Annotated in this window: 100 protein-coding genes and 4 tRNA genes (1 of these 104 running past the window's edge); 78 read left to right on the top strand and 26 right to left on the bottom strand. The window is 59.7% G+C overall.

Annotated features, from left to right (window positions below; all coding sequences use genetic code 11):
• Window positions 1–378: 378 nt before the first annotated feature.
• Window positions 379–454, bottom strand: a tRNA-Lys gene (locus JAO82_RS08580).
• A gap of 435 nt (window positions 455–889) precedes the next feature.
• Between JAO82_RS08580 and JAO82_RS08575 the strand changes: the two genes are divergently transcribed.
• The 7 genes from JAO82_RS08575 to JAO82_RS08545 all read left to right on the top strand — a co-directional run bounded on the left by JAO82_RS08575 (window position 890) and on the right by JAO82_RS08545 (window position 9,473).
• Window positions 890–1,813: a ring-cleaving dioxygenase gene (locus JAO82_RS08575; protein ID WP_198685944.1), complete on the top strand. Its 924-nt coding sequence runs from the start codon at window positions 890–892 to the stop codon at window positions 1,811–1,813.
• 197 nt (window positions 1,814–2,010) lie between these two features.
• A complete protein-coding gene (locus JAO82_RS08570) occupies window positions 2,011–2,685 on the top strand; it encodes an SDR family oxidoreductase (RefSeq protein ID WP_198685943.1) in 675 nt (224 codons plus the stop codon).
• Window positions 2,686–3,006: 321 nt separating this feature from the next.
• Complete coding sequence (locus tag JAO82_RS08565) at window positions 3,007–3,213, top strand: hypothetical protein (RefSeq protein ID WP_198685942.1); 207 nt, start codon at window positions 3,007–3,009, stop codon at window positions 3,211–3,213.
• 232 nt (window positions 3,214–3,445) lie between these two features.
• On the top strand, window positions 3,446–4,123 hold the full coding sequence (locus JAO82_RS08560) for an SOS response-associated peptidase (RefSeq protein WP_198685941.1): 678 nt from the start codon (window positions 3,446–3,448) through the stop codon (window positions 4,121–4,123).
• On the top strand, window positions 4,113–4,700 hold the full coding sequence (locus tag JAO82_RS08555; protein ID WP_198685940.1) for an ImuA family protein: 588 nt from the start codon (window positions 4,113–4,115) through the stop codon (window positions 4,698–4,700). The genes JAO82_RS08560 and JAO82_RS08555 overlap by 11 nt, the downstream gene beginning before the upstream one ends.
• Window positions 4,627–6,126 carry a Y-family DNA polymerase gene (locus JAO82_RS08550; RefSeq protein ID WP_198685939.1) on the top strand — a complete coding sequence of 500 codons (1,500 nt, stop codon included), beginning with the start codon at window positions 4,627–4,629 and terminating at the stop codon, window positions 6,124–6,126. Before JAO82_RS08555 ends, JAO82_RS08550 begins: the two co-directional genes overlap by 74 nt.
• Window positions 6,123–9,473 carry an error-prone DNA polymerase gene (locus JAO82_RS08545; RefSeq protein WP_198685938.1) on the top strand — a complete coding sequence of 1,117 codons (3,351 nt, stop codon included), beginning with the start codon at window positions 6,123–6,125 and terminating at the stop codon, window positions 9,471–9,473. Before JAO82_RS08550 ends, JAO82_RS08545 begins: the two co-directional genes overlap by 4 nt.
• 308 nt (window positions 9,474–9,781) lie before the next feature.
• Here the strand turns inward: JAO82_RS08545 and JAO82_RS08540 are convergent, their stop codons facing one another.
• Complete coding sequence (locus JAO82_RS08540; RefSeq protein ID WP_198685937.1) at window positions 9,782–10,126, bottom strand: hypothetical protein; 345 nt, start codon at window positions 10,124–10,126, stop codon at window positions 9,782–9,784.
• Window positions 10,127–10,653: 527 nt separating this feature from the next.
• Here JAO82_RS08540 and JAO82_RS08535 point away from each other — a divergent pair.
• Window positions 10,654–10,851, top strand: coding sequence for a hypothetical protein (locus tag JAO82_RS08535; RefSeq protein ID WP_198685936.1), 198 nt, complete (start codon window positions 10,654–10,656; stop codon window positions 10,849–10,851).
• A 250-nt stretch (window positions 10,852–11,101) separates the two neighbouring features.
• Here the strand turns inward: JAO82_RS08535 and JAO82_RS08530 are convergent, their stop codons facing one another.
• Together JAO82_RS08530 and JAO82_RS08525 are read right to left on the bottom strand one after the other, a co-directional pair.
• Window positions 11,102–11,734, bottom strand: coding sequence for a DUF998 domain-containing protein (locus JAO82_RS08530; protein WP_198685935.1), 633 nt, complete (start codon window positions 11,732–11,734; stop codon window positions 11,102–11,104).
• 522 nt (window positions 11,735–12,256) lie between these two features.
• Window positions 12,257–12,332 (bottom strand) — tRNA-Thr (locus JAO82_RS08525).
• Between the two features lie 133 nt (window positions 12,333–12,465).
• Between JAO82_RS08525 and modA the strand changes: the two genes are divergently transcribed.
• The 7 genes from modA (at window position 12,466) to JAO82_RS08490 (ending at window position 17,577) form a co-directional block, all read left to right on the top strand.
• Entirely contained in the window at window positions 12,466–13,254 is a 789-nt protein-coding gene (modA, locus tag JAO82_RS08520; protein WP_198685934.1) for a molybdate ABC transporter substrate-binding protein, read from the top strand.
• Between the two features lie 9 nt (window positions 13,255–13,263).
• A complete protein-coding gene (modB, locus tag JAO82_RS08515; protein ID WP_198685933.1) occupies window positions 13,264–13,956 on the top strand; it encodes a molybdate ABC transporter permease subunit in 693 nt (230 codons plus the stop codon).
• Window positions 13,953–15,065, top strand: coding sequence for a molybdenum ABC transporter ATP-binding protein (modC, locus tag JAO82_RS08510; RefSeq protein ID WP_198685932.1), 1,113 nt, complete (start codon window positions 13,953–13,955; stop codon window positions 15,063–15,065). The genes modB and modC overlap by 4 nt, the downstream gene beginning before the upstream one ends.
• 315 nt (window positions 15,066–15,380) lie before the next feature.
• Window positions 15,381–15,668: a (2Fe-2S)-binding protein gene (locus JAO82_RS08505; RefSeq protein WP_332872508.1), complete on the top strand. Its 288-nt coding sequence runs from the start codon at window positions 15,381–15,383 to the stop codon at window positions 15,666–15,668.
• Window positions 15,665–16,150 (top strand): bacterioferritin, encoded by a 486-nt coding sequence (bfr, locus tag JAO82_RS08500; protein ID WP_198685931.1) that lies wholly within the window; start codon window positions 15,665–15,667, stop codon window positions 16,148–16,150. Before JAO82_RS08505 ends, bfr begins: the two co-directional genes overlap by 4 nt.
• 86 nt (window positions 16,151–16,236) lie before the next feature.
• Window positions 16,237–16,983: a MauE/DoxX family redox-associated membrane protein gene (locus tag JAO82_RS08495; protein ID WP_232897301.1), complete on the top strand. Its 747-nt coding sequence runs from the start codon at window positions 16,237–16,239 to the stop codon at window positions 16,981–16,983.
• Between the two features lie 102 nt (window positions 16,984–17,085).
• Complete coding sequence (locus JAO82_RS08490; protein WP_198685930.1) at window positions 17,086–17,577, top strand: lytic transglycosylase domain-containing protein; 492 nt, start codon at window positions 17,086–17,088, stop codon at window positions 17,575–17,577.
• A 60-nt stretch (window positions 17,578–17,637) separates the two neighbouring features.
• Here JAO82_RS08490 and JAO82_RS08485 read toward each other — a convergent pair whose 3' ends face one another.
• The 3 genes from JAO82_RS08485 to JAO82_RS08475 all read right to left on the bottom strand — a co-directional run bounded on the left by JAO82_RS08485 (window position 17,638) and on the right by JAO82_RS08475 (window position 21,610).
• The gene (locus JAO82_RS08485; RefSeq protein WP_198685929.1) at window positions 17,638–18,321 is read right to left on the bottom strand and encodes an adenylate kinase; all 684 of its coding nucleotides are present in this window, start codon (window positions 18,319–18,321) and stop codon (window positions 17,638–17,640) included.
• A gap of 589 nt (window positions 18,322–18,910) precedes the next feature.
• A complete protein-coding gene (gene tig / locus JAO82_RS08480) occupies window positions 18,911–20,248 on the bottom strand; it encodes a trigger factor (protein ID WP_198685928.1) in 1,338 nt (445 codons plus the stop codon).
• A 399-nt stretch (window positions 20,249–20,647) separates the two neighbouring features.
• Window positions 20,648–21,610 (bottom strand): zinc ABC transporter substrate-binding protein, encoded by a 963-nt coding sequence (locus JAO82_RS08475; protein WP_198685927.1) that lies wholly within the window; start codon window positions 21,608–21,610, stop codon window positions 20,648–20,650.
• A gap of 87 nt (window positions 21,611–21,697) precedes the next feature.
• On the opposite strand from JAO82_RS08475, the gene JAO82_RS08470 reads away from it, so the two are divergent.
• The 4 genes from JAO82_RS08470 to JAO82_RS08455 all read left to right on the top strand — a co-directional run bounded on the left by JAO82_RS08470 (window position 21,698) and on the right by JAO82_RS08455 (window position 24,289).
• The gene (locus tag JAO82_RS08470; protein WP_198685968.1) at window positions 21,698–22,180 is read left to right on the top strand and encodes a transcriptional repressor; all 483 of its coding nucleotides are present in this window, start codon (window positions 21,698–21,700) and stop codon (window positions 22,178–22,180) included.
• Window positions 22,177–22,917, top strand: a complete 741-nt coding sequence (locus JAO82_RS08465; RefSeq protein ID WP_198685926.1) for an ATP-binding cassette domain-containing protein — start codon at window positions 22,177–22,179, stop codon at window positions 22,915–22,917. The genes JAO82_RS08470 and JAO82_RS08465 overlap by 4 nt, the downstream gene beginning before the upstream one ends.
• Window positions 22,914–23,714, top strand: coding sequence for an iron chelate uptake ABC transporter family permease subunit (locus JAO82_RS08460; protein ID WP_198685925.1), 801 nt, complete (start codon window positions 22,914–22,916; stop codon window positions 23,712–23,714). The genes JAO82_RS08465 and JAO82_RS08460 overlap by 4 nt, the downstream gene beginning before the upstream one ends.
• Window positions 23,715–24,049: 335 nt before the next feature.
• A complete protein-coding gene (locus JAO82_RS08455; protein WP_198685924.1) occupies window positions 24,050–24,289 on the top strand; it encodes an EF-hand domain-containing protein in 240 nt (79 codons plus the stop codon).
• A gap of 99 nt (window positions 24,290–24,388) precedes the next feature.
• Here JAO82_RS08455 and JAO82_RS08450 read toward each other — a convergent pair whose 3' ends face one another.
• A complete protein-coding gene (locus JAO82_RS08450) occupies window positions 24,389–25,939 on the bottom strand; it encodes a trimethylamine methyltransferase family protein (protein ID WP_198685923.1) in 1,551 nt (516 codons plus the stop codon).
• A 358-nt stretch (window positions 25,940–26,297) separates the two neighbouring features.
• Here JAO82_RS08450 and JAO82_RS08445 point away from each other — a divergent pair, with 358 nt between their 5' ends.
• The 4 genes from JAO82_RS08445 to JAO82_RS08430 all read left to right on the top strand — a co-directional run bounded on the left by JAO82_RS08445 (window position 26,298) and on the right by JAO82_RS08430 (window position 30,954).
• Window positions 26,298–26,819 carry an outer membrane protein gene (locus tag JAO82_RS08445; protein WP_198685922.1) on the top strand — a complete coding sequence of 174 codons (522 nt, stop codon included), beginning with the start codon at window positions 26,298–26,300 and terminating at the stop codon, window positions 26,817–26,819.
• Window positions 26,820–27,004: 185 nt separating this feature from the next.
• Complete coding sequence (gene cysS / locus JAO82_RS08440) at window positions 27,005–28,480, top strand: cysteine--tRNA ligase (protein WP_198685921.1); 1,476 nt, start codon at window positions 27,005–27,007, stop codon at window positions 28,478–28,480.
• A gap of 73 nt (window positions 28,481–28,553) precedes the next feature.
• The gene (cimA, locus tag JAO82_RS08435; RefSeq protein WP_198685920.1) at window positions 28,554–30,188 is read left to right on the top strand and encodes a citramalate synthase; all 1,635 of its coding nucleotides are present in this window, start codon (window positions 28,554–28,556) and stop codon (window positions 30,186–30,188) included.
• Complete coding sequence (locus JAO82_RS08430) at window positions 30,178–30,954, top strand: phytoene/squalene synthase family protein (protein WP_198685919.1); 777 nt, start codon at window positions 30,178–30,180, stop codon at window positions 30,952–30,954. Before cimA ends, JAO82_RS08430 begins: the two co-directional genes overlap by 11 nt.
• A gap of 75 nt (window positions 30,955–31,029) precedes the next feature.
• Here JAO82_RS08430 and JAO82_RS08425 read toward each other — a convergent pair whose 3' ends face one another.
• Window positions 31,030–32,256, bottom strand: a complete 1,227-nt coding sequence (locus JAO82_RS08425; protein ID WP_198685918.1) for an MFS transporter — start codon at window positions 32,254–32,256, stop codon at window positions 31,030–31,032.
• A gap of 104 nt (window positions 32,257–32,360) precedes the next feature.
• Between JAO82_RS08425 and JAO82_RS08420 the strand changes: the two genes are divergently transcribed.
• On the top strand, window positions 32,361–32,993 hold the full coding sequence (locus JAO82_RS08420) for a DNA-3-methyladenine glycosylase family protein (RefSeq protein ID WP_198685967.1): 633 nt from the start codon (window positions 32,361–32,363) through the stop codon (window positions 32,991–32,993).
• The gene (locus JAO82_RS08415; protein WP_198685917.1) at window positions 32,990–33,655 is read left to right on the top strand and encodes an alpha/beta hydrolase; all 666 of its coding nucleotides are present in this window, start codon (window positions 32,990–32,992) and stop codon (window positions 33,653–33,655) included. Before JAO82_RS08420 ends, JAO82_RS08415 begins: the two co-directional genes overlap by 4 nt.
• A gap of 7 nt (window positions 33,656–33,662) precedes the next feature.
• Here the strand turns inward: JAO82_RS08415 and JAO82_RS08410 are convergent, their stop codons facing one another.
• Window positions 33,663–34,088, bottom strand: a complete 426-nt coding sequence (locus JAO82_RS08410) for a VOC family protein (protein ID WP_198685916.1) — start codon at window positions 34,086–34,088, stop codon at window positions 33,663–33,665.
• Between the two features lie 187 nt (window positions 34,089–34,275).
• Here JAO82_RS08410 and htpX point away from each other — a divergent pair, with 187 nt between their 5' ends.
• Entirely contained in the window at window positions 34,276–35,199 is a 924-nt protein-coding gene (gene htpX, locus JAO82_RS08405; RefSeq protein ID WP_198685915.1) for a zinc metalloprotease HtpX, read from the top strand.
• Window positions 35,200–35,215: 16 nt separating this feature from the next.
• Here the strand turns inward: htpX and JAO82_RS08400 are convergent, their stop codons facing one another.
• Both JAO82_RS08400 and JAO82_RS08395 read right to left on the bottom strand, forming a co-directional pair.
• Window positions 35,216–36,196: a PAS domain S-box protein gene (locus JAO82_RS08400; protein ID WP_198685914.1), complete on the bottom strand. Its 981-nt coding sequence runs from the start codon at window positions 36,194–36,196 to the stop codon at window positions 35,216–35,218.
• A gap of 229 nt (window positions 36,197–36,425) precedes the next feature.
• Window positions 36,426–37,379 carry a radical SAM protein gene (locus tag JAO82_RS08395; RefSeq protein ID WP_198685913.1) on the bottom strand — a complete coding sequence of 318 codons (954 nt, stop codon included), beginning with the start codon at window positions 37,377–37,379 and terminating at the stop codon, window positions 36,426–36,428.
• 185 nt (window positions 37,380–37,564) lie between these two features.
• Here JAO82_RS08395 and zwf point away from each other — a divergent pair, with 185 nt between their 5' ends.
• The 4 genes from zwf to JAO82_RS08375 all read left to right on the top strand — a co-directional run bounded on the left by zwf (window position 37,565) and on the right by JAO82_RS08375 (window position 43,129).
• On the top strand, window positions 37,565–39,031 hold the full coding sequence (gene zwf / locus JAO82_RS08390; protein ID WP_198685966.1) for a glucose-6-phosphate dehydrogenase: 1,467 nt from the start codon (window positions 37,565–37,567) through the stop codon (window positions 39,029–39,031).
• The gene (pgl, locus tag JAO82_RS08385; RefSeq protein WP_198685912.1) at window positions 39,028–39,699 is read left to right on the top strand and encodes a 6-phosphogluconolactonase; all 672 of its coding nucleotides are present in this window, start codon (window positions 39,028–39,030) and stop codon (window positions 39,697–39,699) included. Before zwf ends, pgl begins: the two co-directional genes overlap by 4 nt.
• A 2-nt stretch (window positions 39,700–39,701) precedes the next feature.
• Window positions 39,702–41,318, top strand: a complete 1,617-nt coding sequence (gene pgi / locus JAO82_RS08380) for a glucose-6-phosphate isomerase (protein ID WP_198685965.1) — start codon at window positions 39,702–39,704, stop codon at window positions 41,316–41,318.
• A 194-nt stretch (window positions 41,319–41,512) separates the two neighbouring features.
• Entirely contained in the window at window positions 41,513–43,129 is a 1,617-nt protein-coding gene (locus JAO82_RS08375) for a long-chain fatty acid--CoA ligase (protein ID WP_198685964.1), read from the top strand.
• Window positions 43,130–43,508: 379 nt separating this feature from the next.
• Here JAO82_RS08375 and JAO82_RS08370 read toward each other — a convergent pair.
• Both JAO82_RS08370 and JAO82_RS08365 read right to left on the bottom strand, forming a co-directional pair.
• Window positions 43,509–43,583: transfer RNA gene (locus JAO82_RS08370), tRNA-Gly, on the bottom strand.
• A gap of 122 nt (window positions 43,584–43,705) precedes the next feature.
• Window positions 43,706–47,152, bottom strand: coding sequence for a pyruvate carboxylase (locus JAO82_RS08365; RefSeq protein WP_198685911.1), 3,447 nt, complete (start codon window positions 47,150–47,152; stop codon window positions 43,706–43,708).
• A 263-nt stretch (window positions 47,153–47,415) separates the two neighbouring features.
• Here JAO82_RS08365 and JAO82_RS08360 point away from each other — a divergent pair, with 263 nt between their 5' ends.
• The gene (locus tag JAO82_RS08360) at window positions 47,416–49,839 is read left to right on the top strand and encodes an ATP-dependent helicase (RefSeq protein ID WP_198685910.1); all 2,424 of its coding nucleotides are present in this window, start codon (window positions 47,416–47,418) and stop codon (window positions 49,837–49,839) included.
• A gap of 436 nt (window positions 49,840–50,275) precedes the next feature.
• Here the strand turns inward: JAO82_RS08360 and JAO82_RS14280 are convergent, their stop codons facing one another.
• On the bottom strand, window positions 50,276–50,617 hold the full coding sequence (locus JAO82_RS14280; RefSeq protein ID WP_232897299.1) for a DUF1127 domain-containing protein: 342 nt from the start codon (window positions 50,615–50,617) through the stop codon (window positions 50,276–50,278).
• A gap of 178 nt (window positions 50,618–50,795) precedes the next feature.
• On the opposite strand from JAO82_RS14280, the gene JAO82_RS14275 reads away from it, so the two are divergent.
• The 9 genes from JAO82_RS14275 to murD all read left to right on the top strand — a co-directional run bounded on the left by JAO82_RS14275 (window position 50,796) and on the right by murD (window position 60,750).
• The gene (locus JAO82_RS14275) at window positions 50,796–50,924 is read left to right on the top strand and encodes an iron-sulfur cluster assembly protein (protein ID WP_232897298.1); all 129 of its coding nucleotides are present in this window, start codon (window positions 50,796–50,798) and stop codon (window positions 50,922–50,924) included.
• 692 nt (window positions 50,925–51,616) lie between these two features.
• Window positions 51,617–52,120: a division/cell wall cluster transcriptional repressor MraZ gene (gene mraZ / locus JAO82_RS08350; RefSeq protein ID WP_198685909.1), complete on the top strand. Its 504-nt coding sequence runs from the start codon at window positions 51,617–51,619 to the stop codon at window positions 52,118–52,120.
• Between the two features lie 4 nt (window positions 52,121–52,124).
• Window positions 52,125–53,111 carry a 16S rRNA (cytosine(1402)-N(4))-methyltransferase RsmH gene (gene rsmH / locus JAO82_RS08345; protein WP_198685908.1) on the top strand — a complete coding sequence of 329 codons (987 nt, stop codon included), beginning with the start codon at window positions 52,125–52,127 and terminating at the stop codon, window positions 53,109–53,111.
• A complete protein-coding gene (ftsL, locus tag JAO82_RS08340; RefSeq protein ID WP_198685907.1) occupies window positions 53,108–53,461 on the top strand; it encodes a cell division protein FtsL in 354 nt (117 codons plus the stop codon). The genes rsmH and ftsL overlap by 4 nt, the downstream gene beginning before the upstream one ends.
• Window positions 53,458–55,242 (top strand): peptidoglycan D,D-transpeptidase FtsI family protein, encoded by a 1,785-nt coding sequence (locus tag JAO82_RS08335; RefSeq protein ID WP_198685906.1) that lies wholly within the window; start codon window positions 53,458–53,460, stop codon window positions 55,240–55,242. The genes ftsL and JAO82_RS08335 overlap by 4 nt, the downstream gene beginning before the upstream one ends.
• 28 nt (window positions 55,243–55,270) lie before the next feature.
• Window positions 55,271–56,752: a UDP-N-acetylmuramoyl-L-alanyl-D-glutamate--2,6-diaminopimelate ligase gene (locus tag JAO82_RS08330; protein WP_198685905.1), complete on the top strand. Its 1,482-nt coding sequence runs from the start codon at window positions 55,271–55,273 to the stop codon at window positions 56,750–56,752.
• Window positions 56,749–58,173 (top strand): UDP-N-acetylmuramoyl-tripeptide--D-alanyl-D-alanine ligase, encoded by a 1,425-nt coding sequence (locus JAO82_RS08325; RefSeq protein ID WP_198685904.1) that lies wholly within the window; start codon window positions 56,749–56,751, stop codon window positions 58,171–58,173. Before JAO82_RS08330 ends, JAO82_RS08325 begins: the two co-directional genes overlap by 4 nt.
• Window positions 58,174–58,184: 11 nt before the next feature.
• Window positions 58,185–59,267: a phospho-N-acetylmuramoyl-pentapeptide-transferase gene (gene mraY, locus JAO82_RS08320; protein ID WP_198685903.1), complete on the top strand. Its 1,083-nt coding sequence runs from the start codon at window positions 58,185–58,187 to the stop codon at window positions 59,265–59,267.
• A gap of 88 nt (window positions 59,268–59,355) precedes the next feature.
• Entirely contained in the window at window positions 59,356–60,750 is a 1,395-nt protein-coding gene (gene murD / locus JAO82_RS08315) for a UDP-N-acetylmuramoyl-L-alanine--D-glutamate ligase (RefSeq protein ID WP_198685902.1), read from the top strand.
• A 9-nt stretch (window positions 60,751–60,759) separates the two neighbouring features.
• Here the strand turns inward: murD and JAO82_RS08310 are convergent, their stop codons facing one another.
• Window positions 60,760–61,944 (bottom strand): BaiN/RdsA family NAD(P)/FAD-dependent oxidoreductase, encoded by a 1,185-nt coding sequence (locus JAO82_RS08310; protein WP_198685901.1) that lies wholly within the window; start codon window positions 61,942–61,944, stop codon window positions 60,760–60,762.
• A gap of 128 nt (window positions 61,945–62,072) precedes the next feature.
• Between JAO82_RS08310 and ftsW the strand changes: the two genes are divergently transcribed.
• From ftsW to JAO82_RS08205, 21 genes are all read left to right on the top strand, one after another.
• A complete protein-coding gene (ftsW, locus tag JAO82_RS08305; protein ID WP_198685900.1) occupies window positions 62,073–63,239 on the top strand; it encodes a putative lipid II flippase FtsW in 1,167 nt (388 codons plus the stop codon).
• Window positions 63,236–64,336 (top strand): UDP-N-acetylglucosamine--N-acetylmuramyl-(pentapeptide) pyrophosphoryl-undecaprenol N-acetylglucosamine transferase, encoded by a 1,101-nt coding sequence (locus JAO82_RS08300; protein WP_198685899.1) that lies wholly within the window; start codon window positions 63,236–63,238, stop codon window positions 64,334–64,336. Before ftsW ends, JAO82_RS08300 begins: the two co-directional genes overlap by 4 nt.
• 17 nt (window positions 64,337–64,353) lie before the next feature.
• A complete protein-coding gene (gene murC, locus JAO82_RS08295; RefSeq protein ID WP_198685962.1) occupies window positions 64,354–65,760 on the top strand; it encodes a UDP-N-acetylmuramate--L-alanine ligase in 1,407 nt (468 codons plus the stop codon).
• A gap of 34 nt (window positions 65,761–65,794) precedes the next feature.
• On the top strand, window positions 65,795–66,088 hold the full coding sequence (locus JAO82_RS08290) for a DUF2484 family protein (RefSeq protein ID WP_198685898.1): 294 nt from the start codon (window positions 65,795–65,797) through the stop codon (window positions 66,086–66,088).
• A gap of 97 nt (window positions 66,089–66,185) precedes the next feature.
• Window positions 66,186–67,127 carry a UDP-N-acetylmuramate dehydrogenase gene (gene murB / locus JAO82_RS08285; RefSeq protein WP_198685897.1) on the top strand — a complete coding sequence of 314 codons (942 nt, stop codon included), beginning with the start codon at window positions 66,186–66,188 and terminating at the stop codon, window positions 67,125–67,127.
• Between the two features lie 147 nt (window positions 67,128–67,274).
• Window positions 67,275–68,153: a D-alanine--D-alanine ligase gene (locus JAO82_RS08280; RefSeq protein WP_232897297.1), complete on the top strand. Its 879-nt coding sequence runs from the start codon at window positions 67,275–67,277 to the stop codon at window positions 68,151–68,153.
• Window positions 68,141–69,007, top strand: coding sequence for a cell division protein FtsQ/DivIB (locus JAO82_RS08275; protein WP_198685895.1), 867 nt, complete (start codon window positions 68,141–68,143; stop codon window positions 69,005–69,007). The genes JAO82_RS08280 and JAO82_RS08275 overlap by 13 nt, the downstream gene beginning before the upstream one ends.
• A gap of 18 nt (window positions 69,008–69,025) precedes the next feature.
• Window positions 69,026–70,360, top strand: a complete 1,335-nt coding sequence (ftsA, locus tag JAO82_RS08270) for a cell division protein FtsA (protein WP_198685894.1) — start codon at window positions 69,026–69,028, stop codon at window positions 70,358–70,360.
• Window positions 70,361–70,721: 361 nt separating this feature from the next.
• Window positions 70,722–72,398 carry a cell division protein FtsZ gene (ftsZ, locus tag JAO82_RS08265; protein ID WP_198685893.1) on the top strand — a complete coding sequence of 559 codons (1,677 nt, stop codon included), beginning with the start codon at window positions 70,722–70,724 and terminating at the stop codon, window positions 72,396–72,398.
• Window positions 72,399–72,609: 211 nt separating this feature from the next.
• On the top strand, window positions 72,610–73,530 hold the full coding sequence (lpxC, locus tag JAO82_RS08260) for a UDP-3-O-acyl-N-acetylglucosamine deacetylase (RefSeq protein WP_198685892.1): 921 nt from the start codon (window positions 72,610–72,612) through the stop codon (window positions 73,528–73,530).
• Window positions 73,531–73,669: 139 nt separating this feature from the next.
• Window positions 73,670–74,521: an outer membrane protein assembly factor BamD gene (locus tag JAO82_RS08255; RefSeq protein WP_198685891.1), complete on the top strand. Its 852-nt coding sequence runs from the start codon at window positions 73,670–73,672 to the stop codon at window positions 74,519–74,521.
• Between the two features lie 39 nt (window positions 74,522–74,560).
• Complete coding sequence (recN, locus tag JAO82_RS08250; protein ID WP_198685890.1) at window positions 74,561–76,222, top strand: DNA repair protein RecN; 1,662 nt, start codon at window positions 74,561–74,563, stop codon at window positions 76,220–76,222.
• Window positions 76,223–76,366: 144 nt separating this feature from the next.
• Window positions 76,367–78,055: a chloride channel protein gene (locus JAO82_RS08245; RefSeq protein WP_198685889.1), complete on the top strand. Its 1,689-nt coding sequence runs from the start codon at window positions 76,367–76,369 to the stop codon at window positions 78,053–78,055.
• Window positions 78,056–78,206: 151 nt separating this feature from the next.
• Window positions 78,207–78,632, top strand: a complete 426-nt coding sequence (locus JAO82_RS08240; RefSeq protein ID WP_198685888.1) for a hypothetical protein — start codon at window positions 78,207–78,209, stop codon at window positions 78,630–78,632.
• Window positions 78,633–78,842: 210 nt separating this feature from the next.
• Window positions 78,843–80,273, top strand: a complete 1,431-nt coding sequence (locus JAO82_RS08235) for a Glu/Leu/Phe/Val family dehydrogenase (RefSeq protein WP_198685887.1) — start codon at window positions 78,843–78,845, stop codon at window positions 80,271–80,273.
• Between the two features lie 101 nt (window positions 80,274–80,374).
• Window positions 80,375–80,671, top strand: a complete 297-nt coding sequence (locus tag JAO82_RS08230) for a hypothetical protein (RefSeq protein ID WP_232897295.1) — start codon at window positions 80,375–80,377, stop codon at window positions 80,669–80,671.
• Window positions 80,672–80,785: 114 nt separating this feature from the next.
• Entirely contained in the window at window positions 80,786–82,726 is a 1,941-nt protein-coding gene (gene dnaG / locus JAO82_RS08225; protein WP_198685886.1) for a DNA primase, read from the top strand.
• Window positions 82,727–82,839: 113 nt separating this feature from the next.
• On the top strand, window positions 82,840–84,834 hold the full coding sequence (gene rpoD, locus JAO82_RS08220) for an RNA polymerase sigma factor RpoD (protein WP_198685885.1): 1,995 nt from the start codon (window positions 82,840–82,842) through the stop codon (window positions 84,832–84,834).
• Window positions 84,835–85,000: 166 nt separating this feature from the next.
• Window positions 85,001–85,411 carry a hypothetical protein gene (locus JAO82_RS08215; RefSeq protein WP_198685884.1) on the top strand — a complete coding sequence of 137 codons (411 nt, stop codon included), beginning with the start codon at window positions 85,001–85,003 and terminating at the stop codon, window positions 85,409–85,411.
• Window positions 85,412–85,415: 4 nt separating this feature from the next.
• Complete coding sequence (locus JAO82_RS08210) at window positions 85,416–85,835, top strand: hypothetical protein (protein WP_198685883.1); 420 nt, start codon at window positions 85,416–85,418, stop codon at window positions 85,833–85,835.
• A gap of 6 nt (window positions 85,836–85,841) precedes the next feature.
• Window positions 85,842–86,261, top strand: coding sequence for a secondary thiamine-phosphate synthase enzyme YjbQ (locus tag JAO82_RS08205; RefSeq protein WP_198685882.1), 420 nt, complete (start codon window positions 85,842–85,844; stop codon window positions 86,259–86,261).
• An 11-nt stretch (window positions 86,262–86,272) separates the two neighbouring features.
• Here the strand turns inward: JAO82_RS08205 and JAO82_RS08200 are convergent, their stop codons facing one another.
• Window positions 86,273–86,476, bottom strand: coding sequence for a dodecin family protein (locus tag JAO82_RS08200; RefSeq protein WP_198685881.1), 204 nt, complete (start codon window positions 86,474–86,476; stop codon window positions 86,273–86,275).
• A 201-nt stretch (window positions 86,477–86,677) separates the two neighbouring features.
• Between JAO82_RS08200 and nrdR the strand changes: the two genes are divergently transcribed.
• Both nrdR and ribD read left to right on the top strand, forming a co-directional pair.
• Window positions 86,678–87,145, top strand: coding sequence for a transcriptional regulator NrdR (gene nrdR / locus JAO82_RS08195; protein WP_198685880.1), 468 nt, complete (start codon window positions 86,678–86,680; stop codon window positions 87,143–87,145).
• Window positions 87,146–87,165: 20 nt separating this feature from the next.
• Window positions 87,166–88,242, top strand: coding sequence for a bifunctional diaminohydroxyphosphoribosylaminopyrimidine deaminase/5-amino-6-(5-phosphoribosylamino)uracil reductase RibD (gene ribD, locus JAO82_RS08190; protein WP_198685960.1), 1,077 nt, complete (start codon window positions 87,166–87,168; stop codon window positions 88,240–88,242).
• Here ribD and JAO82_RS08185 read toward each other — a convergent pair.
• The 3 genes from JAO82_RS08185 to JAO82_RS08175 all read right to left on the bottom strand — a co-directional run bounded on the left by JAO82_RS08185 (window position 88,239) and on the right by JAO82_RS08175 (window position 92,796).
• Entirely contained in the window at window positions 88,239–90,200 is a 1,962-nt protein-coding gene (locus tag JAO82_RS08185; protein ID WP_232897294.1) for a capsular polysaccharide biosynthesis protein, read from the bottom strand. The two genes, ribD and JAO82_RS08185, sit on opposite strands and share 4 nt — an antisense overlap.
• Window positions 90,201–90,250: 50 nt before the next feature.
• Entirely contained in the window at window positions 90,251–91,240 is a 990-nt protein-coding gene (locus JAO82_RS08180) for a polysaccharide biosynthesis/export family protein (RefSeq protein ID WP_332872507.1), read from the bottom strand.
• A 236-nt stretch (window positions 91,241–91,476) separates the two neighbouring features.
• Window positions 91,477–92,796, bottom strand: coding sequence for a capsule biosynthesis protein (locus JAO82_RS08175; protein ID WP_198685877.1), 1,320 nt, complete (start codon window positions 92,794–92,796; stop codon window positions 91,477–91,479).
• 153 nt (window positions 92,797–92,949) lie between these two features.
• Here JAO82_RS08175 and JAO82_RS08170 point away from each other — a divergent pair, with 153 nt between their 5' ends.
• The 6 genes from JAO82_RS08170 (at window position 92,950) to JAO82_RS08145 (ending at window position 97,076) form a co-directional block, all read left to right on the top strand.
• Entirely contained in the window at window positions 92,950–93,546 is a 597-nt protein-coding gene (locus JAO82_RS08170; RefSeq protein ID WP_198685876.1) for a riboflavin synthase, read from the top strand.
• 138 nt (window positions 93,547–93,684) lie between these two features.
• Entirely contained in the window at window positions 93,685–94,806 is a 1,122-nt protein-coding gene (gene ribB / locus JAO82_RS08165) for a 3,4-dihydroxy-2-butanone-4-phosphate synthase (protein WP_198685875.1), read from the top strand.
• Window positions 94,807–94,809: 3 nt separating this feature from the next.
• Window positions 94,810–95,361, top strand: coding sequence for a 6,7-dimethyl-8-ribityllumazine synthase (locus tag JAO82_RS08160; RefSeq protein ID WP_198685874.1), 552 nt, complete (start codon window positions 94,810–94,812; stop codon window positions 95,359–95,361).
• Window positions 95,358–95,840, top strand: a complete 483-nt coding sequence (gene nusB / locus JAO82_RS08155) for a transcription antitermination factor NusB (RefSeq protein ID WP_198685873.1) — start codon at window positions 95,358–95,360, stop codon at window positions 95,838–95,840. The genes JAO82_RS08160 and nusB overlap by 4 nt, the downstream gene beginning before the upstream one ends.
• A 109-nt stretch (window positions 95,841–95,949) precedes the next feature.
• Complete coding sequence (locus JAO82_RS08150) at window positions 95,950–96,270, top strand: hypothetical protein (protein ID WP_198685872.1); 321 nt, start codon at window positions 95,950–95,952, stop codon at window positions 96,268–96,270.
• 353 nt (window positions 96,271–96,623) lie between these two features.
• Window positions 96,624–97,076, top strand: coding sequence for an MmcB family DNA repair protein (locus tag JAO82_RS08145; RefSeq protein WP_198685959.1), 453 nt, complete (start codon window positions 96,624–96,626; stop codon window positions 97,074–97,076).
• On the opposite strand, the gene JAO82_RS08140 is transcribed toward JAO82_RS08145, so the two are convergent.
• Window positions 97,066–97,254, bottom strand: coding sequence for a DUF6324 family protein (locus JAO82_RS08140; RefSeq protein ID WP_198685871.1), 189 nt, complete (start codon window positions 97,252–97,254; stop codon window positions 97,066–97,068). The genes JAO82_RS08145 and JAO82_RS08140 overlap by 11 nt on opposite strands.
• Before the next feature lie 122 nt (window positions 97,255–97,376).
• On the opposite strand from JAO82_RS08140, the gene JAO82_RS08135 reads away from it, so the two are divergent.
• Window positions 97,377–97,453: transfer RNA gene (locus tag JAO82_RS08135), tRNA-His, on the top strand.
• A gap of 28 nt (window positions 97,454–97,481) precedes the next feature.
• Here JAO82_RS08135 and JAO82_RS08130 read toward each other — a convergent pair.
• Window positions 97,482–97,784: a DUF6476 family protein gene (locus tag JAO82_RS08130; protein ID WP_198685870.1), complete on the bottom strand. Its 303-nt coding sequence runs from the start codon at window positions 97,782–97,784 to the stop codon at window positions 97,482–97,484.
• Here JAO82_RS08130 and JAO82_RS08125 point away from each other — a divergent pair.
• The 3 genes from JAO82_RS08125 (at window position 97,783) to JAO82_RS08115 (ending at window position 100,240) form a co-directional block, all read left to right on the top strand.
• Window positions 97,783–98,826, top strand: a complete 1,044-nt coding sequence (locus JAO82_RS08125) for an RluA family pseudouridine synthase (protein WP_198685869.1) — start codon at window positions 97,783–97,785, stop codon at window positions 98,824–98,826. The genes JAO82_RS08130 and JAO82_RS08125 overlap by 2 nt on opposite strands.
• A 136-nt stretch (window positions 98,827–98,962) precedes the next feature.
• Window positions 98,963–99,859 (top strand): RNA polymerase sigma factor RpoH, encoded by an 897-nt coding sequence (gene rpoH / locus JAO82_RS08120; protein WP_198685868.1) that lies wholly within the window; start codon window positions 98,963–98,965, stop codon window positions 99,857–99,859.
• Window positions 99,860–99,973: 114 nt separating this feature from the next.
• Window positions 99,974–100,240, top strand: coding sequence for a DksA/TraR family C4-type zinc finger protein (locus JAO82_RS08115; protein WP_198685867.1), 267 nt, complete (start codon window positions 99,974–99,976; stop codon window positions 100,238–100,240).
• Window positions 100,241–100,328: 88 nt separating this feature from the next.
• On the opposite strand, the gene JAO82_RS08110 is transcribed toward JAO82_RS08115, so the two are convergent.
• The 4 genes from JAO82_RS08110 to JAO82_RS08095 all read right to left on the bottom strand — a co-directional run bounded on the left by JAO82_RS08110 (window position 100,329) and on the right by JAO82_RS08095 (window position 103,777).
• Entirely contained in the window at window positions 100,329–100,571 is a 243-nt protein-coding gene (locus JAO82_RS08110; RefSeq protein WP_198685866.1) for a hypothetical protein, read from the bottom strand.
• Window positions 100,572–100,578: 7 nt separating this feature from the next.
• Window positions 100,579–102,399, bottom strand: coding sequence for a M3 family oligoendopeptidase (locus tag JAO82_RS08105; protein ID WP_198685865.1), 1,821 nt, complete (start codon window positions 102,397–102,399; stop codon window positions 100,579–100,581).
• Between the two features lie 119 nt (window positions 102,400–102,518).
• A complete protein-coding gene (locus tag JAO82_RS08100) occupies window positions 102,519–103,454 on the bottom strand; it encodes an alpha/beta fold hydrolase (RefSeq protein WP_232897293.1) in 936 nt (311 codons plus the stop codon).
• 32 nt (window positions 103,455–103,486) lie between these two features.
• The gene (locus JAO82_RS08095) at window positions 103,487–103,777 is read right to left on the bottom strand and encodes an SCP2 sterol-binding domain-containing protein (protein ID WP_198685863.1); all 291 of its coding nucleotides are present in this window, start codon (window positions 103,775–103,777) and stop codon (window positions 103,487–103,489) included.
• 89 nt (window positions 103,778–103,866) lie between these two features.
• Between JAO82_RS08095 and JAO82_RS08090 the strand changes: the two genes are divergently transcribed.
• The 5 genes from JAO82_RS08090 to JAO82_RS08070 all read left to right on the top strand — a co-directional run.
• A complete protein-coding gene (locus JAO82_RS08090) occupies window positions 103,867–104,448 on the top strand; it encodes a tetratricopeptide repeat protein (RefSeq protein WP_198685862.1) in 582 nt (193 codons plus the stop codon).
• A 54-nt stretch (window positions 104,449–104,502) separates the two neighbouring features.
• A complete protein-coding gene (locus JAO82_RS08085; RefSeq protein ID WP_198685958.1) occupies window positions 104,503–107,370 on the top strand; it encodes a helicase-related protein in 2,868 nt (955 codons plus the stop codon).
• Between the two features lies 1 nt (window position 107,371).
• Window positions 107,372–107,749 (top strand): RNA-binding S4 domain-containing protein, encoded by a 378-nt coding sequence (locus JAO82_RS08080; RefSeq protein ID WP_332872506.1) that lies wholly within the window; start codon window positions 107,372–107,374, stop codon window positions 107,747–107,749.
• Between the two features lie 160 nt (window positions 107,750–107,909).
• Window positions 107,910–108,248, top strand: a complete 339-nt coding sequence (gene fdxA, locus JAO82_RS08075) for a ferredoxin FdxA (protein WP_198685861.1) — start codon at window positions 107,910–107,912, stop codon at window positions 108,246–108,248.
• Between the two features lie 265 nt (window positions 108,249–108,513).
• Window positions 108,514–108,798 carry the 5' portion of a CarD family transcriptional regulator gene (locus JAO82_RS08070; protein WP_198685860.1) on the top strand. 225 nt of this gene lie beyond the right edge of the window, so the window shows 285 of its 510 coding nt (coding positions 1–285); the start codon lies at window positions 108,514–108,516; the stop codon falls past the right edge of the window.

The following is a 108,798-nucleotide window of genomic DNA, read 5'->3' as shown; positions in this document are numbered from 1 at the left end:
CAAGGGGCTGCTGAACACCACTCCGCCCGTGCCGGAAGCAGAGGCCCTGAACCAGCGGGTCTGGAACCCCTTGCCCTATCACCGCTATCGCGGTGGGGACGACTGAATGTCTTGATCCGGCTTGCGGCGTTCGTGCCACCGCTATCAGCCCGCCAAATGAATTGTTGAGTTTGGCGGGCGTCGCGAAGGCTTCAGCAGGGAATCGACGGTGCCTAAACACCGCCATGATACGCCGCCCCTAAGAGCATCACCGACTTTCGCGTGATTCTCCGGAAACGATTTCCGCGACACAGCCCCGCTGCGGTTCCCCGGTGGTTCCCAACAGAAAAAACCCGCTCATTTGGCGGGGTTATTTTCGGTCTAAGTCATTGGTTTGAGTGGTGAGCCGTGCTGGGATCGAACCAGCGACCTACTGATTAAAAGTCAGTTGCTCTACCAACTGAGCTAACGGCCCACTCATTGTTTAGAAGCAGTTTCCTGCGTCTATGACGCTCTCTAGGACAGTTTGCTGGAGGGGATCAACTGCATAATGTCGATATTTTGGACGAAATTCAATTTTTCTGTCCGTGGTCGGGGCTTGCATTCCTGAAATGATGCGATGGGTGCGACTTGCCACCGGTTTTATCCTTCCAGCGTCGATCAAAGGCGGGCCCAACTTGCGGAAGATCAGTGATGCCAACCAGATGCATCGACGGGCAGGTCAGCAAGATTCGGCCGTGCATGTGACAGGAGCAAAGAGCACTGACCTATGCTCCTATCCTGTCCAGAAAAGCAGGCGCACCGCACTTTCTCTTAGACACTCGCGAGCTACATAAGGCCCCAATCGTTGAGCGCAACATTCGTTTCGGCCTTGTTCGCGCCGGTGCGGAGTTTCACAGGAGTAAGCACTATGTCTCAATCCACAGTCATCCCTGGCCTGCACCACGTCACTGCGATTTCCGGCCCGCCGCAAGGCAATCTCGACTTTTGGGTTGGCATGCTGGGGCAACGGCTGGTCAAACGCACGGTGAACTTTGACGCTCCGGACACCTATCATCTTTATTACGGTGACGCCGATGCGGCACCGGGCTCGATCATGACGTTCTTTCCCTTCGTTGATGCCGGTCCCGGCCGCGCCGGCGCGGGCATGGCGTCGGCGGTCGCTTATGCCGTGGCTGACCTCGACCAGCGGATGGCGGACCTTGCTGAAGCCGCCGTGGGCTTTGACGGCCCGTTCGAGCGTTTTGGCGAACGTGCCATTGCCCTCAAAGACCCGGATGGCCTTCGGGTTGAACTGATCGAAGGCGGTGTACGGGACGGAGGCTTTCATTCGGTGACGCTCTGGCTTGACCAAGTGGACGCCACCGCCAAGGTGCTGGAGGCGATGGGCTATGAGCGCGAGGCTGACGAGACCACAGCCACCGGCGGCACGGGCGGCAGCGAGATGCGCCTGCGCTATCGTTCGACCGAACCCGAGCGCGGCTCGGCCGTGGATCTGATGACCTCGGATGCGCGCTCAAACGCGCGGCCCGGTGCGGGCACCATTCACCACGTCGCCTTCCGCGCACGCAATGCCGAGGAGCAGCGGGAATGGCGCGAGCGTCTTTGCGCAATCGGCATGCAGGTGACCCCGGTGATTGACCGGCAGTATTTTGATGCGATCTATTTCCGCACTCCGGGTGGCGTGCTGTTTGAGATTGCCACCGATCCACCGGGTTTTACCGTGGATGAAGACCCGGAACATCTGGGTGAAGCGTTGAAACTGCCGGCACAATACGAGGCACAGCGCGACCGCATCGAACAGATCCTGCCCGAGATCCGGATGCCGGCATGAGCAGTGCGCCTGGGTTAAAGACGCGTGGCACCCCGCCCGATGCCTTTGAAAATCGGATCGATGTCTCCGCATCTCATAGCGCAAGGTAATAACGTCAAGAATGTTGTCGGCTTCCAAGATACGTGTGTAGGGCCGCTATGGCCTGTCGTCTCTATCACTCTATCTGTTGGTGCGAACCAAGACCGGAAGGAGCAGACATGGCAGATAAAACACTATTCATCACAGGTGCATCATCAGGGATTGGTGCTGCGACCGCACGTATGGCCGTCGCACAAGGATGGAAAGTCGGCCTGTTCGCACGCTCCGCGGACAAGCTGGATGCGCTGGTCGAAGGACTGGGCGATAAGGCTTTGGCCCTTCCCGGTGACGCCACCCAGTTGGCAGAGCAGCAGGAGGCTGTCGATAAACTTGCTGCGCATTTTGGCGATGTGACTGCGGCCTTCGCCAATGCTGGTCGCGGAGCGTCTGCCGCCGGAACGCTGCAAGGCGAGCCAGATGACTGGCAATCACTGGTGAACCTGAACGTGATGGGGGTCCTCTGGACAGCCAAGGTGGTTGCCCCCTACTTCCAGAAAAATCAGGGACATTTGATTCTCACCGGATCAGCCGCAGGGCGCATGCATATCAAGGGGTCGGTCTATTCGGCTACCAAGTGGTTCGTGCATGGCTATGCCGGCAACCTTGCCGACGAGTTCCGGGAATGGGGTGCGCGTGTGACGGTGATTGCGCCGGGAATGGTGGACACACCCTTTTTTGACGCCGCCAAGCCGGAAAAGCTGAAGTCTGAAGATATCGCAAGCTCTGTTTTGTTCGCGCTGGAGGCCGCGCCCCGCGCTAGCATTCGCGAAGTCTTTATCATGCCGATGAACTAACCAACCTTCCGCTGTGACACGGGCGAAGTTGAAATGCGCATCGATGCGCGGCGCCCTGTTGCGCTACGGTCGAATATGGCTGCGCGGGGTCAAATAGGCAGGCAAAACCTGCAAGGGCAGAAAGCTTTACAAGCCCATGAATTTTCTAAGGTATTGCTTTAAAGCAACGGTCCAGAATCGCTGGCTTTGTCGAAGTGGAAGCTGCGCAATTTTCTCATGGCAGCTATGCGCTTTGAGGTCTTCTAAAGCGCGAGAGAATGATCCATCTCGCGAGTGCAGCACAGAGCTGCATGTACGTAAATCCAAGACTGGAATATCACCATGGCCGACCTCGTTTTCAGCAGCGCCAACAACTCCCCGCAGCCTTCCCTCTTTCAACGTCTTGTATCATGGTTCGCCGACCGTGCGATGCACCGCCAGGCGGATATCGTTCTCAGCCACACATCGGACAGATGCCTGTACGATATGGGAATGAGCCGTCAGTATCTGCATCGTTTCGCCAGTGGTGAGGAAGACGCCAAGGCCTGAATTGATCATAGAGACCGCCCGTGCGGTCTGCTGCGCAACGCACTCTGATTATTAAATCCGCCACCGGCCTATGTCATCATAGGCCGGTGGTTTGTTTTTAAAGACACCCTCCTAGGTTGAGCCAATCAACCTTGGCCACGACGCGGGGCAGTGCCCTCGAGCCTTTTCAGCGGCGCTATGTTCTGTCATTGTTCTCACTCGAAAGCTTACCCCGAATCCAGTGAGTCCAGCAATGTGCAACCTCTATTCGCAGACCAAAAGTCAGGACGCGATGCGCCATGTCTTCGACGGCATGCTTGAAGATGGCGAGAAGCTCGTCGATGAAACAGGCAATCTTCCGGCGATGACCGGGATCTGGCCGGATTACTCGGCGCCGATCATTCGGGGTGACGCGGGTAAGTGGCGGCTGACAATGGCGCGCTGGGGGATGCCGACGCCGGCAAAGTTTCTCGAAGGCAAGCGCACCGATAAAGGCGTCACCAACATCCGCAACGTGGCCTCGCCGCACTGGCGGCGCTGGCTCGGAGTGGAACATCGCTGCCTTGTCCCGTTCACCAGCTTTTCCGAGCTTGATCAGCGACGGGGGGCGCCGCGCAACTCGCCGGTCTGGTTCGCTCTGGGCCAAGATCGCCCGCTTGTTTTCTTTGCCGGGTTGCGCACGGAGTGGACCTCGGTGCGCAAGCTGAAGGAGGGCGAGGTAACGGCGGAGCTGTTCGGCTTTCTGACCTGCCCGCCGAATGCCGAGGTAGCTCCGGTCCACCCCAAGGCCATGCCGGTGATTCTGACCAAGCCGCAGGAATGGCGGACCTGGTTGACCGCTCCGACCAGCGAGGCGCTGAAGCTGCAGCGTCCTTTGTCGGACGGAATGTTGCAGATCGTGGCAGAGGGGGTGCGTGAGGATGGTGCCTGAACCTGTGCCGATGAAGCTACTTGCGCTGGCTGGTGCCCGGGTTCATGAGGCCGAAGGGTCTGGGCGGCGTAGCTTCGCACTGCTGCAGGCGGCCCGACATGATGGCCCCCTGATTTGGGCGCTGCCCGCTCATGCCCCGCATCTGCCCATGTTGCGCGGTCTGCCAGAGGGCGTTGGCCAGCGACTGCATGTCATTCGGCCAAGCAGCGAACTTGATCTTCTGTGGGCGGTTGAGGAATGTCTGCGCTCTCCCGGTGTGGGGCTGGTGATTGCCGAGCCGGAAAAGCCACTCTCGCTCATCGCCGGGCGACGGCTGCAACTCGCCGCAGAAGCAGGTCGGACCACCGGGCTGATGCTGATCCGCGAAGGGCAGGGCAGCAACGCGGCCGAGACGCGCTGGCATTGCGCGCCGCTGCCTGGTGCGGATCTGGACTCGACTCCGCATCACTGGTCCCTTAAAAAGAACAAAAAGGGAACAGAGGGCGATTGGATTGTAAATTGGAATGGCGAGACGGCTGCTGTCCATCTGGTTTCCGCGGCTGGCGAGCGAGACAGCGTTGCGGAGACGTCCCGTTGAGGGACCGTTCGCCCTGGTCCACCGATCAGGGAATGTCGATCATGTCTGTTGTCTGAACCGTGCGGCCGAAACACAGGGCCTGCAGCGCGGCATGGCGCTGGCCGATGCACGCGCGATCTGCCCCGGGCTTATCACCCGGCCGGCCGATCTGGTGCGGGAAGCGGCGGCGCTGGCAGGTTTGCGGCGGTGGGCCGGGCGTTATTCGCCGATGGTGGCGCGTGACGGCGCGGACGGACTGATTGCCGATATCACCGGCGTGCCGCATCTTTTCGGCGGCGAGGCGGAGTTGCGCGCCGATCTGCACGCACGGTTGGCGCGCGCCGGGCTGACGGCGGAAAGCGCCATTGCCGAAACCCGCAGCGCGGCCTGCGCCCTGGCCCGTCACGGTGGCGGTATCCTGCCCGAGGGCGGACTGGCTGAAGGCATTGCTTCGTTGCCCGTTGGTGCCTTGCGTATCGACCGGAAGGTCGCCGAGGGGCTTTTTCGTATGGGGCTGAAGCGCGTTGCCGATCTGATTGCCTTGCCGCGGGGGCCCCTTGCACGACGGTTCGGCAGCGATCTCGTTTTGCGGCTCGATCAGGCGCTTGGGACTCAGCCTGAACCGGTCTCGCCGGAAGCGGATTTGCCGTATTTCGGGGTGCGGATGACCCTGCCTGAGCCCATCGGTCTCACTGCCGATGTGATGGCTGGGCTTGACCGTCTTCTCGGACGTCTGTGCGCGGCATTAGCACGCCATCAGCGCGGTGCGCGGCGTCTGCGTCTTGAACTGCAGCGCGTGGACCGGGAAACCGCGCAGATCGAGATCGGTCTGGCGCGCCCGATGCGCGACCCGGATCGTATTTCTGCGCTTTTTGCCAAAGGAGTCGGAGAGGTCGAGGCCGGATTTGGCATTGAGATGATGCGCCTGGTGGCTCATGTGACCGAAGACCTGCCGCCAGAGCAGATCGGCGAAAATGTCGTCCCTTGCGAGACCGATGCGCTGGCGGATCTATTTTCCACGCTTGGCAACCGGCTTGGTTTTGACCGGGTGCTGCGATTGTTGCCGGCTCAGAGCAACATCCCCGAGCGCAGCTTCTTATTGGCCCCGGCGGCCTATAGCGTGGCCGAGACGCCGCCGCTGCACCAGGGGCCGGCGCGGCCGATAATGATTTTCTCGCCCGAACCCGTCAGGGCGCGGGGTGGTGGCAGGCCCGGCGATCCACCTTCGGCATTCCGCTGGCGAAACATGTCCTTCACCACCCTGCGCGCCACCGGGCCGGAACGGATCGCGCCGGAATGGTGGTTTGACGATCCCGCTTGGCGCACGGGCCTGCGCGATTACTGGCGGGTGGAGACGCGCGAGGGGCTGCGCCTGTGGCTGTTTCACACACCGCAGGCTGCCGCATGGTCGGCGCAGCACTGGTTTGCCCAAGGAGAGTTTCCATGACCGGCTATGCCGAACTTTGCGTCACCAGCAATTTCACCTTCCTGACCGGCGCCTCGCATCCCGAAGAACTGGTCACCCGCGCCGCCGAACTGGGCCTTGCCGCCATCGCTATCACCGACCGCAATTCGGTGGCGGGCGTGGTGCGGGCGTTTTCGGCCCTGAAAGAACTGGAGCGGCTGCGCGAGGAAAAACAGCACGCAAGCGGCGCGGCTCAGGAGGCGCCGAGCATTCGGTCGCGTCAGGTCACCGATCATTCCAGCCGGCAAACGATGCGCCTGCGGGAAGACGGCCCGCTGATTCCCGCCGGCAGACCCTTGCCCAAGCTGATCGCGGGCGCACGGATCGTATTGACCGACAGCGCGGTTGACTGGTTGGCCTTGCCCACCGATGTCCCCGCTTGGTCGCGACTGACCCGGTTGCTTTCGCTTGGCAAGCGTCGTGCATCGAAGGGCGAGTGCCATCTGACACGCGCCGACCTTTTTGACTGGGGCCGGGGTATGGTGTTGATCGCGCTTCCGCCGGATCCTTTTGCAACACCGCGCCCGGCAGATATTTCACGCGATCTCCGCCAGATGTTGCGGGCTTTTCCCGGCCAGAGTTTCCTTGGAGCGGCGCCGGTCTATGATGGGCGCGATCCGTTGCGGCTGGATCGGTTCGCGCAGATGGCTCAGGCTAGCGGGCTGCCCATGGTGGCGGTGGGCGAGGTGATGATGCACCGCGCCGCCCGCCGCCCGCTGGCCGATGTGCTGACCTGTCTGCGGATCGGCTGCACAATCGACAATATCGGGGAGCACCGGCTGACCAATGGCGAGCGTCGGCTGAAAGCGCCGGGCGACATGGCGCGCATGTTCTATCGCCACCCCGCAGCGCTCCGGCGCACATTGGAGATTGCCGATCGCTGCGCGTTTCGGTTGGACGATCTGCGTTATCATTATCCGGATGAGGCGCGCGACGGCGAGCCCGCGCAGGCCCGGCTCGAACGGCTGGCGCGCGCGGGGGTGCAGTGGCGTTATCCCGAAGGACCGCCAACCCAGATCGTCGCCCGGGTCGACAAGGAACTGAAACTTATCGGCGAGATGGGCTATGCACCCTATTTCCTGACGGTGCATGATATTGTGGCTTTTGCCCGTTCAAGAGGCATCCTTTGCCAAGGCCGCGGTTCGGCGGCGAATTCGGTGGTGTGTTACCTGCTTGGGGTGACCGAAGTGCCCCCCGAAAGCATCACGCTGATCTTCGAGCGCTTCATCAGCAAGGAACGCGGCGAGCCGCCCGATATCGATGTCGATTTCGAGCACGAGCGCCGCGAAGAGGTGATCCAGTGGATTTATGAGCGCTATGGCCGCGAGCGCGCCGGGTTGACCGCAACGGTGATTCATTTCCGCTCGCGCGCGGCGATCCGCGAGGTGGGCAAGGTGATGGGACTGTCTCAGGACGTGATCGCCCGGCTCTCCGGCCAGATCTGGGGCTGGTCCGTCACTGCGCCTTCGGAGGACCGCATGCGTGATGCCGGCATCGATCCAGCCGAAGGTCGCATCGCGCTGGCCACAAGGTTGATCAGCGAGATTATCGGCTTTCCTCGGCATCTGAGCCAGCATGTGGGCGGGTTCGTGATCACCCATGGCCGACTGGACGAACTTTGTCCGATCGAGAATGCGGCGATGGAAAACCGCACCATCATCGAATGGGACAAGGACGATATCGACGCGCTCGGGCTTTTGAAGGTTGATATTCTGGCGCTTGGCATGCTGACCTGTATCCGCAAGGCGTTCGAACTTTTGGCGGATCATCGCAGGCAGCACCTGACACTGGCCAATATTCCGCCAGAGAATCCGGCTGTCTATGACATGCTCTGCCGCGCCGACGCCATCGGCGTCTTTCAGGTCGAAAGCCGCGCCCAGCTCAATTTTTTGCCGCGCATGCAACCGCGCAGATTTTACGATCTGGTCTGCGAGGTGGCCATCGTGCGCCCCGGCCCGATCCAGGGCGGCATGGTGCATCCCTTCATCAACCGCCGTCAAGGAAAGGAGAAAGTCGAAGATCTCGGCCCGGCGATGATGGAGGTGTTGGGCCGCACCTATGGTGTGCCATTGTTTCAGGAACAGGCCATGCAGATCGCCGTGATTGCTGCAGGGTTTTCCGCCGCCGAGGCCGACCGGTTGCGTCGATCGCTCGCGACCTTCAAGCGCATGGGGACCATCGGTGCCTTCCGCGAACGTTTCGTCTCGGGCATGCTCGCACGCGGTTATGAGGCCGACTTTGCCGAACGCTGCTTCGCCCAGATCGAGGGGTTTGGTTCCTACGGTTTTCCCGAAAGCCACGCGGCCAGCTTCGCGCGGCTGGTCTATGTTTCGGCCTGGCTGAAATGCCATCACCCGGCGATCTTTACCTGCGCCCTGCTGAACAGTCAGCCGATGGGGTTCTACGCGCCCGCGCAGCTGGTGCGCGACGCGCGCGAGCACGGTGTCGAGATTCGCCCTGTCTCGGTCAACCACTCGCTCTGGGACTGCACGTTGGAGCCGCGCCCGGATGGCGCGCTGGCGCTGCGGCTTGGGTTTCGTCAGATCAAGGGGATGCGCGAAGAAGATGCCACATGGATCGCCGCCGCGCGCGGCAACGGATATCCCGATGTGGAAAGCCTGTGGCGTCGGGCCGGGGTTCCTCCCACGGCGCTGGAGCGGCTGGCCGAGGGCGATGCTTTCGCGCAGATCGGTCTCAACCGCCGCGCCGCCCTTTGGGCCGCACGTGCGCTTCAGGGGCCAAAGCCCCTGCCGCTTTTTGGTGCTGACGGGGAAGGGGAGGCCGAGCCCGAGGTCACATTACCCGACATGACGCTCGGCCAGGAGGTCATTGAGGATTACCTATCCTTGCGGTTATCCTTGCGGGCCCATCCGATGGAGCTGCTGCGGCCCCGCCTACCGGAAAGTCTGCCGCATGCCCAACTGGCGCAGGCCACCGGGCGGATCACCGTGACCGGTCTCGTCATCACGCGGCAGCGCCCCGGCACCGCCTCAGGGGTCATATTCTTGACCTTGGAAGACGAGACCAGCGTCGCCAATGTGGTGATCTGGACCAAGGTCTATGAGACATTCCGCAAGGCGGTAATCGCCGGCCGTCTGCTGCGCGTGACGGGTCGGGTTCAGCGCGAGGGGCAAGTGGTCCACCTGATTGCCGAACAGGTCGAAGATATTTCGCCGTTGCTTTCGACCCTTGGTCAGGGTGTGCCGATCGCGACGAATGACGGTCGCGCCGACGAGACCCGACGCCCGCCCGGAGGCAGTATTCGTTCCACCGCGCGCCATCCCCGCGATCAGGCGAAGACACTCTTTGCGAGTCGGGATTTCCACTGATTGGCAAAACGGCTCTGGGCGGCGATTGGCCGGCGGAGGCTAGACCTGTATTTCTCAAGCGGCCTGATCGCCCGCTTTCAACGAGAATTGTACAACGCATTCGCGTTTACGATGAACTATCGAGCGACAGCTATGAGGGCACTCGCGGCAACCGTCATCTACTGGCTATGAACCTCAATGAGTCCAGACTTTCAGCGTCCTCAGCGCTCCTTTTGGTTTTCATGTTTGAGCAGGACGCCATGCGCCGCAAATGCGTCCCGCCCGTAAACCACCCTACCGACCTTTAGCCGGCAGCACTGAAATAATTTCTATTCCTTCACTTCTTCAACACTTCCAGGGCCATGGTAAAGATATGCCTTTCCTGGCTCGACTAGGAATTGATGTTCTGTATTGTCACCCGGGTGCACTTTAAAGCTTACACCAGATGCCGCGACAGCGCCCACCTTGCCCGGGGCAACAAGCGTATGCATCGCTGAAATCCAATACAGGTTGTCGGCGTAGTTATATACATAGAAGTTTACCGGCTTGTCGGTGTGGTTAAAAACCAACGCTTTATTGACCTTTAACTGTTGGGCAATGTCCCCAATGCCTTTCGTTACTTGGTCAACGAATTTATTCGCATCACCAGATACATTGCTTAAGTCAATAGACATCTCGCTCTCCCCAGTTGATAATTCCTAAGTGGTTAAAGTGCACGCCTTACCAAGCCAATCCTCTTATCGGTAAGGGTGCTTGTTTATGTATCATATATTTATGCGCAAATCTCTAATCATAAATATAGTAAATTTTTGCTGCGTTTACGGATTCCTGTCGTAGCGTTATTTTTAATTATTCACCCTTTGGTTACAGCTGGTTGTGGTGTTTTGTTGAGATCGTTTAATGAGCTTTTGTTTATTGTTTTGATTTAACCTACTAGCCGAAAAGGTGTAGAGTTAAGTCCTAAATGATCAATTCTCTACCCGAAAGATTTAAGACTGAATGCTGAAGTGATTTTCTGTATGAAAGTGGCCAGTCTTGGGGAATCAGTAGGGTTAAGTTAAAGAAACACGACGCGCTGTAATATGTGGATTAATTTAACCGTAGGGAGGGTCCCGAGATTGGGTTTTCGTGATTCTGCTGTGTTGAGCAATAAGCCTTTGAAAGTTTCGCTTGTGATGCGGTCACAACAAGGAGATTGAAAATGCCAAAGATAACCAAAGCTATGTTGCGAGGAAAGACGAGGGAGCAGATCCAGACTATGGTCGTCAACCGTTTTGATGCCGGCAAGCTGACGCAGAAGGAGTTCAACAAAGCAAGCAAGAGTCTCGAAAGACTCAACGCGGGAAAGGTTTTGACAGACGAGCAAATGATCAGAGAGCTTGCAAATATATTTGGTTAGAGCTCCAGTCATTGATAATTGAATTTACTTCCGGGGATGGGCACCTGTGAGACTGCCGGATCTGTGGTGGGGGGGCTATTTGAGTGGAAGCCCACGATAGAGGCAGTCAAAGGGCAGGTGCCCGCTTGCGTGTCTTTATCGTAGCCCTGGCATGGTTCAGCCGCATTTGATGCCAGTCGAGTCATAGTGAGTGATATGTTATGTGCGGGCCAATGCTGCTGTCTGCGGGGGGCTCGAAGGCCGCAGCAGGTTACAGACTTTTTGCGCAATGGATGAAAAGGCGTGCCATCGTGATCGTTATGCAGAAGGCGATCAGTCCGAGATAGCGCTCGTAGACCCCATCCACACTATCAGGCAAGAAAAAGAAAATAGGCGCGGAAAACGCCCAGAGAACTGACAGTCCAATCAATGTCTGCCGATAGGCCGCGCTGATGCGATTGGCACCTTGCGACATAGCCCATGGCAGAACAGCAAATAAAAAACCCAGCGCATAGACAAGATAAACGTGGATGACCACGCCGTCGCTATCATTATCACCATATTCATTGCGTGCACCCACCAAAAATACGAGCAATCCCAGCACGGCAAAGCCGATAACGCCGATACCCCAGCGCCATCCCTCTAGATAGACATGCGCGGCCAGCAAGGCGATCGAAACGAGAGAGGCTGAAAATGAATAGATGCCTATATCTACAATGAATTCATATTTGCCGGCCCCCAGATCGCTGATAGTATCTGCGATCCAGTCATGGTGGGGAACGAGAAAATCGGCAATCAGAACCGATATTCCCAACAAAACGCAGCCTAAGATGGCATACCAGCCAAGCACATAGATAAGTACAGAGCTCACAGATCTGCCCTGCACGCCAGATTCATCTCTCATTACTCAATTCCCTCTGTCGAACACGGCGAAAGTGAGCGGCCTCAGTCAATTGGGCTGCCACCCGACCACAGCCGGATTCAAGGGACGGTGTCGAGCAGGGGGGTGCTGCGAAGCCGACAGTTGTATGCGGTGCCATGCCCTGAGAAATCTTGACCGCACAACGATACCACTAGAGTGCGCGCTGACCTATCTCAAACCTGCATCGTCTCGTCCGGCGACCATTTCCCCGAAGTGGTATCGTTTAAGGCTTCCGGCAATGTATCCGGTTCAAGACTAGATGCTTTAACGTGTCGTGAGGTCGCGCAGCGTTAACTGACTTGCCGTTCTCCTTGACCGATATTCTGAAAATCTCGCCGGCAACTGAACCGGCGATCACAATACCCGCGATTCGCGCGGCTGCGCATCTCGGCTATTATTGTCCCCGGAGCCAAGGTCTGAAGTCGCGGTATCTGTGCAGCCCCGATGCTGCTGATGCATCGCTTCAGCTAAATATAGCCATCTCGCTGTCTAGGTTATTGGTGATGGTGCCCCCACACGGACTCGAACCGCGGACCTACTGATTACAAATCAGTTGCTCTACCAGCTGAGCTATAGGGGCAATACGGGCCGTTTAGCATTCAATATATAGCTACACAAGCCGGAAAAACACCGACGGGTGATAGAGCTTGCATACAAGACGACGGGTCGGATACTGCAACAATGCGATATAGTCAGGTGCGGAGCCTTACGAGATGCTTATTGCTTACTTTAGCGGCGTTTTTAGACGCTTGGCCGTCGTCTCGGTCCTTGCGACCGCGCTTGTGCTGCCCGCTGTCGCATGGGCGGATCAGGTTACCGTTTTCGCGGCGGCTAGCATGAAAAATGCCATGCAAACGGTGTCGGACAGGTTCAACGAGGCGACGGGCCATGATCTCGCAGTGTCGCTGGCGGGGTCGTCTGCACTGGCGCGCCAGATACAGCAGGGGGCGCCAGCCGATCTGTTCATCTCGGCCAATCCCGGCTGGATGGATGCGCTGGAAAAAGAAGGGTTGATCGTGCCGGAAACGCGCGTTGACCTGTTGGGCAATGTCATCGTGCTGATTGCCCATGGCGAGGCCGACAAAGTCGATATTGGCCCGGAATTGGATCTGCCGGGGATGCTGGGCGAAAACCATCTGGCCATGGCGATGGTCGATGCCGTGCCCGCCGGCATCTATGGCAAGGCCGCGCTGAAAAGCTTGGGCTTGTGGGATGCGGTCGCGCCCAAGGTTGCTCAGGCCGATAATGTGCGCGCGGCGCTGGCATTGGTGGCAACCGGTGAGGCACCGCTGGGCATCGTTTATGCCACGGACGCTGCCGCCACTGACAAGATCAGCGTGATCGGCACGTTCCCGGCCGATAGCCATCCACCAATTGTTTATCCGGCCGCCGCGGTGACCGGACGTGACAATCCTGCGGTGAGCGAATTCCTTGCGTTTTTGCGTACTCTGGCTGCGCGCAATGCGTTTGAGGCTCAGGGCTTCATTGTCATGGCCGATTGATCCTGACTGATGGAGTGGCTCGGGCCGGAAGAATGGCAAGCGGTGGCATTGTCGTTGCGGGTGTCGTTTTGGGCAACTCTGGCCGGGCTGCCGCTGGGTGTTTTCGTGGCCTATGCGCTGGCGCGCTGGTCGTTTCCGGGAAAGCAGATCCTGAATGGCATTGTGCACCTGCCCCTGATCCTGCCGCCGGTGGTGACCGGTTATCTTCTATTGCTGACCTTCGGAACCCGCGGGCCGGTGGGCAGCCTGTTGCAGGAAATCGGCATCGTTTTCGCCTTTCGCTGGACCGGTGCGGCGCTGGCGGCGGGTGTGATGTCATTTCCGCTGATGGTGCGCGCCATCCGCCTTTCGATCGAGGCTGTCGACCCCAAACTGGAACAGGCGGCGGCGACGCTGGGAGCCTCGAGAATGTGGGTGTTCGTCAGCATCACCTTGCCGCTGATCCTGCCGGGTATCATCGCGGGTGCAATTCTGGCCTTTGCCAAGGCGATGGGCGAATTCGGCGCAACGATCACATTCGTTTCCAACATTCCCGGTGAAACTCAAACCTTGCCCACGGCAATCTATGCCTTTCTCCAAGTGCCGGGAGGAGAGGGGTCGGCCATGCGGTTGGTCCTAGTGTCGGTGGTGGTTGCGATGAGCGCGCTGTTCCTTTCGGAAATTCTGGCGCGGCGCATTGCCCGGCGGGTGGCTGGCATATGACGTTGTCGGTTTCCTTGACGCATCGGCTGGGGCAGTTCGATCTTGATGTGTCGTTCGAAGCACCGGCGGGGCTGACGGTTTTATTTGGGCAGTCAGGATCTGGTAAAACCACGGTTATCAACGCGGTGGCCGGGCTTCTTAAAGCGCAGGCGGGGCGGATAGCACTGGATGATTGGGTGCTGGAAGACAGTGCGCAACGGCTCTGGTTGCCGCCGCATCGGCGCAAGCTGGGCTATATCTTTCAGGAATCGCGATTGTTCCCACACTTCACGGTTCGCCAGAACCTGCGCTATGCAAGCTGGTTTGCGCGTCGTGACGGGCCGGGCGAAAGCCTATCGCGTGTGGTTGAAATGCTGGGGATCGGTCACCTGCTGGACCGCCGCCCTGCGCTTTTGTCGGGGGGCGAAAAGCAGCGCGTGGCGATCGGTCGCGCCTTGTTGGCAGCGCCGCGTCTGATTCTGGCCGATGAGCCGCTGGCGGCCCTTGATGAGGCGCGCAAGGCTGAGATCATGCCCTATTTCGAGCGGCTGCGCGACGAAGTGGCGGTGCCGATTCTCTATGTTAGCCACTCCCCCGCTGAGGTCGTGCGGCTGGCCACGACGGTTGTCGCGCTGCAAAATGGCAGGGTGGCGCGAGTGGGGTCGCCCGCCGAGGTGTTCGGCGACCCGACCATTGCTCCGGCGGGGGTGCGAGGTATCGGTGCGGTGCTCGAGGCACGGGTGGTCGCGCGCCACGCCGACGGGCTAAGTGAACTGGCGGCGGGCGCGGCGCGGCTGTTTCTGGCGGGTGTCGATCTCGCGCCTGGAAAGCCATTGCGCGTTCGGATTGCGGCGCATGATGTCATGCTGTCTCTGCAGCGTCCTGAAGGCGTGTCGGCCTTGAATATCCTGTCAGGCCACGTCGAAGCGGTGCGTCTGGGTGACGGGCCAGCGGCAATCATCTCTGTGCAGACATCTGCCGGGCGGTTATTGTCCCACGTTACGCAGCGTTCAGTCGCGGCACTGGGGCTAAAGCCGGGCGTCGCCTGTCATGCGATTATCAAGACCCTTGCCATTGCCTCCCGGGGTGGCAACGGCACTGCGACGACGCAGTTTCAGGCGATGACTTAAAGCACAGGCATAGAACAGCAGCGATACTCGGAAAGCACGATCTCTTTCGTGTCATGTGAATGATCGCAGTTTTTTGTCCAACACCTATCCCGAGTGATTAAATCGGGTTTGACATAGTCGACTGATTTCGTCAGGTTGCAAGGCAGAGCCAGCCACCAAGCAAAGACAGCTAGCGTCCAACCACGTCAAGAGGAACCCAGATGCCTGACCCTGTTCGATTGTCACTGTCACGTCAGTTGATTTTGAGCAAATGACTATGACAGCGCGCATATCGTATCTGGCCCGTAGCGGCGCTGCCACGGGTCAATTGCGCCAATGGCAGCCGGTCAAAATGACGGCGATGTTGCAGAGCTGTCCATGATTGTCTGTCACTGCAACGCAATCACCGATCACGAAATCCGCTCAGCCGTGGACTGGATGCGCGCGGCGAACCCCGACACCATCGTCACGCCCGGCAAGGTTTATCGCGCTTTAGGAAAGCAAGCTGAATGTGGTGGCTGTATGTCGGTATTCCTTGACACAATGCGATCCTGTGACACCTTAAAAGTTCCTGTGCAATTGCGCGGCCTGTGTCGCGCCAGCAAAGAAGGAGCCGGATCATGAAGGGCGATGCCAAGGTCATAGATTATCTCAACAAGGCGCTGCGCAGCGAATTGACAGCGGTCAGCCAGTACTGGTTGCACTACCGTCTGCAAGAAGATTGGGGCTTTGGCCGGATCGCCAGCAAATCGCGCGCCGAAAGCATCGAAGAGATGCACCACGCCGATAAGCTGATCGAGCGGATCATCTTTCTCGAAGGCCACCCGAATCTGCAAAAGCTGGATGCGCTGCGTATCGGTGAAAACCTCAAGGAAACGCTGGATGCCGATCTAGCGGCCGAACATGACGCCCGCACGCTTTATATCGAGGCGCGCGATTACTGCGAAAAAGTGGGCGACTATGTCAGCAAGAACCTGTTCGAGGAACTGATCTCTGACGAAGAGGGCCATATAGATTATCTGGAAACCCAGATCGACCTTTATGACACTCTCGGGGCGCAAAGCTATGGTCTGTTGCAGGCCAAATCGGCGGAAGAGGCCGACTAGTTCGGCAAAAACCACTCGCGACGCGCTAAAATACCGGGAACCTTCTAGCAGGGGAGGGCTGTTCTCTCTAAAACGGAGGACAGCATATGGCAGAAAAAATAGCCAAGCTTTACCGCATGGTGATGCCGGATCATCTGTGCCCGTTCGGCCTGAAATCAAAAGACCTGCTGAGGCGGCACGGCTATAGTGTCGAGGACCACCCCTTGACCACCCGCGAGGAAACCGATGCTTTCATGGAGCAGGAAGGCGTCGAAACCACGCCGCAGACCTATATCAATGGAGAGCGCATCGGCGGCTATGAAGAATTACGCGAATGGTTCAGCAAGGCGGTCACGAAAAAGGGCGAAACCAGCTATCAGCCAGTGATCACGATATTCGCGGTGTCGTTCCTGATGGCGCTGGCCGTGGCTTGGGCGGCGCTGGGCACGGTGCTGGCAGTGCGAACCATCGAGTGGTTTATCGCCATTGCCATGACATTGCTGGCGGTCCAGAAATTGCAGGATGTCGAGAGCTTTTCGACGATGTTTCTGAATTACGACCTGCTGGCCCAGCGCTGGGTGCGTTACGGTTATCTCTATCCCTTTGGCGAGGCGCTGGCCGGCGTCCTGATGATTGCCGGGGCGCTGATCTGGATCGCTGCCCCGGTGGCGCTGTTTATCGGCACGATCGGCGCCGTCAGTGTGTTCAAAGCGGTCTATATCGACAAGCGCGAGTTGAAATGCGCCTGCGTGGGTGGCAATAGCAATGTGCCTCTGGGGTTCGTATCGCTGACCGAGAACCTGATGATGATGGTGATGGCGCTATGGATGGGAGGGCGCGCGCTGCTGGGTTGAGGCACGGCATCGGCAGACCGTTGCCCAAATATCTGGCTAGGGTTGTCAGCCAAAGGCAAATAGTTAGGCTGCGCGCAGGTCAACAACTGAATTGCCGAACTCATGTCGCACCCCTCTCGCCGCCGATTTCTTGCCTTCATGGCTGCGCCCATTCTTTTGTCGGCCTGTGCTGCCGAAGGTAGCCGCCGCGAGCGTCGACCGCCGCGTCCGGCAGAACCGCCGCTTTATCCGAATGAAACGCCTGAATTGCGCCGCCTCATCAACAAATACGCCGACCTTTACGAATTACCGCGTCCCCTGCTGCACCGTCTCGCGATTCGCGAAAGCACGCACCGGCCTTGGGCGCGCAACGGGCCGTATTACGGGTTGCTCCAAATTCTTCCTGCGACTGCCCGCTCTATGGGGTTCAGAGGTAAGCCCAAGGATTTGTTCGATCCAGAGATCAACCTGAAATATGCTGGCCGCTATCTGCGCGGGGCGTGGCTTTTGGCTGATGGCAGCCATGACGCCGCCATCAAGTGGTATGCGCGCGGTTATTATTACGAGGCCAAGCGGCGCGGCATGTTGGTGGAAACCGGACTGCGTAAAGGCTGAAACGGTGCGCAACATACCGTAAGATACCGCGCGCAAGGTCTTCTTCGGCTCTGGACGTGTCTACTTCATCGCCCCGCGTACGATCTCGCTCATTTCGTCGGCGACCTTGTCGATATCCTGCATCGAATCCACACGATGCAATACCCCGAGAGCATCGTAATACGCGATCAACGGTGCGGTCTGCTCGTGATAGGCGGCCAGACGGCTGGCAACGGTTTCAGCATTGTCGTCTGAGCGTCTCGTCATCTCGGTCCCGCCACATTTGTCGCAGACACCCGGCGTTATCGGCTGTTTGAAGTCGTCGTGATAGCCTTCGCCACAATTCGCACAGGTGAACCGGCCCGCGACACGCTGCACCATGGCGGTATCCTCAACCTCGAGGCTGATCGCCGCGTCGACTGATTGCCCGTTTTCTGCCAACATTTCACCCAGGGCATCGGCTTGCACCGTGGTGCGCGGAAAACCATCCAGTATGACGCCGCGGGCGCATTCCTCGTGCCCAACGCGGTCGCGAAGGATGGCGATGACGATATCATCGCTGACCAATTGCCCGGCTTCCATCACCGTCTTGGCCTGTTTTCCGGCTTCGGTGCCCTCGGCCACGGCTTCGCGCAGCAGATCGCCGGTGCTAAGCTGCACCAGCCCGAATTGCTGTTCCAGCTTGCGTGCCTGCGTGCCTTTGCCGGCACCCGGAGGCCCCAATAGGATCAGAACGGTGGGATTGGTCATGGCTTCGGCTTCCATTGGGGTCATCCTTTGCGTGCAGTCGGCGAACAAGTCGTCCAAGATAGGCAAGCCTGTCAAGGTCGAGACGCCATTCAGATCATTGCAGTTGAGTGTTGTCGTTCTGCGCAAGCGGTGGCGCATCGTTTTGTCCACGAGTGTCTTTCGTCGGACCGGCGTCTGTCGGTGTCACCCCTGCGCCAAGACCGCACTGCGATCACATGGGCATAGGTTAGGGTATCGCTGAATAGCGGACATGTCTTGCCTTCGGTTTGAGTGGCCATTGTCATACGAATTCCCTACTTTCGCGCAGTATTGTTCAGTGAGCATCGGACGTGCAAGAGGTGGGCGACAAAAAATCGACGGATAACCACCAGAACCGCAAGGACTTTGCGGCACATTCGTTAGCCTGCCGAAGTGCTGGGGAAACAACGAGTGCTGAGGCAGTGCAAGACACCGGCAACTTATGCCGGCAAAATCAAATACAGCTCGGGTGGCCGAGCGCAATGATTGATCAGACGCGTATCATGGCCATATTGCGAAAGACAGACAGCAAAAGGGCCACCGCAACGGGTGGCCCTTTGTTCGCATCGTCATGTGAGCAGATGGCTTAGACGTCTTTTTCGTCCATCTCTTCCAGTTTTTTCTGCAGATCGTCTTTGGAGATCTCCGTCTCGCTGACATCGGCCAGCTCAAAGACATAAGTCACAACCTTGTCTTCAAAAATCGGCGCGCGCAGTTGCTGCTGCATCTGCTGGTTTTTCTGGATGAACTCAAAGAACTCGCGCTCCTGACCTGGATATTGACGCGCCTGGTTCATTACTGCTTGCGTCATCTCGGAGTCGGACACTTCGATTTCGGCTTTTTGGCCCAGTTCGGCCAGCAACAAGCCCAGACGCACGCGGCGCTCGGCAAGTTTCTTATGCTCGTCGGTTGTCTCGATCTCGGGGTGATCGTGGCCCTGCACGTCGGGGTTTTCTTCGTGCCACAGCTGGTGAGCGATCTGGCCCGCCTCGGTCTCGACCAGGCTGGGGGGCAGTTCGAAAGACACTTTTTCGTCCAGCGCATCCAGCAGTGCCCGTTTCATCAGGGCGCGGGAGGCATCAGCATACTCTTCCTGAAGGCGCTCGCTGATCTGGGTGCGCAACGTGGCTAAGTCTTCAGCTCCGAATTTCTTGGCCAGATCATCGTTGATTGTGGCTGTGACGGGGCGGCGCACTTCTTTGATAGAGCAAGAGAAAACCGCCTCTTTGCCGGCCAGATGTTCAGCCTGGTATTCATCAGGGAAATTGACGGTTACGTCTTTTTCCTCGGTGGCTTTCACGCCGACGAGCTGCTCTTCGAAACCCGGAATAAACGAGCCGGATCCCAGCACCAGCGGGAAGTCTTCGGCGGAGCCACCTTCGAACGCCTCACCATCGACCTTGCCGACGAAATCCATCACCACCTGATCGCCGTCTACGGCTGCGTCACCTTCGTCGCGCGGTTCGAAGTCCTGGGCGTTCTCGGCCAGGTTTTCCAAAGCTTCGTCAACCGACGCCTCATCAACCTTGACCACCGGCTTTTCCAGTTGGATTGACGCCAAGTCGACCTCGGGGATCTCTGGCAGCGCCTCATAGGAAAGTTCGACCTGAACGTCGTCGCCCTCTTTCCAGTCGTCGTTGGTCATTTTGACGTCGGGCTGCATTGCGGGGCGGTCGCCGCTTTCCTCGAAGTGCTTGTTCATCGCACCGTCCACGGCCTCTTGCATGGCCTCGCCAATCAGGCGCTGACCGAACTGCTTTTTCAGTAGGGCCAATGGCACCTTGCCCTTGCGAAAGCCCTTCATTTCGACCTCGGGCTGGGCTTCGACCAGTTTTTCCTGGACTTTATTCTCAAGTTCGGTGGCGGTAACGGTAATCGCGTAGCCGCGTTTAAGACCGTCGTTCAGAGTCTCGGTGACCTGCATGATGCTTTTCCCAATGGCTATGCGCGCGCCAAAGGGGCGCGGCACGGATTACGCTAAAATCGAGGGCCTTCTATTGGCGTGCAGAGCCCAACGCAAGGGCCAATCCGGGCCACCGATCAAGCAAAGGGCATTGATTTGCAGCTATGGTACGGCAGATTCCGGCATTAGGCGAGAGAACTCCCGCGCGCTAAGTTGTGCGAGGCGACCCGAGCGAGGGCAGTTCTTGATGGTCATGTGTCGCCAGGATGCTGGAATGTGGCGTTCTGGCCCGTGGTGTGGCGAATTTTGACGGGACCGGTCTAGATAGCGGTCAGCGGTGATATGCAGCTGACCGCTTTTTCTGTGAAGTTCACCGGGCTGAATGGGTCTCGCGCAGGAAGCGGAGACCCAAGGGCCAGATCAATCTGTCCGGCAGGATTGCAGGGCTTGTGCCATATCGCGCAGAAGCTGCGAATAAAGCGTTGCGCCAGGCTGCAGTGTCGCCCCCAGGGGATCGATCACCGCAACCTGCAGGTCACGTTGACCCCGGATGGTGTCAATCATGGCCGGGTTGAACTGGGGTTCTGTAAACAGGCAGGTAACGCCCATTTCCGTTATCCGGTCACGCAAGGCAGCAAGATGTGCCGGGCCGGGATCTTTGGCATCGCTCATGGAAATCGCCCCCGTAGTCGTCACGCCAAACCGGGATTCGAAATATTGATACGCGTCGTGAAAAACCACGAAACGCAGATCGTGCAACGGTGCCAAAGCGTTGGAAACCTCTTCGATCAGCGCGTTTAATTCGGCCTTGGACTTGGCCGCGTTCGCGGCGTAAGTGGTGGCGTTATCGGGATCGAGCGCTGACAGTTCGGCGGCAATAGTGTCCAGCCAGACAATGGCGTTTTTCGGGTCCAGCCAGCCGTGTGGATCATAGGCGTGATCGTGGTCGTGATCGTGTTCATCATGTTCGTGACCATGGTCGTCGTGGTCGCTGTGGTCATCGTGGTCGTCGTGGGTGTGGGGGTCGAAGTTGTCACCGGTACGCTGTTCCAAGACGATGGTGCCTTCGACCTGCATCAGCTCCACCTGTTGCGCACTGCCTGACAGCGTGGCCAGCGAGTCAATCAGCCAAGGGGTCAATTCGTCGCTGGTTCGGAATACGATATCGGCTTTTTCCAGTGCCTGCGCCTGTGACGGGCGCAGCGCATAGCCGTGCGGTGAGGCGCCAGGGTCGATGATCAGCGTCGGCGTGCTGACACCGTCCATGACCTGTGCCACCAGCGAGTGCACCGGCGAGATGTCCGTCGCAACCATGGGCGACTTGGCCCATGCAGCCGGAGAAAACGCGATGGTCGCCAGAGCGGCAGCAAAGCGGATTTTCATGTGGGGTCTCCATATGTTATAACATATCGCCTTGCCTTAGGCGTAATGCTATTACATATCAACCGTAAATCTGTAGATGAGGATGCCATGGATATCGTCGGGTTTGAGAAGCACGATCACACCAGTTGTATCGACGCCCTGATCGCTTGGGCCGAAACCGTGTGCCGCGAAAACAACCTGCAATTCACGCCCGGTCGTCGGCGGGTTCTTGAAATCCTGGCTGAAGAGCACAAGGCGATGGGCGCCTATGACATTCTGGAACGGCTAGCGCAAGAGGGGCGCGGGTCGCAGCCGCCGGTGGCCTATCGCGCGCTGGATTTTCTTGTACGCCACGGGTTCGCGCACAAGATTGAGCATCTCAATGCCTATATCGCCTGCGCCCATCCCCGTGACTGCCATATGCCTGCTTTCCTGATCTGCCGTGCCTGCGATACGGTGGCCGAGACCATCTGGACACCCCGGCGCGGCGGGTTCGCCCAGACGGCCCGCAGCACTGGGTTCAATATCGAGCACACAGTGGTCGAGGCAACGGGTCTCTGCCCGCAATGCGATGTCGAGCACCGCGCATGAGCTTGCTAGATATCAAGGGTCTGGCGGTCCGTCTGGGCGCAAATACAGTCTTGCACGATATCGATTTGAACATCGGGCGCGGCGAGATTGTTACCATCGTCGGCCCTAACGGCTCGGGCAAATCGACGCTACTGCGTGCGATCATTGGTGCGATCAATCCCAGCGCTGGGCAGGTGCGCCGCAAGCCGGACCTGCGGATTGGCTATGTGCCACAACAGCTGCATATCGACCCCACATTGCCGCTCACCGTGCGCCGGTTTCTGGGGTTGCCACGCCGCGTCAGTGCGGCCACGGCGCTGGCGGCACTGGAGCAGGCCGGCGTCGCCCCCTTGGCCGACCGCCCGATGAGCGGGCTCTCGGGCGGGCAGTTTCAGCGTGTCTTGCTGGCGCGAGCGCTTCTAGAACAGCCTGAACTGCTGATTCTTGATGAAGCGACACAGGGTTTGGATCAACCCGGATCGGCCGCATTCTATCGCCGGATCGAAAATGTGCGTGCTCGCCTTGGTTGCGCCGTGCTGATGGTCAGCCATGATCTGCACGTCGTTATGAGCGCCAGCGACCGGGTCATCTGTCTGAACGGCCATATCTGTTGCGAGGGGGCGCCTAAGCACGTCGCCTCGGCCCCGGAATATCGCGCGTTATTTGGGGCTGGAACGCAGGGCGCGCTGGCCCTTTATCGCCATCACCATTCTCATGACCACGATCACGATCACGATACACCCGAGGCTGCTATATGAATTTTCTCGACGATTTCATCATCCGCGCGGCGCTGGCCGGGTTGGGGGTGGCGGTGGCTGCGGCTCCTTTGGGGTGTTTCGTGGTGTGGCGGCGCATGGCCTATTTCGGTGAGGCCACGGCACATGCCGCGATTCTGGGCGTTGCCCTGTCGCTGGCCCTGTCCCTACCGGTGTTCGCCGGAGTTTTGACGGTTGCGTTGCTGATGGCGTTGACGGTTTCGACATTGTCGGGGCGGGGCTATGCGATGGATACGCTGCTGGGTGTGATGGCCCACGCCTCGCTTGCGGCGGGGCTCGTGGCAGTGTCATTCCTTACGGGCGTGCGCGTCGATCTGATGGCCTATCTGTTTGGCGATATCCTTGCGGTGTCGCGCGGCGATCTGGCGGTGATCTGGGGGGGCGCTGGCATTGTCACGACACTTGTCGTCTGGCGCTGGTCGGCGTTGTTGACGGCAACATTGAACACGGATCTGGCCTATGCCAGCGGAATTGACCCACGACGTGAACAACTGATTCTGACGCTGGCGCTGGCGGTGGTGGTGGCGGTTGCGATCAAGGTGGTCGGTGCGCTGTTAATCGCGGCCATGCTGATCATTCCGGCCGCTGCCGCGCGCTCATTTTCGCGTACACCTGAAGCAATGGCACTGGTGGCTGCCGGCATCGGGGCGGTATCGGCGCTTGGGGGGTTGGCGGCGTCGTGGCACTTTGACACGCCAACGGGGCCGACCATCGTTTGCGTTTCGGCCTTGTTGTTCGCTGGTTCCGCGATGGGCGCGCCGCTGCGCCGGTCGGGCTGATTACGCGTTTCGACAGGTCAGCTATCCGGTGTTGCGGCCTTGACCTGCTAAACCGTGGTCAGCCTCAATCTCGTTTCGAGACATAGGCGCGTCACGCTTCCGGGGTCGCTAGCAAAAAATATCCGCTGAGGGTTTGAAAAGACGGGGCTTTTCCGCCTATCGCGATGAAGCCGGTTTTTTCGGCGGTAGGCTGCGCAGGCAGCTGGCGAAAATCGGCAATGTTTGGCTGTTAGCAGTGTCATTCAGAAGTTTGTGGGACCTAAGCGGTCATTTTGGAGTCTTACAGGGTGAGGGCGGGTCTACGCCTTCCTGAAACCAAAAAATGGAGTATCACAATGAAAACGATCCTGATGAGCGCAGTCGCAGCAGTTGTTCTGACCGCCCCCGCATGGGCACAGGCCGATCTAGATGCCAACGGTGACGGAATGGTGACGCTGGATGAAGTGCAAGCAGTCAATGCAGACATCACCGCCGAGGGTTTTTCCGCGATGGACACGGATGCCGATGGCGTGCTGAGCCCCGAAGAGGTGAGCGCAGCACAAGACGCGGGCCAGTTGCCCGCGGCGACTGAATAAAGATTTGCAGTTGCTCCGGGCCAACGCCGCGCCGTGCCCCGGACGGCAGCAAGATGCTCGGCCTCTCGTGAGGCCGGGCGTCGTCGTCCCCAAAAGTCGTTAGCGGGGCAGGTGAATCTGGAACGCCTGCCGGATCGCTGCGTCGGTGTCGGTATCGAATCGTGCCGCTGAAGGCTTGGCCAGAATGGCCTCCTTGCGGGCAATGGCATTGGCGATCAGGTCGGGTTTGCCACGCTCATTCCATTCTTTCGGTGACAGCCTGTCGGCCAAAGCAGGATAGACGTAATCGGTCTGCATCCGGTTCAGTGTTTGATCCGACCCAAGGTAATGGCCGGGCCCGCCAAGACAGGTCGCACGGATGGTTTCCAGCGATACGGCATCTTCGTCGACTTCAATCCCGCGCACGCAGCGCAGCGCCTGCCCGATCAGGTCGTCGCCCAAGATTAGCGATTCGAGACAGAATCCCAATAGCGACGCATGCATTCCCGCCGCTTCGTAAACCATGTTCAGTCCAGACAGCCCGGCCATGACATTGGAACACATCTGCTCCCATCCGGCCTGCATGTCAGGCAGCTTGGCGTCCGCGATCCCTGCCGCCGCGCCGCCGGGCAGGCCGTAAAAAGCGTGCATCTGCGCGCAACCCGCCGTCAGCAGTGCCTGCTCACCCGACCCGCCCGACATGGCACCGGTGCGCAGGTCAGAAACGAACGGCCAGGTGCCGAAAATCGCCGGATGACCGGGTTTGACTGCATTGACATAGACCAGCCCGGCCAGACATTCGGCGATCGCCTGAACGATTGCTCCGGCGATTGGGGCGGGCGCGGTCGCACCCGCCTGTCCAGCGCTCAGCAGCAGGATCGGCATACCGCCCTCTATACAGCGCTCCATCACCTGACAGCTTTCGGTGGCAAATTTCATCGGCGGCACAACGAAACAGTTGGTATTGCTGACAAAAGGACGCTCGCGCCATTTATCCTCGCCGCCTGCAATCAGGTGCAGCATCCGGAACGCATCCGGCACGAAGGCCGGTTCAGTGAACGACGTGCCGACATGTTTGGTCGTGCCCGCGCAACAGGCATATATGGTGTTCAGATCCATCTCGCGATTGTCGGGAATATCCCGTGCAACCATGGGCCGTTGCAGGAAGTGGATATTATCCAGAACGTCGGTGATCCGCGCGGCGTCGTGTAGATCCTGCACCGTGCATTCGCGATAATCGCGTCTCAGAACATCGACCAGATGGACCGCGGCACCGGCAGTGCCGAAATGCACCCGATTGCCGGACAGGGTCATGTCGTGACGAGGATCGCGCCCGAACAGGGTGATTTCGCGGTTGGCACTTGCCAAGGTGTCCTCGATCAGCGCCGGGGGAAAGCGAAGCCGCCCATCATCGCCCAATATCGCCCCGGCACCGGTCAAATGTGCAATGCCGCTTTCGGGGGCATCGGCCAGCCCGATCTGTTCCAGCGCATCCAGCGCAGCGGTGTGGATGCGCTCCATGCCGGCTTGGGTCAGTGCTTGGTATTGGCCGCCTTGGAGGCCAGGGCGCACCGGGCGCAAATGGGCAGCGAGCGGTGCAGCACGGGCGGCGCGCCGCGCGGCACGTCCGCCGCTACGACCTGAAGAGGCAGGGGGGGCTTGAGTTGTCATGATATCTGGTCCGTCAGGAGTGAGAGAAGGTTAACGGCGGATCAGAGCGCCACTGGTGCCCCCCTCGGTGCGCGGCCGCGTTCAGCTCCGATTGTGCGACAAATCAGGGCAATCTTGGACAATTCACCTTGCATCGCGACCTCCCCCGTTATGCCCACTCTGGCCTGTGCCACTGCTGGTTCTGTTCTATTTGCGACATAATCGTTTGTTTGCGCCATATTGCCCGGCTTTGGCGCCGAACGCCGCCGAAACCGTGCCCTGTTGGGCCAAGCCGCTTGAATCGCGCACCCGTGCGGCGCATATTGCGCGGCAAGAGGGCTGCATCTGCAAACAGGCCCCGATATTAAGGAGAGCAGTAATGAAAAAACTTATCGTGGCGGCGGCCAGCGCCGGGATGATTGCGTCAACGATTGCGCTCCCCGCCACTGCGCAGGATGGGAGCGGCCTGTATTTCGGGCTAGGCCTTGGCTGGACCGACGTCGATGGTCCGGGCGGCGACAACGGCGCGACTTATGGCGCGCACATTGGTTACGATCTCGATTTTGGCCAGTTCGTGGTCGGGGGCGAACTGGAATATGAGCGCACGGATATCGGGCTTCTGGGTAGCGCGGGCGACATAGACAATATCGGCCGCGTCAAGGTGAAGGGCGGTTACGACTTTGGGCCGTTCATGGGCTATGCGGTTCTGGGTCGTGCGCGGATGAAAACATCCTTCGGCAACGATAACGGCAATATCTATGGTTTGGGCATGTCTTATGCCGTGAACGATCGGGTGTCGCTGGGCGGCGAGTTGCTGCGCCATGATTTCAACAATTTCGCAGGTACCACGACGGATTACGATGCGGATAGCCTCACCTTCCGCGCGTCGTTCCGGTTCTGACAGTATTACGCGCCCTTTTCCCGCCACGGCGGGGGGAGGGTAGGCTTGCAGTGCGCGCCGGACACGGACTTGCGCGCACAGGTATCTGATTGCCTGCGATACATTCGACCGACCGGTTTCTGTCGTTTCCATCTATGTGACAAATTGCTAAGCCAGCGCAGACATCGGGCCGCGAGGATTTTGCCATGACGGATATCACTCTTTATAATACAGCCACACGTCGGAAAGAGCCGTTCTCCCCGATCGACCCTGAAAACGTGCGCATGTATGTTTGCGGTCCCACCGTCTATGATCGCGCGCATCTGGGCAATGCGCGCCCGGTGGTGGTTTTTGACGTGCTGTATCGCCTGCTGCGCCACGTCTTTGGGTCCGATCAGGTGAAATATGTCCGCAATTTCACCGATGTCGACGACAAGATCAACGCCCGGGCGGCTGAAAGCGGGCGCGAGATTGGTGAGATCACCGCCGAAACGACACAGTGGTTTCTCGACGATATGGCGGCACTGGGCGCTTTGGAGCCCGATGCGATGCCGCGGGCCACGCAGCATATTCCGCAGATGGTGGCAATGATCGAAGATCTGGTCGCGCGCGGGCACGCCTATGCGGCCGAGGGGCATGTTCTGTTCGCAGTCGAAAGCTATGCAGAATATGGCGAGCTTTCGGGCCGCACGGTCGAGGATATGATCGCCGGCGCGCGGGTCGAGGTCGCACCCTATAAGCGCAATCCGATGGATTTCGTGTTGTGGAAGCCCTCCTCCCCGGATTTGCCCGGCTGGGACAGCCCTTGGGGTCGCGGACGGCCCGGTTGGCACATCGAGTGTTCGGCCATGAGCCACGAATTGCTGGGCCCGAGTTTTGACATCCACGGCGGCGGTAACGACCTGATGTTCCCGCACCACGAGAACGAAATTGCCCAAAGCCGCTGCGCTCATCCCGAGGGCAATTTCGCGCGCTATTGGATGCACAACGAAATGCTGCAGGTCGATGGTAAGAAAATGTCCAAGTCTTTGGGCAACTTCTTTACCGTGCGTGACGTGCTTGAAGGCACTGCGCCACAGTTGAGCAGACCAATGACCGGAGATGAAATTCGAATGTCGTTCCTGTTGTCGCATTATCGTAATCTGATGGATCTGAGCGCCAAGCGCCGCCAAGAGGCAGCAGTCGCGGTGGCTGACTTTGCCCGGATTCTTGGTCGCGATGGCGTTGAGACACTGAATGAGCTGGAGTTTGGCGAGCCCCTTCCGGCTGTAGTGAACTTCCTTGCAGATGATTTGGATAGCGTGTCGGCAATCAATGCAGTTCGCGAGGCCGGTGCGAACTTGCCGCGTGACCGGACGCAGAAACAAGACCGTATCCGTGCACTGTATTCGAGCCAGGTGTTGCTGGGGTTCGATCTCAAGAAATCAAACACTGCAATCGATGTTGCGTATAATGCAGATAAAACCGCGAAAGCAGTTCGAAGCGCCATAAGTGAAGTCCTTGATCTGCCCGAGCTATTATCGCGCTTAGAGGAGGCGCGTGCCAAGAAAGATTACGCGCAGGCGGACAGATTGCGCGATGGGCTTGTGAATGCGGGAGTTGAGGTGAACATCACAAAAGAGGGCGTTGAAGCTGTGCGCTTGCCTCACTTTGACCCAGCCAAACTGGATGCGCTGCAATGAGACTTGTTTTGCCCACTTCGCCACAGCATGAGGGCAGCGACCGACTCAGGCTGGGTGGTGAGGTGCGTGGGTCATGACACGCGAACGCCTCTTTCTCTACGACACAACCTTGCGCGATGGGCAGCAGACCCAAGGGGTGCAGTTCTCGACTGCCGAGAAACAGCGCATTACGCAGGCGCTGGACAAACTGGGCGTTGATTACATCGAAGGCGGCTGGCCCGGAGCCAATCCCACCGACAGCGCATTTTTCGAAGCCCCGCCGCACACCCGCGCCACGCTGACCGCCTTTGGCATGACCAAACGGGCCGGGCGCTCGGCCGAGAATGACGACGTGCTGGCGGCGGTGCTGAATGCGGGAACGGCCTCGGTCTGTCTGGTGGGCAAGGCCCATGATTATCAGGTCGAAACTGCGCTGGGCATCACGCTGGACGAAAACCTCGAGAATATCCGCGCCTCGATCGCCTATCTGGTCGCGCAGAAGCGCGAAGCGCTGCTTGATGCCGAGCATTTCTTTGACGGCTATGCAGCCAATCCCGAATACGCGCTGGCCTGCTGCCGCGCGGCGCTGGAGGCCGGAGCGCGCTGGATCGTGCTATGCGACACCAATGGAGGCGCTTTGCCCACCGATGTGAGGCGCGTGGTGAGCGAGGTGATCGCAGCGGGAATTCCCGGCGACCGGTTGGGCATTCATACGCATAACGATACTGAAAACGCAGTGGCGAACACGCTGGCCGCCGTGGATGCGGGCGCACGCCAGATTCAGGGCACGCTGAACGGACTGGGCGAGCGCTGCGGCAATGCCAACCTGACCTCGCTGATCCCGACGTTGTTGCTGAAACAGCCCTATGCCAGCCGTTATGACATCGGCGTGAGCCGCGACGCACTGGCCGGGCTGACGCAGATCAGCCGGATGCTGGATGATATCCTGAACCGCGTGCCGATGCGGCAGGCAGCCTATGTCGGGGCCAGCGCTTTTGCGCACAAGGCCGGGCTGCACGCCAGCGCGATTCTGAAGGATCCGGCGACCTATGAACATGTCGCGCCGGAAACCGTGGGCAATTCGCGCATTGTCCCGATGTCCAATCAGGCTGGCCAAAGCAACCTGCGCCGCCGCCTTACCGAGGCGGGGCTTGAAGTTGCACCGGACGACCCGGCGCTGGGTGAAATTCTGGACCAGGTCAAGGCGCGTGAGGATGAAGGCTATAGCTATGATACCGCGCAGGCCAGTTTTGAACTGCTGGCGCGCGCGGCGCTGAGGCGCTTGCCGATGTTCTTCGAGGTCGAGCGCTACAAGGTTACGGTCGAGCGGCGCAAGAATGAATATGACCGTATGGTGTCGCTGTCCGAGGCGGTCGTGGTGGTCAGGGTCGATGGTGAAAAGCGTCTGTCGGTGAGTGAATCCATGGATGAAAGCGGCAGCGACCGAGGGCCGGTGAACGCGCTAGCCAGGGCCTTGGTGAAAGACCTGGGACAATATTCCGATCTGATCGCCGACATGCGGCTGGTCGATTTCAAGGTGCGCATCACGCAAGGCGGCACCGAGGCGGTCACCCGCGTGACCATCGACAGCGAAGACAGCAAGGGGCGCCATTGGTCCACCGTGGGGGTCAGCGCAAATATCATCGACGCGAGTTTCGAGGCACTGCTGGACGCAATTCGCTGGAAATTGGTGCACGATACAGGGCCGGCGCATGCGGATGCAGTTTGACGAGGATCTGACCGCCTGCGCGGCATTGGTCGAACGCTCCGATCCCGACCGCTTCCGCGCCACCATGGCCGCACCACCACCAGCGCGTAGGGTGCTGTTTCCGCTCTATGCGCTGAACGTTGAGGTATCCCGCGCGCCCTGGGTCACACAGGAGCCGATGATCGCCGAGATGCGCCTGCAATGGTGGCGCGAGGCGCTGGAACAGATCGCCAAAGGTGAAACCCCCCGCCGGCATGAGGTGATCACGCCTTTGGCGCGGGTGTTGTCGCCGGAGCTGGGCGCACGGCTGGATGCCATGGTGGCGGCGCGACGTTGGGATATCTATACCGATCCGTTCGAGGATGAGGCGCATTTCGACCGCTATATCGACGAGACCTCGGGGACATTGATTTGGGCAGCTGCACGTAGTCTGGGCGAGGCTGAGGAAGCAGTGGTGCGCGATTTTGCCTATGGCGTCGGGGTGGCCAATTGGTTGCGCGCGATCCCGGACCTCGAAGCGCGAGGCCGGGTACCGCTTCTTGATGGGCGGGCCGAAGCGGTGGCTGCGCTGGCGGATCGGGCACTGGTGCGGCTGAAGCGGGCGCGGGCAATGCGGCGGGCGGTGTCACCAGAGGCGGCACCGGCCATGTTAACGGGGTGGCAGGCCGCTTCGATTTTGCGCGAGGCGCGGCGCATGCCCTCCCGTGTCGGGGCGGGCGTGCTCGGCACCAGCGAGGCCCGCGCGCGGCTGGCGTTGATCGCGCGCGCGGCAACCGGACGCTGGTAGGCAATCGAATGCGCAACGCGCCTTTGGCGCGTGCCTCCGGCGGGGATATTTCAGGCAAGAAGAAAAATGTAGGGCTCAGGCTTCTTCTTCTGCGCTGCGGGGCTGGAACATCAGCCAGATCAACGCGCCCCCGGCCAGCACCAGCGCCGGTGCCATGGCGAGGTTCACCGCCGTCCAGCCTTCGACCGGCGAGCCGCCCGAGCAGTTCATCAACCCGCCCGAGGCCAGTGAGGCGACCGTCACACCGCCGAAGACGATCAGATCATTCAGCCCCTGCATGCGGCCGCGTTCATGCGGTTCGTGGGCTCCGGCGAGCATGGTGGTGGCACCGATGAAGCCGAAGTTCCAGCCCACCCCCAGCAGGATCAGCGCGATGAAGAAATTCTCCAATGCGACGCCGTTCAGGGCAACGGCCCCAGCGCCGGCAAGGATCACCAGACCGGCGGCCATCACCCGCTCGACCCCGAAGCGGTTGATCAGATGGCCAGTGAAGAAAGACGGCACATACATCGCCAACACATGCGCCGATACCACATCCGCCGCATTGCCCGCGCCAAAGCCGCAACCCACCACCGCCAGCGGGGTCGAGGTCATCACCAGATTCATCAGGCTGTAGGACACGGTGGCGCAAATCACGGCAACGGCAATACGCGGGGTGGTCAGAAGCTGCCAGCGGGAACGGCCGCGGGGCGCGTCTTCGCTGGGGATCGGCGGTTTGGGGATGCGCAGGAACAAAAACAGTGCTGCACCGATCACGTTCAGCGCGATCACCGCCAGATAGCTGCCGAGAAACGGGATGACGAAGGCATCGCTGGTTGCCTTGACCAGTTGCGGGCCGATCACCGCCGCCAGCAGGCCGCCGGCCATGACGTAAGAGATCGCCTTGGCGCGATATGCGTCAGAGGCGGTATCGGCGGCGGCAAAACGGTAGAAGCCTTGCGCGCTCATGTAGATGCCGGTGAGGAAGCTGCCGATAAGGAAGATCGGGAACGATCCGAGATAGAGGCCATATGCGCCGATAATGCCGCCAAGCGTGCCCCCGGCGGCCCCGACGAAAAATCCGACCCGCCGCCCGAAGCGCTGCATGATAGCGGCATTTGGCGTGGCGGATAGCATCGAGCCCAACACGATCAGCGAAATCGGCAATGTCGCGAGGCATGCATTGGACGCGAGCGACTGCCCCGCCAGCCCACCGATGGTGAAGATCATCGGCATCTGTGCGCCCAACACCGCCTGCGCCGCAACCAAGACCCATACGTTGCGCCGGGCCCGTCCGTCATCAATATCGATCGCCTGTGTCATGCGGTTGGAGTAGCCTCGAAACCGGAGCGACACAAGCCGGTTGCATCGCGCTGGCGGGCACGCAAAGCTAGGTGCATGAAGACAGTGCTGCTATGGACCGCGCGATGAATGCGGGCCGCATCATCCACACCGCTGATTGTGTCGCTGAGGGAGCCGCGTATCTGGCGGCACGCGAGCCTCGATTTGCAGCAGCGTTGGCGCGCATTGGCCCGTTGCCGTTGCGCCGCCGCCCGGAGGGGTTTGCGCAATTGCTGAACGCCATCGTCGGCCAGCAACTCAGCGTCGCTGCTGCCGGTGCGATCTGGAGCCGAATGCGTGTTGCCGGCCTGACCGGTCCGCGCAAGATCATCTGGGCCAGTGACGATGATCTGCGCGACGTGGGGCTCAGCCGCCAAAAAATTCGCTATGCCCGGGCATTGGCAGAGGCGCGGATCGATTATGACGCTCTGCGCGCGGCACCGACGGAGGATGTGGTTGCAACTTTGACCCAAGTGCCGGGCATCGGCGTCTGGACCGCCGAGATCTATGCCATGTTCAGCCTTGGCCATGCGGATGTCTTGGCGTCTGGCGATCTGGCCTTGCAGGAATCGGCGCGCCAGTTGTTCGATCTGCCCGCGCGTCCTACAGAGCGCGCCCTGCGAGAAATGGCCACCGACTGGGCACCGTGGCGAGCGGTTGCGGCGCGGTTGCTCTGGGCCTATTACCGGGAGGTCAAGGACAGGGAAGGGATCAGATGACACGGGTTTTGAATGCCGAGCGCAAAGAGCCGCTTTCGGGGGAAACGCGCTCGATCGTGGTGTTTCTGCATGGGTACGGTGCCAATGGTGCCGATCTGCTAGGACTGGCCGATCCTCTGGGCGAGCATTTGCCCGATACGCTGTTCGTGGCCCCCGATGCGCCCGAATCCTGCGCCGGCGCGCCGTTCGGATACCAGTGGTTCCCGATCCCGTGGATCGACGGTTCGTCGGAGGAAGAATCGATGCGCGGGATGCAGGCGGCGGTCAACGATCTGAATGCTTTTCTTGACGCGCTGATGGTGGACGAAGACGTGCTGCCCGAGCAGGTCGTGCTGTTTGGTTTTTCACAGGGGACCATGATGGCGCTGCATGTGGCCCCGCGGCGCGAGGATGAGGTGGCCGGCATTCTTGCGTTTTCGGGGCGTTTGCTGGCACCGGAATTGCTGACAGACGAGGTTGTGGGTCGCCCGCCGGTGTTGCTGGTCCATGGTGACGCGGATGATGTGGTGCCGCCGCAATCCATGTCACAGGCCGCCGAAGCCTTGCAGCAGGCGGGCTGGAAAGACGTCTATGCCCATGTGATGAAAGGCACCGGCCACGGGATCGCGCCGGATGGTTTGAGCGTGGCGCTGGCCTTCATGCGCGACAAACTGGGGCTGTGAGCGCAGTTCAGCCCCAGAGCCAGCCTTCGGCGAATTCTACTGAATTGCCTGCCGGATCGCGCACATAGAGCGAATGCGCGCCATTCGGCCAATCAAATTCTGCATCCACTGCGATGCCGGCCTCGGTCAAGCGCGCGCGCATGGCGGCGATTTCGTCCCGCGCCAAGGTGAAACAGACATGGCCCGGCCCGCGCGCACCATGGGGCGGTACCGGCAGACGCGGATTCTGCGTTGGCTGTTCGGTGGCATCGGGGTTGAACACCAGCAGGACCGAGGAGCCGACGCGGAAGAAGATGTGGCGTCCCTCAACCGTCAGAAACGGCTCGAGCCCGATCAGACCGCCATAGAAGTCGCGCGCTGCCTTCAGATCGTCAACATAGATCGCGGATTCGAGGATGGCTTTTGGAGCCGCCGCTTTCGGCAAAGTACTCATAGGCAGAGCCTAGCAGGTCGGAGCCAGGCTGTCAGCCCGACTGTGGACGTCGCGCCGGGCGCCGGACATGGCGTGTTGCAACCGGCTTTCCTGACGCGTGGTTGCGGGCTATGCGTTCACGCTTGCACAGGTCGGAACCCACCCCATATCACCTTTGGTATCTCGATATGAACTTTGGAAGATCAAGATGGGCTATGTAAAGACCGCGATTCTGATGGCAGCCATGACCGCACTTTTCATGGGCGTCGGATACTTGATCGGCGGGTCAGGTGGTGCGGTGCTTGCGCTTATTGTCGCGGCGGCAATGAATGCCTTTACCTGGTGGAACTCGGACCGCATGGTCCTGCGGATGCACAACGCCCAGCCGGTAGCACCCGGCGATCAGATGGGTCTTCATGCTTTGACTGCAGAGCTTGCGCGAAACGCGAACCTGCCGATACCCAAGGTTTACCTGATCGACACGCCACAGCCCAATGCGTTTGCCACCGGTCGCAATCCTGCCAATGCGGCGGTGGCGGTGACCACGGGCCTGTTGCGCAGCCTTTCGCGTGAGGAACTGGCCGGAGTGATTGCCCACGAACTGGCGCATATCCGCAACCACGACACGGCGATTATGACCGTCACTGCAACCTTCGCCGGGGCGATTTCGATGCTGGCCAATTTTGCGCTCTTCTTTGGCGGTTCCCGGGAACGGCTCGGATTGGTCGGCACCCTGCTGATGATGTTTCTGGCACCGATGGCGGCGGCGCTGGTGCAGATGGCGATCAGCCGGACGCGGGAATATGCCGCCGATAAGGCGGGTGCCGAGATCTGCGGTCAACCGCTATGGTTGGCTTCGGCATTGGAAAAGATTGCCATGGGGGCAGCCCGGATCGACAATCACGCGGCCGAGCGCAATCCGGCGACGGCGCATATGTTCATCATCAACCCGCTGCACGCCCATAAACATGACAATCTCTTCGCGACCCATCCTGCCACCGAAAACCGTGTGGCGGCGCTGCGCGCGATGGCGGCGCAGGGCGGAGCAACTTCAAGCGCTGACATCCGGCCCCCAGCGTCCAGCCGCGCCTCTTCTGCTCGGAACGGCCGGCAAACTGGCCCCTGGGGCTGAACCCATTGTCGCTGGACTATCTGGCTTCGAGCGTCGCGAGATCAAGATCGATCCTTGCCCGCAATCCGGACGGCCTGAACTGTCGGGTGATGGTGCCACCGAGAGAAGTTTTCACCACGCCATCACACATTTTTGTCCCAAAGCCGGCTTTGTTCACCGTCTCCGATTGAATGCCGCAATGTTCCTGCCAGTCGATGAAAAATCTGTCGCCTTGCCGATATGCCTTGATCTCGACGCCACCGTCGCCATGACAAAGGGCCCCATATTTCGTCGCATTGGTGCAAAGTTCATAGAGGACGAGCGCCATCGGTGTGAGTGCGTCCGAAGCGATGCGCAGGTCTTCGATATTGAGCTCATGGAGCCGATCGCCGGCGAATGGACCAACGACCGATGCGATGAGTTCATGCAGTGACGTGTTTCCTGCGGCTTCTCCCTTCGGGTCGATGACCGCCAACCTGTGCGCAACGGAGAGCGCCATCAGTCGTTCCCGCATCAAGCTCGCGAGTTCGCCCGCTGTCTCTACTTGCCGGGCGCTGACAGTGATGAGGCTCCCGGCGACCGCGAAGCAATTGCCGACCCGGTGGCGCATTTCGGCGAGAAGCAGATTCTGCCGCTCGGCCGCCTCTTTTTGCAAGGAGATATCCCGCGCAATTTTCGAGGCGCCGATCACCTCGCCCGAGGCGGATTGAACTGGCGAAATCGTCAATGAGATCGGCACAAGGGCACCGTCCTTGCGTTTCCTGACCGTTTCAAAATGGTCAATACGCTCACCACGGTGAAGGCGGTTGATAATATCTACTTCCTCGTCTTGTCGATCTTCGGGAATAAGCATCATAATAGATTGCCCGATGGCTTCTTCCGCAGAGTAGCCAAACAGGCGCTCCGCCCCTTTATTCCAGGTCTGAATAATGCTGTGTAGGTTTTTGGTGATGATCGCGTCATCGGAACTCTCAACGATCGCGGCGAAGTACTCGTTAAGATTCTCCGATGCGTCCATCTATGGTATCCTCTTGTGACCCCGTAGTCGGGCTATCCCAACCGTCTCACCTCAAGAACACCAAGCGAAGTCAGAACTTCCACCCCAGCAAGTGTTTCTTATGGCGTCTCCGCCCTGCAAATATTAGTCGAATTTCCTTATTGTCGCAACGGCAGCGTTGTTGAATGGGCTAATATTGACAGGCGCTTGCAGGAAACTGCCATCCGCACCAAAAGCATTACGGGCCGCGTCATCCGCTGCAACTGGCACCACCAAGAACGCAGAAGCGGGCGCAATGCGGGTGGTTGAGATACACGTCGCCTTCGGCTTCGGCCAGAGTTTCGCCAAGTTCAAATTCCGGCGAATAGGGAAGCAATGTGCAAGCCAGTACTGTCGGGCGTTTGGCCCCTTTGCGCTTGACCACCATACGTGCGCTGGCGCACATCACCGATGAGGGCGCAACATTTAGAATATCCCAGCAGGACGTCGTGATTTCGGGCACCTTAACGGTTTCGTCCATTTCCGGAAACAGCACCATCTGCGCGGGGTCATGGGCATCGATATTGAAACCGTGCGCTGCGAAAAACCTAGCATAACCTGCACGGCTCTCGGCCTCACTGTCTTGCCATATGGTGCGCCCGGCGACGGTCATGGTAATGTTATTATCGCGCAGCCATGCCATGCCCTCAAGCGTACGCGCGTGACTGCCCTTGCCGCGGATCGAATCGTGCAACTCGGCCCGGTAGTGATCAAGCGAAATCCGCAGGCATAGGGCGCTGCCATGCTTGCGCTGCAAAGCCGCCAACCCTGAGCGCATGCCATCGCGCATCATCGGACGCATCGCGTTGGTGAGGATCAAAACGCGATACCCGCGTTCAAGCGCGGCACCGGCCATATCGATGATCTGTGGATTCATGAACGGCTCGCCGCCCGTGAAGCCGATCTCGCGGACCGGCCAGCCACGTTGCTGGATTTGGTCAAGATAGTCGATGATCTCGGCGGCGGTGAGATAGGCCAGCGCGTCATTGGTCGGGCTGGAGGCAATATAACAATTCACGCATTCGATGTTGCATAAGGTGCCTGTATTGAACCACAGCGTCTGCGGATCGCGTAATGCAACCGAAGCACGCGGTTGCCCGTCGGCGGTGATGTAACGGTTTTCGAATTTACCGACATGGGCCGTTTCCTGAGATTGGACTTTCATGGCGCGATCCAGTTGTTGGTAGTTCGAATGGACTATCCTATGTTGGCGGTCGGGAGAAAAGTCGCATGCCTGCGGCTGACATAGTTGTGAATGATGGCGTTGTGAATGATGGCAAAACCGGCAAAATGGAAGTTTGTTCTTTTGGGCAGGGTATCGTGACAGCAGATAGCGAAACGGCCACACGCATGACGTCGCGAGTCATCCCGGTTGATCCATTTGATCTGGTGATCTTCGGGGCCACAGGCGATCTGGCGCAGCGCAAGATTTTGCCCGCGCTTTTTCGTCGGTTTTGCGCTGGCCAATTCTGCAAAGCTTCGCGGATCATCGGAGCGGCGCGCACTATGCACGACCGGGATACCTACCGCGCGATGGTGGCCTCAGCGATTCGAGAGCACGCGCCCCATCGCGGCTGTGAGGATGGCACGCTTGAGCAGTTTCTCGACACTCTGGATTATGTCCAGCTGGAGGCAACCGGCGAGACCGGATGGAAAGCACTGGCCGAGCACCTGACGCCCGGACGAGTCCGTGCGTTCTATTTTTCGGTCGGACCCGGCCTTTTCGGTGAACTGGCACAGCGGCTGCATGATTATGGACTGACCACGCAAGAGACCCGCATTGTCGTGGAAAAACCCTTTGGTCGCGATCTGCACAGCGCACAGGAACTGAACGCGATGCTGGCGTCGCATTTCCGAGAGAGCCAGATTTACCGTATCGACCATTATTTAGGCAAAGAAACCGTGCAGAACCTGATGGTGGTGCGTTTTGCCAACATGCTGTTTGAACCGCTCTGGAACAGTCAATATGTCGATCACATCCAGATCACCGTGGCCGAAAGCGCCGGTATCGCCGGCAGGGCCGAATATTACGACCGCGCCGGCGCGATGCGCGATATGGTCCAGAACCATCTGATGCAGCTTTTGTGCCTGACCGCGATGGAGCCGCCGGCGCGATTTGAACCCGATGCATTGCGAGATGAAAAACTGAAGGTGATCCGCGCGCTTGATCCAGTTCTGCCGCATCATATCGTACGCGGGCAGTTTCAGGCGGTCGCGGGGCAGGAAGCGGCGCACCCGTCTTATCGCGATGAGGCGGGCAATCCGCGTTCGACAACTGAAAGTTATATCGCGCTACGCGTTCATATCAGCAATTGGCGCTGGGCTGGGACGCCGTTTTATCTGCGTACGGGCAAGCGGCTGGTGGCGCGCTCTTCGGTGATCAGTGTGATGTTCAAGGACGCGCCCCATTCCATCTTCGGGCAAGAATGCGGGCGCCATGCCAATGTTTTGACGATCCGGCTGCAACCCAATGAGGGGATCACGTTCCAAGTGACGATCAAAGAGCCGGGGCCGGGCGGGATGCGATTGATTGATGTGCCGCTGGACATGACATTTGCCGAGGCGCTTGGCCCCGAAGGCGAAGATCCGCCCGATGCCTATGAGCGATTGATTATGGACGTGATCCGCGGCAACCAGACTCTGTTCATGCGCGGTGATGAGGTCGAAGCGGCCTGGGCTTGGACCGATCCGATCATTGCCGACTGGGAGCAGCGCGGCGAAGTGCCCAAGCCTTATGAAAGCGGTAGCCCGGGTCCGGGCGATGCCGAGCTTTTGATGAAACGCGACCAACGCTATTGGAGGGGAATCAAGCCATGAACCTGATCGAATATCCCGATCGCGATATGCTGGCGATCAATCTGGCGAATTTGCTGGCCGGTGAGTTGAAAGCGACATTGCTGAGCCACGACACCGCCAGCATTGCGGTTCCGGGGGGCACCACGCCGGGGCCGATATTTGATGCGCTATGTGCGGCCCCGCTGGAGTGGGACAAGGTGATGGTGCTGCCAACCGATGAACGGTGGGTAACACCTGACGATCCGCGTTCGAACGCAAGGTTGATTCGCGAACACCTGCTGGTGGGGCGCGCGGCTGAGGCGAAGTTTCTGTCATTGCACGGCACGGGCGCGCATCCCGAGGACGATCTTGATGCAATTGCGGCACAGATCGAACCGGCGCTGCCGCTGTCAGTTCTGCTGCTCGGCATGGGCGAGGACTGTCACGTTGCGTCGCTGTTTCCCGGCACGCCGGGGCTGGCGGCGGCGTTGGCAGACGATGCACCCGCTTTGGCTGCGATGGCCCCGGCGGGGCAGCCCGAGGCGCGCATCACTCTGACCGCGCCGGTGCTGGATGGCGCACTCAAGAAACATCTGGTGATACTGGGATGGGAAAAGCGCGACGCTCTTGAGCGTGCCCAGTCGCTGTCCCCCGAGGAGGCGCCGGTCCAGGCGGTTCTTTCGGAAATGAATGTGCATTGGGCGGTGTAGCGTTGAATAGCAAATGGGACGATCTGCGCGCATTACATGCGGCAACTGCGCAGCGCCGCATCACCGATCTGTTTGACGAGGATCGGGAGCGGGCGACTGATTTCAGCGCCGTGTTCGAGGATATGCGCCTTGACTACTCGAAGACCAATATTGACCAGACAACCCGTGCCGCGCTGATCGCGCTATGTGACCAATCTGATCTGGCGGGCCGACGCGAGGCGATGTTCAGGGGGGCACCAGTCAATGAAACCGAAGGGCGCCCGGCCCTGCATACCGCGCTGCGTAACATCGATGGCGGGCCGGTCTTGGTCGATGGGGCTGATGTCATGCCCAAGGTGCTCGACACGCTGGGTCGCATGCGCCGTTTTAGCGATGCCGTGCGCAGCGGCGTGTTGTCAGGGCCTGGCGGGGAGTTTCGCGATATCGTCAATATCGGGATCGGTGGTTCGGATCTGGGGCCGCGTATGGCGGTACGCGCGCTCAGCCCTTATCATGACGGGCCGCGCTGTCATTTCGTCTCGAATGTGGATGGGGCCGACATCGCTGATACCCTGCGAGATCTGGATCCGCGCCGCACATTGTTCATTGTCTCGTCGAAATCCTTTACCACCATCGAGACCATGACCAATGCGCGCACCGCGCTAGCTTGGACCGAGCAGGGAGGCGGCGATGTCGCCCGCCAATTCGCCGCCGTGTCCACCGCCCCGGAGCGTACCGCCGCCTTTGGTATTGAGCCTGAGCACGTATTCGGGTTCGCCAACTGGGTTGGCGGGCGCTATTCGGTCTGGGGGCCGGTCGGGCTGAGCGTCATGCTCGCCATCGGGCCGGATGCGTTTGCGGCATTTCTGCGCGGTGGGCAGGCAATGGACCGGCATTTCCGCGCGGCGCCCTGGGCGCAGAACCTGCCGGCGCTTCTGGCGCTGGTTGGTCTGTGGCACCACCAAATCTGCGGCCATGGTACGCGTGCAGTACTCCCCTATGATCAGCGACTCGGACGTCTGCCCGCCTATCTTCAGCAGTTGGAAATGGAAAGTAACGGCAAGTCGGTGACGATGGGGGGACGGCCACTGACCCTGGCTTCTGGCCCAGTGGTCTGGGGCGAATCGGGGACCAATGGTCAACACGCCTTTTATCAGTTGATCCATCAGGGAACCGCGGTGGTGCCATGCGAGTTTCTGCTCGCCGCGCAAGGGCATGATGTGGCTTTGGCACATCATCACCATCTGTTGGTGGCAAACTGCCTGGCACAATCCGCGGCACTGATGCGGGGGCGGTCACTTGACGAAGCACGCGCATTATTGCGGGAGACAGGGCTGACGGGTGACGATCTTGAGCGTCAGGCCCGCCACCGCGTGTTTCCCGGGAATCGGCCATCGGTTACGGTGGCCTATCCACAACTGACACCATTTGTTCTGGGGCAGATCATCGCGCTGTACGAACATCGTGTGTTTGTTGAGGGTGTGATTCTGGGTATCAACTCGTTCGATCAATGGGGGGTGGAGCTGGGCAAGAGATTGGCAAAGGCTTTGCAGCCGGTGATCGAGGGTAGGGAAGACCCCGCCACAGCTGACGGATCTACAGCGGCACTTGTACAGTTCGTGCATCGTCATGGCGGGTGACCCTCGGCATCGGTAATTTCTTGCAGCCGACGATTGTCACAGAAATAAAATAACGTCAGTCTACCCAATAGGTGAACACTACATCGGCGCTGTGCAGCCGCGAGCAATCTGGCGACCGGAGCAGTTTTGCAACCTCGCGTGGTCGCCTTGACCTGCCGTCAGCGGATGCCAAGCACCCGAACAAGGAGCCCGCCATGCTGGGTCGGATGATGAACAAACCATTGCTGATCTCGTCACTGGTCCAGCACGCCGCGATCTATCATCATGACACCGATATCGTGTCGGTCGAAACCACGGGTGACGTTGCGCACACGACATGGGCGCAAGTGTCCGAGAATGCTCGCCAATTGGGGGCGGCACTGATGAGGCTGGGGTTGGATCCGCAGGACCGCTGCGCCACCATCGCCTGGAACAATCGCCGCCATCTGGAAATCTATTTCGGGGTCTCGGGGGCTGGGTTCGTTTGCCACACCATCAACCCGCGGTTGTTCCCCGACCAGCTCGTCTATATCATCAACCACGCCGATGATAAGGTTCTATTTATCGACGCGACCTTCCTGCCGATCATTATAAAGTTAAGCGAGCATCTGCCCCGGCTGGATCATGTAATCTTGATGGGTCCGCGCGACGAAGAGGCCGCGAGCCAGTTTCCGGGCCTGAAATTCTACGACGAGTTTTTGGAAACCGGCGAAACCGGCTTTGAGTGGCCGCAATTCGATGAAAACACTGCTTCCAGCCTGTGTTACACTTCGGGCACCACAGGCAACCCAAAGGGTGTGCTGTATTCGCATCGTTCGACGGTGCTGCATTCGTTCAGCGCGATCAGCGCGGATTCGTTGGCGCTGAGCGCACGCGACGTGGTGATGCCGGTGGTGCCGATGTTCCACGTCAATGCGTGGGGTGTGCCCTATGCGGCTGCGATGGCGGGCAGCAGTATGGTGTTGCCAGGACCGGATCTGAGCGGCGCGGCGTTGGTAGACCTAATAGACGATCACGGGGTGACAATTGCACTGGGGGTGCCCACGATTTGGCTGGGATTGTTGGCCCATGCGGAAAAGTCCGGCAGTCGGCTGACGACCTTGGAGCGCACGGTTGTGGGCGGCTCGGCCTGCCCGCCATCGGTGATTACCCAGTTCCGCGAGGAGTTCGGGGTCGATACCATCCACGCCTGGGGCATGACCGAAACCAGCCCGCTGGGCTCGACCAATCACCCGCTGGCCAAATATGGCGATCTGCCGCTCGGGGAACAGCACCGCCTGCGCGAAAGTCAGGGACGACCGCCCTATGGGGTCGAACTCAAGATAGTGGACGAGCATGGCTATGATCAGCCCCATGACGGTAAGGCGGTGGGCAATTTGTTGGCGCGGGGCCTCTGGGTGATGGACAGCTATTTCCGCGCCGATGATGATGCGCTGCAGGATGGCTGGTTCAACACGGGTGATGTCGCCACGCTGAACGAAGACGGGTACATGACGGTCAAAGACCGCGCCAAGGATATCATCAAATCCGGTGGGGAATGGATCAGTTCGGTAATGCTGGAAAACATCGCGATCGGTCATCCAGGCTTGTCCGATGCGGCAGTGGTCGGCGTCAATCATGACAGATGGGACGAACGCCCAATCCTCATCGCGATTGTCGCCGAGGGGGCCGCGCCGACACCTGAAGAGTTGCTGACTTTCTTCGATGGCAAAATCGCTGCATGGCAGGTGCCCGACAAAGTGGTATTCCGTGATGAACTGCCGCGCACCGCCACCGGCAAGGTGCTGAAACGCCAGTTGCGCGAAGAATATGCCGACATCTTGAAAGATTGATTCCCCAGCGTGAAACCTGCGCCGCCAGATTATCGGCGGGAAGGCAGTGCATTACCCTCGCGAACCTTTCGTTGCTGTTTTTGTCACCTGATAGCGTGTTGGGTTGACTTGGTTTCAGTTGTCCACGCGGTGACGTGAGGCAGCGTTTGCGCAGCAAATGCATTCGAGGTGCCGGGTGAATGCAATTCAAGGCAATATGCACTTGTGCCAAGGTCGTCGAATCGGACCGAGTCCTGAGGCGGCAAGCCCGTATCGAATCGCAGAGGTGACCAGAATCGTCGGTGCGACTGACAAACACAATCGCGTCGCATCAATCATATGATACAAATGAAAAGGACCGCCGAAGCGGTCCCGTATCATACCGCTTTGGCGGTTAATTTGGAGCGGGCGATGAGATTCGAACTCACGACCCTTACCTTGGCAAGGTAATGCTCTACCCCTGAGCTACGCCCGCTTCCTTGGGTGAGTTGTGAGATACAAACAACTGCCGTGGGCTGCAAGTGGAAAATTACGATATTCGTGAAACTTATGTTTTTCCTAGGCAAATCCGGCGCGGCGGGCCGCGCCGGAGCGATTTCACTCGGTCTCGAACTCGATCAGCAGGTCCTTGGCGTCGATCTGGCTACCGGGGCTGACATGGACTTGCTTCACGGTTCCCGCCCGTTCGGCATGGATGGCGGTTTCCATCTTCATCGCCTCGATTGTCAGCAACAATTGGCCATGGTTGACCTTCTGGCCCGCTGCCACTGCCACGGTCGCGACCGCACCGGGCATCGGGGCACCGACATGGGCGGAGTTGTCCGGCTCGGCCTTGGGGTGGGCTTTGGCCGTTGCTTTGACCAGCCGGTCGGCAACGCGAATCACGCGGGGCTGGCCGTTCAGTTCGAAAAACACCCGGACCTCGCCGTTATCGTCGGTTTCCCCGACGGTCTGCATCCGGATTTCTAGGGTCTTGCCGGGGTCGATCTCGGCCGAGATTTCTTCGCCCGGTTCCATGCCGTAAAAGAACGTGCGGGTGGGCAAGGTCCGCACCGGCCCGTATTGACGGTGAAGCCCCATGTAATCCAGGAACATCTTGGGATACATTAAGTACCCGTTCAGATCCTCGTCATCGACAGTCTTCCCTTCGAGTTCGGCCTCGACCTCGGCACGGGCTGCTTCCAGATCAACCGGTTCGAGATGCTTTCCGGGCCGTTCCGTATCGGGCTGTTGGTCATTGAGCACTTTCTTCACGATGGCAGAGGGGAACCCGCCGGGTGGCTGACCGAGATTGCCGCGCAACATGTTGATCACCGAATCGGGGAAGGAGACCTCGACACCCGGATCCTCGACCTGTGCGCGGGTCAGGCCTTGGCTGACCATCATCAGAGCCATATCGCCGACCACCTTGGAGCTTGGGGTGACTTTGATGATATCGCCGAACATCTGGTTCACATCGGCGTAAGTACGCGCGATCTCGGGCCAACGATCCTCAAGGCCAAGACTGCGCGCTTGCGCCTTGAGGTTGGTGAATTGCCCGCCCGGCATCTCATGCAAGTAAACCTCTGAAGAGGGAGCCTGAAGGCCGGTTTCGAACGCCGAGTACTGAGCGCGCACAGTCTCCCAATAGTCTGAGATTTCGCGAATCGCGGTGATATCCAAGCCAGTTGAGCGATCCGTATGGCGCAGCGCTTCGACGACCGAGCCGATGGTGGGCTGGCTGGTATTGCCCGACAGCGCATCCATTGCGCAATCGACCGCATCCACCCCCGCCTCGGCAGCGGCCAGAATCGTGGCAACGCCAACGCCGGCGCTGTCATGGGTGTGCAAATGGATCGGCAGACCGATCTCTTCCTTCAATGCGCGGATCAGAACGCGTGCACCACCCGGTTTCAGCACTCCGGACATGTCCTTGAGGCCTAGGATATGCGCCCCGGCGTCACGCAATTGCTTGGCGGTTTCGACATAATATTTCAGGTCGTATTTTGCCCGGTCCGGATCAAGGACATCACCGGTATAGCAGATCGACCCTTCGCAGATCTTGTTCTGCTCAAGCACCGCATCCATCGACACGCGCATGTTCTCGACCCAGTTCAGGCTGTCGAAAACGCGGAACAGGTCAACCCCGCTGGTGGCGGCTTGACGGACGAATTCCTGCACCACATTGTCGGGATAGTTGGTGTAGCCCACGCCGTTTGATCCGCGCAGCAACATCTGCGTCAACATGTTGGGCATCGCCTGGCGCAGATCGCGCAGGCGCTGCCAGGGGCATTCTTGCAGGAAGCGATAGGCAACATCGAAGGTGGCACCACCCCAGCACTCGACGGAGAACAGCCCCGGTAGATTCGCCGCATAGGCCGGAGCCACGCGGATCATGTCGATGCTGCGCATCCGTGTCGCCAGCAGCGATTGGTGGGCGTCGCGCATGGTGGTGTCGGTGATCAGCACCTGCTGTTGCGCCGCCATCCAGTCGGCCACGGCTTGCGGCCCCTCTTGCTCCAGCAGGTTGCGGGTGCCCATCATCGGGTCGCCGCGCAGGGCAGGCGGGCGCGGGTCCTTGAGATCCGCCGGCGGACGCGGGCGGTTCTTGGTCTCGGGATGGCCGTTCACGGTGATGTCGGCGATATAGGACAGAACCTTGGTGCCCCGGTCGCGCCGCTTGGAAAACTGGAACAGTTCGGGCGTCTCGTCGATGAACTTGGTGGTATATTCGTTGCTTAGGAACGTCGGATGTTTCAGCAAGTTTTCGACAAAGGCGATATTGGTCGAGACGCCGCGAATCCGGAACTCGCGCAGGGCGCGATCCATCCTTGCAATCGCCATTTCCGGCGTCGGCGCCCTCGCGGTGATCTTGGTCAGCAGCGAATCATAATAGCGCGTGATCACACCGCCCGCATAGGCAGTGCCGCCATCCAAACGGATCCCCATGCCGGTGGCGCTGCGATAGGCGGTGATGCGGCCGTAATCGGGGATAAAGTTGTTCTGCGGATCTTCGGTGGTGATTCGTGTCTGCAATGCGTGGCCGGTGAGGGTGATATCCTCTTGCGCGGCCTTGCCGGTGGCCTCGGCCAGTGATTTGCCTTCTGCGATCAGGATCTGCGCGCGCACGATATCGATGCCGGTCACCTCTTCGGTGACGGTATGTTCGACCTGCACACGTGGGTTCACTTCGATAAAATGGAACGTGCCGGTGTCCATATCCATCAGGAATTCGACCGTTCCAGCGCATTCATAGCCGACATGGGCGCAGATCTTGCGGCCCAGCTCGCAGATCTCGGCGCGCTGCGCTTCCGACAAATAGGGCGCAGGGGCGCGCTCGACGACCTTTTGGTTGCGCCGCTGCACCGAGCAGTCGCGCTCGTAGAGGTGATAGATATTGCCTTGCCGGTCCCCAAGGATCTGCACCTCGACATGGCGCGCACGGGTGATCATCTTTTCCAGATAACCCTCGCCATTGCCAAAGGCGGCTTCGGCCTCGCGCCGGCCCTCGCGGATCTTTTCCTCCAGTTCGGATTCGTCCTGGATTGGGCGCATGCCGCGCCCACCGCCGCCCCAGGACGCCTTGAGCATCAACGGATAGCCGATTTCGGCGGCTTCGGCGCGGATCGCCGCCATGTCATCGCCCAAGACCTCGGTCGCGGGAATGACCGGCACACCGGCCTCGATTGCCACGCGCCGCGCGCTGGCCTTGTCGCCAAGCGCGCGCATGGTGTCGGCCTTGGGCCCGATAAAGGTGATGCCGTTCTGTGCACAGGCATCGACGAAATCGGGGTTTTCCGACAGGAGGCCATAGCCGGGATGGATTGCATCGGCGCCGCTGGCCTTGGCCACGCGGATGATTTCGGGGATCGACAGATAAGCCGCGACCGGCCCCATCCCTTCACCGATGCGATAGGCCTCATCCGCCTTGAAACGGTGCAGGCCTAACTTGTCCTCTTCGGCATAGACAGCCACGGTGCGCTTGCCCATTTCGTTAGCAGCACGCATGACGCGAATGGCTATCTCGCCACGGTTAGCGATCAAGATCTTGGTAAAATCAGACATGAGACCTCCTTGGGTTTGGGCAGGTTCTAAGCTGTTTAAGCGATTGGGTAAATCATCTGCCGCTTTGCAGCGTTGTTTTTGCCACAATCTTGGGTCCAAAATAGTCTTTTTCGCCTTCGGCGAGGATATTTTAGGCAAGAAGAATGCACAGAGGCCGCAGGCGGTGGGCAGTCGGTGCATTGCGTCAATCTGCGTGTGCAGGGCGCGGAACATAGCTCGAACATATCTTTAACTTCGCGCCTCTGCAGGTTAGGTTGGGTTGCATGAGCAGTTTCGATGATCCACCCGCACAAGCCATCCCGCTTTCGATGCGTGCCATGGCCGCCCGCCCGCAACCCTATCTGGATGGGCTGAACGCGGCGCAGCGCGCTGCGGTGGAAACGCTGGACGGACCGGTTTTGATGCTGGCGGGGGCGGGCACCGGAAAGACCCGAGCCTTGACGGCCCGAATCGCACATTTACAGCACACGGGCCGAGCCCGCCCGAACGAGATTTTGTCGGTGACCTTTACCAACAAGGCCGCGCGCGAGATGAAAGACCGCGTGGCCCAGATGCTGGGCCGCAGCGCCGAGGGCATGCCGTGGCTGGGGACGTTCCACGCGATCTGCGTCAAGCTGCTGCGCCGACATGCCGAACTGGTCGGGCTGAAATCGAACTTCACGATTCTCGACACCGATGATCAGCTGCGCCTGCTGAAACAATTGGTGCAGGCGGCGGGGATTGACGACAAGCGCTGGCCGGCGCGGCATCTGGCGGGGGTCATCGACAGTTGGAAAAACCGCGCCTTGACCCCCGGCAGGGTGCCAGCTGCCGATGCGGGTGCCTATAATGACAAGGGCGTCGCGCTTTACACCCAGTATCAGACTCGATTGCGAGAGTTGAACGCGGTGGATTTCGGCGATCTGCTACTGCACGTGGTCACGATCTTCCAGACTCACGAAGACGTGCTGGCGCAATATCAGCGCTGGTTTCGCTATATTCTGGTGGACGAGTATCAGGATACCAACGTCGCCCAATATTTGTGGCTGCGCCTGCTTGCGGGCGGACACAAGAATATCTGCTGTGTTGGTGACGATGATCAGTCGATCTATGGCTGGCGCGGGGCCGAAGTGGGCAATATCTTGCGCTTTGAAAAGGATTTTCCTGGCGCGCATGTGGTGCGGCTCGAGCAGAATTATCGCAGCACGCCGCATATTCTGGCTGCGGCCAGTGCCGTTATCGCCGGGAACGAGGGGCGTTTGGGCAAGACGCTTTGGACTGACGCCACAGAGGGCGAGAAGCTCCGCCTGATCGGCCATTGGGACGGCGAGGAGGAGGCGCGCTGGATCGGTGAGGAAATCGAATCGATGCAGCGTGGCACGCGCGGGATGCGCGGATTTGATCTTGATGAAATATCTATCCTGGTGCGGGCGAGCCATCAGATGCGCGCATTCGAGGATCGGTTTCTGACCATTGGTCTGCCTTATCGTGTGATTGGCGGCCCGCGTTTTTATGAGCGGTTGGAGATTCGCGATGCGATGGCCTATTTCCGCATCATCACCAGCCCCGAAGACGATCTGGCCTTCGAGCGAATCGTTAACACTCCCCGGCGTGGGCTGGGCGACAAGGCGCAGCAGACCATCCAGACCACTGCCCGCGCCAATGGCGTTCCACTGCTCGAAGGCGCGCGCATTGCAATTGAGGAAGGGCACATCAAGGGCAGGGGCGGCGGAGCGCTGCGCCAATTGATTGGCGATATCGCGCGCTGGCGCAAGATGGCACTCGACGCGATGCAATATGCGCCGCTGGGCGACGATGATGTGATCGACGAAGAATCGGCGGTGCCCCGCACGGATGCGGAGCATTCTACAGTGAATCATCTGGAGCTGGCCCAGATAATCTTGGACGAATCCGGCTATACCGCGATGTGGCAGAACGATAAGTCGCCCGATGCGCCGGGTCGGCTGGAGAATCTCAAGGAATTGGTCAAGGCGCTGGAGGGGTTCGAGAACCTGCAGGGCTTCCTGGAACATGTCAGTTTGGTCATGGATAACGATCAGGGTAATGCCGAGCAGCAGGTCAGTATCATGACCCTGCACGCCGCCAAGGGGCTGGAGTTCCCCGCCGTGTTCCTGCCGGGATGGGAAGACGGCCTGTTTCCAAGTCAACGCACCATGGATGAAAGCGGTGACAGTGGGTTGGAGGAGGAGCGCCGTCTTGCCTATGTTGGCATCACCCGCGCCGAAGCGCTCTGCACCATATCCTTCGCGGCCAACCGGCGCATCTTCGGCCAGTGGCAATCGGCGCTACCGTCACGATTCATTGACGAGTTGCCCGAGGGCCATGTCGATGTTCTGACGCCGCCGGGGCTTTATGGTGGCGGCTATGGAGCAGCGGCACCGGTACCCGAATCGGACTTGGCTGATCGCGCCGCGCAAGCGGATGGGTATAATTCACCGGGCTGGCGACGGCTGCAGGCGCGCAGCCAACAGCGCGGGCTGTCGCAGCCCAGCCAAGGCCGCAATACGGTGATCGATATGAAAGCCGAATCCAGCTTTACCATTGGCCAGCGGGTGTTCCACCAGAAGTTTGGCTACGGGGCCGTGACCGTGATCGAGGGCGATAAGCTGGAGATCGCGTTTGAAAAAGCTGGACCTAAAAAGGTCGTGGCACGTTTTGTGTGCTCCAGCGACGACATTCCGTTCTGATCGACGACAGGCAGTGCCTGCGGTAAGGGCCGCTGCAATCTCAGATAGCCGTTTTAGGGGCGCCTGAAAACGCGAAAACGGCGACGCCAGGGAGGAGGAGAGGCGCCGCCGTTCTCTGTCACATCCGTGCGCTGGGAGGGAGGAGGTGCGCCACGGATGTATCCGAACCCGGTTTATCAACCGGTATTTTTTGGCGGCGACATCCGGGAGGAGGTTGGATGTCGCCGCTATCGACCGGACCCGCTAGGGAGGAGGGGCAGGCCGGTCTTTGGTAACATTCTGGCGAGGGAAGGGAGGGAACCCGCACCCGAATGTATTTTGTTCCGGTTTGAGCCGGTATTTAGGGTGGCGGCACCCGGGAGGGGGTGGGTGCCACCACCGAATCGACACGCCGGGGAGGAGGAGAGGCGCGCCGAATTCGTTGTTTCTTCAGTTTTTATCGGTGATCTTGATACACAGCTTGATGCGCGGCCCATTTGAGCGAAGAGCGTTCCAGACCGAGATCGCGGAGCACGCGGTCGTTCAGTACCGACAACTCATTGACGGTTTGCTGAAAGCGGCGATAATCCACGAAACGTCGCTGCAGCGACTGGAAAGCTCCTAGTACGCGACCGATCACTCCTCCACGCGTTGTGTCGGAAAAGGCTGCGTCACTCATCTTGTTACCCCCGGCATCTTCGGCTGCGGCATCAGTGCCGCCGTCTGTTGCTGACAACATAGATAGATGCCGCAGTTGCACAATGGACACGAAGGCAATCCCGCTATGCGAAAAGCGCATGGGTGGGCCCGCGTTCTCTTGAGGTGGGGAAAGATGGAAATACCATTGAGCCTGCCCCCGGATGCGCCATGGTGCTGCGGTGAGGGGGAAAGGCTAACAGCGGGCGCGACGCGGGATGAGATCGCGCAGACCTTGTCAGTATTGGAGGTGCCGGGGCGGTACGCTAATCAATCGAAGCATGATCCGCGCGCTGACGGTGGATGGCGATACCCTGCCCTTCGCCATCGAGCCGCCTAGTCCGGCACACCCCTCGCAACCGGCAATGGGCCGATGGCGGACGCTTTTGCCGCAATTGCGCAATACCTGATCACCGCCGGTCTGGCCTGAGCACGTGGAAACCCGCAGAGAGAAAGCTCCGACCGTGCGGCTCAGGCGATTCGTCCCTGCCGATTTAGCCTCATGGGAAACCGTGGGAGAGGCGTCAAATTTTGCCAGATCACCGGGAATCAAGGCTTAGTTATCTATTTCTGTCACGATCTAGCCTGAGGTCACGGGGGCACGAACGCAGAACATGTGTCATTCGCGGCACGTAAAGCGAAATTTTTGGGAATTCAGGGGATTTTTTCTCCGAGGGACAATTTGACTACATCTAGTGTTGCGCTGAAGCTGTTCCGCGAGATGGGGTCTTTGTACTGTGGCAAATCTGTCAATATCTAGCGTATCTGCGATGATGGGAACAACATCCGGTATCTATGCCCCACAAATAATAGTTGCGACCCATGAATTCCCGTGGCATTCCTTAGTCATCGGATGAGGACAGCAGCAGGGGCACCAAACGACCCCGAACCAACAATAAAGCAGGTTTCATACAGGCTCACGTTTTCATCAGACCAGAAGATCCGGCGCGCAAGCGAGCAGACATCCCCCCAGGTGGCGCGCGCAGTCGGACACCCCGCAAAGCGGGACGAGGGCGGCGGGTTGATCAGTGGCAGCAGATCAGCCCGCCGTTTCCGCATTTAAGGGCAGGAAACGCGGGGACAAGGGAAGGGGACAGAGAGCTTGGGTCGCAGGTTCAGAGGCGAAAGCCAGCACAAGGTCGACGGTAAGGGCAGGGTGTCAATCCCGGCCTCGTTTCGGCGTGTGCTGGAAGCTTCGGACCCGAATTGGACTGCGGGCCTGAACCCGGAACTGGTCATCGTCTATGGCGATCATCGCCGCAATTATCTTGAATGCTACACCATCGAGGCTATTGAAGAGGTCGATGCCAAGATTGACCGCATGCCGCGCGGTTCGATGGAGCGTAAGATGTTGCAACGAATGTTTCACGGCCAGTCATTTCCCACCAATGTCGATGAGACTGGCCGTTTGGTCTTGCCCGTAAAGCTGCGCAAGAAGATCGGACTGGAAGGTGAGGCGTTTTTTATCGCTGCCGGTGACACGTTCCAGATCTGGAAACCCGAAACCTACGAAACCGAAGAGCTAGCCCGGACCGAGGCCTGGCTGGAAGAGCTTCCCGATGACTTTGATCCGCTGGAATTTCTCGACCGGGCACCCGAGGAGTAACAGCATGGCCGCTGCTGCCCCAACCAATCCGCACGTTCCCGTCCTGTTGCGCCCGCTGCTCGCTGCAGTGGCGCCGGTTTCCGGCGAGTGGCTTGATGGCACATTCGGTGCCGGGGGCTATGCGCGCGGGCTGCTTGAGGCCGGGGCGGCGCGCGTAATTGCGGTGGATCGTGATCCTCTGGCATTCGAAATGGCGCAGGATTGGGTCGGGCAATACGGTGACCGACTGGTGCTGCAGCAGGGCGTGTTCTCGAAGATGGACGAATACGCCAGCAATCTGGACGGTGTCGTACTGGATCTGGGTGTGTCTTCGATGCAGTTGGATCAGGCCGACCGCGGGTTTTCCTTCCTGCGCGACGGGCCACTCGACATGCGCATGTCGCAAGAAGGACCAAGCGCCGCCGATCTGGTGAACACTGCAAGCGCTGAAGATCTGGCCAACATCCTGTTCCACTATGGTGAAGAGCGCGCCAGCCGTCGCATCGCCCGCGCGATCGTGCGCGCGCGCGACGAGTCTCCTATCGAAACCACATTGCAATTGGCCGGTCTCATCGAATCCTGCTTGCCGCGCAGCAAGCCGGGGCAGTCGCATCCGGCCACGCGCAGCTTTCAGGCACTGCGCATTGCCGTAAATGGTGAATATAACGAGCTTTTTCATGGCCTTATGGCTGCCGAGGGCGCGTTAAAGCCCGGTGGCAAGCTGGCGGTTGTTACATTTCACTCGATCGAGGATCGGATGGTAAAGCGTTTTTTGACGGCGCGCTCCGGTCAGGGCGGGCGCGGGAGCCGCCATGCGCCCCAGCCCGAGCAAGAGGCTCCGCAATTCACCCTGCCAACGAAAAAAGCCATCGGTCCAGACGATGAGGAACTGGCGGAAAACCCGCGCGCTCGCTCAGCGCGTTTGCGGGTTGCGGTGCGTACCGATGCGCCCGCCGGGGCAATTGCGGCTCGTGATATCGCGATGCCGCAGGTCGGGGGCAGTAAGCGATGAGGGCGGCGTTTTATGTGCTGACCGCGTTGGCGGTGTTCGCGCTGGCCTTCTGGGCCTATCGCGAGAATTACGCCACCCAACAGGCGCTGCGTGAAACGCGCACCCTGCAACGCCAGATCGGTGCGGCGCAGGTCCGCATGAGCGTGCTGCGTGCCGAATGGGCCTATCTGAACCGACCAAACCGCCTCATGGAGTTGGCCGAGATCAATTTTGACAGGCTGGGCCTTTTGCCGCTGGCTCCTGAGCAGTTCGGCCGCGTGGACGAGGTCAGCTATCCGCCCGACCCGCCCTTGCCGGATGTTGCGTCAATCGATGTTTTTAGCATGCCAGATCACGAGAGCGATCCATGATCCGCACTCCGCTGCGTCCCTTGGCGCGTATCATTTCGGCCCGCGATAAGGGTGAAAACCCCAAAGCGATCGAGCGCGAGAATATCCGGCGCCGGCATAAAAACATGCAGGACCGCGCCCGCGCCCGCGCCGAGGGGCGCTTGCTGGTGCTGGGCGTTTTCTTTTTCGCGGCCTTCGTAACGGTTGGGGCGCGGATGGGCATGCTGGCGACTTCTGAGCCGTCCGAGCCTGCAGTCAGCTTTGTGGATACCGCCATCGCCATGCAGCGCGCCGATATCGTGGACCGGCAAGGCCGGATTCTCGCTACCAATTTTGAAACCCATTCCCTGTACGCGCAGCCCCCCCAGATGATCGACCCGATCGCCGCTGCCGAAGGGTTGGTTGAAATCTTTCCAGATCTCGACAAAGGGCGCTTGATCAGGGATTTTACCGGCAAGCGTAAATTCCTCTGGATCAAGAGGAAGATCAGCCCCGAACAAAAACAGGCGGTGCACGATCTGGGCGATCCGGGGTTGCTGTTCGGCCCGCGTGAGATGCGCCTATACCCCAATGGCAGTCTGGCAGCGCATGTGCTTGGTGGCGCGTCTTTCGGCAAGGAAGGTGTAAGCGCTGCCGAGGTGATCGGGGTGGCGGGTGTGGAGCGTCAGTTCGACGATTATCTGCGCGATCCGGCCAATGGCAACAAGCCGCTGCAGCTGTCGCTCGACCTGACTGTGCAGGCGGCGGCCGAACGGGTGCTTTACGGCGGCATGAAGCTGATGAATGCCAAAGGCGCGACATCAATCCTGATGGATGTTCATACCGGGGAAGTGATCTCGGTGGTGTCGTTGCCTGATTTCGATCCCAATGATCGCCCCCGTCCGCCCACCAGCGGGTTCGATCCCTCGGTTAGCCCGCTGTTCAACCGGGCGGTACAAGGGGTCTATGAATTGGGCTCCACCTTTAAGATCTTCGCCATTGCGCAGGCGCTGGATCTGGGGCTGATCACGCCGCATACGGTGATCGACACGCGGGGTCCGCTGCGCTGGGGACGGTTCCGCATCACCGATTATCGGAACTACGGCAACGAGATGACGGTGACGAACGTCATCGTGAAATCATCGAACATCGGAACCGCGCGGATTGCCCAGCAAATCGGCGCCGAACAGCAGAGGGCGTTTCTCGACTCTCTGGGGATGCTCGATGCGACCCCGTTCGAGATCGTCGAGGCGCAAGGCGGCAAGCCGTTGTTGCCCGCCAATTGGTCCGAGCTGTCCACTATGACGATCTCCTATGGACACGGCCTGTCGACCAGTCCGATGCATCTGGCGGCGGGATATGCGGCGATTGCAAATGGCGGTCATTACGTCAGTCCTACGGTTTTAAAGCGCAGCGGACCCCAGCACGGCCCCCGCGTGCTGTCGGCGCAAGCCGCCGCGCAAGCGCGCAATATGCTGCGTCTGGTCGTCAGCGAAGGAACCGCCAGTTTTGGCGAGGTCCCGGGCTATGCGGTCGGCGGAAAGACCGGCACGGCGGATAAGCCCAAACCGCGCGGTGGGTATTATGACGAGAAGGTGATTGCGACATTTGCCAGCATTTTTCCGGCACATGATCCAAAATACGTATTGGTGGTCACCTTGGACGAACCGTCGGAAAACACCGGCGACAAACCTCGCCGCACCGCCGGCTGGACCGCTGTGCCGGTCGCGGCAGAAATGATCCGCCGCGTTGCGCCGCTTCTGGGGTTGCGTCCCTCCTTTGAACCGGCCAAAGGCGCTGCTATAACGCTGGCGTCCCAGTAGGGGGCACAGCATAACGGACGGGCGGCAGATGGATATACCGGGGAAACCACTTAGCCAGTTGGCGCTGACGGCAAGGGGCGGACGCGATCCGCTGATCACCGGGCTGGCGGTGGACAGCCGCGAGGTGCGCCAAGGGTTTCTGTTTGCGGCGTTGCCCGGCACGCGGGTCCATGGCGGCAGTTTTATCCAGTACGCATTGCGTATGGGCGCGGCGGCGATCCTGACCGACCAGACCGGCGCGCGTTTGGCCGAATCGCAACTGGCTGCCTCAGATGCGGCGCTGATCGTGACCGACCACCCGCGACAGGCGCTGGCTTTTACCGCAGCACTGTGGTTCGGCGCGCAGCCCGCCACGATGGTTGCGGTGACTGGTACCAATGGGAAGACGTCGGTCACGGCGTTCCTGCGCCAGATTTGGATTGGGCTGGGGCGCGAGGCAATCAATATTGGCACGACCGGTGTCGAGGGCGCCTGGACCGCGCCGCTGTCGCACACAACGCCCGAGCCGATTACCTTGCACAACATTCTGGCACAGGCCGCAGCCGCAGGTATCACCCATGGCGCGATGGAGGCGTCCAGTCACGGGCTCAAGCAGCACCGGCTTGACGGGGTGCAATTGGTTGCGGCGGGGTTCAGCAACTTTTCGCAGGATCATCTAGATTATCACGCCAGCTTTGACGAATACTTCGCCGCCAAGGCCGGACTGTTCCGCCGCGTTCTGCCCGAGGATGGCACAGCCGTGATCAATCTTGAGGGCGAGCGCGGCGCGGAAATGCGGGCCATTGCCGCAGCGCGCGGGCAACGTGTGCTGACGATTGGCAAGGGACGGGGCGATCTGGATCTGCTGGCGCAGCGTTTTGACCCTACCGGACAGGATCTGCGATTTTCTTGGAATGGGACGCCGGTGCAGACACGGCTGAACCTGATCGGTGGCTTTCAAGCGGAAAATGTGCTGCTGGCCTGTGGTCTGGCCATCGCCAGCGGCGAAACGCCGGAAGAGGTATTCCGCACGCTGCCCGAGCTCACCACTGTGCGGGGCCGGATGCAACTGGCTGCGACGCGTGCCAATGGCGCGGCGGTGTTCGTGGATTACGCCCATACACCCGATGCGGTGGGAACCGCGCTGCGTGCGCTGCGACCGCATGTCATGGGCCGACTGATCGCGATTGTCGGCGCGGGGGGCGACCGGGATGCGGGAAAGCGCCCGCTGATGGGGCAGGCGGCCGCGGAAAATGCCGATCTGGTGACCGTCACCGATGACAATCCTCGCACCGAGAACCCCGCGAAGATTCGGGCCGCAGTGATGCAGGGCGCGCCCGATGCCAGCGAAATCGGCGACCGTGCCGAGGCGATTCTAAGGGGTGTCGATGCGCTCGGACCCGGCGATGCGTTGCTGATCGCTGGCAAGGGGCACGAGAGCGGGCAAATCGTCGGCGACGACATCTTGCCCTTTGACGACGCAGAACAGGCCAGCGTCGCGGTTGCTGCGCTTGATGGAAAGATGCCATGACCCTTTGGACCGCCGAAGAGGCCGCCACTGCGACCGGAGGGTGTGCCCATGGCGATTGGACCGCCAGTGGCGTCTCTATCGACACCCGCACCTTGGTGCCGGGCGAGCTGTTCGTGGCGCTCAAGGCGGCGCGCGATGGGCATGATTTCGTCGCGCAGGCGCTGGAAAAGGGCGCTGCCGCCGCGCTGGTTGACCATCGGCCCGACGGTGTCGCTGCGGATGCACCGTTGCTGCTGGTCGATGACGTGCAGGCCGCGCTTGAGGCGCTGGGGCGCGCTGGACGTGCCCGTAGCCATGCCCGCGTGATCACGGTCACCGGCAGCGTTGGCAAGACCTCGACCAAGGAAATGTTGGCTTGCATCCTCGGCGATCAGGGGCGCACCCATGCCAGCGTCGCAAGCTATAACAACCATTGGGGGGTACCCCTAACTCTGGCGCGGATGCCGCGCGACACAGAATTCGCGGTGATCGAGATCGGCATGAACCATCCCGGCGAGATCGGCCCGCTGGCGCGTCAGGCCCGCCCCCATGTGGCTTTGATCACCACCGTTCTTGCCGCCCATCTAGAAGCGTTCGACAATATCGACGCGATCGCACAGGAAAAAGCAGCGATCATGGAGGGGCTGGAGCCGGGCGGTATCGCGATCCTGAATGCGGATATACCGCAATCCGCAATCTTACAGGCTCAGGCAGAGCGGTTGCGGGTGCAAGCTGTCGATTTCGGAGAAACTGCGCAGGACTATCGATTGCTTGATGCGGTGGTGCAGGACAATGTGACGGTGGTCCGCGCCCGCGCGATGGGCGCACCATTCTTGTTCCGCATCGCCAGTCCGGGGCGGCATTTCGCCCTGAACGGCCTTGGGGCATTGGCGGCTGTGGGCGCGCTTGATTGTGACCCTGCTCTGGCGGCGCACAGCCTTGGCCGTTGGGTGCCGTTTGCGGGTCGCGGGACGCGCGAAACCGTATGGTTGGATCCCGTGCAGACAGATCAGATAATCGATCTGATCGATGATTCCTACAACGCCAATCCCGGATCGATGACGGCTGCGCTCGACGTCCTGTCTGAAGGAAGCCCGCCGGGCGGTCGACGCATCGCCATTTTGGGAGACATGAAAGAACTTGGCCCTGAGGCTTGCGCGATGCATGCCGCACTGGCCGAGCTCCCGGCCTTCGAGCGAATTGACACCGTCCATTGTGTCGGCCCGCTGATGCGCGCTTTGCACGTGGCCTTGCCGGCCGCAAAACGTGGCGACTGCACCGAGACCAGCGCCGACTTGGCGGCCAATTTACGCCATCATATCGCGCCCGGAGATTTGGTCTTGATCAAGGGGTCACTCAGCATGGATTTGGCACGGATCGTTGACGCAATACGCAAAATGGGCCATTGCGAGCGCAATTTTACACCACGGATTGATGAGTAGGACCATCTGACATGCTTTACTGGCTGACGCTATTGTCGGATGGCGGCGATATTTTCAACCTGTTCCGCTATATCACCTTCCGCGCCGGAGGCGCGTTCCTGACCGCGCTCGTTTTCGGGTTTGTGTTCGGACGTCCGCTGATCGCGGTGCTGCGGAAGCGTCAGGGCAAGGGCCAGCCGATCCGCAGCGATGGCCCCGAAGGGCATCTGGCAAAGGCGGGCACACCCACAATGGGTGGTCTGTTGATCGTCGGCGCGCTGATTACGGCAACCCTGTTTTGGGCACGTCTGGATAACCCGTTCATCTGGCTGATCCTGTTTGTCACGATCAGTTTCGGCTTGATCGGCTTGGCCGATGATTACGCGAAAGTCAGCAAGCAGAACACAAAGGGCGTGCCGGGCAAGCTGCGCTTGGCCTTGGGCATCTTGGTTGCGGTTATTGCGGCGCTCTCGGCGACGTATTTTCATCCCGCCGACCTGCAAGGCCGATTGGCGGTGCCAGTGTTCAAGGATGTGCTGATCAATCTGGGCTGGTTCTATATTCCCTTCGCTATTTGTGTGATCGTCGGGGCCGCGAACGCGGTGAACCTCACTGACGGGCTGGATGGGCTGGCGATCATGCCGGTGATGATTGCCGCTTCCACCCTTGGGGTCATTGCCTATGCGGTCGGGCGGGTCGATTTCACCGAATATCTCGATGTGCATTACGTCCCCGGCTCTGGCGAGATCCTGGTCTTCACTGCGGCCCTGTTCGGCGGCGGGCTGGGGTTTTTGTGGTACAATGCCCCCCCGGCGGCAGTTTTCATGGGTGACACTGGCAGTCTTGCGCTGGGCGGCGCGCTGGGTGCGATTGCGATCGTCACCAAACACGAACTGGTGCTGGCCGTGGTCGGTGGCCTATTTGTCGTCGAAGCCCTGTCGGTTATCATTCAGGTGCTTTATTTCAAGCGGACCGGACGACGGGTCTTTCTGATGGCGCCAATCCACCACCATTACGAGAAAAAGGGCTGGGCCGAATCCACCATCGTGATCCGTTTCTGGATTATCTCTCTGATCCTCGCGTTGGTTGGCCTCGCCACACTCAAGGTCCGCTGATGTTCATTCCCGTCTTGCCATTACCGGCCACTATTTTGCCGGATACCGCTACAGGCCGTCCGGGGCCGCAGCCTGTGCGACACGCATCATGATCCCCGTTCGCGGCCATACCGGCGCGCGCGTCGCCGTTCTCGGGCTGGGCCGCTCGGGGCTTTCGGCGGCACGAAGCCTGCGAGCCGGGGGCGCAGAAGCGCTCTGTTGGGACGATAATCCAGCCGCCCGCGAAGCCGCCCAGGCCGAAGGCTTCACCTGTGCCGACCTCTTGCAGCCCGGTGCGCTTGACAATGTGGCGGCGCTGATCGTCAGCCCTGGCATCCCGCACCTCTATCCGTCGCCCAATCCGGTGGTGGCCGCCGCGCTGGCGGCGGGTATTCCGGTCGACAATGATATCGGTCTGTTTTTCCGCTCGCTCGCCACGTCAGATTGGCAAGGCTACGAGATCGCGCCGCGTGTCGTTGCGGTGACCGGTTCGAACGGAAAGTCGACCACTGCTGCGCTGATCCACCATATCCTCACCGCCACTGGCCGCAGGTCTCAACTGGCGGGCAATATCGGGCGCGGTGTTTTGGATATCGACCCGCCGGGCGATGGTGATGTGGTGGTGCTGGAGCTTAGCAGTTATCAGACTGATCTGGCCCGCGCGTTGACGCCGGACATCGCCGTTTTCACCAATCTCAGCCCCGATCATCTTGACCGCCATGCCGGGCAGGGGGGCTATTTCGCCGCCAAGCGCCGCCTATTCGCTGAGGGCGGCCCCGATCGCGCTGTGATCGGCGTGGATGAGCCTGAAGGGTTGTTTCTGGCCGGCCAGATGGCCGAGGCTGCTGCCGACGACCGCGTTATTCGCGTCTCGGTTACGCGTAAATTGACCGGGCCGGGCTGGCAGGTATTTGCGCGCAAGGGATTTCTGGCAGAATACCGCAAAGGCAAGCAGGTCGCTTCGATCGACTTGCGCTCGGTCAGTGGCTTGCCGGGTGCGCATAATCACCAGAACGCCTGTGCCGCCTATGCGGTCGCGCGCAGTCTCGGGCTGGCCCCACGTGTGATCGAAGGCGCGTTGCACTCATATCCCGGCCTGCCCCATCGCAGCCAGATTGTGGCGACGGCGGAGGGCGTGACTTATGTCAACGATTCCAAGGCCACGAACGTGGACAGCGCTGCCAAGGCGTTGGCCGCATTCCCGCGCATCCGCTGGATCTGTGGTGGGTTGGAGAAAGAAGGCGGGCTTGAGGCTCTGCGTGGTTTGACCGGGGCGGTGGCCAAGGCTTATGTCATTGGCCGCGAGGCCGCGGCTTTCGCTCTGCAACTGGATGTGGAGTCCGAGATTTGCACCGATATGGCCACCGCCGTTGCCCGCGCCGTGACGGAGGCCGAGCCCGGTGACACGGTCCTACTTGCCCCTGCTGCCGCCAGTTTCGACCAATACGACAATTTCGAGCAGCGCGGCACGGATTTCACCGAACAAGTGCTTAAACAGCTCTGAACGGCGCGCCTAACCCTTGCGCGCCTTGATGGCCTGTCCGGCTGCATGTCCCGAGGCCCATGCCCATTGAAAGTTATAGCCACCCAGCCAGCCGGTGACGTCCACCGCCTCGCCAATGGCAAACAGCCCCGGACACGTCTTTGCCTCCATCGTGGCCGAAGACAGCCCGTCGGTGTCGATCCCGCCCAACGTCACCTCGGCGGTGCGATAGCCTTCGGTGCCCGATGGTGTCAGCCGCCAATTGCTCAGCGCATCACACAATGATTGCAAAGCCTTGTCCGATTGATCGGCAAGCCGCGCATCGAGGTTCAGATCGGCGCTCAGGTGATCAACCAGCCGGGTCGGCATGGCTTGTCCCAGTACCGTTTTCAGGGTGCGGCGTCCGGCGCGCTGCCGTTGCGCGCGCAGACGGGCGAAAAGATCAAGCCCGGAGGCAAGATCGACCGAGATCGCCTCGCCCTCGCGCCAATAAGAACTGATCTGCAAGATCGCCGGCCCGGACAGCCCGCGGTGGGTAAACAGCAGCGCCTCCTCGAAGCTGGTGCGCGCACTGACCACACGCACCGGCAGGGATACGCCGGAAAGCGCCGCAAAGCGCCCTTCGGGAAAGGTGAAAGGCACCAGCGCCGGGCGGGTTTCGGTCAGCGACAGTCCGAATTGTTGCGCGATATCATAAGCCAGCCCGGTCGCGCCCATCTTCGGGATCGATTTGCCCCCAGTTGCCAGCACCAGATTATTGGCCTCGATCCGCTGGGTGACGCCTTCGCGCTCGACCGTCAGAGCAAAGCCCGCGCCGCAGTGCGCAGCCTCGCGTATGGTGGTTTGCAGCCATATGTCGGCCCCCGCGCGGTGGGCCTCGTCCACCAACATCGCAACAATCTGGGTCGACTTCCCGTCACAGAACAACTGTCCCAGGCTTTTCTCATGCCAGGCGATTTTATGGCGCTCGACAAGAGCAATGAAATCCCACTGGCTATAGCGCGCCAGAGCCGATTTGGCGAAATGCGGGTTTGTAGACAGAAAATTTTCCGGCTCGGTGTAAAGATTGGTGAAATTGCACCGGCCGCCGCCAGAAATGCGAATCTTTTCGCCGGGTTTGCGAGCATGGTCGATCAGCAGCGTCCGCCCACCGGCATGGGCCGCGCACATCAGGCCGGCAGCGCCTGCGCCAAGGATGACCGTATCGAATTTCATGACGCCGCTTGGCGCGAATTGCTGCCAATGACAAGAGGAAGACACTGGTCTGAGCTCCGTTTTACCTGTAGGGTAACGGGTAGACCCCACAAAGGGGCGTGAACGAGGCAGCAAAACGGCGGGCGACCATGACTGAGATGGTTTTTGGCGCGGTCCCTGAACGGGGCGGCGAACCGATTCTACCAAAATGGTGGCGTACGGTTGATAAAACGTCGATGTCCTGTGTGCTGTTGCTGTTCGTGATCGGTCTCTTGCTGGGGCTTGCGGCCTCGGTTCCCTTGGCCGAGCGCAATGGGTTTCCACCGTTCCATTACGTCACACGGCAGGTGATTTTTGGCAGCGCGGCGCTGGTGGCGATGCTGCTGACTTCGATGATGTCGCCGACGATGGTCCGGCGGTTGGCGGTGCTGGGATTTCTGGTTTCGTTCGTGGCGCTTGCCTTGCTGCCGTTCTTCGGGACCGATTTTGGCAAGGGCGCGATGCGCTGGTATTCGCTGGGCTTTGCCAGTGTTCAGCCGTCAGAGTTTTTGAAACCCGGTTTCGTGGTTGCCGCCGCCTGGATGTTGGCCGCCAGCCAGCAGATCAACGGCCCACCGGGCACTATCTGGTCCTTTGCCTTGTGCGTGGCGATCGTGTTGATGCTGGCGGTGCAACCCGATTTCGGACAGGCATGTCTGGTCTTGTTCGGCTGGGGGATGATGTATTTCGTGGCTGGTGCGCCCATGCTATTATTGATGGGAATGGCCGGAATGGCAGTGCTGGCCGGCATCTTGGCCTATTCGAACTCTGAGCATTTCGCGCGCCGCATTGACGGTTTCCTATCGCCCGAGCTGGATCCGACCACCCAGCTTGGTTATGCCACCAACGCGATCCGTGAGGGTGGTTTGTTTGGCGTCGGTGTCGGCGAGGGGCAAGTGAAATGGTCGCTGCCCGATGCCCATACGGATTTCATCGTGGCCGTTGCCGCTGAGGAATATGGGCTGGTTCTGGTCCTAATCCTGATTGCGCTCTACACGGTCGTGGTGGTGCGCTCGTTCTTGCGGCTGATGCGCGAGCGCGATCCGTTCATCCGACTGGCCGGCACGGGGCTTGCTGCGGTTTTTGGCGTGCAGGCGATGATCAATATGGCAGTTGCGGTGCGACTGGTGCCAGCCAAGGGTATGACGCTGCCTTTTGTCAGCTATGGCGGTTCGTCGCTGATCGCTGGGGGGATCGCAGTGGGCATGTTGCTGGCCTTCACCCGTACCCGTCCCCAAGGCGAGATTGCCGATCTTCTCCGGGGGCGCGGACGATGAAGCCTCCCCTTTTGATGATGGCAGCAGGCGGCACCGGGGGCCATATGTTCCCCGCGCAGGCATTGGCCGAGGCGATGCTGCAACGTGGCTGGCGCGTACGGCTTTCCACGGATGCCCGCGGCGCCCGTTATACTGGCGGTTTTCCCCATTCGACAGAAATCACTGAGGTGCAGAGCGCGACCTTCGCGCGGGGTGGATTGGCCGCCAAGGCGCTGGTCGTCCCGCGCATCGCCGCCGGCGTGGTAGGCGCGGCTTGGTCGATGCGGCGCGACCGTCCGGCCGTGGTGGTGGGATTTGGCGGTTATCCCAGCATCCCGGCGCTGTCGGCGGCGGGATTGCTGAAACTGCCGCGCATGATTCACGAACAGAACGGCGTGCTGGGCCGGGTCAACCAAAGATTCGCCCCGCGCGTGGCACAGGTGGCTTGCGGCGTTTGGCCGACCGACCTGCCCGAGGGCGCGAATGGCGTGCCGGTCGGAAACCCGGTGCGTGCCGCCGTGCTCGCCCGTGGCGGGGCTGCTTATATCCCGCCCGGTGATTATCCGATGTCGATATTGGTCATGGGGGGCAGTCAGGGCGCGCGCATCCTGTCGGATATTGTACCCGATGCGATTGGCGCACTGCCCGACGCGCTGCGGGCGCATCTGCGCGTCGCCCATCAAGCCCGCGCCGAAGATGGCGACCGGGTTTCGGCCGCTTATGCCGCGCATGGCATCCCGGCCGAGGTGCAGCCGTTTTTCCACGACGTGCCCCGCCGGATGAGCGAAGCGCAACTGGTCATAAGCCGGGCCGGGGCCTCATCCATCGCCGATCTAACGGTGATTGGGCGACCCTCAATTCTGATTCCTTATGCCGCTGCCGCAGGCGATCATCAAACTGCCAACGCGCGCGGGTTGGTCGAGGCGGGCGCAGCAACCTTGATTCCCGAAAGCAAGCTAACCGTCGATGCGCTCAGCGACCAGATCTCGTTGATCATGGCCCATCCGCGAGCGGCTGCGCAGATGGCCCATGCCGCCTTGGAGCTCGGCGTGCCCGATGCAACCGAAAGACTGGTTGCGCTTGTCGAAAAACTCGCGGAAAGGGGCCCATGGAAATGAAAGACGAAAGCGCGAAAATGAACGCAGCGACCAAACTCCCGCTAGATGTCGGCCCGATTCATTTCGTCGGAATTGGCGGGATCGGGATGTCGGGAATCGCCGAAGTGCTTTTGAACCATGGCTATGATGTGCAAGGGTCGGATCTGAAGGCGTCAAAAATCACCGATCGTCTGGCGACCCTTGGGGCCCGTATCTTCACCGGACAAAATCCTGAAAATCTGGACGGGGCCGAGGTCGTGGTGATTTCGTCGGCGATCAAATGCGGCAACACGGAACTGGATGCGGCCCGTCGCCGCGGTCTGCCGGTGGTGCGCCGCGCCGAGATGCTGGCCGAACTGATGCGGCTCAAATCCAACATCGCTATTGCCGGCACCCACGGCAAGACGACGACCACCACGATGATGGCCGAATTGATGGTCGCCGGGGGGTTCGATCCTACCGTGGTCAATGGCGGGATCATCCATGCCTATGAAAGCAATGCGCGCATGGGGCTGGGCGAATGGATGGTGGTCGAGGCCGATGAAAGCGACGGCACGTTCAACCGACTGCCTGCGACCATCGCGGTTGTGACCAATATCGACCCGGAGCATATGGAGCATTGGGGCGATTTTGACCGGCTGCGCGAGGGGTTTTTTGATTTCGTCAGCAATATCCCGTTCTACGGGCTGGCGGTGTGCTGCATTGATCACCCCGAGGTGCAGGCGCTGGTGGGGCGTGTCACCGACCGACGGATCGTCACCTATGGGTTCAACGCCCAGGCCGATGTGCGCGCCCTGAATCTGCGTTATGAAGCTGGCATTGCGCATTTTGACATCCATCTTCAGGCCGCAGATCAGATGATCGAAGGCTGCAGGTTGCCAATGCCGGGCAATCACAACATCAGCAACGCGCTTGCAGCGGTGGCCGTGGCCCGTCATCTGGGCATGAAACGTGCCGAAATCCGCACCGCCCTTGCCGCTTTTGGCGGCGTAAACCGCCGCTTTACCAAAGTGGGCGAGGTCAACGGCGTTACCATCATTGATGACTATGGCCACCATCCGGTTGAAATTGCCGCCGCCCTGAAAGCCGCACGCCAGTCCAGCAATGGTCGCGTGATCGCAGTGCATCAGCCGCATCGATTCACCCGGCTGCATTCGCTGTTCGAGGATTTCTGCAACTGTTTCAACGATGCCGATGTGGTCGCCATCACCGATGTCTACGCCGCCGGTGAAGAGCCGATCGCGGGGGCAACAAGGGATGATCTGGTGTCGGGGCTGATCCGCCATGGGCACCGCCATGCCCGTGCACTGGCGGGCGAGAGCGAACTGGAGCGCCTTGTGCGCGAGCAGGCCCGCCCCGGGGATATGGTGATTTGCCTTGGTGCCGGAACGATCAGCGGCTGGGCCAATGCCTTGCCTGACAGGTTGAAACAAGGGGCCGAATAAACATGATCGACCTTCATATGTCGTGGGCAGTGTCATGACATTATCGCTGTTTCTAGCAGCGCTCTGGGCGGTTATGGCGAATATATTGGCAGTACTTTCCGACCGTGAAATATATTGGAAGCGGGCCTATGTGCTGATCGGCCTTGGCGTTCCGCTGATCGGTTTTGTCACATTTCAGAACGGCCCTTGGGTCGGTATGATGGTGCTGGCAGCGGGAGTATCGGTTTTGCGCTGGCCGGTCATTTATCTGGCTCACTGGGTCAAAGCGCAGTGGCAAGACCAAAACCGGGCCGAAGAAGTCACCCGAACAGAAGGGAGTTCGCCGTGAATGTAACCGCCACCAACTCGCTCCTGTTCGTGGCCCGCTTTTCCGGGATTATCGGGTGGGCAATCGGTTACCGCTTGCCCAGACGCGGTGACGGCAAATGAGGGTCGCGTCACTGCCCCAGACCCGTGGTCGGCTGACGATCGGCCGCGCGCTGTCGGAATTGACTTGGCTGCGGGTGGGCGGACCGGCCGATGTGCTGTTCCAGCCCGCAGACGCCGAGGATCTGGCACAATTCCTTGCGGCTCTGGAGAGCTCTGTCCCGGTTTTTCCGATGGGCGTGGGCTCTAACCTGATCGTGCGCGACGGTGGCTTGCGGGGTGTTGTGATCCGGCTTGGCCGCAACTTCAACCAGATCAGCGCTGATGGCAATCGTGTCACCGCCGGGGCTGCGGCACTGGATTCGCATGTGGCGCGGCGGGCGGCAGATGCCGGGATTGACCTGACATTTCTGCGCACGATTCCCGGTTCTATTGGCGGTGCCTTGCGCATGAATGCGGGGTGTTATGGGCGTTATGTTGCCGATGTGCTGGTTAGCGTCCGGGCGATTACCCGCGCCGGAAAGCTGATTGAGTTGACTGCCCAGGACCTGAACCTGCGCTATCGCCAATCCGATTTGCCCGAAGGCGCGGTGTTGATTGAGGCGACCTTTGAGGGGCCGCAGGGAGACTCGGCAGGTTTGCACGCGGCGATGGAACAACAACTGCGCCAGCGCGACGAAACCCAGCCTACAAAAGAGCGAAGCGCCGGTTCGACCTTTCGCAACCCCGCTGGATTTTCCAGCACCGGACGCGCCGACGATGTTCACGATCTCAAGGCGTGGCGGGTTATCGACGGGGCCGGGATGCGCGGGGCGCGACGGGGCGGCGCAAAGATGAGCGAAAAGCACCCCAATTTCCTGATCAATACCGGTGCCGCCAGCGCCGCCGATCTGGAGGGGCTGGGCGAAGAGGTGCGAAAAAAGGTTTACGACTCCAGCGGCATAAGGCTAGAGTGGGAAATCATGCGGATCGGTGATCCGATTGATAAACCGACCCCCTGAGCACAGATCCGGAACAGGCAAACTCGGGCGAAGTGCGCAAAACAGCGGGCAAAGAATAATAACGCGGATCGCTATGGCAGATCCGGGGACATTGAGGCACTTGTTTTGGGTAAGTCGAGCAAGACAGCCCTGAAGGTGGCGGTGTTGATGGGCGGACCCTCGGCCGAGCGCGAGGTGTCGCTATCAAGCGGGCGTGAATGTGCAGCCGCACTTCAGGATGAAGGGTTCCAAGTGGTCACGGTGGATGCCGGACCGGATCTGTGCGACCGTCTGCAGGCGGAAAAGCCGGATATTGTGTTTAATGCCTTGCACGGGCGCTGGGGCGAGGACGGTTGCGTGCAGGGGGTGCTGGAATGGCTGGGCATTCCTTATACCCATTCCGGCGTGCTGTCCTCGGCTTTGGCGATGGACAAACAACGCACGAAAGCGGTGTTTCGCAATGCTGGTCTGCCGGTTATGGAAAGCGTGATCGCCGCCCGAGATGAGGTGCGTGCAGGTCACGTGATGGCCCCGCCTTATGTGGTCAAGCCCAACAATGAAGGCTCATCGGTGGGTGTCTATCTCGTCCACGAGGTCGGCGACGGGCCGCCAAAACTGGCCGACGACATGCCGGAAACGGTGATGGTGGAAACCTTCGCACCGGGGCGCGAGTTGACCACGACAGTGGTGGGCGACCGGGCGCTGACGGTGACGGATATCGTCACCGACGGCTGGTATGATTATGATGCGAAATACCGCCCCGGCGGGTCGCGCCATGTGGTTCCTGCCGAAATTCCCGCCGAGATCTTCGACCTTTGCATGGACTATGCCCTGCGCGCGCATCAGGCACTGGGCTGTCGTGGGATGTCGCGGACCGATTTCCGCTGGGACGAACGCCGTGGTGCCGAGGGTCTGATCCTGCTGGAAACCAATACCCAGCCTGGCATGACCCCGACATCACTCAGCCCCGAACAGGCAGCGGTGACCGGAACGAGCTTTGGCGCATTGTGCCGCTGGATGGTCGAGGACGCTTCATGCGACCGTTAACCAACCGACCCAACCGGATCGATCCGGCACCGTCGCGCATGGCCTATCGCCTGCAGCGTTGGATGCTGACGCCGGGCATTCGCGCAGGTCTGCGCATCGGGTTGCCGCTGGGTCTGCTAATCATCGGGGTCGGCACCTTCCTTGCAGACCCAGCCCGGCGCGCCAACCTGGTTCAAACATATGCCGATATACGCGCCTCGATTGAAGCACGTCCGGAGTTCATGGTTAATCTGATGGCTGTCGATGGTGCCAGTGAGCAACTGGTCAACGACATTCGCAACGTTGCAGCGATCAGCTTTCCGATTAGTTCGTTTGATCTGGACATCGAACAGATACGCAGCCGGGTTGTTGCGCTTGATCCCGTGAAACAAGCAAATTTGCGGATCCGTCCGGGCGGTATTTTGCAAGTGGATGTGATCGAACGCCAACCGGTTGTAGTTTGGCGGACCAACGAAGGATTGTCTCTGCTGGATGACAGCGGTGTCCTCATCGGCACAGTTGCCGAGCGCGCGGCGCGTTCCGATCTACCGCTGATCGCCGGGGTCGGGGCGGATGACCAGGTCGCCGAGGCTTTGGCGTTGGTTGCGGCGGCACAGCCCTTGAAGGGTCGGTTGCGGGGCTTGGTGCGCATCGGTCAACGGCGCTGGGACATGGTGTTGGACCGCGACCAGCGCATCATGTTGCCCAGTGAAAAACCGGTGCGCGCGCTTGAACGGGTGATCGCGCTGGATCATGCGCAGGACATGCTTGAACGAGACGTCACAGCGGTGGATATGCGACTAACTGCGCGTCCGACCCTGCGCATGACGCAAGCCGCAGTCGAGCACTGGTGGCAGATCAGAAAGATAAATTAGAATGGGCAGTGAGGCGATATGACGGATCTTTATCAGTCACAGCGGGCCATGCGGCAGATGCGACAGCAGGCGATGCAGCGCGGCGTAATCGCAATTCTGGATGTGGGCAGTTCCAAGATTGCCTGCCTGGTGCTGCGCTTTGATGGCACCGGGCGGCTGAGCAAGGACGGCACCATCGGCTCGATGGCGGGGCAATCTGGGTTCCGCGTGGTCGGGGCGGCAACGACACGGTCACGGGGAGTCCAATTTGGCGAGATTACCGCGATGCAAGAGACCGAGCGCGCGATCCGAACCGCGCTTCAGGCGGCGCAGAAGATGGCCGATATCCGCGTCGATCATGTGATTGCCTGTTTTTCGGGGGCGGGGCCGCGTTCTTACGGGCTGGACGCCACGATTGATCTTGAGGGGCAAATGGTTACCGAAGCCGAGGTGGCGCGGGTGTTGACCGCTTGCGATGTGCCGGATTACGGCGTCGGACGCGAGGTGCTGCATGCTCAACCGGTAAACTTTGCCCTCGACCATCGCTCGGGCCTGTCTGATCCGCGCGGACAATTGGGGCAGGCCTTGTCGGTGGATATGCACATGCTGACTGTTGACGCCGATGCGATCCAGCATCTTGTGCATTGCATCAAGCGCTGCGACCTGGAGCTAGCGGGAATAGCGTCGTCAGCCTATGTTTCGGGAATTTCTTCGCTGGTTGAAGACGAGCAGGAGCTCGGGGCGGCCTGCATCGATCTGGGCGGTGGTACCACCAGCATTTCGATCTTCATGAAGAAGCACATGATTTTTGCCGATACCGTCAAGATGGGTGGCGATCATATCACCGCCGATATTTCGATGGGTCTGGGGGTGCCGATGGCAAATGCCGAGCGTATCAAGACCTTTTATGGTGGCGTACACGCTACCGGTATGGATGATCGCGAGCGCATCGACATCGGGGGCGATACCGGCGACTGGGAGCACGACCGCCGTACTGTCAGCCGTGCCGAACTGATTGGTATCATGCGCCCGCGGGTCGAGGAGATCCTAGAAGAGGTGCGTATTCGGCTGGATGCAGCTGGGTTCGACAACCTGCCCAGCCAGCAGATTGTGCTGACCGGCGGGGGCAACCAGATCCCCGGACTTGATGGACTGGCCAGCCGCATTCTGGGCCAGCAAGTGCGCTTGGGGCGCCCGTTGCGCGTGCATGGCCTGCCACAAGCGGCAACCGGGGCGGGCTTTGCCAGCGCCGTCGGGCTGGCGTTGTTCGCGGCGCATCCGCAAGACGAATGGTGGGATTTCGAGATCCCGGTAGATCGCTATCCTGCACGGTCGCTAAAGCGAGCTGTCAAATGGTTCAAAGACAATTGGTGATGCGGGACTTCCCGCGTGACGTCCGGTTCATTACGTGTTAGGTTGTTTGCAAGGGGCGCTTTTTGAGACCCCGTAGGCCGACCGAGCAGTCGTCCAGACATTGTGATGTGACCCGATCACCGCTTTCGGCGGAGGAACTCGCGTCCGGGCAGTATGCCACCATATCTGCTCAGGCTGCGCGTGCTATGGTCGATATCTTGAGTAAACGCCGAGGTAAGGCGGTTCCAAGCAAGATTTCGCCCATATTCAGTGTCGATTCGCAACTTTAAGGGTGACGTTTGGCGGATAAAACGATAAGAATGCCTATGGATAGGCAGAAAAACGCCCGCAAATGCGGACTAAACATCAGGCGGACAGCGTAATGACATTGAACCTTTCGATGCCCGGTCAGGACGATTTGAAACCTCGGATCACCGTCTTCGGTGTCGGCGGGGCTGGCGGCAATGCCGTCAACAACATGATTGAAAAGCAGCTTGACGGCGTGGAGTTCGTCGTTGCCAACACAGACGCTCAGGCGTTGCAACAAGCTGAGGCGCAGAACCGCATCCAGCTTGGTATTAAAGTGACCGAAGGTCTGGGTGCCGGCGCGCGGGCCAGTGTTGGTGCCGCAGCAGCCGAAGAGAGTATTGAGCAGATCGTCGATCATCTGGCGGGCGCGCATATGTGCTTTATCACCGCCGGGATGGGCGGGGGCACCGGCACAGGCGCCGCTCCGATCATCGCGCAGGCCGCGCGCGAGCTGGGTGTGCTGACTGTCGGGGTGGTGACCAAGCCGTTCCAGTTTGAAGGCGGAAAGCGGATGAAGAACGCCGAGGAGGGCGTCGAAAATCTGCAAAAAGTCGTCGATACCTTGATCATCATCCCTAACCAGAACCTGTTCCGGCTGGCCAACGAAAAAACCACCTTCACCGAAGCTTTCAGCCTAGCCGACGATGTTTTGTATCAAGGCGTCAAGGGTGTGACCGATCTGATGGTGCGTCCGGGTCTGATCAATCTCGACTTTGCCGATGTTCGCGCGGTTATGGATGAAATGGGCAAAGCGATGATGGGCACCGGCGAAGCCGAGGGCGAAGATCGCGCGATTCAGGCCGCCGAAAAAGCTATTGCCAACCCGCTGCTGGACGAAATCAGCCTGCGTGGGGCCAAGGGTGTGCTGATCAATATCACCGGCTCGCACGATTTGACCCTGTTCGAACTGGACGAAGCTGCCAACCGGATCCGGGAAGAAGTCGATCCGGATGCCAATATCATCGTTGGCAGCACGCTGGATACCAGCATGGAAGGCGTGATGCGGGTCAGTGTGGTTGCAACCGGAATCGACGCCGGCGAGGTGGACGCCGAAGTACCTGTGCCGCGCCGGTCCATGTCAGAGCCGCTGAGAAAGCCGGCGCCCAGCGAAGCGCCAAGCCAATCGCCGCAACCGTTTAATGAACCAGCCGTCGCGGCGCGTGCCGAACCTGCACCCCAGCATAAATACGGAGAGGTCGAGCTGCGCGAGTCGCCCCGCGAGGTGGCGCAAGGTCAGGAAAATGATCGGTTCGAGCCAGGTCACGCAGGGGCGCAGCAGAGCAGCTACAATAGCTATGAGACGCAGGACGATGGGCTACCGGCACCGGCATATCGCCCAGAGGTTTCCGAGTTTGAGCCTCGTCGCGACACGATTGAAGCGGAGCCGGTTGCCCAGGAGGCAGCGCGCGCAGCTGCTCCCGGTGAGCCGTCCGCCGATACACTCCGCCGGCTGCAAGCGGCTGCGGCCAAGGCAGCGCCGACACCCCAACGCGGCAGTCTGAATCCATCGCCAGCTCAGCTTCATGGGCAAGGGCATGGGCAAGGCGAACGTTCGCGCTTCGGGATCAATTCGCTGATCAACCGGATGACCGGTCACGCAAGCGATACCCCTGCAGACCGCGGCGCACAAACCGCCCGGCAACAGCCGCCGATGCAGCAGAGCGAGGCCGCGCCAGCAGAGCGCCACGAGCCGGATCCAGATCAGGAGCGGATCGAAATTCCGGCATTTCTGCGCCGTCAGGCGAACTGACAGATCACATAAAAAACCGAAAGGGCCGCCAAGAGGCGGTCCTTTTAGTTTGAAAACAACGCATTGTGGTTGGGATGGCCGGGTTCCGCCGATCCCGAACCCTGATGTTTCAGTCAGTTACAAAGATTGAGTTGAGCAGTCGCGCCGCACCTACTAGCTACTGAGCCACAACAGCCCGAAGTGGTTGAGAATTGGCGGTATGAGGCTCCTAGTGCAGAATACAATGAAAGCGTCGGTGACATTCGAAGGGGTTGGGCTTCACAGTGGTAAGCCGGCCCGTCTCGTGTTGCGTCCGGCTGCGGCAGGGCAGGGCATCGTATTTCGTCGCACGGATATTGAGCTGGGCAATGCGACAATACCGGCGCTTTGGAACCGGGTGGATCGCACCCCCCTCTGCACCCGTCTGCGCAACCAGGCCGGCGTTACAATTTCGACCGTCGAACATGTGATGGCGGCACTGGCCGGATGTGGTATTCATAACGCGTTGATTGACATCGACGGGCCCGAGGTTCCCATTCTCGACGGGTCGTCTGCGCCATTCGTGCGCGGGATCATAAAGCATGGTGTGCGCCGTCTGTCGGCACCGGTCACCGCGATCGAGGTGCTGAAACCGGTGACGGTGGAACGCGGCGATGCCCGCGCAAGCCTTCTGCCGCACGATCGATGCCGAATCGATTTCACCATTGATTTTGCCGACCAAGCCATTGGGCGGCAAAGTAAATCTTTGGATATGAGCAACGGGGCCTTCGCCCGCGAACTGTGTGACAGCCGCACCTTTTGTCGCCAATCTGACATCGACGCCATGCGCGATCAGGGACTGGCCTTAGGCGGGACCTTGAAAAACGCGGTTGTCGTAGATGGGGATCGGGTGCTCAGCCCAGGCGGATTTCGCTATGCTGATGAAGCAGTGCGCCATAAGATGCTGGACGCGCTCGGAGATCTGGCGCTGGCAGGCGGTCCGATTCTGGGTCGGTATGTCGGCGATAAGGCCGGTCATACATTGACCAACACTTTGCTGCGGGCGCTGTTTGCCCGTCCTGATGCTTGGCGCCGCGTGGTCTGCGATGCCGAGACCGCTTCGCGTCTTCCCGGTGCGGGGCTTGTTCCAGCAGAAATTCCCAAGGTCGCGTGATCAATGCCCGGCGCAATGTCATCACAGTAGCCGGGAACATCCCAGCGGAGTGCTTTAAGGCGTTTTGCCCCGGAAACTAATGTGCTAGACCATCCCCGAGTGGGGCATTTCCCGGACACGACGACGAGGATCGGCAAGCATGATTGGCGGCAGGATCACAAAGGCCAAAACCATCGGTGCAATTTTACTGGTGGCGGTACTGGCTTCTTGTAGCGGCATTGGACCGGCAGCAAACCGGGACGAGCAGCTTCAGGATTACTCGCCAGAGCAGATTTTCGACCGTGGCGAATATGAGTTAGCGCGCAACCGGACCGATGACGCGGCCTATTATTTCTCCGAGGTCGAGCGGCTCTATCCCTATGCTACATGGGCCAAGCGCGCGCTGATCATGCAGGCCTACGCCTATCATCAAGGGCGGGATTTCCCCAACAGCCGTTCGGCGGCGCAACGGTTCATCGATTTTTACCCAACCGACGATGACGCAGCCTATGCGCAGTATTTGCTGGCTCTTTCCTATTACGATCAGATTGACGAGGTGGGGCGCGATCAGGGGCTGACTTTCCAAGCCTTGCAGGCGCTGCGCGAGGTAATTGAACGCTATCCCAACAGTGAGTACGCCAATTCCGCGATCCTGAAATTTGATCTCGCCTTTGACCACTTGGCCAGCAAGGAAATGGAGATCGGGCGCTATTATCTGCGGCGCAAGCATTACGGGGCGGCGATCAACCGGTTCCGCGTCGTGGTCGAGGATTTCCAGACCACGACCCACACCGCGGAGGCAATACATCGCTTGGTCGAGGCATACCTATCGCTGGGCTTGACCGACGAGGCGCAAACTGCGGGAGCAATTTTGGGTCACAACTATCAAGGCTCGGAATGGTATCAAGACAGCTATGCACTGCTGACCGGGCAGGGGTTGCAGGCGAAAAGCAGCGGCAACAACTGGCTGGCGCAAATTTACCGGCAGTCGATCAAAGGCCAATGGTTTTGACTGGGGCGGTGCGCCGCTACGCATCGCACGCGTGACCTGATGCTGCGTGCACTGGAAATCCGGGATATGCTGATTATTGATCGGCTGGATCTCGTGTTTCAGCCGGGTCTGAACGTGCTGACCGGTGAAACAGGAGCAGGAAAATCTATCCTGCTCGATTCGCTGGGTTTTGTGCTGGGCTGGCGCGGGCGCGCGGAACTGGTGCGACACGGTGCCGGTCAAGGCGAGGTAACTGCGGTATTTGATCTGCCCAAGAACCATGGTGCGCGTGCCGTTTTGGCGGCAGCCGGACTGCCGGAATCCGATGACGAGTTGATCCTGCGCCGCGTCAATACCGTAGATGGGCGTAAGACCGCTTGGGTCAACGACCGGCGCTGTTCAGGCGAAATCTTACGGGCGCTGTCCGACACATTGGTTGAATTGCACGGCCAGCATGATGACCGGGGATTGTTAAACCCGCGCGGCCACCGTGCGATGCTGGATATCTTTGCCGGGGTGGAAGCAGCGCGCGCGCGAACACGCAACAGTTGGGACGCCATGGGCGCCGCACGCAACAAGGTCGATCAGACCCGTGCCGCTCTGGACGCCGTGCGGGCCGAAGAGGAGCGCTTGCGCCACGAATCCGCCGAGTTGGAGGAACTTGACCCGCAGCTTGGCGAAGAGCCGGAACTCGACGCAAGGCGTCGCCAGATGCAGTCTGCCGAGAAAATCCGCGCCGATATCATGCGGGCACATGTTCTGCTGGGCGGCGAAGGCGGTGACGGCGCCGATTCCGCCATCGGTGATGCGCTGCGTTGGTTGGAGGGCGTGGCAGGCAGTGCCGAGGGCGTGTTGGACTCACCGATTGCTGCGCTGGGCCGCACACTCGATGAAATCTCTGATGCCCAACGTGGCGTAGAGGAAGCGCTGGAAGCGCTGCAATACGACCCATTCGAACTGGAGCGTATCGAGGAGCGGCTCTTCGCGATTCGCGCTCTGGCCCGCAAACACGACGTTGTGCCCGACGATCTGGTCGAGTTGACGCAAAGCTTACGTGATCGATTGGCGGCGCTTGACGCAGGTGATGCCGATCTGGCGGTGCTTTACGCTGAACTGGAGCGCGCCGAGGCCGCCTATGATTCCGAAGCTGCCAAGCTGTCACAACAGCGGGCCGCCGCAGCGGCGCGGCTTGACGCAGCAGTAATGGCGGAACTTGCCCCGCTTCGGATGGAGCGAGCGGTGTTTTGCACCGAAATCACTCCGGCCGATCCCGGTCCCGAAGGGCGAGATGCAGTGGCCTTTACCGTGGCGACAAATCCCGGAGTGCCGGCTGGACCACTCAACAAGATCGCATCTGGCGGAGAGCTCAGCCGCTTTCTGCTGGCACTCAAGGTCTGTCTCACGGGGCCGTCCAGTGGCGTCACCATGATTTTTGATGAAATCGATCGCGGGGTGGGGGGCGCCACGGCCGATGCCGTAGGTCGCCGTCTTGCAGAGTTGGCAGAAGGCGGGCAGGTGTTGGTTGTGACCCATTCGCCCCAAGTTGCGGCCCGTGGCGGTCACCACTGGCGTGTGCACAAACAAAGCGACGCCAAAAGCACATTGTCCACCGTCACCGCCTTGGCGGAAACGGATCGTATCGACGAGATTGCCCGCATGCTGGCCGGGGATACGATCACGACCGAGGCCCGCGCTGCCGCGCGCGCTTTGCTGGTCGACTGACATTAGAGTCTTCTTGCCGTTGGTCGCAGGGGCCTGACACAAGGTGCGGCCTGCGCAGGACTCGCAGCAATAGCCGATAATTCTTTGATTCAAAAACGAATGTAAAGGCGCTAAACAATGAGTCAGCGTTAACAAGAGGCATATATGGCCGAGCCGTCCCGCTCTTTACTGTCGCGCGAATTCCGTAAGATGGTTAATGCGGTCAGGGACGGGTGGCGTTTGCTACGCCATCGCGGGCCCAGCCAGATCCGTTTCTGGCTTATCGCGCTGGCCATCGGTATCGCCGCCGGATTTGCCGCTCTGTTCTTTCGCAAGGCCATCGATGCATTGCAGTCTGCACTCTACGGCACCGATGATGTTCATCGTCTGCACAGCTTTGCTGAATCGCTGCCTTGGTACTGGATTCTGACTATTCCTATTCTTGGCGGGCTGGCCGTTGGTCTCATCTTGCATCATTTTACGCCCGATGGGCGTGTCCGTGCCGTCGCCAATGTTATCGAAGGTGCGGCCTTACATGAGGGCCGGGTCGAGCGTCGCGCCGGGGTTGCGTCAATGTTCGCTTCGCTGATCACGCTGGGCGCGGGCGGGTCATCGGGTCGTGAAGGGCCGGTCGTGCATATGGCAGGGGTGATTTCCACGCTGGTGTGCCGAAAAATAAACGCTGATGGTCTGACCGGGCGCGATCTGCTGGGCTGTGCCGTCGCGGCGGCCGTCTCGGCCAGTTTCAACGCGCCAATTGCCGGTGCGCTGTTTGCCCTTGAGGTGGTGTTGCGCCATTTCGCGGTCCGCGCTTTCGCCCCCATTGTCATTGCCAGCGTCGCCGGAACCGTGATCAATCGGCTGGAGTTCGGTGATGTTACAGAATTTGTTCTGACAACTCCCGGTGAGCTGAAATTCTATGTCGAATTGCCAGCGTTTCTGGTGCTCGGGCTGATCTGCGGAGTGATCGCAGTTGTCTTCATGCGGTCGATTTTCTGGGCCGAAGACATCGGCGACCATTTTCAGAGACGCAGCGGCCTGCCCCGCTGGTTGCGACCGGCCATAGCGGGGGCGATGCTGGGTGCGATCGCGATCTGGTTTCCCCACATTATCGGTGTCGGCTACGAGACCACCTATAATGCGCTATCCGGCGATTACATTCTAAACGAGGTTATTGTTTTTGCGGTGATAAAAGCTGCCGCTGTCGCCATTACATTCGGCGGGCGGATGGGCGGCGGGGTGTTTTCCCCGTCTCTGATGTTGGGGGCGCTGTCCGGTCTGGCTTTTGGGTTGATTGCAACCAGCCTGTTACCCGAGGTCTCTGGCAGCCCAGCACTTTATGCTTATGCCGGGATGGGGGCGGTCGCGGCCGCCGTTCTGGGCGCGCCGATTTCGACAACGATGATTGTATTTGAATTGACCGGAGACTGGCAGGTCGGCATTGCGGTGATGGTGTCGATCAGCATCTCGACCGCCATTGCATCGCGCATGGTCGAGCGCTCATTTTTCCTGACCCAATTAGGGCGTCAGGGGGTCCATCTTGCGGCTGGACCGCAGGCATATTTGCCGTCGATGTTTCATGCGCGTGCTGTCATGCGTGCGCCTGATGCGCCCAATGCGGCCAACGCCACCCGTTGTTACGAGATGATGGAAGAGGGGCTTTTCGTTGAGGCGACCACGACGCTGGAGGCCGCCTTGCCGCTGCTTGATCGTGTCGATGACGGGTTTGTTCCGGTCGTTGAGTTAAGTGATGCAAGCGACCGTCCCAGACTTGTTGGCGCGTTGTTCCATATCGATGCGCTTAAGGCGTATAATCGCGCACTGGCAGCTATTGCAGCGGAGGAGCACTCGTGACGTTCTTGGCCCGTGGTTTATATGGGCATGTCTAACCAATGCGATGACCGACTCCGAGAGGTTCGATATACGGGCAGTATGGATGCTAGGTGATGAAGTGGGCGATGGTGATATGATAGCGCAGGTGACGGCCAGTCAACCGCGAAGGTGGGTGGCTCTGCTCACGCTTGGCGGGCTGGGGTTGCTGTTATTGCGGGTAGCGCTGGTCGCCACGGGCGGCGTTTGGGTGCAGATTGTACTTATTGGGCTGGCGCTCACATTCTGGGCTCTGGCCGGGCAGATGTGGCGTGCCACGGCTCTGAGCGTCGAATTGCACGAAGGCGGGTTACGCGACAGCGCGGGTACTGTATTGGTGCGCTTCGACGGGATTGAGATGGTCGAGCGAGGAAATTTCGCGCTGAAACCATCGCAAGGCTTTGTCGTGCGGACCGCCCTACCGGGGCCGTTTGCTTGGCGTCCCGGGCTATGGTGGCGTATCGGGCGTCGGGTTGGCGTGGGCGGTGTCGTCTCGGCGTCGCAGACCAAACAGATGGCAACATTGCTAGATGCGCGGTTGGCCGCCAGACTTGATCAGTAAACAGGGTCATCCCCGTGATCGCAGGCCGACCGATTCTGTCAGGTAAACTGGAACGAACTGACATCCGAGTCGCGGCTATGCGGGAAGATAAAAAGACTGCGGTTTCGTTTGGTTGCTGAAATTCAACAGAAGGTCTAATCACGCGTTTAAGTAATATCAGTCACATCTACTGCAGCGCGATTAAGCGCCGCTCTTGAAGGAAATGCACATATGACCGAGATCACCGAACCGAGTTTTCGCGAAAGCGTCGATCTGATGTTCAACCGGGCGGTTGCCCTGATGGACCTGTCGCCGGGGCTGGAGGAAAAGATCCGGGTCTGCAACTCGACTTATACGGTGCGCTTTGGTGTGCGCCTGCGTGGCAAAGTGCACACCTTTACCGGCTATCGCTCGGTCCATTCGGAACACATGGAACCGGTCAAGGGCGGCATCCGTTACGCAATCAATGTGCATCAGGACGAGGTCGAGGCCCTGTCCGCCCTGATGACCTATAAATGTGCGTTGGTCGAGGTGCCGTTCGGCGGCTCGAAAGGGGGCCTGCGCATCGATCCGCGTCTTTACGACGAAGATGAGCTTGAGCAAATCACCCGCCGCTTTACCTTTGAATTGGTCAAGCGTGATCTGATTCACCCCAGCCAAAACGTTCCCGCCCCTGACATGGGCACCGGCGAACGCGAGATGGCTTGGATCGCTGATCAGTACGGGCGCATGAACACGACGGACATCAACGCGCGGGCCTGTGTCACCGGAAAGCCCTTGAATGCGGGTGGCATCCAAGGGCGGCTCGAGGCGACGGGGCGAGGCGTACAATATGCTCTGCGCGAGTTTTTCCGCCATTCCGACGATGTTGCCAAGGCTGGCTTGTCGGGCGGTCTGGATGGCAAACGGATTGTCGTGCAGGGGTTGGGAAAAGTCGGATACCATGCGTCGAGCTTCCTTAGAGGGGAAGACGGCGCCCGCATCGTGGGCATCGTCGAACATGACGGCGCGCTTTACGATCCTGCCGGGCTAGATGTCGAGGCGGTGCACGAATGGATGTCGAAACATGGCGGGGTGAGCGGATATCCGGATGCTACCTATACGGCAAACGGGGCCAGCGTCATGGAAGAAGCTTGCGACATTCTTATCCCGGCGGCGATGGAAGGCGTCATCAATGTCAATAACGCGGCGCGGATTCAGGCTCCGTTGATCATCGAGGCGGCCAACGGACCGATCACCGCTGGCGCGGACGAGATTCTGCGCGAGAAGGGAACTCTGGTTATCCCGGATATGTACGCGAATGCCGGTGGCGTGACCGTCTCATATTTCGAATGGGTGAAAAACCTCACGCGGATCCGGTTCGGTCGGATGCGGCGCCGTCAGGAAGAGGCACACCACCTCTTGCTCATAAACGAACTGGAGCGCTTGTCTGAAGATCAGGGACTTGGCTGGACCTTGTCACCGGATTTCAAACAGAAATATCTGCAAGGGGCCGGAGAACTGGAGCTGGTGCGCTCGGGGCTGGACGACACGATGCGCATTGCCTATCAATCAATGCGCGAGGTCTGGCACAGCCGGAATGATGTGCCTGACCTGCGCACTGCAGCCTATATGGTATCGATTGACCGCGTTGCGGCCAGTTATCGCGCCAAAGGGCTTTGAAAGCCGCTGGCTCGGATTGAACCGGATCAAGAGAGCCCGCATGGCAGGGCGCTGCAATTGCGGGTACTCTCTGATCTGGCCAAATCGTCACAAGGAGTTATATGGTTATGGTTCGTCTCGCCCTTGCCCTCACGCTGCTAGTGACGCCAGCACTGGCAACCGGTTCGGATAAGGAAAGTTGCGCCCATCAGGCTGACATCGTCGCTGCGATCCAGCAGGCACGATTAAACAACGTGGCCGAGGCGGATGTGGGGCAGACAATTCTGGCAGACCCGCCAACTTGGCCCGAGAATTATAACGCAGCAATTCCGGTGATCACACCTTGGGTTTATGAGCAGAACCTAGATGAATTGCGCGATCAGGATCTGGCTGCGATCTGGAATGAAATGTGTCTTTGAGCGGGGAAGAGCGCTGGTGATCGACACCTCGGTCAACGGCTGGCAATCTGGAGAGGTTGCACGAGACTGTAACGCTTGTGGAAAGGTCGAGTCATCGGACCAATATGATGTGATATGAGCCTGCCTTCTGGATTTTTGGATGAATTGCGCAGCCGGTCGAGCCTTGGCCAGGTCGTCGGGCGCAAAGTTATTTGGGATGCGCGTAAATCCAATCAGGCCAAGGGTGATTTGTGGGCCCCGTGCCCCTTTCATCAGGAAAAGACCGCCAGCTTTCATGTCGATGACCGTAAGGGGTTTTATTATTGCTTTGGCTGTCACGCCAAGGGCGATGCCATTTCCTTTGTGCGAGAGACCGAGAATGTCGGGTTCATGGAAGCGGTCGAGATTCTAGCCCGCGAAGCCGGGATGGAAATGCCGGCACGCGATCCCAGAGCGCAGGCAAAAACCGACCACCGTGCACAACTGATCGAGGTCATGGAGCAGGCGGTGCAATTTTTCCGCCTGCAACTGGCCACAGGGCCGGCAGGGGCGGCGCGGGCTTATCTTGCTCAGCGTGGATTGGATGATGCAGTGCGCGAGCGCTGGGAAATCGGCTTTGCGCCCGATGCTTGGCAGGCGCTTTGGGATCACCTGCGCGGTAAGGGGGTGGCCGAAAGCCTTATACTGGATGCGGGGCTGGCCAGACCCAGTAGCAAGGGCGGCAGGCCTTACGATACGTTTCGCAATCGTATTATATTCCCGATTCGTGACGCTCAGGGACGCGCAATCGCGTTTGGCGGCCGTGCAATGGATCCCGGCGATCACGCGAAATACCTCAACTCGCCAGAAACCGCGCTGTTCGATAAAAGCCGCAGCCTTTACAATCATGGCCCCGCACGCAGCGCCGCTGGAAAAGGTATGCCGCTGATCGTGGCCGAAGGATACATGGACGTGATCGCACTTTCCGAAGCCGGGTTCGGCGCGGCGGTTGCGCCACTTGGCACCGCGATCACGGAAAGCCAGCTGCAGTTGCTCTGGCGTATCGCACCCGAACCATTGATTGCGTTGGATGGTGATACCGCCGGTTTGCGCGCCGCGATGCGGCTGATTGATCTGGCATTGCCATTGCTAGAGGCGGGGCAGTCATTGCGTTTCGCGCTCATGCCTGAGGGCATGGACCCCGATGACCTGTTACGCGCCAAGGGCGCGGGCGCAATACAAGAGGTGTTGGACCAAGCGGCGCCGATGGTGCGCCTGCTCTGGCAACGCGAAACAGAAGGCCGAAATTTTGATAGCCCCGAGCGAAAAGCGGCGCTCGACAAGGCACTGCGCGACAAGATCCTCCTGATCCGAGATCCATCGATACGGGCGCATTATGGCTCGGAAATCAAGAGGTTACGTTGGGATCTGTTCTCGCGACGAGGAAAGTCCAGACGCGTGCCTTGGCGCGGCAAGGCACCCCTCTTGACGGCAATGCCGGGTACGAAATCGTCGCTTCTGGTGGCGGCGGGCGATGGCGCGCAAGACCACATGCGAGAGGCGGTGATTTTGGCCAGTGCCATCGTCACGCCGCCAGTGATCGCCGAATTCGAATCGGAACTCGACGCGATGCCTTGCTCCGACCCGGAACATGCCCGGCTGCGCGACCTATTGCTGGACCATGTCGAGGCTGATCACGAAACGCTGACCCGCGAAATTCGCGACCAGATCGGCGCTCGAGCCCTTGAAAACCTGATGGCATTGCGCCATGTCGCAATAAGCCCCTGCGTGCGCAACCCCGGCGATCTGGATCTGGCTCGGATGATTCTGGCCGAAGAACTCGCAAAACTCCAAGCGCGGCGCGGGCTGAATGCCGAGATTGCCGAGGCGGTTGAGGATTTGTCCGGCCTTGCGGATGAGGCGTTAACCTGGCGATTGCGCCAGGCCGCCGAAGCGCGCAACCGGGCAATGCGAAACCCGCATGAGGATAAAACGGAATATGACACCGGCGAAAACGGAGCGCGAATAAACCGCGAGGAACGCGGCGCACTCGATTCGCTTTTGGAGAGGATCAGGGATTCTAAGCCGCGCAAATAGGGCTTTGGTAAGGAAACTCTGAATAAAAACGGTTACACGGGGGTGACGAATCACCCGATCCCGTGAATGATTCGATAAATGCGAATCACCTAGGCACCGTGCAGGAGCATTGAATGGCCGCGAAAGACACAGACGAGCGCAAGACCGAAGATCAGGAGGCCGAAACCTCGCTGGATATGAGCCAGGCCGCCGTGAAGAAGATGATCGGCGAGGCACGCGAAAAAGGGTATATCACCTACGATCAACTCAATCAGGTTCTTCCCCCCGATCAGGTGAGTTCCGAGCAGATTGAAGATGTGATGTCGATGCTGTCCGAAATGGGCATCAACGTCATCGAAGATGAAGAGGCCGAAGAGGAAGAGGAAGAGGCCACCGGCTCGACCGAGATCGCCACGACCGAAAGCGCCCGTGACGTTACGGTGGCCAAGGCCGCTTCTGAGAAGCTTGACCGTACCGATGACCCGGTGCGCATGTACTTGCGCGAAATGGGCAGCGTTGAGTTGCTGTCGCGCGAGGGCGAGATCGCAATCGCCAAACGCATTGAGGCCGGCCGCAATACGATGATCGCGGGTTTGTGTAAAAGCCCTCTGACATTTCAGGCGATCACCATTTGGCACGATGAATTGCTTTCCGAAGACATTCTTCTGCGCGACGTGATCGACTTGGAAACCACCTTTGACAACCAGTTAGAGGATGAGGTGGCTGTCACCGAACCGGTTGTCGACCCGGCCAAAGTGGAAGGCGCCAAATCCAAGGAGGATACTGGCCCGGAACTCGACGCCGACGGCAACCCGCTTGCCAAGGAAGATGACGACGAAGAAGAGGAAGAACAGGCCAACATGAGCCTGGCGGCAATGGAAGCCGCCCTGAAGGATCAGGTTCTGGCAATGCTGGAGCGTATTGCTAGCGACTACCAGCGGCTCTCTGAAATGCAGGATAGCAGAATTTCTGCGACATTGAACGAAGACGATTCGTTTAGCGGTAGGCAGGAAGACAAATATCAGCAACTGCGGTCTGAGATTGTCCAGCGGGTCAATGAACTGCACCTGCACAACAACCGTATCGAAGCCTTGATTGACCAGCTATATGGCATCAACAAGCGAGTGATGTCGCTCGACAGCGCCATGGTCAGACTGGCCGATCAAGCCCGGATCAACCGTCGTGAATTCGTCGATGCATATCGTGGTCGCGAGCTTGACCCGAACTGGTTGACTGAAATGGCTGAAAAGCCGGGTCGCGGTTGGCAGATGTTCATTGAGCGCAGCACCGACAAGGTCGAGGAACTGCGCGCCGACATGGCACAAGTTGGGCAATATGTGGGGCTCGACATCTCCGAATTCCGCCGCATCGTCCAGCAAGTGCAGAAGGGCGAGAAAGAGGCCCGTCAGGCGAAGAAGGAAATGGTCGAGGCAAACCTGCGCCTAGTCATTTCGATCGCGAAAAAATACACCAACCGCGGATTGCAGTTTCTTGACCTTATTCAGGAAGGAAACATTGGCTTGATGAAGGCGGTCGACAAGTTCGAATATCGCCGCGGTTACAAGTTTAGCACCTACGCGACATGGTGGATTCGACAGGCGATCACCCGTTCGATTGCCGATCAGGCGCGCACCATTCGTATCCCGGTGCATATGATCGAGACGATTAACAAACTGGTGCGCACAGGGCGTCAATTGTTGCACGAAATCGGGCGCGAGGCGACCCCCGAAGAGCTGGCCGAGAAGCTTCAGATGCCGCTGGACAAGGTTCGCAAGGTGATGAAAATCGCCAAGGAGCCTATCTCTCTCGAAACGCCCATCGGCGACGAGGAAGACAGCCAGCTTGGTGATTTCATCGAAGATAAGAACGCGGTCTTGCCGTTGGACTCGGCGATTCAGGAGAACCTGAAAGAGACCACGACACGTGTTCTGGCAAGCCTCACCCCGCGCGAAGAGCGGGTTTTGCGGATGCGGTTCGGCATCGGGATGAACACTGATCACACCTTGGAAGAGGTCGGCCAGCAGTTCAGTGTGACCCGCGAGCGCATCCGTCAGATCGAAGCCAAGGCGCTGCGCAAGCTGAAACACCCCAGTCGGTCGCGCAAATTGCGTTCGTTTCTCGACCAGTAGGTGATCGAAAGCCACTTTGTATAAAATGCAGACCGGGGACTGATAGCCTATCCCAGCGCCCCGGTCTGCTTGTTATCGGTGGAGTTTTCACGAGTTTGTGAGGTCTCTGTCTGACGCGTTAACGAGCTCTATAATCGCTAAGAGCATTGAAAAAGGTGACGACGCGATGAAATATGCGATTGCTGCTCCAATTGCCGCGCTGGCGCTGTGTCTTCCGCATCTGTCGCTGGCCGATTTCGCTGCCAAACGCGATATGCGGGTCAGTCAGGTGAATACTGCCATCTTCGAGGTTTACGGCAGCACCGCCGCTTCATCCGGGCGGTACTGGTGCGGCGCAGGCGATTATGCCGCCCGCGCATTGAATGCGCCGTGGACGGCGCAAATCTATGTGGTGCGTGGTCGGGGTTCCGGTGTCAGCGTCAACAAGCGCACCACCGTGCAGTTCACGCTTGATCCCGAAGCAGCAGGCATTAAGCCGTCCGAGGGTGGGTTGATCAGCCTGCCGTTGCGAGAGGGACGCAGTCAGTCGGTGCAATTGTCGTTGCAGGATTGCACCCATCCCCGAATGCGGCACTAGGGCCATGCGGTATGTCGCTCTGTCCGCTCTGCTCTTGGCGATAAGCTGGTCCAGCGCGGCGTTGGCATGGCGCGCAGTGAACCGCCAAGAGGTCTTCGCGCTGCCGCAGGGCGGTTTTGAGGTTCTCAGCCGCCCCGGTGCAGGTCCAGCCCAGTTTTGGTGCGCTGCGGGGGACTATGCGCGCCGCGTACTAAATACCGCCGCAGTGCAGCGGCTTTACATTCAGCGCGGAGTCGGGCCCAGCGTCACACGTCCCGGCACCAAGGCTGTGCAGTTCGCGTTGAATCCCCCACCGGGCGCCGCAACCGAGCATGGCTATTCCCTTTCGATTGACGCGGTGGGGTACAATCTGACCTCGGCTGCGGCGCATCAATTTTGCTTTGGTAATGACCCGTTCGAGGATCGTTTTCCATTCGGGCGCTGATATGCCATGCAGACTGAGTTTGCTTTTAAAACCAATCGGCCCGGACTTTACGAGATAACTGATGATATTGCCGCGTGGCTGATGGCCTCGGCTGTCGAATCAGGACTGCTGACCCTGTTTCTGCGGCATAGTTCCGCCTCGCTGCTGATTCAGGAAAATGCGGATCCTGATGTTCAGCGTGACCTTGCCGAGTTCATGCGCCGGTTGGTGCCGCATGGGGATGATCAGGCGATGTCGTGGTTACGGCACACCGTCGAGGGACCAGATGACATGCCTGCCCATATCAAGGCCGCGTTGCTGCCGGTCTCTCTGTCGATCCCTGTGTCACACGGACAGATGCTTTTGGGCAATTGGCAGGGTATCTATTTGTTCGAACATCGAGATGCGCCGCACACGCGGCGGGTGGCGGCGCATCTGTGCCGGTGACCCGGCTCAGATCAATCGTCCAGAACGAATGTCACCATCAAATTGACCTGATATTCGCTGATCTTGCCGTTGCCGACCTTGACGCGCTGTTCCTTGACCCAAGCGCTTGTCACATTGCGCAAGGTCTCTGACGCACGCTCAATTCCTTTTGTGACGGCATCCTCGAAGCTCTGCGGCGATGTGGCGGAAATCTCGGTTACTCTTGCGACACTCATATCCGACTCCTGTGCATAGGGGGGCGCGGGAGACTCCCGGTACCCTCACGCGGAGAACGCGGCTGCTGCAGCGTCGGTTCCATCTGTCCATATGGGGGGTGGAAATTGCCTCTACCCAAAGTCTGGAGTGTCGCCTATAGTTGTGGACAAGTGGTGCCAGGCGACCACAAATAGAGGAAAATTTGAGGAAGGGACCGGCTGATGCGTTGCCCGTTTTGCGGAAACATGGAATCGCAGGTCAAGGACTCGCGCCCAGCCGAGGATCATGTCGCGATCAGGCGACGGCGGTTCTGTCCGGCCTGTGGCGGGCGGTTTACAACCTATGAACGCGTGCAGCTCCGCGATCTTGTCGTCATAAAGACCACCGGCAAGCGCGAAAGTTTTGACCGCGACAAGTTGGAGCGCTCGATCCGTATCTCCATGCAGAAACGCCCGATCGAACCCGAACGCATTGACCAGATGATTTCCGGCATCGTGCGGCGGCTGGAAAGCATGGGCGAAACCGACATTCCATCCAAGAAGATTGGCGAAATCGTGATGGAGGCGTTGGCCCGGATCGATACGGTCGCTTATGTGCGCTTTGCCAGCGTCTATAAGAATTTTCAGGCTGCAGATGATTTCGACAAGTTCGTAAGCGAGCTGCACCCGGGCGCAGCCTCGGACGAGTGAGCTATCTAGACGAAAGATTCATGGCGCTCGCCCTGTCTTTGGGGCGGCGCAATCAGGGCGCGTGCTGGCCCAATCCGGCTGTCGGGTGCGTGATCGTCAAGGGCACCCGTATTGTGGGACGGGGCTGGACCGCACCGGGCGGGCGTCCCCATGCCGAGCCCATGGCGTTGGAACAGGCTGGCGCGGCTGCAAGGGGTGCGACGGCCTATGTCACGCTTGAGCCTTGTGCGCATCACGGCAAGACACCGCCCTGTGCCGAGGCGCTGATCAAGGCGGGCATTGCCCGTGTCGTCGCCCCTTTCGAAGACAGTGATCCGCGTGTTTCCGGGCAGGGCTTCGCCATGTTACGCGAGGCCGGGATCGAATTAACAACGGGTGTCCTAAGCCGACAGGCCGGCCGGGATCATGCAGGGTTTCTTCTGAAAGCCGAGCAGGGACGCCCCATGGTTACCTTAAAACTTGCCAGCAGTTTTGACGGGCGCATCGCCACCGCGAGCGGGCACAGCCAGTGGATCACAGGCCCTGACGCGCGCCGCTTGGTGCATGGAATGCGCGCGCGCCACGATGCGGTGATGGTCGGGGCCGGAACAGTGCGGGCCGACGATCCCTCGCTGACGGTGCGCGACCTTGGCATCGAGCACCAGCCGGTGCGCGTGGTCGTATCGCGCCATCTGGAGCTGCCGCTTATGGGGCAGTTAGCGCGTTCAGCAGGCGATGTGCCGCTGTGGCTCTGTCATGGTTCCGGTGCCGATGGCGAACGTGTCAGCGCTTGGGAGGGCCTAGGTGCCCGGTTAGTGCCCTGTGGGGTTATATCTGGCCAAATCGATATGGCCGATGTGCTGCAGAAATTGGGCGAAGCGGGGCTTACCCGTGTATTCTGTGAAGGCGGTGGGGCTTTGGCTGCGTCGCTTTTGGGGGCTGATCTGGTAGATGAGCTGGTCGGATTTACCGCTGGGCTGACGATTGGCGGCGACGGGTTGCCCGCCATCGGAGCATTGGGGCTGCAACGTCTCGACAATGCGGCTCGGTTCCGGCTTCTTGAGACACGGGCCATCGGGGCCGACGTGCTGCACCATTGGGTGCGGGCGCAGATTTAACGCCACAGCGGGGCGCAGCTGGCAAACAAACCCTGCAATTTTGACAGCGCGCGGTTGCCGGGACTGCGGCGCAGCACGGTGCCGTCGGCCAAGCGTTCGGCGATGACCTCAACCGGACAGATCCGGTTCGTGACGGGATCAAGATAGCGTGGATAGTCGATCAGCGCGGCATGGGCCAGCCCAGCCAGACTAGGGCGCGCGCGGCGCCGTTCAGGCACCTTGCCCAGATCGGTCGTCAGCCCCCAACCAGCATAGAACGGTGCCCCTAATGTGGTGACTGGCAGCCCCCGTAGCAGAGCCTCGAAACCGAGCAGCGATGTCATCGTCCAGACCGCATCAACCTGAGAAAGCAGCTTGGCGGGGTCGGTATTCGTGACAACGACGTCGGCCAGTTCTGTCGCTGCGATAGCACCGTCGCGCAAACCTGCTTCGACATCAGGATGGGGTTTGTAAATAATCACCGCTTGCGGATTGGCGGCGCGTGCGGCGCGCAGCATGTCTATGTTTGTCGATATGCGGTCGGTTCCGGTTCGGATTGATGCGTCATCAGCGACCTGACCCGGCACCAATATCCTGTATCCTTCCGGCAATTCAGGCGTCGCGCCCGGCAGGTTGTATTTGCTCAACCCCGCTGAAATCAGCACGTCGATCAATGCTTCCGCACGACGTTGTTGTCGGGGTGTCAGGATTGCACGCGTTTCGATCAATTGTTCCAGCCGGCTGGGGCGTGAGGGGTCGTAATAGATGCCAAGATCATCCAGCACCAGCGACAGCGGCGGCACCAATGCCGCGCCAAGGCCGAACGAGCGCAGAAAGCCGTCTTCGACCCGCACCCGATCATCATTCTTGCATGACGCGTGACCGGCCCAGACCATGCGCGATCGCCGCGCACGCGCAGCCCGCGCCGGGCCGTTGTCAAAAATCATGCGCTTTTGCTGGCCGAACATTGCCTGTAACGGCGCGCGTTTCCACAGGCGCATTCCGCTTGCGACCCAGCCGGCGTGGTCCTGCCGCCATGCGCTGACCTGAGCTTCGAGATTGTCCAGCACGGTTTCGATTTCGCATAGGCGGTCACGGAACGGATCGTACCAGTGCGGGTAGAGGATCATGGACGCTGCGAAAAGCTGTGCGCTTGTCAGGCGGCGCTGTCGGCGGGGTAGCGGGGTCTCGTCGTGCGTCAGCCCCCATCCGGCATAGAATGGCGTGCCGAATACGCGCGGGCGGTGACCTGCAAGGATCGCCTCGAAGCCCAATTGCGACGACAGCGTATATACCGCCTGCGCACCTTTTAGCAGTGCCCACGGGCTGATTGGCCAATCGACAATCGTGATGCGCTCATTAGCGTCGGCAGCGCTGTAGTGCCCGGGGCGATACCCAGCGGAGGTTTCAGGATGTGTCTTGATGACAAACCGTGCTTCGGGGTGCTCTTCTAGTGCGCGGCGCAGCATCTCTTGGAAAAGCGCGATATCGCCGCCGCTGGCCCGCACCGAGGCATCACCGCGCGTCTGATCGACGATCAGGACATAACCGGGGGCTGGCAGTGTGCTAGCCACATCGTAGCCGCTGTATTTGCTCAGATGTGCCTCGCGCATCCTCTTGATTGCATCGCGCGCGCGGTCCAGCAGCTTGGTATCGGTCAGCGGCGCTGTCGCCAGCAGATGTTCCAGATCGGACGGGGCCGAAGCATCGAAGTGCACGCCCCGGCGATCGATCACAAGACTGATGGGCGCTTCGCCGGCGCGACCGGGGTGCAGGCTGCGCAGAAACGCGTCTTCGATACGCAACAACGGCAGTGCGCGCCGGGCCGCCACTGCTCGCCCCCTCCAGGCGGTCGGACTGTTGCCCCAGATCCCCACCATATCCCCAGCACGCGGCAGGCCGATCTGCACATGATAGCCAGAAAGCGTTAGGATACGGCGCACGCGCTGCGTAAATAGGCCCCCGTTGAAAGCGAACAACCGGGGGCGGATACCCCCGGTTGCGTCGTCATGCCAATTGTCGCGCAATCTTAACTGCCAGCTAAGCTATCGAGACTTGCCACGGGTGTGATTGCTCCGAAGATGATCGAGATCGACTTCGCCCACTGCGCATAGGGTGCTTCGGTAACATAAAGCGAATCACCGTCGCGGATCAGGAAGTCGCGGGCCATGAACAGGCCGTTGGGCTCGGCCAGATCCAGCACATAAACGATACGCTGCGGGCCTTGCAGGTCATTGCGGCCCAAAATTGCGTTGGCAACTTCCGCCCGTTCTTCGCGCAGCACGAAGACACCCGTCGGATCTGAAGAGATAGAAACCAAGCCGCCGACCTGTGCAATGGCTTCGAGTGCGGACAGATCTCTGGTTTCGAATGGCACGCGTGCTTGACGGGTCGTTGCGCCAAGGGCGGTAAATGCTCTGGTGTCTTCTTCAACGAGGATTCGGTCGCCGTTGCGCAGCGCGATGTCTAGCTCGGGATGGGCGAATAGGTCCTGAAACCAGACTTGGCCTTTCCGGCCACCGCGGGTGACGGTGATTTGCGCAATTTCGGGCTCGATATCGACGCCGCCGGCCCGCGCCAGCATGGTGGCCAATGTGCGAGTGGGTCTTTCAATCGGATAGACTCCCTGTGCGCCAACCGACCCGACCAAAGACACCGTTGATCCATCACCGGCCATGCGGCGCACCTCGACCTGAGGGTCGGGGGTTTGCTGTTCAAGCTGACGGGTGATCGCTTCACGCAATTGTTCCGGAGAATTGCCTGCCGCGCGGACCCGCCCCGCATAGGGAACAAAGACGTATCCGTTGCCGTCTACTTGAACCTCTTCCAGCATGGTTGAGCTTCCGGTCGGGCCTGACAGCAATCCATCATCGACGTTTTCCCAAATGGTCAGACCCAAGACGTCACCGGGACGAATCGTGTCCGAATCCAGCTGGGCTGCGTTTAGAAAATCACCGGAAAACCCCAAGGCCGGCATCACGGCAGTGGCGCGCGTAACCGCGTCATTTACGGGTATCACGAAGGCGTTGCCACTATTCTGGACCGAGCCTGCGAAGATTTGCCGCTTGTTGGGGCCAAGCTGCGGCAACCCGCAGGCGGCCAAAACGCTGAGAGTTGCCAGCAATGCTATGGGCCGCACCCACCGAGACTGTCGGAATATCAAAGCAGTTTACCTCGACCAATTACTCTTTGTACCATCGTTTTGCGCACGCTATCTGGGCCAGACGTGAAAATCCAGTCGCCGATCGATTTGTCTTACCTGATGAACTGAAACTGTTGCCTTGGTGCCGACGTCCCTGTTGTCAGCGCTTGATAAGGATCAGCGCAATTCAGCATCAGATCGACAACCTGACGTAACAGCTGACGCCGAGCGCGCGTAGAATAGAAGCCCCCTGGGACCTGGCTGGTTTCCAGCAAATAGCGCCGAAAGTCCTTGTAGGCCCGGTTGTCGGGGCGATGGGGGGCGGCAAAGAACTCGGCCAGCGGTTGTTTCGAAACCAGTTCTGGCTTGTCATAGACGGCGCGACCGAAGGCGCGCAGGGGTATCCCGCGCCACAGCACCTGCTGGCCAGCAGTCGAGTTTACAGTTACCGCGCTACGGGCATGGTCAAGTAGCCGGGCAAGTTTACCGCCGCGAAGGTAATGTACACGCCCATCAATGCCATGGCGGCGGGCAAGCATATACAATTCGCGCCGCAGGTTCACACGTCCGTCCTCAAGCGGATGAGCTTTGACAACCAAATGGTGATGGCACGGCGCGCCTGCGGCGAACCCTTCTACAATCTCGCTCAGAAATGCGCTCATATCCGAGTACCGGGAATGAGCGCGCAGAGAGCTGTCATGACTCAACTGCAATAGCGCAACGTGATAGGGAAAGTTGCCGCACCGGATCCGTGCGGTCGACACCCGGCGCTCAATCGCATGGGCCGGCATCAATAGAAGTCGCCGCAGATAAAGTCGAAACTCTTTGGTCACAGACAGATCGCGATGGGGGCGGAAATTGGCATAGTCCGTATTCCTGAACATGACGAACCAATGATACAGCGCGCCATAGAAAATATGGTGGCGCATGTCGCCCCAATGCGCCGGCGGCAGTGGGGCCTCCATGTCGGATTGCGTCAGCGCCCTTTGCATCTGCTCGATGCTCATTTTCATAAGGGGGGAATTGCCATTGGATCCGCCGCGCTCATAGGTCACCCAATAGGGACGCAAATAGCCTTCTTCAAAGACGTGGACTGTCACACCGCGCATCCGCGCCGCGCAAATAGCCTGAGCATGGATGGGGCGGGTATCGCCGTAAAGGACCAGATCAGTTATCCGGCGTTCGCGCAGAAGGGAGGCGACCTTATCGGGCCATGCTTCGGCGCTGCCGCGATAGGGAATATAGCTTTTGCTATGGTGCCAGAACGCCCGGTCGCCGGCATTAAAACCTATCCGCCAGACTGACGCCCCAGCAGCACGCAGTATTTGGGCCAGCGCATTGAAGAATGGCCCATGCGGACCTTGCAGGAACAGAAAGTTGCGCGCCAGAGGGAAAACATCGCCCGCCAAGGGCCTGTTGTCGGACGGGGCCATGGTATTTTTTTGCTGCCGGTGGTTTATGGCCGCCATCCTTGGCTTTTCGCTCAGGCCAGACTATGGCTTCAACGGTTGAGGAGCGCAAGGTTGGCATTGTCGCGCGCGGGCGCGTGCTGTACCTCGGCAAAGACAGAAAGCGGGGACCGAACCATGTTCACGGGGATCATCACCGATGTAGGCACAATTCGCGAGTTGGAGCGAGCTGGCGATCTGCGGGCGCGTATCGCGACCGGATACGACACCGCCAGCATAGATATTGGTGCTTCGATCGCGAGCGACGGGGTCTGCCTGACGGTGATTGCGCTGGGCGATGATTGGTACGACGTGCAGATCAGTGCCGAGACCGTTTCAAAAACCAACCTGTCGGACTGGACACCGGGCAAGCGCATCAATCTTGAGCGGGCATTGCGAGTGGGTGATGAGTTGGGCGGGCATATTGTGTCGGGCCATGTCGACGGCGTGGCCCAAGTGATCGAAGCGCGTGACGAAGGCGACAGCACCCGCGTCACCCTGCGCGCACCCGAGGATCTGGCGCGCTTCATTGCGCCCAAGGGGTCGGTGGCGCTGAATGGCACCTCGCTGACTGTCAATGAGGTGGATGGTGCTACTTTCGGGGTTAATATCATTCCACACACGAAACAGGTAACCAACTGGGGTGAGCTGACCGTCGATGACGGCGTGAATCTGGAAATCGATACCTTGGCGCGCTATGTCGCAAGGCTAGCAGAGGCGACGCCACAAGCCTGAACGCATACCGGCGCACGATTGCACCGACTGACGTCGAGATATTTTCCGCCATTACGGTGGGCCGCACTGCAGAAGGCTGGCCATCAGAGTTGGTGTGGGTTATCTGGCGGGATGACCCCCAAAGCGAGAGACTGCGCGATGAGTTTCGAGACCCCCGGACCGGTGGAAAGCAACCTGCGTGATGCGATTGCATCGACCGAAGAAATCATTGAAGAGGCGCGGGCAGGGCGCATGTTCATTCTGGTCGATCATGAAGATCGCGAAAACGAAGGTGATCTGGTGATCGCCGCCGAATTCGCGACCCCTGAGGCGATCAATTTTATGGCGATGCATGGGCGGGGCTTGATCTGTTTGCCGATGACCGCCGAGCGCGTCGATCGACTGGGGCTGCCAATGATGGCAGTCAACAATTCCTCACGTCATGAAACGCCGTTTACCGTCTCGATCGAAGCGCGAGAAGGCGTAAGCACAGGCATTTCCGCCCATGATCGCGCCCATACAATCGCGACCGCTATAGATGAGCAGAACACCTTGTCTAGCCTGGCTACGCCGGGCCATATTTTTCCGCTGCGGGCGCGTGCTGGCGGGGTGCTGGTGCGTGCGGGCCATACGGAAGCGGCGGTCGATATCGCCCGCCTGGCCGGATTAAAACCGGCCGGTGTGATCTGTGAGATCCTGAAACCTGACGGCACTATGGCGCGGCTGCCGGATTTGGTCGAATTCGCTGCAGAACACGGGCTGAAGGTCGGTACGATCAGCGATCTGATCATCTATCGCAGCCGCAACGACAATCTGGTGGTCGAAACCGGGCGCGAAACTGTGCAGTCCGAATTTGGCGGCGAATGGGAGATGCGGCTGTTCACCGACCAGACCCATGGCATCGAACATGTGGTGTTGATCAAAGGTGACATCAGCACTCCGGAACCGGTCTTGACCCGCACCCATGCCCTGCACGAGGCGTCGGATGTGCTCGGGCTGGGGCCAAAACCGATGCGCGAGCTGCCCCGCGCGATGGAACTGATCGCACAGGAAGGGCGCGGCGTGGTCTGTCTGTTCCGCCAGCCGCGCAACGCACTTTACGCGACCGAAGAAGAGGGGCCGCGCACGATCAAACAGACCGGACTGGGCGCACAGATCCTGTCGTCGCTCGGGCTGCATGATTTGATCCTCCTTACCGATTCTCCGCAAACTCGCTATCTTGGGCTGGATGCTTTTGGCCTGACGATTGCTGGAACGCGCCCGATCATGACGAAAGACTGAGATATGGCTGGTACCGAAACCCATTACTCCTTGCCGCGGCCTGAATTTGACAAACCAGTCAAGCTGCTGATCGTGGTCGCACCTTATTACAAGGATATCGCCGATGAACTGATCGCGGGGGCACAGGCCGAGATCTCGGCAGCAGGCGGCAGTTTTGATCTGGTCGAAGTCCCCGGTGCTTTGGAGGTTCCGACCGCCATCGCGATTGCCGACCGTATGTCAAATTATGACGGCTACGTGGCGCTGGGCTGTGTTATTCGGGGCGAAACGACGCATTACGAAACCGTTTGCAATGATAGCAGCCGCGCGCTGCAACTGATGGGATTGCAGGGGCTTTGCATCGGTAACGGGATCCTGACCGTGGAAAATCGGGATCAGGCAATCGTGCGCGCCGAGGCCCAAGGCCAAAACAAGGGTGGGGGCGCGGCGGCGGCGGCGTTGCATCTGATCGCATTGACCCGCAAATGGGGTGGCGCACGCAAAGGGGTTGGTTTTCGGCCAGCACCTGAGGAATTCAGGCTGGCGAACCAAAATCATGGATCAGACACCGCATGACACCCTCGGATGGCGCCCTTTCGGGCAATCAGAAACGTAAAATGAGAAGCGCCGCGCGACTGTATGCGGTGCAGGCACTGTTCCAGATGGAACACACCGAGCAATCCACCCGCGAGGTCGTGGCCGAATTTCTGGAACACCGGTTTGGCGCGACCTATGACGGCGATGAGATGCAGGACGGCGATATCGCGCTGTTTCGCAAGCTCGTCGAGGACGCAGTGAACTGGCAGGCAAAGATCGACCAGATGACCGATCGCAGTCTGATTGCGAAATGGCCGATCGCGCGTATCGATCCAACTTTGCGCGCGCTGTTTCGGGTCGCTGGCGCAGAATTGACGCAGTCGGACACGCCGCCACGGGTGGTGATCAACGAATTCGTCGAAATCGCCCGCGCTTTCTTTGCTGACGGGCGCGAGCCAAAATTCGTTAACGCGGTGCTGGATCATATGGCGCGGGCAGCCCGGCCTGAGGCGTTCTAAGGGTGAAAATCGCGAGAATAGCCGCCTTTACTCGGTTTTATCCAGCACCCCTCTGGAACAGCGACTTGTGAACACTAATATTAGTAGAACCAAATCACAGGAGGCGATAATGCCAAAGCTGGTCAAGCTTTATATCCGCCACACGTTAATAGGCTTCGGTATCGCGGCACTTTTCGTCGGGATGTTGATGTGGTTCGATGTGATGAACCTGCGCTCATTAATCGCGCGGTCTGATGTGGCTTTCCTTGCCGTATTCATGCTGTGGTTCATGCACGGAATCGTCTTTGCCGGAGTCCAGTTTGCATGGGCGGTGATGAGTCTGGCCGAAAAGCCAAAGGGGCCGCGTCGGGGTATGCCGGTGCTGTCCGAACTAAAACCTATTCCGGTGCCGGTTAAAGAAGCAAGCGGCAGGGCGCGCCGTCGCGTCTGAGTTAGCCGCTGGCCATAGGATAAGACAAAGCCGCCGCTGGGACATCTCCGGCGGCGGCTTTGTCTTTTCAATGGAGTGTGACGGGACCACCAAACAACCGTGTGGTTTTGATTCCCGAGGACCTGTTTATTACAGGTGGGCGCCAGATACACGGACCAGGATCCGCACAGAGCCAGCTCCCTCGGAGTTACGTAAGGCCACCGGAATGCTACCGATCACGCGAAGGGCAGAACCCGTCACTGCCCCCACATAAGGCGGCATGTGGCGCCAGACAAGGGCCAGCCTGACAACATTCCTGCAAGCAGGGTCTTGAAGTGCGTTCACTAATTGTTCAGGGTGCCGGCATGCCGCGCATGCGCTTTGTTCAATCACGTCAGATTTCTCGGCCCGGCCAGCAATTGGCGCGGGGGATATCGCGGATGTTGCAAACGCGCGGGTTCGTATCAGTTGAGGAGTTCGTCCCCGTGCGGGGGATGCGGGTCGATGTATTGGGACTTGGTCCAAAAGGCGAACTCTGGGTAATCGAATGCAAGTCCTGCCGAACTGATTTTCTTACGGATTTGAAATGGCAGGGATATATGGAGTGGTGCGACCGATTCTTCTGGGCGGTGGATATCGACTTTCCAACCGAGCTTTTGCCCTTCGATACCGGATTGATCGTCGCTGATGCCTTTGGTGGGGAGGTTATTCGGATGGCACCTGAACGTAAGTTAGCCGCAGCACGGCGCAGGACGATGATCCAGAAATTTGCCGCCCATGCTGCACGTCGGCTGGCAGCCTTGCGCGATCCGGATTTCAGCCTTTGATAGCGCGTGCGGCCGTCGCTGCAGCGCGGATTTCTTCGGCGATCTCGTCGGCCTCGTCTGGGTCAAAATCCATCGGTACCTCGATACCCTGCGATTCGACAAAGATTCGCACCATCCCTCGGTCGGTGGGGCCGATCTGCAAATTTGCCTCAATGTCGCGTTCGCGGTTGATGCCCATGGCGGCCTCCGGTGATCTGGACGTTGTGCTATCCGCTTGCTGCAATGAAGGCAAGCGCGACGAGTAGTCGTCAGGAAAACCACTTGCAATCGGTCAGCGCCAAAGTTAAATCACAACCGCGTGCCGCCTTAGCTCAGTTGGTTAGAGCGCCTGATTGTGGATCAGGAGGTCCCCCGTTCGAGCCGGGGAGGTGGTACCACAAAAACCCCCAGATTTTGGCGATGTTTTTATTCCACGATTACGGTTTGACGCAAACGCCCGGTCGGGCGGTCAAAGATCAGGATGCGGCCGTCATTGGTCACCACGGCATACCAGTCACTGGCGATCGTCACGGCGTTTGCGGTAACGCCATCGGGCAGGGAGATCGTATCAGGTAGCACCGGCGTTGTCGGGACCGATGAGAAGCGGATGACAAGCAGAGCGACGATGGTTACAAGCCCGACAATCATCACGCCGGCCAAGACTGTGACCAGTCGCCGAAGGAAGCGCAAATTGGCCGGTTCTGCAGTCGGCTCCGAAGGATCTGTCATGGCCACCCGTCATATTGCCTTTTTCATCGCGGCTGATCCGCCGCCGCGTCTTGATAAGGCGCTTTCGCGCGATGTTCCAGAAGAGGCGGCACTGTCGCGCACAAGATTGGCGCGCTTGCTGGCAGAGGGTGCCGTTACAATTGATGGCCAGCCGGTTACCAATGCCAAGTCACGTGTCGCGGAAGGTGCGCGGATCGAAATCACCGTGCAGCAGGCTGAAGAAACCCACATAATTGCTGAACCTATCGCGCTAAACGTGGTTTATGAGGATGACGATCTGATCGTGGTCGACAAGCCTGCGGGAATGGTCGTGCATCCGGCTCCCGGCACCCCGCAAGGCACACTGGTTAATGCCTTGCTACATCATTTCGGAGGCAATCTGTCAGGTGTTGGCGGCGTGCGACGCCCCGGTATCGTGCATCGGATCGACAAAGATACCAGCGGCCTGCTGGTGGTCGCGAAGACTGATGCCGCTCACCACGGACTGGCCGACCAGTTCGCGGCGCATAGTGTCGAGCGCAAATATAACGCCTTGTGTCACGGCGTGCCGGACGCCAATGATCCGCGTCTGCGCGGCATTCGTGGTGCCGGGTTCGAGGCCGGGAACATCCTGCGCGTGACCACGCAACTGGCGCGGCACCGCACTGATCGACAAAAACAGGCAGTGCTGTTTCAAGGGGGCCGTCATGCGGTGACGCGGGCGCGAATTGTCGAGAGGTTCGGGACGCCGCCGGTTGTTGCACTGATGGATTGCTGGCTTGAGACCGGCCGCACTCATCAGATCCGGGTGCATCTGGCGCATTGCGGCCACGGGTTGATCGGCGATCCGGTCTATGGCGGGCGACGTAAGCCGGCCGGGCGAGCATTATCGCCTGAGGGCATCGCTGCAATTGGCAACTTTCCCCGGCAGGCGCTTCATGCTGCTGTTCTGGGCTTTGTTCATCCCCGAAGCGCGGAGGCCATGCGTTTCGAATCGCCGCTGCCGAAAGACATGGCGGACCTTGTTGCCGTCTTGCGCGTTGGTCCCGCGTCGCGCGCGTAAGTGGCGAAGTTCAGGTTATCGGTGGTCATGCTGTGGCGATATGAAGCCGATCATAAACTATTCGTGTCTTGAATGACAGGAAACGTGACCCATATAGTATGTTAAACGCGTAAACATCTAATAGGGGACAGGAAATATGGCGAATTATGCAAACCTGCCGGTCCCGACGCCCGAGGGCGGCCTGAACCGATATATGCAGGAAATCCGCAAATTCCCGCTGCTTGAGCCGGAAGAGGAATACATGCTGGCCAAGCGCTGGGTCGAGGAACAGGATATCGAGGCCGCGCATAAAATGGTGACGTCACATCTGCGACTGGCCGCAAAAATCGCGATGGGCTATCGCGGCTATGGCTTGCCGCAGGGAGAAGTGATTTCGGAGGCCAATGTTGGTCTGATGCAGGCTGTCAAGAAGTTTGATCCGGAACGGGGTTTCAGGCTGTCGACCTATGCCATGTGGTGGATCCGGGCTGCGATTCAGGAATATGTCCTGCGGTCGTGGTCGATGGTCAAAATGGGCACGACGAGTGCGCAGAAGAAGCTGTTTTTCAATCTGCGCAAGGCCAAGGCCAACATCGGCGCCTTGGAAGATGGCGATATGCACCCTGACAATGTCAAGCAGATCGCTAACGATCTCGGTGTGACCGAGGCTGAAGTGGTTAGCATGAACCGCCGGATGTCTGGCGGCGATGCATCGCTGAATGCCACGGTCGGAACCGAAGGCGAAGGCACGATGGAATGGCAAGACTGGTTGGAGGACGAGGACGCCGATCAGGCCAGCGATTATGCCGAACGTGATGAACTGGAAACCCGACGCGAACTGCTTGTCGAGGCAATGGAAATCCTGAATGATCGCGAAAAAGACATTCTGACCCAGCGCCGTCTAACGGACCAACCTTTGACGCTGGAGGAGTTGAGCGGCCAATATGACGTCAGCCGCGAACGCATCCGCCAGATCGAAGTGCGCGCGTTTGAGAAGCTGCAAAAGAAGATGCGCGACCTTGCACGCGAAAAAGGTATGCTGGCGACCGCTTGATTTCGCCCGTGCAATGAGAACTTGCCCTGTCCGCAGCTTGCGGGCACGGTACTGAATTTTCAGCCCGCATGCTAAATCGTCTAGGATGCTGCCATAGGGAGAGGAGGGCGCGACATGGCCGGTGGATGGACCCGTGATGGCGCGGTGAACGAACAGATCGAGGCGTCGATCAGTGATGAGTTGGCGCGACTGAAGCAACACCGGATGTCCGGGGAGAGCCGGACCCATTGCGCCGAATGCGAAGAGCAGATTCCCGAGCAGCGTCGCAGCGCGCTACCGGGTGTGAAGCTGTGTATCCATTGTCAGCAGGAACGGGACAGCCAGTTTCAGGCGCGGGGTGGAATCAACCGGCGCGGCAGCAAGGACAGCCAGTTGAAATGACTCCGGCAGTAGGGGGCCAGCCCCCTTTTGGCCTGCGGCCAATTCACCCCCGGGATATTTTGTGCAAGAAGAAGCCTGCCCGAAAGGCCTAGTCGCGGGGGCGGCGCCGCTCGCGCCAGCGTCGGCATAAGGGTCTGACGTCCAGTGCGGCGATGGCGATGCCCAGTGGAATCATCCAGAACCCGAGGATGGGCAGAAAGCCGACCAGCCCTAGCAGCATGAGCAAGATGCCCAATGCCAAGCGCAAACCGAAGGGGATGTGCAAACGCACCCATGCCTGAAACCGGCGCAGGCGTCGTTTCAGGCCGGTGCCGGTTGCAGGACGGGGCATTTTGCGGTCAGTCTTCCATGGCCTCGAGTTCGTCGATCAGCCCCGAGATCATGTTCAGGCCCTTGTCCCAGAATTTCGGATCGGAGGCGTCGAGTCCGAAGGGGGCTAGCAATTCCTTGTGGTGTTTTGATCCGCCCGCCTTGAGCATTTCGAAATATTTGTCCTCGAACCCGGCGTCGCCTTCAGCATAGACCGAATAGAGTGCATTCACCAGACCGTCGCCGAACGCATAGGCGTAGACATAGAACGGCGAGTGGACGAAATGCGGGATATAGGTCCAGAAGGTTTCGTAACCGTCCATGAAATCGAAGGCAGGCCCGAGGCTTTCAGCTTGCACCGACATCCAGAGCGCATTGATGTCGTCGGGGGTCAGTTCACCCCTGCGGCGGGCGTCGTGCAATTTGCATTCGAAATCGTAGAATGCGATCTGGCGCACGACTGTGTTGATCATGTCTTCGACCTTGCCGGCCAGCAGAACCTTGCGCTCCTTGTCATCAGCGGCGTTGTCGAGCATCCGGCGGAAGGTCAGCATCTCGCCGAAGACGCTGGCAGTTTCGGCCAGTGTCAGTGGCGTTGAAGAAAGCATTTCGCCCTGACCAGCAGCGAGCACTTGATGCACGCCGTGGCCCAGCTCATGCGCCAGCGTCATCACGTCACGCGGTTTGCCGAGATAGTTCAGCATCACATAGGGGTGCACATCGGTAACCGTAGGATGGGCAAATGCGCCCGGGGCCTTGCCTGGTTTCACCGGTGCGTCGATCCAACCCTTGTCAAAGAATGGCAGAGCGATTTCGGCCATGCGCGGATCGAAGGCGGAATAGGCGTTCATCACGGTTTCGCGGGCCTGATCCCAGGGCACGATTTTGGTGTCTTCCATGGGCAGGGGCGCGTTGCGGTCCCAGACCTGCATGCGATCCAGTCCGAGCCATTTGCGTTTCAGTTCATAATAGCGGTGGCTGAGCTTGGGATAGGCGGCGACAACGGCCTCGCGCAGGGCTTCGACCACCTCGGGTTCGACATGGTTGGCCAAGTGGCGGGCGGTCTGGGGGCTGGGCATGCCGCGCCAGCGGTCAATGATTTCCTTCTCTTTGGCCTGGGTGTTGTGGACCCGCGCAAAGGTGCGGATATTGGCCTGAAATACGCGGGCCAGTACGCGCGAGGCGGCCTCGCGTTTGTTGCGGTCTTGTTCGGTCAGCAGGTTCAACGTGCCCTCGATCGAGAGGCTTTCGCCATCGACTTCGAATTCTAACCCGGCAATGGTTTCGTCAAACAGCCGCTCCCACGCATCGCCAACCACGCCGAGATCGTGCAGGAATTTTTCCAGCTCGTCGCTGAGCTGATAGGGTTTCATGGCGCGGATCCGGTCGAAGACGGGTTTGTAACGGGCCAGATCCGAGATGGCATTGAAGCGCTCGGTCAGGAAATCTTCGTCGAGCCGGTTCAGCTCTAGCGTGAAGAACACCAGCGGCGTGGTGTAATTGGTGATTTTTTCCTGACAATCGGAGAGGAATTTCGCCCGACCGCCATCGGTCGTCAACTGGTAGTAGCGCAAACTCGCGAATGACATGATCCGGCCGGCGACAGAGCTGATGCGTTCGTTGCGCAGCACACATTCCAGCAGCCCCGGCGCGTCGAGATCGGCCAACTTGCCCTCATAGTCGCGGGCGAAACTTTCGCAGGCCTGCTCCAGCCAGTCCAGATCACGTTTGAGTTCCGGCGCATCCTCACCCGTGTAGAGATCGCTCAGATCCCATTCGGGCAAATTGCCCAGATTGCGCTCGCCGCTGGTGGTGTTGGCGTCACGGACGGGTAGGGGCAAATGGAGCATGAATAACCTCTGTGCAGGAATGTTGTGCTACATCTAGACTTGCCACGGGCGCGACACAAGACAAGGCAGGATAACCGCGCTGGGATGAGAAAGACCGTGAGCGCGCCCGGCACAAGTGATCAGACCCGTTGCGATATTTTTATGGGTCTGCGGGATTGGGTGAAAAAATCGGCAATCCAGTCGAGGACATGAGCGCGAATCGCCGGGGTTTCCATCAGGATCTCGTGGCGCGCGCCTTTGGTAATTTCGAGCATACCGCGCGGCCAGCGGCGCATCCGCGCCAGAACGGCTGCGCGGTCGATGATCTGTTCGCCTTCGCCGATAAAGGTCAGGCAGGGCAGATCGGGGGACCGGCGCGCGGCAAGGGTGCGGCATTCGCGCAGCGCCTCGCGCAGCCAGATCAGGCTCGGCCCGCCCAGCGACAGCTTAGGATGTGCGGCCAGTTGTGCCTTCATCATGGCATAGGTGTCCGGATCCGAAGTTAGCATGTTGTCTTTGAACGGAGCAAGCTCGACATAGCTGTCGATCTGCGTGCTGGGGGTCAGGTGCAGACCGCGCCCGATCAGGGGTGCCAGATGTGACAGGCTCCAGCCAAGGGGGCGCATTAGGGGCGAGATTGAGATGCCCCACATCGGGCCAGTAAAGGCGCAGCTTTGAACCGCAAGGCCTTCCATCACAGCGCGCAGGCCAATGGCGGCTCCCATGGAATGACCCAGCAGATGCCAGGGTCGGGTCAGGTCCAGTTCCTGCGCCAGCCGCACCGTTGCGGTCAGATCCTGCTGATAGTCGGTGAACCGGGCGACATGGCCCAGCCGCACATTTTTGACCAGCCGGTCTGAAAGGCCCTGGCCGCGCCAGTCAAGCGCGATCACGTCAAAGCCGCGCTGGCCAAACTCGCCGGCAGTCTGGGCGTATTTTTCCACATATTCGGTGCGCCCCGGCAATAGTAGTATCGTGCCATGTGCCTGCGATACTCCCCAATGCGCCACGCGAATGCGAACGCCATCGCTGGTATGCACCCAATAGGCGGTCCCTTCTGGCAGGCTGCCGTCCATGTCACTAAAGTAGGGCGCGCGCGCCGGTGCCATCAGGCGAGGGTCGCAGCCAGCTTCATCGCCATCCCCATATCGCCCTCCACGGATAGTTTGCCGGACATGAACGCGCTTGTTGGGTTGAGGTCGCCCTCAAAAATTGAGCGGAAGGTGTCGGCGTCCGCGCTCAACGTCACATCGGCGTCTTCATCGGCAACGCGGGCGCCGTTTTGGTCGATGATGATGGTGCCTTCGCCTTGCACATTGAACTTGGCCCGGCCGTCAAAGGCGCCCGCCGTGATCTTCTGGTTCAATTCGGTGGCAGCCTTTTTCAGGAAGTCGCTCATGTTGATCCTCGTGATTTCATCTTGTCGTCGCGAATGTGAAGGCTCCGACACTGGAATTCACAGCGCACGTGGTTACATTGGTCCCTGATATGAGCATAGAAATCCCCAAGCACAAACCTACCGTCGCGGCATTTCTGATCATATTTATGTTTTCCTTACCCTTGGTTGCGCAAACCCCAGCGGAGCAGCCGGAGAGCATGAGCGAAGCGGCGCTTCTTGCCGCGCTGGCCAGTGCAAATGAGCAGGAAGCGTCGCGAATTGACCGGCAGTTGCAGGCTCTGTGGACCAAAAGCGGATCCCCTGCGATGGATCTCTTGCTGGAGCGTGGACGGGATGCGTTGGAGAATCACGATGTCGCGGCCGCGATCGAGCACCTGACCGCGCTCACGGATCATGCACCAGAATTTGCCGAAGGTTGGCATGGCCGCGCCTCGGCCTATTTCAACGCCGATTTGCTTGGCCCGGCGCTGGCCGATCTGGAACGTGCTCTGGTACTGAATCCAGCCAATTATAACGCCATCTATGGTCTTGGGGCGATTTTGGAACAGCTTGGCGATCCGCAACGCGCCTTCCTTGCTTATCGTCACGCGCAGGCTATACACCCGCACCATGAGGATGTGATTGAGGCGCTGGACCGGCTGCGGCCTGTTGTTCAGGGCCAAGACTTGTAAATTCCGCACCGAGCAGGGCGACAGGGAGCATATGTGACCGGCGCATCACGTATCATGGCCATTCTTGGCCCGACCAATACTGGCAAGACCCATTATGCCATCGAGCGGATGCTGGGCTATCGCACCGGAATCATCGGCCTGCCGCTGCGGTTGCTTGCGCGTGAGGTTTATGACCGCATCGTGGCGATTCGCGGGCCGTCAGTGGTGGCCTTGGTCACTGGCGAAGAGCGCATCGTGCCGCCGCGCACCCAATACTGGGTCTGCACGGTCGAGGCGATGCCCGAGGGCATGGGGACCGATTTCGTCGCCGTGGACGAGATCCAGCTTTGTGCCGATCCCGAGCGCGGCCACGTCTTTACCGACCGTCTGTTACGGATGCGGGGGCTGCATGAAACCCAGTTTCTGGGGTCGGACACCATGCGCGGCCCGATTGCTGCCCTTGTGCCCGAGGCGCAATTCATGCACCGCGAACGCATGTCGCAGCTGGTGTATGTCGGGTCGAAAAAGATTTCCCGCATGCCGGCGCGCAGTGCCATCGTCGGGTTCTCGGTCGAAAACGTTTATGCCATTGCCGAGCTTTTGCGCCGGCAAAAAGGCGGTGCAGCGGTCGTGATGGGCGCATTGTCACCGCGCACGCGCAACGCGCAGGTGGCGCTCTATCAGAACGGCGAGGTCGATTATCTGGTTGCGACCGATGCGATCGGCATGGGGCTGAACCTTGATATCGACCATGTGGCGTTCTCGTCGCTGACCAAATTCGATGGCCGGCGGATGCGCCCGCTCGCGCCCAATGAACTGGCTCAGATCGCCGGACGGGCAGGGCGGGGCATGTCGGATGGCACCTTTGGCGTCACCGGCGAAGCCAGCCCGCTGGATGATGCGGTTGCGCAGGCGATCATGGATCACCGCTTTGCGCCATTGAAAAAAGTGAACTGGCGCAGTGCGGCGCTGCAATACGGTAACATTGAGGCGCTAATCGCTTCGCTTGAGACCGCACCGGAGAGCGAACATCTGGCCCGCGCGCGCGAGGCCGACGATCTGGCGGCGCTGAAATCTCTGTCCCAGTTTGCCGAGGTTACGGCCCGTGCCAGCGACCCGAACTCTGTGCGCCTGCTCTGGGATGTCTGCCGAATTCCGGATTTCCGTGGAATCAGTCGCGGCGAACATGCCGGGCTATTGAGCGCGATATTCAACCACCTGCATGAGCGTGGTGCCGTGCCCGATGACTGGCTGGCGCGACAAATTCGCCAGATTGATCGAACCGATGGCGATATTGATACGTTAAGCAAGCGTCTGGCATATATCCGCACATGGACCTATGTGGCGCAACGCAAGGGCTGGACGCGTGATGAAAAGCATTGGCGTAGCGAAACCCGCGCGGTAGAAGATAGGGTGTCAGATGCGCTGCACGAGCGTTTGACGCAACGATTTGTGGATCGGCGTACATCCGTGTTGCTGCGCCGGCTCAAGCAAAAGGAGGCCCTTTTGGCCGAAGTGAATGACAAGGGCGACGTGACCGTCGAAGGTGAATATGTTGGACGGTTGAGCGGGTTCAGCTTTCTGCCTGACAAGGGGGAAGCCGGGGTCGCGGACAAGGCGGTCAAATCCGCAGCGCTGCAGGCGCTGGGGCCGCAGTTTCATCTGCGCGCGGATCGCTTCTACAATGCTCCGGATACCGAGATCGACTTTACCGAACAGGGTGGGTTGATGTGGGGCGATGCGGCTGTTGGCAAGTTGACCGCCGGGTCTGAGCCACTGAAGCCGCAGGTTGTGGCTTTTGTGGACGATGAGGCCGGTCCCGAAGTGGCCGAAAAAGTCCAGCGCCGCCTGCAACATTTCATCGACCGCAAGATCGCCGCGCTGTTGGAACCCCTTCTGACCTTGCAACGCGATGAGACACTGACCGGTCTGACCAAAGGTTTCGCGTTTCGCATGGTCGAGGCACTGGGTATCCTGCCCCGTGTCGAAGTGGCAGCCGAGGTCAAGGATCTTGATCAGGACGCACGCGGGGCGCTGCGCAAACATGGGCTGCGCTTTGGCCAGTTCACTATTTTTATGCCCCTGCTGCTCAAGCCCGCACCAACACGGTTGCGGTTGGTGCTCTGGTCCTTGGCGCGGGGGCTGGATGATTTCCCCGAGGCTCCGCCACCGGGTCTGGTGACCGTGCCGGCCTTGCGCGAAGCGCCGCAAGGCTATCACGCGATGTGCGGCTATTACGCTGCGGGCGAGCGGGCGATTCGCATCGATATGCTGGAACGGCTGGCGGACATGCTGCGCGCACAGGATAGCCGTGCCGGATTCGAGGCGAGCGCCGACATGTTGTCGATCACCGGCATGACACTTGAGCAATTCGCCGATCTGATGCAGGGACTGGGCTATCGTGCCGAACGCGGCGAGCGCGCCAAGGTCAAGACGCCAGTACCACAGCCAGTTGATGAGGACCCGGAAAAGGATCAGCCAGTTATGGATGTTGGGCGCGATGTGCCTCCGGTCGTGCCGAGTGATCCCCCGGCGTCGCCCGAGGCCGCTGATAGGCCGGCCGGGGTTGCAGACATTCCCGCTGAGGGGGCGGCCCCTATTGTGGAGGAGCCTCCTACACAGGCGAAAGCGGATGATGATATCCCCGAAGTTGACGATGGTGAAATCCCCGTCGGAACCGCTCCGGATGCGACACCTGCCGACACCACGCCGGAAGAAGAAGTGTTTTATACCTTCACGTGGTCGCGTCCTCGCCATAGTGGCAAACCGCAGGGCAAAAAGCCGCCCCGGCCACGTGGCAAGCCGCAAGCCAGGAAGGCAGGCGGAGATAAAGGCGCGCAAAGAGGCAAGTCTGCTTCCGCCCGGCCCCCTCGCCAGGAAAAGAAAATCGACCCCGACAACCCCTTTGCAGCGGCGCTGATGGGGCTGAAAGACAGCAAATAGCGTGTCTGGCAGCGGTGGCGAGAAGCTTCGTATCGACAAGTGGCTTTGGCAGGCGCGATTCTTCAAGACCCGCAGCTTGGCGGCGCGGATTGTCAGCGATGGTCAGGTGCGACTGAACTCTGTGCGGGTAACACGACCCGCACAGTTGGTCGCCATCGATGATGTCCTGACATTTCCCCAAGGTGCTCAGATAAGGGTGGTACGTGTCTCCGCCATCGGCACCCGTCGTGGTCCAGCGACCGAGGCGCGGACGTTGTTTTGCGATCTCACTCCGCCAGCAACCGATGAATCCCGTGTCGGTCGGGTCGGCGAACGCCCGACAAAACGCGATCGCCGCCTGATCGACGAGTTTCGCAAAGGCCAAGATGAGGCTTTCTGACCCTTTTTCGGAACATCGGGGTCGGAAAAGCGTGCCCAATGGGAAACCGGGCCAAACGGGCGGAAAGCCTGTGATCCGCGGTCTTTCCGCATGTCAGGCGCTTGAAGATCCGCTGCGTGTGATCTAGCTAGGCACTAGACGTTAAACTGAAAGCTCACCCATGACTTATATCGTCAATGATGCCTGCATCGCATGCAAATATACCGACTGTGTCGAGGTCTGCCCCGTGGATTGTTTCTATGAGGGCGAGAATATGCTGGTGATTCATCCTGACGAATGTATCGACTGCGGCGTATGCGAGCCAGAATGCCCTGCCGATGCAATCCGTCCCGATACCGAACCAGACACGGAAAAGTGGGTCGAGTTCAATCGCAAATATGCCGAGCTTTGGCCCGTGATTATAACGAAAAAAGACCCGCTGCCCGAAGCCGAAGAGCGCGATGGTGAGGACGGTAAACTGGAAAAGTACTTTTCCGAGGCCCCAGGCGAGGGCGGTTGACCTGCTCAATCCTTGACAGCGGTTTGCATCATCCCTAGGCTTTTTTAGCCAGAAGTAGCTAATCGCACTCACTTGACCCGACGACACCTTCCGAAGCGTCGGTTTTTGTGATATACTGATCTCAATAAAATCGAAATGGCGGATCCTTGGTTGCTCATCAACGCGGGGATCAGCGAGTTATCGAATACGCGGCTGATCAGGGCGTAGATACCGCTTTGGTCTGCTGACCCAGCGAGTGAGCCGACTTGAAGCGAAGGAAACCTGAATGTCAAAGACCAAGAAAAGCGAATTTCGTCCCAATGATTACGTCGTTTATCCAGCGCATGGCGTTGGAAAGATCGTTTCGATTGAAGAGCAGGAAGTTGCGGGTCTGACCCTTGAGATGTTTGTCTTGTCGTTTGAGAAGGACAAGATGACACTGCGTGTTCCGACCGATAAGGCCACGGTTATTGGGATGCGGTCTTTGGCGAGCCCCGACATGATCGATAAGGCGATGACCACCTTGAAGGGCCGGGCACGGGTCAAGCGTGCAATGTGGTCGCGCCGTGCG

This window comes from Pontibaca salina (genome assembly GCF_016307205.1).
Lineage (GTDB): Bacteria > Pseudomonadota > Alphaproteobacteria > Rhodobacterales > Rhodobacteraceae > Pontibaca > Pontibaca salina.
The sequence above is the reverse complement of the archived record's forward strand: the minus strand, read 5'-3'. Positions and strand labels throughout refer to the sequence as shown.

What these genes read in the sequence shown, in the direction of transcription:
- JAO82_RS08575 (WP_198685944.1), top strand. Translation starts at nt 890, where the DNA reads ATGTCTCAATCCACAGTCATCCCTGGCCTGCACCACGTCACTGCGATT.
- JAO82_RS08570 (WP_198685943.1), top strand. Translation starts at nt 2,011, where the DNA reads ATGGCAGATAAAACACTATTCATCACAGGTGCATCATCAGGGATTGGT.
- JAO82_RS08565 (WP_198685942.1), top strand. Translation starts at nt 3,007, where the DNA reads ATGGCCGACCTCGTTTTCAGCAGCGCCAACAACTCCCCGCAGCCTTCC.
- JAO82_RS08560 (WP_198685941.1), top strand. Translation starts at nt 3,446, where the DNA reads ATGTGCAACCTCTATTCGCAGACCAAAAGTCAGGACGCGATGCGCCAT.
- JAO82_RS08555 (WP_198685940.1), top strand. Translation starts at nt 4,113, where the DNA reads ATGGTGCCTGAACCTGTGCCGATGAAGCTACTTGCGCTGGCTGGTGCC.
- JAO82_RS08550 (WP_198685939.1), top strand. Translation starts at nt 4,627, where the DNA reads ATGGCGAGACGGCTGCTGTCCATCTGGTTTCCGCGGCTGGCGAGCGAG.
- JAO82_RS08545 (WP_198685938.1), top strand. Translation starts at nt 6,123, where the DNA reads ATGACCGGCTATGCCGAACTTTGCGTCACCAGCAATTTCACCTTCCTG.
- JAO82_RS08540 (WP_198685937.1), bottom strand. Translation starts at nt 10,126, where the DNA reads ATGTCTATTGACTTAAGCAATGTATCTGGTGATGCGAATAAATTCGTT.
- JAO82_RS08535 (WP_198685936.1), top strand. Translation starts at nt 10,654, where the DNA reads ATGCCAAAGATAACCAAAGCTATGTTGCGAGGAAAGACGAGGGAGCAG.
- JAO82_RS08530 (WP_198685935.1), bottom strand. Translation starts at nt 11,734, where the DNA reads ATGAGAGATGAATCTGGCGTGCAGGGCAGATCTGTGAGCTCTGTACTT.
- modA (WP_198685934.1), top strand. Translation starts at nt 12,466, where the DNA reads ATGCTTATTGCTTACTTTAGCGGCGTTTTTAGACGCTTGGCCGTCGTC.
- modB (WP_198685933.1), top strand. Translation starts at nt 13,264, where the DNA reads ATGGAGTGGCTCGGGCCGGAAGAATGGCAAGCGGTGGCATTGTCGTTG.
- modC (WP_198685932.1), top strand. Translation starts at nt 13,953, where the DNA reads ATGACGTTGTCGGTTTCCTTGACGCATCGGCTGGGGCAGTTCGATCTT.
- JAO82_RS08505 (WP_332872508.1), top strand. Translation starts at nt 15,381, where the DNA reads ATGGCAGCCGGTCAAAATGACGGCGATGTTGCAGAGCTGTCCATGATT.
- bfr (WP_198685931.1), top strand. Translation starts at nt 15,665, where the DNA reads ATGAAGGGCGATGCCAAGGTCATAGATTATCTCAACAAGGCGCTGCGC.
- JAO82_RS08495 (WP_232897301.1), top strand. Translation starts at nt 16,237, where the DNA reads ATGGCAGAAAAAATAGCCAAGCTTTACCGCATGGTGATGCCGGATCAT.
- JAO82_RS08490 (WP_198685930.1), top strand. Translation starts at nt 17,086, where the DNA reads ATGTCGCACCCCTCTCGCCGCCGATTTCTTGCCTTCATGGCTGCGCCC.
- JAO82_RS08485 (WP_198685929.1), bottom strand. Translation starts at nt 18,321, where the DNA reads ATGGAAGCCGAAGCCATGACCAATCCCACCGTTCTGATCCTATTGGGG.
- tig (WP_198685928.1), bottom strand. Translation starts at nt 20,248, where the DNA reads ATGCAGGTCACCGAGACTCTGAACGACGGTCTTAAACGCGGCTACGCG.
- JAO82_RS08475 (WP_198685927.1), bottom strand. Translation starts at nt 21,610, where the DNA reads ATGAAAATCCGCTTTGCTGCCGCTCTGGCGACCATCGCGTTTTCTCCG.
- JAO82_RS08470 (WP_198685968.1), top strand. Translation starts at nt 21,698, where the DNA reads ATGGATATCGTCGGGTTTGAGAAGCACGATCACACCAGTTGTATCGAC.
- JAO82_RS08465 (WP_198685926.1), top strand. Translation starts at nt 22,177, where the DNA reads ATGAGCTTGCTAGATATCAAGGGTCTGGCGGTCCGTCTGGGCGCAAAT.
- JAO82_RS08460 (WP_198685925.1), top strand. Translation starts at nt 22,914, where the DNA reads ATGAATTTTCTCGACGATTTCATCATCCGCGCGGCGCTGGCCGGGTTG.
- JAO82_RS08455 (WP_198685924.1), top strand. Translation starts at nt 24,050, where the DNA reads ATGAAAACGATCCTGATGAGCGCAGTCGCAGCAGTTGTTCTGACCGCC.
- JAO82_RS08450 (WP_198685923.1), bottom strand. Translation starts at nt 25,939, where the DNA reads ATGACAACTCAAGCCCCCCCTGCCTCTTCAGGTCGTAGCGGCGGACGT.
- JAO82_RS08445 (WP_198685922.1), top strand. Translation starts at nt 26,298, where the DNA reads ATGAAAAAACTTATCGTGGCGGCGGCCAGCGCCGGGATGATTGCGTCA.
- cysS (WP_198685921.1), top strand. Translation starts at nt 27,005, where the DNA reads ATGACGGATATCACTCTTTATAATACAGCCACACGTCGGAAAGAGCCG.
- cimA (WP_198685920.1), top strand. Translation starts at nt 28,554, where the DNA reads ATGACACGCGAACGCCTCTTTCTCTACGACACAACCTTGCGCGATGGG.
- JAO82_RS08430 (WP_198685919.1), top strand. Translation starts at nt 30,178, where the DNA reads ATGCAGTTTGACGAGGATCTGACCGCCTGCGCGGCATTGGTCGAACGC.
- JAO82_RS08425 (WP_198685918.1), bottom strand. Translation starts at nt 32,256, where the DNA reads ATGACACAGGCGATCGATATTGATGACGGACGGGCCCGGCGCAACGTA.
- JAO82_RS08420 (WP_198685967.1), top strand. Translation starts at nt 32,361, where the DNA reads ATGAATGCGGGCCGCATCATCCACACCGCTGATTGTGTCGCTGAGGGA.
- JAO82_RS08415 (WP_198685917.1), top strand. Translation starts at nt 32,990, where the DNA reads ATGACACGGGTTTTGAATGCCGAGCGCAAAGAGCCGCTTTCGGGGGAA.
- JAO82_RS08410 (WP_198685916.1), bottom strand. Translation starts at nt 34,088, where the DNA reads ATGAGTACTTTGCCGAAAGCGGCGGCTCCAAAAGCCATCCTCGAATCC.
- htpX (WP_198685915.1), top strand. Translation starts at nt 34,276, where the DNA reads ATGGGCTATGTAAAGACCGCGATTCTGATGGCAGCCATGACCGCACTT.
- JAO82_RS08400 (WP_198685914.1), bottom strand. Translation starts at nt 36,196, where the DNA reads ATGGACGCATCGGAGAATCTTAACGAGTACTTCGCCGCGATCGTTGAG.
- JAO82_RS08395 (WP_198685913.1), bottom strand. Translation starts at nt 37,379, where the DNA reads ATGAAAGTCCAATCTCAGGAAACGGCCCATGTCGGTAAATTCGAAAAC.
- zwf (WP_198685966.1), top strand. Translation starts at nt 37,565, where the DNA reads ATGACGTCGCGAGTCATCCCGGTTGATCCATTTGATCTGGTGATCTTC.
- pgl (WP_198685912.1), top strand. Translation starts at nt 39,028, where the DNA reads ATGAACCTGATCGAATATCCCGATCGCGATATGCTGGCGATCAATCTG.
- JAO82_RS08375 (WP_198685964.1), top strand. Translation starts at nt 41,513, where the DNA reads ATGCTGGGTCGGATGATGAACAAACCATTGCTGATCTCGTCACTGGTC.
- JAO82_RS08365 (WP_198685911.1), bottom strand. Translation starts at nt 47,152, where the DNA reads ATGTCTGATTTTACCAAGATCTTGATCGCTAACCGTGGCGAGATAGCC.
- JAO82_RS08360 (WP_198685910.1), top strand. Translation starts at nt 47,416, where the DNA reads ATGAGCAGTTTCGATGATCCACCCGCACAAGCCATCCCGCTTTCGATG.
- JAO82_RS14280 (WP_232897299.1), bottom strand. Translation starts at nt 50,617, where the DNA reads ATGCGCTTTTCGCATAGCGGGATTGCCTTCGTGTCCATTGTGCAACTG.
- JAO82_RS14275 (WP_232897298.1), top strand. Translation starts at nt 50,796, where the DNA reads ATGATCCGCGCGCTGACGGTGGATGGCGATACCCTGCCCTTCGCCATC.
- rsmH (WP_198685908.1), top strand. Translation starts at nt 52,125, where the DNA reads ATGGCCGCTGCTGCCCCAACCAATCCGCACGTTCCCGTCCTGTTGCGC.
- ftsL (WP_198685907.1), top strand. Translation starts at nt 53,108, where the DNA reads ATGAGGGCGGCGTTTTATGTGCTGACCGCGTTGGCGGTGTTCGCGCTG.
- JAO82_RS08335 (WP_198685906.1), top strand. Translation starts at nt 53,458, where the DNA reads ATGATCCGCACTCCGCTGCGTCCCTTGGCGCGTATCATTTCGGCCCGC.
- JAO82_RS08330 (WP_198685905.1), top strand. Translation starts at nt 55,271, where the DNA reads ATGGATATACCGGGGAAACCACTTAGCCAGTTGGCGCTGACGGCAAGG.
- JAO82_RS08325 (WP_198685904.1), top strand. Translation starts at nt 56,749, where the DNA reads ATGACCCTTTGGACCGCCGAAGAGGCCGCCACTGCGACCGGAGGGTGT.
- mraY (WP_198685903.1), top strand. Translation starts at nt 58,185, where the DNA reads ATGCTTTACTGGCTGACGCTATTGTCGGATGGCGGCGATATTTTCAAC.
- murD (WP_198685902.1), top strand. Translation starts at nt 59,356, where the DNA reads ATGATCCCCGTTCGCGGCCATACCGGCGCGCGCGTCGCCGTTCTCGGG.
- JAO82_RS08310 (WP_198685901.1), bottom strand. Translation starts at nt 61,944, where the DNA reads ATGAAATTCGATACGGTCATCCTTGGCGCAGGCGCTGCCGGCCTGATG.
- ftsW (WP_198685900.1), top strand. Translation starts at nt 62,073, where the DNA reads ATGACTGAGATGGTTTTTGGCGCGGTCCCTGAACGGGGCGGCGAACCG.
- JAO82_RS08300 (WP_198685899.1), top strand. Translation starts at nt 63,236, where the DNA reads ATGAAGCCTCCCCTTTTGATGATGGCAGCAGGCGGCACCGGGGGCCAT.
- murC (WP_198685962.1), top strand. Translation starts at nt 64,354, where the DNA reads ATGAACGCAGCGACCAAACTCCCGCTAGATGTCGGCCCGATTCATTTC.
- JAO82_RS08290 (WP_198685898.1), top strand. Translation starts at nt 65,795, where the DNA reads ATGACATTATCGCTGTTTCTAGCAGCGCTCTGGGCGGTTATGGCGAAT.
- murB (WP_198685897.1), top strand. Translation starts at nt 66,186, where the DNA reads ATGAGGGTCGCGTCACTGCCCCAGACCCGTGGTCGGCTGACGATCGGC.
- JAO82_RS08280 (WP_232897297.1), top strand. Translation starts at nt 67,275, where the DNA reads ATGGGCGGACCCTCGGCCGAGCGCGAGGTGTCGCTATCAAGCGGGCGT.
- JAO82_RS08275 (WP_198685895.1), top strand. Translation starts at nt 68,141, where the DNA reads ATGCGACCGTTAACCAACCGACCCAACCGGATCGATCCGGCACCGTCG.
- ftsA (WP_198685894.1), top strand. Translation starts at nt 69,026, where the DNA reads ATGACGGATCTTTATCAGTCACAGCGGGCCATGCGGCAGATGCGACAG.
- ftsZ (WP_198685893.1), top strand. Translation starts at nt 70,722, where the DNA reads ATGACATTGAACCTTTCGATGCCCGGTCAGGACGATTTGAAACCTCGG.
- JAO82_RS08255 (WP_198685891.1), top strand. Translation starts at nt 73,670, where the DNA reads ATGATTGGCGGCAGGATCACAAAGGCCAAAACCATCGGTGCAATTTTA.
- recN (WP_198685890.1), top strand. Translation starts at nt 74,561, where the DNA reads ATGCTGCGTGCACTGGAAATCCGGGATATGCTGATTATTGATCGGCTG.
- JAO82_RS08245 (WP_198685889.1), top strand. Translation starts at nt 76,367, where the DNA reads ATGGCCGAGCCGTCCCGCTCTTTACTGTCGCGCGAATTCCGTAAGATG.
- JAO82_RS08235 (WP_198685887.1), top strand. Translation starts at nt 78,843, where the DNA reads ATGACCGAGATCACCGAACCGAGTTTTCGCGAAAGCGTCGATCTGATG.
- JAO82_RS08230 (WP_232897295.1), top strand. Translation starts at nt 80,375, where the DNA reads ATGGTTATGGTTCGTCTCGCCCTTGCCCTCACGCTGCTAGTGACGCCA.
- dnaG (WP_198685886.1), top strand. Translation starts at nt 80,786, where the DNA reads ATGAGCCTGCCTTCTGGATTTTTGGATGAATTGCGCAGCCGGTCGAGC.
- rpoD (WP_198685885.1), top strand. Translation starts at nt 82,840, where the DNA reads ATGGCCGCGAAAGACACAGACGAGCGCAAGACCGAAGATCAGGAGGCC.
- JAO82_RS08215 (WP_198685884.1), top strand. Translation starts at nt 85,001, where the DNA reads ATGAAATATGCGATTGCTGCTCCAATTGCCGCGCTGGCGCTGTGTCTT.
- JAO82_RS08210 (WP_198685883.1), top strand. Translation starts at nt 85,416, where the DNA reads ATGCGGTATGTCGCTCTGTCCGCTCTGCTCTTGGCGATAAGCTGGTCC.
- JAO82_RS08205 (WP_198685882.1), top strand. Translation starts at nt 85,842, where the DNA reads ATGCAGACTGAGTTTGCTTTTAAAACCAATCGGCCCGGACTTTACGAG.
- JAO82_RS08200 (WP_198685881.1), bottom strand. Translation starts at nt 86,476, where the DNA reads ATGAGTGTCGCAAGAGTAACCGAGATTTCCGCCACATCGCCGCAGAGC.
- nrdR (WP_198685880.1), top strand. Translation starts at nt 86,678, where the DNA reads ATGCGTTGCCCGTTTTGCGGAAACATGGAATCGCAGGTCAAGGACTCG.
- ribD (WP_198685960.1), top strand. Translation starts at nt 87,166, where the DNA reads ATGGCGCTCGCCCTGTCTTTGGGGCGGCGCAATCAGGGCGCGTGCTGG.
- JAO82_RS08175 (WP_198685877.1), bottom strand. Translation starts at nt 92,796, where the DNA reads ATGGCCCCGTCCGACAACAGGCCCTTGGCGGGCGATGTTTTCCCTCTG.
- JAO82_RS08170 (WP_198685876.1), top strand. Translation starts at nt 92,950, where the DNA reads ATGTTCACGGGGATCATCACCGATGTAGGCACAATTCGCGAGTTGGAG.
- ribB (WP_198685875.1), top strand. Translation starts at nt 93,685, where the DNA reads ATGAGTTTCGAGACCCCCGGACCGGTGGAAAGCAACCTGCGTGATGCG.
- JAO82_RS08160 (WP_198685874.1), top strand. Translation starts at nt 94,810, where the DNA reads ATGGCTGGTACCGAAACCCATTACTCCTTGCCGCGGCCTGAATTTGAC.
- nusB (WP_198685873.1), top strand. Translation starts at nt 95,358, where the DNA reads ATGACACCCTCGGATGGCGCCCTTTCGGGCAATCAGAAACGTAAAATG.
- JAO82_RS08150 (WP_198685872.1), top strand. Translation starts at nt 95,950, where the DNA reads ATGCCAAAGCTGGTCAAGCTTTATATCCGCCACACGTTAATAGGCTTC.
- JAO82_RS08145 (WP_198685959.1), top strand. Translation starts at nt 96,624, where the DNA reads ATGCGCTTTGTTCAATCACGTCAGATTTCTCGGCCCGGCCAGCAATTG.
- JAO82_RS08140 (WP_198685871.1), bottom strand. Translation starts at nt 97,254, where the DNA reads ATGGGCATCAACCGCGAACGCGACATTGAGGCAAATTTGCAGATCGGC.
- JAO82_RS08125 (WP_198685869.1), top strand. Translation starts at nt 97,783, where the DNA reads ATGGCCACCCGTCATATTGCCTTTTTCATCGCGGCTGATCCGCCGCCG.
- JAO82_RS08130 (WP_198685870.1), bottom strand. Translation starts at nt 97,784, where the DNA reads ATGACAGATCCTTCGGAGCCGACTGCAGAACCGGCCAATTTGCGCTTC.
- rpoH (WP_198685868.1), top strand. Translation starts at nt 98,963, where the DNA reads ATGGCGAATTATGCAAACCTGCCGGTCCCGACGCCCGAGGGCGGCCTG.
- JAO82_RS08115 (WP_198685867.1), top strand. Translation starts at nt 99,974, where the DNA reads ATGGCCGGTGGATGGACCCGTGATGGCGCGGTGAACGAACAGATCGAG.
- JAO82_RS08110 (WP_198685866.1), bottom strand. Translation starts at nt 100,571, where the DNA reads ATGCCCCGTCCTGCAACCGGCACCGGCCTGAAACGACGCCTGCGCCGG.
- JAO82_RS08105 (WP_198685865.1), bottom strand. Translation starts at nt 102,399, where the DNA reads ATGCTCCATTTGCCCCTACCCGTCCGTGACGCCAACACCACCAGCGGC.
- JAO82_RS08100 (WP_232897293.1), bottom strand. Translation starts at nt 103,454, where the DNA reads ATGGACGGCAGCCTGCCAGAAGGGACCGCCTATTGGGTGCATACCAGC.
- JAO82_RS08095 (WP_198685863.1), bottom strand. Translation starts at nt 103,777, where the DNA reads ATGAGCGACTTCCTGAAAAAGGCTGCCACCGAATTGAACCAGAAGATC.
- JAO82_RS08090 (WP_198685862.1), top strand. Translation starts at nt 103,867, where the DNA reads ATGAGCATAGAAATCCCCAAGCACAAACCTACCGTCGCGGCATTTCTG.
- JAO82_RS08085 (WP_198685958.1), top strand. Translation starts at nt 104,503, where the DNA reads ATGGCCATTCTTGGCCCGACCAATACTGGCAAGACCCATTATGCCATC.
- fdxA (WP_198685861.1), top strand. Translation starts at nt 107,910, where the DNA reads ATGACTTATATCGTCAATGATGCCTGCATCGCATGCAAATATACCGAC.